The 115343-nt window shown below is 41.6% G+C and carries 105 protein-coding genes and 5 tRNA genes (2 of these 110 only partly in view); 35 read left to right on the top strand and 75 right to left on the bottom strand.

Going from position 1 to position 115343, the window contains the following annotated elements:
• The 5 genes from CXF81_RS20510 to rluD form a co-directional block, all read right to left on the bottom strand.
• Positions 1-114: the 5' portion of a hypothetical protein gene (locus CXF81_RS20510; protein WP_255409443.1), read on the bottom strand. It extends 18 nt beyond the left edge of the window; only the first 114 of its 132 coding nucleotides appear in the window; the start codon lies at positions 112-114; its stop codon lies off the left edge, out of view.
• A 209-nt stretch (positions 115-323) separates the two neighbouring features.
• Entirely contained in the window at positions 324-1199 is an 876-nt protein-coding gene (gene pssA / locus CXF81_RS11560) for a CDP-diacylglycerol--serine O-phosphatidyltransferase (protein WP_101181494.1), read from the bottom strand.
• A gap of 375 nt (positions 1200-1574) precedes the next feature.
• A complete protein-coding gene (gene clpB / locus CXF81_RS11555; protein WP_101181493.1) occupies positions 1575-4151 on the bottom strand; it encodes an ATP-dependent chaperone ClpB in 2577 nt (858 codons plus the stop codon).
• Between the two features lie 74 nt (positions 4152-4225).
• Positions 4226-4996 (bottom strand): peptidoglycan editing factor PgeF, encoded by a 771-nt coding sequence (pgeF, locus tag CXF81_RS11550; protein ID WP_101181492.1) that lies wholly within the window; start codon positions 4994-4996, stop codon positions 4226-4228.
• On the bottom strand, positions 4997-5977 hold the full coding sequence (gene rluD, locus CXF81_RS11545) for a 23S rRNA pseudouridine(1911/1915/1917) synthase RluD (RefSeq protein WP_101181514.1): 981 nt from the start codon (positions 5975-5977) through the stop codon (positions 4997-4999).
• A 230-nt stretch (positions 5978-6207) separates the two neighbouring features.
• Between rluD and CXF81_RS11540 the strand changes: the two genes are divergently transcribed.
• The gene (locus tag CXF81_RS11540; protein WP_101181491.1) at positions 6208-6975 is read left to right on the top strand and encodes an outer membrane protein assembly factor BamD; all 768 of its coding nucleotides are present in this window, start codon (positions 6208-6210) and stop codon (positions 6973-6975) included.
• Positions 6976-7085: 110 nt separating this feature from the next.
• On the opposite strand, the gene CXF81_RS11535 is transcribed toward CXF81_RS11540, so the two are convergent.
• From CXF81_RS11535 to CXF81_RS11525, 3 genes are all read right to left on the bottom strand, one after another.
• A complete protein-coding gene (locus CXF81_RS11535; RefSeq protein ID WP_101181490.1) occupies positions 7086-7754 on the bottom strand; it encodes a ChrR family anti-sigma-E factor in 669 nt (222 codons plus the stop codon).
• Positions 7747-8361, bottom strand: a complete 615-nt coding sequence (locus CXF81_RS11530; RefSeq protein ID WP_006011242.1) for a sigma-70 family RNA polymerase sigma factor — start codon at positions 8359-8361, stop codon at positions 7747-7749. The genes CXF81_RS11535 and CXF81_RS11530 overlap by 8 nt, the downstream gene beginning before the upstream one ends.
• A gap of 222 nt (positions 8362-8583) precedes the next feature.
• Positions 8584-9153, bottom strand: a complete 570-nt coding sequence (locus CXF81_RS11525; protein ID WP_101181489.1) for an LON peptidase substrate-binding domain-containing protein — start codon at positions 9151-9153, stop codon at positions 8584-8586.
• A 163-nt stretch (positions 9154-9316) separates the two neighbouring features.
• On the opposite strand from CXF81_RS11525, the gene CXF81_RS11520 reads away from it, so the two are divergent.
• Genes CXF81_RS11520 through CXF81_RS11500 form a run of 5 tightly spaced genes read left to right on the top strand, consistent with a single transcriptional unit; the run spans position 9317 to position 13821 of the window.
• Complete coding sequence (locus CXF81_RS11520; RefSeq protein WP_101181488.1) at positions 9317-9772, top strand: nuclear transport factor 2 family protein; 456 nt, start codon at positions 9317-9319, stop codon at positions 9770-9772.
• Positions 9772-10515: an SDR family NAD(P)-dependent oxidoreductase gene (locus CXF81_RS11515; protein ID WP_101181487.1), complete on the top strand. Its 744-nt coding sequence runs from the start codon at positions 9772-9774 to the stop codon at positions 10513-10515. The genes CXF81_RS11520 and CXF81_RS11515 overlap by 1 nt, the downstream gene beginning before the upstream one ends.
• Entirely contained in the window at positions 10512-11792 is a 1281-nt protein-coding gene (locus CXF81_RS11510; RefSeq protein WP_101181486.1) for an NAD(P)/FAD-dependent oxidoreductase, read from the top strand. Before CXF81_RS11515 ends, CXF81_RS11510 begins: the two co-directional genes overlap by 4 nt.
• Entirely contained in the window at positions 11792-12550 is a 759-nt protein-coding gene (locus CXF81_RS11505; protein WP_101181485.1) for a DUF1365 domain-containing protein, read from the top strand. Before CXF81_RS11510 ends, CXF81_RS11505 begins: the two co-directional genes overlap by 1 nt.
• Positions 12551-12564: 14 nt before the next feature.
• A complete protein-coding gene (locus CXF81_RS11500; RefSeq protein ID WP_101181484.1) occupies positions 12565-13821 on the top strand; it encodes a cyclopropane-fatty-acyl-phospholipid synthase family protein in 1257 nt (418 codons plus the stop codon).
• Positions 13822-14030: 209 nt separating this feature from the next.
• Here the strand turns inward: CXF81_RS11500 and CXF81_RS11495 are convergent, their stop codons facing one another.
• Both CXF81_RS11495 and pomA read right to left on the bottom strand, forming a co-directional pair.
• Positions 14031-14957 (bottom strand): flagellar motor protein MotB, encoded by a 927-nt coding sequence (locus CXF81_RS11495; RefSeq protein WP_101181483.1) that lies wholly within the window; start codon positions 14955-14957, stop codon positions 14031-14033.
• Positions 14957-15718 (bottom strand): flagellar motor protein PomA, encoded by a 762-nt coding sequence (pomA, locus tag CXF81_RS11490; RefSeq protein ID WP_101181482.1) that lies wholly within the window; start codon positions 15716-15718, stop codon positions 14957-14959. The genes CXF81_RS11495 and pomA overlap by 1 nt, the downstream gene beginning before the upstream one ends.
• Before the next feature lie 263 nt (positions 15719-15981).
• Here pomA and xseB point away from each other — a divergent pair, with 263 nt between their 5' ends.
• From xseB to dxs, 3 genes are all read left to right on the top strand, one after another.
• The gene (gene xseB, locus CXF81_RS11480; RefSeq protein ID WP_006011229.1) at positions 15982-16215 is read left to right on the top strand and encodes an exodeoxyribonuclease VII small subunit; all 234 of its coding nucleotides are present in this window, start codon (positions 15982-15984) and stop codon (positions 16213-16215) included.
• 5 nt (positions 16216-16220) lie between these two features.
• Positions 16221-17126: a farnesyl diphosphate synthase gene (locus CXF81_RS11475; RefSeq protein ID WP_101181480.1), complete on the top strand. Its 906-nt coding sequence runs from the start codon at positions 16221-16223 to the stop codon at positions 17124-17126.
• A gap of 147 nt (positions 17127-17273) precedes the next feature.
• Complete coding sequence (dxs, locus tag CXF81_RS11470) at positions 17274-19133, top strand: 1-deoxy-D-xylulose-5-phosphate synthase (protein ID WP_101181479.1); 1860 nt, start codon at positions 17274-17276, stop codon at positions 19131-19133.
• Positions 19134-19201: 68 nt separating this feature from the next.
• On the opposite strand, the gene CXF81_RS11465 is transcribed toward dxs, so the two are convergent.
• The 10 genes from CXF81_RS11465 to lpxD all read right to left on the bottom strand — a co-directional run bounded on the left by CXF81_RS11465 (position 19202) and on the right by lpxD (position 27864).
• Positions 19202-19693 carry a phosphatidylglycerophosphatase A gene (locus CXF81_RS11465; RefSeq protein WP_101181478.1) on the bottom strand — a complete coding sequence of 164 codons (492 nt, stop codon included), beginning with the start codon at positions 19691-19693 and terminating at the stop codon, positions 19202-19204.
• Complete coding sequence (gene thiL, locus CXF81_RS11460) at positions 19693-20667, bottom strand: thiamine-phosphate kinase (RefSeq protein WP_101181477.1); 975 nt, start codon at positions 20665-20667, stop codon at positions 19693-19695. Before thiL ends, CXF81_RS11465 begins: the two co-directional genes overlap by 1 nt.
• A gap of 4 nt (positions 20668-20671) precedes the next feature.
• Entirely contained in the window at positions 20672-21094 is a 423-nt protein-coding gene (nusB, locus tag CXF81_RS11455; RefSeq protein WP_101181476.1) for a transcription antitermination factor NusB, read from the bottom strand.
• Positions 21095-21571 (bottom strand): 6,7-dimethyl-8-ribityllumazine synthase, encoded by a 477-nt coding sequence (gene ribE / locus CXF81_RS11450; RefSeq protein WP_101181475.1) that lies wholly within the window; start codon positions 21569-21571, stop codon positions 21095-21097.
• A 67-nt stretch (positions 21572-21638) separates the two neighbouring features.
• Entirely contained in the window at positions 21639-22745 is a 1107-nt protein-coding gene (gene ribBA / locus CXF81_RS11445; RefSeq protein ID WP_101181474.1) for a bifunctional 3,4-dihydroxy-2-butanone-4-phosphate synthase/GTP cyclohydrolase II, read from the bottom strand.
• 192 nt (positions 22746-22937) lie between these two features.
• Positions 22938-23594 carry a riboflavin synthase gene (locus tag CXF81_RS11440; protein WP_101181473.1) on the bottom strand — a complete coding sequence of 219 codons (657 nt, stop codon included), beginning with the start codon at positions 23592-23594 and terminating at the stop codon, positions 22938-22940.
• Between the two features lie 32 nt (positions 23595-23626).
• On the bottom strand, positions 23627-24829 hold the full coding sequence (gene ribD, locus CXF81_RS11435) for a bifunctional diaminohydroxyphosphoribosylaminopyrimidine deaminase/5-amino-6-(5-phosphoribosylamino)uracil reductase RibD (RefSeq protein WP_101181472.1): 1203 nt from the start codon (positions 24827-24829) through the stop codon (positions 23627-23629).
• Entirely contained in the window at positions 24829-25278 is a 450-nt protein-coding gene (nrdR, locus tag CXF81_RS11430; protein WP_101181471.1) for a transcriptional regulator NrdR, read from the bottom strand. The genes ribD and nrdR overlap by 1 nt, the downstream gene beginning before the upstream one ends.
• A 93-nt stretch (positions 25279-25371) precedes the next feature.
• Complete coding sequence (gene glyA / locus CXF81_RS11425; RefSeq protein ID WP_101181470.1) at positions 25372-26628, bottom strand: serine hydroxymethyltransferase; 1257 nt, start codon at positions 26626-26628, stop codon at positions 25372-25374.
• A gap of 216 nt (positions 26629-26844) precedes the next feature.
• Positions 26845-27864, bottom strand: a complete 1020-nt coding sequence (gene lpxD, locus CXF81_RS11420) for a UDP-3-O-(3-hydroxymyristoyl)glucosamine N-acyltransferase (protein WP_101181469.1) — start codon at positions 27862-27864, stop codon at positions 26845-26847.
• Positions 27865-28158: 294 nt separating this feature from the next.
• On the opposite strand from lpxD, the gene ettA reads away from it, so the two are divergent.
• Positions 28159-29823 carry an energy-dependent translational throttle protein EttA gene (gene ettA, locus CXF81_RS11415; RefSeq protein WP_101181468.1) on the top strand — a complete coding sequence of 555 codons (1665 nt, stop codon included), beginning with the start codon at positions 28159-28161 and terminating at the stop codon, positions 29821-29823.
• 144 nt (positions 29824-29967) lie between these two features.
• Here ettA and CXF81_RS11410 read toward each other — a convergent pair whose 3' ends face one another.
• Complete coding sequence (locus tag CXF81_RS11410; RefSeq protein WP_101181467.1) at positions 29968-30693, bottom strand: alpha/beta fold hydrolase; 726 nt, start codon at positions 30691-30693, stop codon at positions 29968-29970.
• Between the two features lie 18 nt (positions 30694-30711).
• Positions 30712-32079: a DNA repair protein RadA gene (gene radA / locus CXF81_RS11405; RefSeq protein ID WP_101181466.1), complete on the bottom strand. Its 1368-nt coding sequence runs from the start codon at positions 32077-32079 to the stop codon at positions 30712-30714.
• Positions 32080-32275: 196 nt separating this feature from the next.
• Between radA and CXF81_RS11400 the strand changes: the two genes are divergently transcribed.
• Both CXF81_RS11400 and CXF81_RS11395 read left to right on the top strand, forming a co-directional pair.
• A complete protein-coding gene (locus CXF81_RS11400) occupies positions 32276-34720 on the top strand; it encodes a PilZ domain-containing protein (RefSeq protein WP_101181465.1) in 2445 nt (814 codons plus the stop codon).
• A gap of 488 nt (positions 34721-35208) precedes the next feature.
• Positions 35209-35700, top strand: coding sequence for a CreA family protein (locus CXF81_RS11395; protein ID WP_101181464.1), 492 nt, complete (start codon positions 35209-35211; stop codon positions 35698-35700).
• On the opposite strand, the gene serB is transcribed toward CXF81_RS11395, so the two are convergent.
• Positions 35663-36787, bottom strand: a complete 1125-nt coding sequence (gene serB / locus CXF81_RS11390) for a phosphoserine phosphatase SerB (protein ID WP_101181463.1) — start codon at positions 36785-36787, stop codon at positions 35663-35665. The genes CXF81_RS11395 and serB overlap by 38 nt on opposite strands.
• A 133-nt stretch (positions 36788-36920) precedes the next feature.
• On the opposite strand from serB, the gene CXF81_RS11385 reads away from it, so the two are divergent.
• Positions 36921-37511, top strand: a complete 591-nt coding sequence (locus CXF81_RS11385) for an AhpA/YtjB family protein (protein ID WP_232771895.1) — start codon at positions 36921-36923, stop codon at positions 37509-37511.
• Here CXF81_RS11385 and CXF81_RS11380 read toward each other — a convergent pair.
• From CXF81_RS11380 to rpoE, 10 genes are all read right to left on the bottom strand, one after another.
• Positions 37478-38260, bottom strand: a complete 783-nt coding sequence (locus CXF81_RS11380) for a TatD family hydrolase (RefSeq protein WP_101181461.1) — start codon at positions 38258-38260, stop codon at positions 37478-37480. The genes CXF81_RS11385 and CXF81_RS11380 overlap by 34 nt on opposite strands.
• A gap of 3 nt (positions 38261-38263) precedes the next feature.
• Positions 38264-38905 carry a pyridoxamine 5'-phosphate oxidase gene (gene pdxH / locus CXF81_RS11375; protein ID WP_198556384.1) on the bottom strand — a complete coding sequence of 214 codons (642 nt, stop codon included), beginning with the start codon at positions 38903-38905 and terminating at the stop codon, positions 38264-38266.
• Between the two features lie 43 nt (positions 38906-38948).
• Positions 38949-39854 (bottom strand): GTPase Era, encoded by a 906-nt coding sequence (era, locus tag CXF81_RS11370; RefSeq protein WP_006009924.1) that lies wholly within the window; start codon positions 39852-39854, stop codon positions 38949-38951.
• Positions 39847-40521, bottom strand: coding sequence for a ribonuclease III (gene rnc, locus CXF81_RS11365; RefSeq protein ID WP_101181459.1), 675 nt, complete (start codon positions 40519-40521; stop codon positions 39847-39849). Before rnc ends, era begins: the two co-directional genes overlap by 8 nt.
• A 135-nt stretch (positions 40522-40656) precedes the next feature.
• Complete coding sequence (gene lepB / locus CXF81_RS11360) at positions 40657-41586, bottom strand: signal peptidase I (RefSeq protein ID WP_101181458.1); 930 nt, start codon at positions 41584-41586, stop codon at positions 40657-40659.
• A complete protein-coding gene (gene lepA, locus CXF81_RS11355; protein ID WP_101181457.1) occupies positions 41586-43382 on the bottom strand; it encodes a translation elongation factor 4 in 1797 nt (598 codons plus the stop codon). Before lepA ends, lepB begins: the two co-directional genes overlap by 1 nt.
• A 258-nt stretch (positions 43383-43640) precedes the next feature.
• Positions 43641-44123 carry a SoxR reducing system RseC family protein gene (locus CXF81_RS11350; RefSeq protein WP_101181456.1) on the bottom strand — a complete coding sequence of 161 codons (483 nt, stop codon included), beginning with the start codon at positions 44121-44123 and terminating at the stop codon, positions 43641-43643.
• A 9-nt stretch (positions 44124-44132) separates the two neighbouring features.
• Positions 44133-45287: a MucB/RseB C-terminal domain-containing protein gene (locus CXF81_RS11345; protein WP_232771894.1), complete on the bottom strand. Its 1155-nt coding sequence runs from the start codon at positions 45285-45287 to the stop codon at positions 44133-44135.
• A 22-nt stretch (positions 45288-45309) separates the two neighbouring features.
• Positions 45310-45906, bottom strand: a complete 597-nt coding sequence (locus CXF81_RS11340) for a sigma-E factor negative regulatory protein (protein ID WP_101181454.1) — start codon at positions 45904-45906, stop codon at positions 45310-45312.
• Positions 45907-45975: 69 nt separating this feature from the next.
• On the bottom strand, positions 45976-46554 hold the full coding sequence (rpoE, locus tag CXF81_RS11335; RefSeq protein WP_101181453.1) for an RNA polymerase sigma factor RpoE: 579 nt from the start codon (positions 46552-46554) through the stop codon (positions 45976-45978).
• Between the two features lie 184 nt (positions 46555-46738).
• On the opposite strand from rpoE, the gene nadB reads away from it, so the two are divergent.
• On the top strand, positions 46739-48337 hold the full coding sequence (gene nadB / locus CXF81_RS11330) for an L-aspartate oxidase (protein ID WP_101181513.1): 1599 nt from the start codon (positions 46739-46741) through the stop codon (positions 48335-48337).
• Between the two features lie 16 nt (positions 48338-48353).
• On the opposite strand, the gene CXF81_RS11325 is transcribed toward nadB, so the two are convergent.
• From CXF81_RS11325 to CXF81_RS11315, 3 genes are all read right to left on the bottom strand, one after another.
• Complete coding sequence (locus CXF81_RS11325) at positions 48354-49304, bottom strand: MaoC/PaaZ C-terminal domain-containing protein (protein ID WP_101181452.1); 951 nt, start codon at positions 49302-49304, stop codon at positions 48354-48356.
• 56 nt (positions 49305-49360) lie between these two features.
• Entirely contained in the window at positions 49361-49816 is a 456-nt protein-coding gene (locus CXF81_RS11320; protein WP_157825552.1) for a hypothetical protein, read from the bottom strand.
• A gap of 114 nt (positions 49817-49930) precedes the next feature.
• Entirely contained in the window at positions 49931-50182 is a 252-nt protein-coding gene (locus CXF81_RS11315; RefSeq protein ID WP_101181450.1) for a succinate dehydrogenase assembly factor 2, read from the bottom strand.
• A 236-nt stretch (positions 50183-50418) separates the two neighbouring features.
• Here CXF81_RS11315 and ygfZ point away from each other — a divergent pair, with 236 nt between their 5' ends.
• Both ygfZ and CXF81_RS11305 read left to right on the top strand, forming a co-directional pair.
• Positions 50419-51366: a tRNA-modifying protein YgfZ gene (gene ygfZ / locus CXF81_RS11310; protein WP_101181449.1), complete on the top strand. Its 948-nt coding sequence runs from the start codon at positions 50419-50421 to the stop codon at positions 51364-51366.
• Between the two features lie 14 nt (positions 51367-51380).
• A complete protein-coding gene (locus CXF81_RS11305; protein ID WP_101181448.1) occupies positions 51381-51866 on the top strand; it encodes a peptidylprolyl isomerase in 486 nt (161 codons plus the stop codon).
• Positions 51867-51970: 104 nt separating this feature from the next.
• Here CXF81_RS11305 and CXF81_RS11300 read toward each other — a convergent pair whose 3' ends face one another.
• Both CXF81_RS11300 and nadE read right to left on the bottom strand, forming a co-directional pair.
• A complete protein-coding gene (locus CXF81_RS11300; RefSeq protein ID WP_006009951.1) occupies positions 51971-52309 on the bottom strand; it encodes a P-II family nitrogen regulator in 339 nt (112 codons plus the stop codon).
• Positions 52310-52324: 15 nt separating this feature from the next.
• Positions 52325-53161, bottom strand: coding sequence for an ammonia-dependent NAD(+) synthetase (gene nadE / locus CXF81_RS11295; RefSeq protein ID WP_101181447.1), 837 nt, complete (start codon positions 53159-53161; stop codon positions 52325-52327).
• 222 nt (positions 53162-53383) lie between these two features.
• Here nadE and CXF81_RS11290 point away from each other — a divergent pair, with 222 nt between their 5' ends.
• On the top strand, positions 53384-53962 hold the full coding sequence (locus CXF81_RS11290) for a GspH/FimT family pseudopilin (RefSeq protein WP_101181446.1): 579 nt from the start codon (positions 53384-53386) through the stop codon (positions 53960-53962).
• 264 nt (positions 53963-54226) lie between these two features.
• On the opposite strand, the gene CXF81_RS11285 is transcribed toward CXF81_RS11290, so the two are convergent.
• The 11 genes from CXF81_RS11285 to murJ form a co-directional block, all read right to left on the bottom strand.
• The gene (locus CXF81_RS11285) at positions 54227-54697 is read right to left on the bottom strand and encodes a type IV pilin protein (RefSeq protein ID WP_101181445.1); all 471 of its coding nucleotides are present in this window, start codon (positions 54695-54697) and stop codon (positions 54227-54229) included.
• Positions 54698-58783, bottom strand: a complete 4086-nt coding sequence (locus CXF81_RS11280; RefSeq protein WP_198556383.1) for a PilC/PilY family type IV pilus protein — start codon at positions 58781-58783, stop codon at positions 54698-54700.
• A gap of 10 nt (positions 58784-58793) precedes the next feature.
• Positions 58794-59357, bottom strand: coding sequence for a PilX N-terminal domain-containing pilus assembly protein (locus tag CXF81_RS11275; RefSeq protein ID WP_101181444.1), 564 nt, complete (start codon positions 59355-59357; stop codon positions 58794-58796).
• Positions 59354-60235, bottom strand: coding sequence for a PilW family protein (locus CXF81_RS11270; RefSeq protein WP_101181443.1), 882 nt, complete (start codon positions 60233-60235; stop codon positions 59354-59356). The genes CXF81_RS11275 and CXF81_RS11270 overlap by 4 nt, the downstream gene beginning before the upstream one ends.
• The gene (pilV, locus tag CXF81_RS11265; RefSeq protein WP_101181442.1) at positions 60232-60882 is read right to left on the bottom strand and encodes a type IV pilus modification protein PilV; all 651 of its coding nucleotides are present in this window, start codon (positions 60880-60882) and stop codon (positions 60232-60234) included. The genes CXF81_RS11270 and pilV overlap by 4 nt, the downstream gene beginning before the upstream one ends.
• A gap of 187 nt (positions 60883-61069) precedes the next feature.
• The gene (ispH, locus tag CXF81_RS11260) at positions 61070-62011 is read right to left on the bottom strand and encodes a 4-hydroxy-3-methylbut-2-enyl diphosphate reductase (RefSeq protein ID WP_101181441.1); all 942 of its coding nucleotides are present in this window, start codon (positions 62009-62011) and stop codon (positions 61070-61072) included.
• A 1-nt stretch (position 62012) separates the two neighbouring features.
• Complete coding sequence (gene fkpB / locus CXF81_RS11255; RefSeq protein ID WP_369828683.1) at positions 62013-62477, bottom strand: FKBP-type peptidyl-prolyl cis-trans isomerase; 465 nt, start codon at positions 62475-62477, stop codon at positions 62013-62015.
• Positions 62461-62961: a signal peptidase II gene (lspA, locus tag CXF81_RS11250; RefSeq protein ID WP_101181440.1), complete on the bottom strand. Its 501-nt coding sequence runs from the start codon at positions 62959-62961 to the stop codon at positions 62461-62463. The genes fkpB and lspA overlap by 17 nt, the downstream gene beginning before the upstream one ends.
• Positions 62954-65788: an isoleucine--tRNA ligase gene (gene ileS / locus CXF81_RS11245; protein WP_101181439.1), complete on the bottom strand. Its 2835-nt coding sequence runs from the start codon at positions 65786-65788 to the stop codon at positions 62954-62956. The genes lspA and ileS overlap by 8 nt, the downstream gene beginning before the upstream one ends.
• 67 nt (positions 65789-65855) lie before the next feature.
• Complete coding sequence (gene ribF, locus CXF81_RS11240; RefSeq protein WP_198556382.1) at positions 65856-66812, bottom strand: bifunctional riboflavin kinase/FAD synthetase; 957 nt, start codon at positions 66810-66812, stop codon at positions 65856-65858.
• A gap of 130 nt (positions 66813-66942) precedes the next feature.
• Complete coding sequence (gene murJ, locus CXF81_RS11235; protein WP_101181438.1) at positions 66943-68493, bottom strand: murein biosynthesis integral membrane protein MurJ; 1551 nt, start codon at positions 68491-68493, stop codon at positions 66943-66945.
• Between the two features lie 288 nt (positions 68494-68781).
• Here murJ and rpsT point away from each other — a divergent pair, with 288 nt between their 5' ends.
• A complete protein-coding gene (gene rpsT, locus CXF81_RS11230; protein ID WP_101181437.1) occupies positions 68782-69042 on the top strand; it encodes a 30S ribosomal protein S20 in 261 nt (86 codons plus the stop codon).
• Positions 69043-69603: 561 nt separating this feature from the next.
• On the opposite strand, the gene CXF81_RS11225 is transcribed toward rpsT, so the two are convergent.
• The 11 genes from CXF81_RS11225 to CXF81_RS11175 form a co-directional block, all read right to left on the bottom strand.
• Positions 69604-71496, bottom strand: coding sequence for a SurA N-terminal domain-containing protein (locus CXF81_RS11225; RefSeq protein WP_101181436.1), 1893 nt, complete (start codon positions 71494-71496; stop codon positions 69604-69606).
• Positions 71497-71693: 197 nt separating this feature from the next.
• Positions 71694-71966, bottom strand: coding sequence for a nucleoid-associated protein HU-beta (gene hupB, locus CXF81_RS11220; protein WP_006009977.1), 273 nt, complete (start codon positions 71964-71966; stop codon positions 71694-71696).
• Positions 71967-72261: 295 nt separating this feature from the next.
• On the bottom strand, positions 72262-74610 hold the full coding sequence (gene lon / locus CXF81_RS11215) for an endopeptidase La (protein WP_101181509.1): 2349 nt from the start codon (positions 74608-74610) through the stop codon (positions 72262-72264).
• A 157-nt stretch (positions 74611-74767) separates the two neighbouring features.
• Positions 74768-76045 (bottom strand): ATP-dependent protease ATP-binding subunit ClpX, encoded by a 1278-nt coding sequence (gene clpX, locus CXF81_RS11210; RefSeq protein WP_101181435.1) that lies wholly within the window; start codon positions 76043-76045, stop codon positions 74768-74770.
• Between the two features lie 100 nt (positions 76046-76145).
• Positions 76146-76778 (bottom strand): ATP-dependent Clp endopeptidase proteolytic subunit ClpP, encoded by a 633-nt coding sequence (gene clpP / locus CXF81_RS11205; RefSeq protein ID WP_101181434.1) that lies wholly within the window; start codon positions 76776-76778, stop codon positions 76146-76148.
• An 83-nt stretch (positions 76779-76861) separates the two neighbouring features.
• Complete coding sequence (tig, locus tag CXF81_RS11200) at positions 76862-78166, bottom strand: trigger factor (RefSeq protein WP_101181433.1); 1305 nt, start codon at positions 78164-78166, stop codon at positions 76862-76864.
• Positions 78167-78742: 576 nt separating this feature from the next.
• Positions 78743-78819, bottom strand: a tRNA-Pro gene (locus tag CXF81_RS11195).
• Positions 78820-78854: 35 nt separating this feature from the next.
• Positions 78855-78939, bottom strand: a tRNA-Leu gene (locus tag CXF81_RS11190).
• 78 nt (positions 78940-79017) lie between these two features.
• Positions 79018-79093 (bottom strand) — tRNA-His (locus CXF81_RS11185).
• 36 nt (positions 79094-79129) lie between these two features.
• Positions 79130-79206: transfer RNA gene (locus CXF81_RS11180), tRNA-Arg, on the bottom strand.
• A gap of 19 nt (positions 79207-79225) precedes the next feature.
• Positions 79226-79302, bottom strand: a tRNA-Pro gene (locus tag CXF81_RS11175).
• Positions 79303-79502: 200 nt separating this feature from the next.
• Here CXF81_RS11175 and folD point away from each other — a divergent pair.
• The 8 genes from folD (at position 79503) to CXF81_RS20505 (ending at position 88325) form a co-directional block, all read left to right on the top strand.
• Entirely contained in the window at positions 79503-80390 is an 888-nt protein-coding gene (gene folD, locus CXF81_RS11170) for a bifunctional methylenetetrahydrofolate dehydrogenase/methenyltetrahydrofolate cyclohydrolase FolD (RefSeq protein ID WP_101181432.1), read from the top strand.
• 1 nt (position 80391) lies between these two features.
• The gene (locus tag CXF81_RS11165) at positions 80392-80940 is read left to right on the top strand and encodes a DUF1415 domain-containing protein (RefSeq protein ID WP_101181431.1); all 549 of its coding nucleotides are present in this window, start codon (positions 80392-80394) and stop codon (positions 80938-80940) included.
• Entirely contained in the window at positions 80924-81658 is a 735-nt protein-coding gene (gene tsaA, locus CXF81_RS11160; RefSeq protein WP_101181430.1) for a tRNA (N6-threonylcarbamoyladenosine(37)-N6)-methyltransferase TrmO, read from the top strand. The genes CXF81_RS11165 and tsaA overlap by 17 nt, the downstream gene beginning before the upstream one ends.
• Positions 81659-81837: 179 nt before the next feature.
• Entirely contained in the window at positions 81838-83547 is a 1710-nt protein-coding gene (locus tag CXF81_RS11155; RefSeq protein ID WP_101181429.1) for a proline--tRNA ligase, read from the top strand.
• 7 nt (positions 83548-83554) lie between these two features.
• The gene (locus CXF81_RS11150) at positions 83555-84400 is read left to right on the top strand and encodes an MBL fold metallo-hydrolase (protein ID WP_101181428.1); all 846 of its coding nucleotides are present in this window, start codon (positions 83555-83557) and stop codon (positions 84398-84400) included.
• Positions 84401-84450: 50 nt separating this feature from the next.
• The gene (locus CXF81_RS11145; RefSeq protein WP_101181427.1) at positions 84451-85482 is read left to right on the top strand and encodes a phospholipase A; all 1032 of its coding nucleotides are present in this window, start codon (positions 84451-84453) and stop codon (positions 85480-85482) included.
• Between the two features lie 42 nt (positions 85483-85524).
• A complete protein-coding gene (locus CXF81_RS11140) occupies positions 85525-86091 on the top strand; it encodes an RNA methyltransferase (protein WP_101181426.1) in 567 nt (188 codons plus the stop codon).
• A gap of 251 nt (positions 86092-86342) precedes the next feature.
• Positions 86343-88325, top strand: a complete 1983-nt coding sequence (locus CXF81_RS20505; protein ID WP_101181425.1) for a serine protease — start codon at positions 86343-86345, stop codon at positions 88323-88325.
• A 123-nt stretch (positions 88326-88448) separates the two neighbouring features.
• On the opposite strand, the gene CXF81_RS11130 is transcribed toward CXF81_RS20505, so the two are convergent.
• The 4 genes from CXF81_RS11130 to guaB form a co-directional block, all read right to left on the bottom strand.
• On the bottom strand, positions 88449-89177 hold the full coding sequence (locus CXF81_RS11130) for a transporter substrate-binding domain-containing protein (protein ID WP_101181424.1): 729 nt from the start codon (positions 89175-89177) through the stop codon (positions 88449-88451).
• Positions 89178-89596: 419 nt separating this feature from the next.
• Complete coding sequence (locus tag CXF81_RS11125) at positions 89597-89809, bottom strand: hypothetical protein (RefSeq protein ID WP_101181423.1); 213 nt, start codon at positions 89807-89809, stop codon at positions 89597-89599.
• Positions 89810-89945: 136 nt separating this feature from the next.
• A complete protein-coding gene (gene guaA / locus CXF81_RS11120) occupies positions 89946-91523 on the bottom strand; it encodes a glutamine-hydrolyzing GMP synthase (protein WP_101181422.1) in 1578 nt (525 codons plus the stop codon).
• A gap of 83 nt (positions 91524-91606) precedes the next feature.
• Positions 91607-93076: an IMP dehydrogenase gene (guaB, locus tag CXF81_RS11115; RefSeq protein ID WP_101181421.1), complete on the bottom strand. Its 1470-nt coding sequence runs from the start codon at positions 93074-93076 to the stop codon at positions 91607-91609.
• Positions 93077-93179: 103 nt separating this feature from the next.
• Between guaB and xseA the strand changes: the two genes are divergently transcribed.
• The 9 genes from xseA (at position 93180) to CXF81_RS11070 (ending at position 104135) form a co-directional block, all read left to right on the top strand.
• A complete protein-coding gene (gene xseA / locus CXF81_RS11110) occupies positions 93180-94535 on the top strand; it encodes an exodeoxyribonuclease VII large subunit (RefSeq protein WP_101181420.1) in 1356 nt (451 codons plus the stop codon).
• A 200-nt stretch (positions 94536-94735) separates the two neighbouring features.
• A complete protein-coding gene (locus CXF81_RS11105; protein ID WP_101181419.1) occupies positions 94736-95932 on the top strand; it encodes a hypothetical protein in 1197 nt (398 codons plus the stop codon).
• A gap of 354 nt (positions 95933-96286) precedes the next feature.
• Positions 96287-99076 (top strand): monovalent cation/H+ antiporter subunit A, encoded by a 2790-nt coding sequence (locus CXF81_RS11100; protein WP_101181418.1) that lies wholly within the window; start codon positions 96287-96289, stop codon positions 99074-99076.
• A complete protein-coding gene (locus tag CXF81_RS11095; RefSeq protein WP_101181417.1) occupies positions 99076-99441 on the top strand; it encodes a Na+/H+ antiporter subunit C in 366 nt (121 codons plus the stop codon). The genes CXF81_RS11100 and CXF81_RS11095 overlap by 1 nt, the downstream gene beginning before the upstream one ends.
• Complete coding sequence (locus CXF81_RS11090) at positions 99438-100964, top strand: monovalent cation/H+ antiporter subunit D (protein ID WP_101181416.1); 1527 nt, start codon at positions 99438-99440, stop codon at positions 100962-100964. The genes CXF81_RS11095 and CXF81_RS11090 overlap by 4 nt, the downstream gene beginning before the upstream one ends.
• The gene (locus CXF81_RS11085; protein WP_101181415.1) at positions 100961-101473 is read left to right on the top strand and encodes a Na+/H+ antiporter subunit E; all 513 of its coding nucleotides are present in this window, start codon (positions 100961-100963) and stop codon (positions 101471-101473) included. The genes CXF81_RS11090 and CXF81_RS11085 overlap by 4 nt, the downstream gene beginning before the upstream one ends.
• Positions 101467-101736 carry a K+/H+ antiporter subunit F gene (locus CXF81_RS11080; RefSeq protein WP_101181414.1) on the top strand — a complete coding sequence of 90 codons (270 nt, stop codon included), beginning with the start codon at positions 101467-101469 and terminating at the stop codon, positions 101734-101736. The genes CXF81_RS11085 and CXF81_RS11080 overlap by 7 nt, the downstream gene beginning before the upstream one ends.
• 8 nt (positions 101737-101744) lie before the next feature.
• Positions 101745-102134 (top strand): Na+/H+ antiporter subunit G, encoded by a 390-nt coding sequence (locus CXF81_RS11075; RefSeq protein ID WP_101181413.1) that lies wholly within the window; start codon positions 101745-101747, stop codon positions 102132-102134.
• A 174-nt stretch (positions 102135-102308) separates the two neighbouring features.
• Positions 102309-104135 (top strand): M2 family metallopeptidase, encoded by a 1827-nt coding sequence (locus tag CXF81_RS11070; protein WP_101181412.1) that lies wholly within the window; start codon positions 102309-102311, stop codon positions 104133-104135.
• Positions 104136-104279: 144 nt separating this feature from the next.
• On the opposite strand, the gene der is transcribed toward CXF81_RS11070, so the two are convergent.
• From der to hscA, 11 genes are all read right to left on the bottom strand, one after another.
• Complete coding sequence (gene der, locus CXF81_RS11065; RefSeq protein ID WP_101181411.1) at positions 104280-105719, bottom strand: ribosome biogenesis GTPase Der; 1440 nt, start codon at positions 105717-105719, stop codon at positions 104280-104282.
• A gap of 132 nt (positions 105720-105851) precedes the next feature.
• Positions 105852-107078, bottom strand: a complete 1227-nt coding sequence (gene bamB / locus CXF81_RS11060) for an outer membrane protein assembly factor BamB (RefSeq protein WP_101181410.1) — start codon at positions 107076-107078, stop codon at positions 105852-105854.
• Positions 107075-107713: a tetratricopeptide repeat protein gene (locus tag CXF81_RS11055; protein WP_101181409.1), complete on the bottom strand. Its 639-nt coding sequence runs from the start codon at positions 107711-107713 to the stop codon at positions 107075-107077. The genes bamB and CXF81_RS11055 overlap by 4 nt, the downstream gene beginning before the upstream one ends.
• A 76-nt stretch (positions 107714-107789) precedes the next feature.
• Positions 107790-109061 (bottom strand): histidine--tRNA ligase, encoded by a 1272-nt coding sequence (gene hisS / locus CXF81_RS11050; RefSeq protein ID WP_101181408.1) that lies wholly within the window; start codon positions 109059-109061, stop codon positions 107790-107792.
• Between the two features lie 125 nt (positions 109062-109186).
• Positions 109187-110308 carry a flavodoxin-dependent (E)-4-hydroxy-3-methylbut-2-enyl-diphosphate synthase gene (ispG, locus tag CXF81_RS11045; protein ID WP_101181407.1) on the bottom strand — a complete coding sequence of 374 codons (1122 nt, stop codon included), beginning with the start codon at positions 110306-110308 and terminating at the stop codon, positions 109187-109189.
• On the bottom strand, positions 110308-111402 hold the full coding sequence (locus CXF81_RS11040) for a RodZ domain-containing protein (RefSeq protein WP_101181406.1): 1095 nt from the start codon (positions 111400-111402) through the stop codon (positions 110308-110310). Before CXF81_RS11040 ends, ispG begins: the two co-directional genes overlap by 1 nt.
• On the bottom strand, positions 111395-112870 hold the full coding sequence (pilW, locus tag CXF81_RS11035) for a type IV pilus biogenesis/stability protein PilW (RefSeq protein WP_101181405.1): 1476 nt from the start codon (positions 112868-112870) through the stop codon (positions 111395-111397). Before pilW ends, CXF81_RS11040 begins: the two co-directional genes overlap by 8 nt.
• Positions 112871-112889: 19 nt before the next feature.
• Positions 112890-114047, bottom strand: coding sequence for a bifunctional tRNA (adenosine(37)-C2)-methyltransferase TrmG/ribosomal RNA large subunit methyltransferase RlmN (locus tag CXF81_RS11030; protein WP_101181404.1), 1158 nt, complete (start codon positions 114045-114047; stop codon positions 112890-112892).
• A 184-nt stretch (positions 114048-114231) separates the two neighbouring features.
• The gene (gene ndk, locus CXF81_RS11025) at positions 114232-114663 is read right to left on the bottom strand and encodes a nucleoside-diphosphate kinase (RefSeq protein ID WP_101181403.1); all 432 of its coding nucleotides are present in this window, start codon (positions 114661-114663) and stop codon (positions 114232-114234) included.
• A gap of 277 nt (positions 114664-114940) precedes the next feature.
• A complete protein-coding gene (fdx, locus tag CXF81_RS11020) occupies positions 114941-115279 on the bottom strand; it encodes an ISC system 2Fe-2S type ferredoxin (protein ID WP_101181402.1) in 339 nt (112 codons plus the stop codon).
• Between the two features lie 14 nt (positions 115280-115293).
• On the bottom strand, positions 115294-115343 hold the end of the coding sequence (gene hscA, locus CXF81_RS11015) for a Fe-S protein assembly chaperone HscA (protein ID WP_101181401.1). It continues 1819 nt past the right edge of the window; 50 of the gene's 1869 nt are visible here — the last part of the coding sequence; its start codon lies beyond the right edge, outside the window; it ends in the stop codon at positions 115294-115296.

The raw sequence follows: 115343 nt of genomic DNA, 5'->3' as shown, positions 1-115343 counted from the left end.
AAAACCCAATTCAAATCCTGCTAAAACTTCCTGTTCGAGTAAGTTACCAAACGACTGCTTGGCTGCTTCCCTTGACCAGAGCGCGCATTCTACAGAAACCAAAAAAGTGTTCAAGTGTTTTCTTTAATTATTTTACTAAATTAACGAGAAAACCAAAGATAAATATAATAAAACATAGAAAAAATACAATTAAGTGTATTTTTTTCAACGTCTTATGCAATACAGAAGTGTATATTAAGATAGAACAAGAGATTCGAGAAGGGCTAAATACTTGGTTAAAATAGGCCTTAGCTAGTAACTGCTAATTAAGGCCTTCTTATTGATCACGGCTTGTGTTTATTTGACACTTCGTCTTTTGTTGTGTCTTCATCTTTAGATAAGGAGTCGTCTTTGGCGGACAAGTCATCCTTACCAGTCTTGTCCACCTTATCGTCAGTACCCTCTTCAAAATCAGCATCTTCTTGCGGTTCACCGATCACGTCTTCAAGAGTGACCTTTTCTACTGTTCTAAACGTGTTTACCGGCCCAGCAATCGCATATAAAAGAAAAACTAAAAATAAAACAAGTGATGGTGCAGTTGCTACAACAATGAATATTAGCATTACAATAAGGATGGCAACAAAAGGTACTTTGCCGTGCCAGTCTAAGGTTTTGAAGCTATTGTATTTGAAGTTACTAACCATCAGTAAGCCTGAAATACCGGTCACTAGCGCAACAATGATACCGTAGGCATTACCATCGATATCGTAGTCAATACTAACCCAGACCATTCCGGCTACAAGTGCCGCTGCCGCCGGGCTAGCTAAACCTTGGAAGAATCGACTGTCGGCTGTTCCAATCTGAGTATTGAATCTTGCTAGCCTCAGTGCCGCGCAAGCTACATAGACAAAAGCAGCTAGCCAACCTATTTTGCCTAGCTCTGCTAGTCCAAAATTATAAGCCACCAGTGCGGGTGCCATTCCAAAGGAAACCATATCAGCCATAGAATCGTATTCAGCGCCAAAATCGCTTTGCGTATTTGTTATTCGCGCAACTCGACCGTCTAGTCCATCAAATATCATCGCTACAAATATTGCAATTGCAGCAGATTCAAAATGATTATTCATTGACATAACAACTGCATAAAAGCCCGAGAATAGACCCGCAGTGGTTAATAAGTTAGGTAATAAATAAATACCTTTTCGTTTATTCGCTGGCATATTTATAGTAGTACTCAATAGTTTTAGATTAATTGCGCTGCAAAACACGACGCTGGATTATACAAGCAAATAGATCTTGTTTTGGCGCATTATTGTTCGTTGATTAATTGTAGTACATAAACAATAGGCCTGTATATGTTAGTCGCATGGTAGTTATTAAATTCAAGTTAGCAAATATATATATTCGATTTGTAATTAACTCACTATAAAATCCGCCGCTTGAACTAGCATGCATATAATATGTATATAAATAATTTTAGTATTTACATTATTGACTGAATCTTAATTAATAGAAGGTAATTGGGCCGTTTACATAAACTAAGCACTAATGGTTAGCATTGCCATCAGCGCTTTATAAGATAGTAACGTTTATTGTTAGCCAATAGCCAACACACCATCAACAACATCAATCCTTACTGTTTCTTTGTCCAACAGTTTATCGCTAAGTAAACTCTCAGCTAATGGATTTTCAATCTGCGTTTGAATTGCTCGCTTCAGAGGTCGAGCTCCATAAACGGGATCAAAACCCGCTTCAGCAATAATGTCTAAGGCCGCGGCTGAAATTTCCAATTTCAATCCCATTTCTTGAAGACGCTGGCGCAAACCCACCAGCTGAATTTTAGCTATCGATTTTATTTCTTCCCTACCCAATGAATGGAATACCACAATGTCATCGACCCGATTAATAAATTCAGGTCTAAAGTGAGTTGATACCTCTGCCATCACTTGCTGTTTCATTTCTAAATAGGTGCTGTCATCTGTGTGGTTTTGAATAATTTCTGAACCTAAATTTGAGGTCATGATAATCAAGGTATTTTTAAAGTTGACCGTTCTTCCGTGCCCATCAGTTAGCCTGCCATCGTCCAACACTTGCAATAGAATATTGAATACATCTGGGTGTGCTTTTTCAACTTCATCGAGCAAAATGACCGAATATGGTTTGCGCCTAACTGCTTCAGTTAAATACCCACCTTCTTCGTAACCTACATATCCTGGAGGAGCACCTACCAACCTCGATACCGAGTGCTTTTCCATAAACTCAGACATGTCGATACGGATCATGGCATCTTCAGTATCGAATAAGAAGTTCGCCAATGATTTACATAACTCTGTTTTACCGACTCCGGTTGGACCTAGAAATAGGAATGAACCGGTCGGTTTGTCTGGGTCAGATAATCCTGCGCGAGAACGTTTAATGGCATTTGACACTGCCACTACCGCCTCTTTTTGACCAACAACACGTTGACCTATAATGTCTTCCATATTTATTAATTTATCTTTTTCACCTTGCAACATTTTACTGACTGGAATACCAGTCCAGCGAGATAGCACGTCAGCTATCTCCTTTTCGGTTACTTTATTTTTTAACAGTCGCGTCACATTTGTTTCGGTTTCAGTTTCATTTGCTTGCTCAAGTTTTAGCTCTAACTCAGGAATACGGCCGTATTGAAGTTCTGACATTCTAGACAGGTCGGAAGCTCTGCGTGCTATTTCCAAATCAAGTTTAGCTTGCTCAAGTTCTGCTTTAATAAACTGAGTACCCTGCATTGCGCTTTTTTCAGCACGCCAAATCTTATCTAATTCAGCGAATTTCTGTTCAAGTTGCTCGCGCTCAATTTCAATAACCTCAAGTCGCTTCAGACTCGACGTATCGGTTTCCTTTGATAATGCTTGCTCTTCTAGTTTTAACTGAATGATACGACGCTCGAGTTTATCCATTTCTTCTGGTTTGGAGTCGATCTGCATTCTAATGCTAGAAGCCGCTTCATCGATTAAGTCGATGGCTTTATCAGGAAGTTGTCTATCACTAATATATCGGTTGGACAGATTAGCTGCCGCGACAATCGCAGGATCAGTAATATCAACTGAATGGTGCAATTCATAGCGCTCTTTTAATCCGCGTAAAATTGCAATAGTATCCTCTACTGACGGTTGGTCTACTTGTACTTTTTGAAAGCGTCGCTCTAAGGCAGCATCTTTTTCAATGTATTTTCTGTATTCATCAAGCGTTGTTGCGCCAACGCAGTGCAGTTCACCGCGTGCTAGAGCCGGTTTTAGCATGTTGCCTGCGTCCATTGCTCCCTCACCTGCGCCTGCACCAACCATGGTATGAAGCTCATCAATAAAGAGAATGACTTTGCCTTCTTCTTTAGACAGCTCATTGAGAACCGCTTTTAAGCGCTCTTCGAACTCACCACGAAATTTTGCCCCAGCTAAAAGTGACCCCATATCTAAAGACAACACCCGTTTATTTTTGAGTCCTTCAGGGACTTCGCCATTAATAATGCGTTGTGCCAATCCTTCAACAATAGCCGTTTTACCGACCCCAGGCTCACCAATCAATACCGGATTATTTTTAGTCCTGCGTTGCAGCACCTGTATTGTTCTACGAATTTCATCATCACGCCCAATAACCGGATCGAGTTTGCCTTGCTCCGCCCGTTCGGTGAGATCCATCGTATATTTTTCAAGGGCTTGGCGAACGTCTTCCGCGTTAGGGTCTGTTACTTTTTGGCCATTGCGCAATACGTCGATAGCCGTCTCAACAACTTCCTTTTTAAGCCCTAATGTTTTGAATATTGTGCCTAAGTAGCCGGTGTCTTCCATTGAAGCAAGCACGAATATTTCAGACGTGATGTAGTCATCTTTGCGTTTCTGTGCAATTTTGTCGCTTAAGTTTAATAGCTTGATCGTGTCCTTACCAATTTGAACATCCCCGCCAATGCCTTGCAATTGTGGCAGCCGTTCAATGGCTTCTGATAAAGAAGAACGCAAGCTATTAACGTTTACTTTAGCCTGGTCAAATAATGGGCGCACTGAGCCACCCTGCTGATTGAGTAAAGCCATCATAAGATGCACAGGTTCAATGTACTGATGATCTCTTCCTAAGGCGAGGCTCTGTGCATCAGAGATGGCAACTTGAAATTTACTTGTAAATCGGTCTAGTCTCATAAATCATTTAACTCCACTATCGCTATATCCTCTCAATGGAGTCACTAAACACGACTTTCAAGCTTACTTTTTATTCAATCGGTCGAGTCTTTGATTAAGATCAAGTTTGCCATTCGCCCACAAGCTGATAGACCTTGATGTCTAGCGCGACGATGTGAAAACAAGTTAGTTGCAGAATAAGTGCAAATATTTGAATAGTAGCGCTGTAAAACCCCCAACGCATCGAGTTTTAAATCCGCTACTGCTATCAAATCCAATAGCGTCTTGTTATTTGATGATGCTGTTTTCAATGCGCTTGGAAATGCACAAAACAAATCAGAGACATCAACACCTACTTCAAAATTTAGTTGACAGATAGAAGGTGCAAACCACACGTGAATATCATCAGGAGATGATAAAAACTGCGCTACCGTATTTTCAATAATACCATTTGACAAGCCTTTCCAACCCGCGTGCACGGCAGCTACTTCAGTTCCGTCTGAATTTGCCATCATTAAGGCCATACAATCGGCCGTCATTACATTACAAGGTAAGTTAGTCGTTTGAGCGTAGGCAGCATCAGCCTCATTTGCGCCAGCAATAGCCGGTTCAGTGAGTCGCAGCACATTTGTACTGTGGGTTTGATTTAACCAAGAAATTGAGCGCATATTGGGCAAATGCTTGTCCAATTCATGGGCTAGGCGTTGACGATTTGTTTCAACACAAAGGGCATCATCACCAACATGATCTCCTAAATTTAAGCTTTTGAAAGCATCACGACTAACACCTCCATCGATAGTGGTACTAGCGCAAAATACGCGTTTATTAACTGGCCACTTAGGTTGAATAAACGTTAGTGAAGCCAATTAGATTTCAATTCCGTTTATTTTTGTGTCTTCACGTATTTCTGTTAACAAGGTCACAAAATCATCAGGAATAGGCGCTTTGAAGGTCATCTCTTCACCGCTAATCGGATGTAACAGTGTCAACTGCGCTGCATGCAACGCTTGACGTTTAAACCCACGTAATGCAGTAATGAAGTTCTCGCTAGCATGCTTTGGTAGTCGAGGTCTTCCACCGTATAGAGCGTCACCTACAAGTGGATGATTGATATGCGACATGTGTACGCGGATTTGGTGGGTTCTGCCACTTTCCAGTTTCAAGCGTAAATAGGTATAAGCACGAAACTTTTCTTTCACTCTATAATGAGTTACCGCAGGCTTACCGCCCTCTCGTACCGCCATCGCCGTTCTTTTAGTGGCATGTCGAGCTATAGGTTGGTCAACAAATCCACCAGCAATCATGGTTCCCATCACTAAAGCCTCATATTCACGACCCATTGTTCGAGCTTGCAACTGCTCAACCAAATTGGTTTGTGCTGGCAATGTCTTTGCTACGACCATTAAACCGGTAGTGTCTTTATCTAAGCGATGAACAATACCTGCTCTTGGCACCTGATCAATGCTCGGCACTTTCGCTAATAACGCATTTAGCAATGTACCATCGTGGTTTCCTGCACCAGGATGCACAACCAAACCGGCTTGTTTGTCGATGACTAGTATATGTTCATCTTCATAAACAACACTCAAATCCATGTGCTGAGGCTCGCTGGTTACTTGGATTTCATGGTCAGCACCAATAACAATTTCTTCACCGCTTTTGAGTTTTAGTCTTGGTGTATCGATTTTTTCACCATCAACGGACACAAAACCAGCCAATATCCATTCTTTTAGCTTAGATCGTGAGTATTCAGGGAACAAAACCGCCAAACATTGGTCTAGTCTCTTATCGAATAACGTTTCAGGCACCGTTGCCGAAAGGTTAATTTGGAGTTTATTGATAGCCATAACATTCGCATTAATAAATAATGTGCATAGTATAGCAAGCAAGTTATGTTGGGTAACAGCAAGATTTTCTAACACAGCAAATAAAGCTTAGTGTAGAATGGATAAAACCGGATGTTTGAGCACTGTATTGTGCAGTAGATGACAGTGCAATAAATCGCCTAAAAGACACAGTGAGTTAGTTTGTGGTCAAACTAACTCGTTAATAAATAGAAAAGGTTAAGCAATTTTAAATGATACTCAAAAATAAGATAAGCATCGCAATACTCGCCGCAGCAATTATTGGATTAGGCGGTTGTGCGTCTTCTGAAGACGAGCAGGCTGAGGCTATCTCTAACCAAGGTGTTCAAGCGCTATATGCTGATGCCCGTGAAAGCATGGCTATTGGTAACTTTGCACAAGCTTCTCAAACATTGAGCGTTATTGATTCAAAATATCCGTTTGGCCCGCATTCACATCAAGTGCAACTGGACTTGATTTTTTCATATTATAAAGTCGGTAAGCCTGACCAAGCGTTGGCAACCATTGACCGTTTCGTTCGATTAAACCCAAATCATGCTGATGTTGATTACGCTTATTTTATGCGCGGTGTTACTAATATGGAACTCGACAGCAACATGTTTCAAGAAATACTAGGCGTCGACCGCTCAGATAGAGATCCTTCTAAATCACGTGAAGCATTTGAAGATTTTAGACGTTTAATTCAAAAGTATCCGAACAGTAAATATGCACTTGATGCTAGAGAACGCATGTTACATATAAAAAACAGGCTCGCGAGCTACGAAATTGCTGTTGCTCGCTATTATATGAGAAGGCAAGCTTTCATAGCCGCGGCGAATCGTGGAAGATATGTCATTGAAAATTTTCCAGATACTAGCCAAGTTCAGCCAGCATTGGAGATTATGGTGTCTAGCTATAATCAGCTTGATCTAACTGAGTTAAAAGAAAATACAATGAGAACCCTAAGATTAAACTATCCTGATAGTGAATTCTTAGAGTAAACAAAATGTCTTTCAACATTTAAGGCGAAAGTTAAAAACGAGAAAAGCACGCTTTAAGCGTGCTTTTTACAATTTACACCTCGATCCGTCGGAGGTTTAATTCGTTACAATTACTTAAAAAACAGGTGGCTAAAGGGATTAATGAGTCTTGCCCAACCCGATGTAAAATGAAGGGGAGCATCAATAATACTAAAGACTAAGCAGCCTTCGTCGGATTTAGTTAACGGCGTATGGATATTTTTACCGTCCATCACCATGAAATCACCACTATCGTAATCGGCTAAACCGTCGCTAAACTCACCATTCACAACTAAAGTCATCTCGGTTCCGCGGTGAGTATGCTCAGGAACGCCGCCACCTTTTTCCATAAAAATGAAATTCGCAACGACGTCACCGCCCATGTTTACAGGAGCCTGCCAAATCTTACCGACTAAGTGAGACCAATTGCCTATTGACTCAGAGAATCGATTTAAAGACCGTGGTAACGTGAATTTCCGACCATCTAGCTCTAGCACACTGTTTGTTGGTTCTGAGTCAATGCCTTTGTCAATTTCTTGAGTCATAATTTGGGACAACATATTCCCGAATAGGCTTGGGTCTAATTTCTGTGAACTTTCATCGAATACCGTTTCACTGTGCGCTTCAGTATAGAGCGCTACTTTTTCAGCGCACTGCGCACACATATCACAATGTGCTGATATAATGAGTGACTCAGCAGGCGCCATTAAGCCATTAGAAAATATATCCAATTGTTGGTTTGAAGGGTGAAAGTTAATCATGGGTTTCCAACATATCCTTTAAACGCTGCAGAGCCAATCTCGTGCGAGACTTCACAGTACCAAGCGGGATATTCAACTCATCTGCTACTTCTTGTTGTGATTTACCTTCAATATAAATTGCTTCAATGACTGCTTTCTGCTTGTCCGGAAGCGAATTAAACAATTCCCCGACTTGCTGAAGAGTCACTTTCTCTTCCAATGACTTTTCTTTTGGGTCTGCTGTCTGCTCGCACAGCACTGGCCACATATCATCAGAACAGATATCTTCTTTCCGATTTTGGAGTTTACGAAGCATGTCGAACCTGATATTTCTTGCGATCGTAAAGATCCACGTCGAAGGCGACCCTTTCTCTGCATTGAAGAGATGCGCTTTCTGCCATACGTTAGACATGGTGTCTTGCACCAATTCCATCGCAATTGCTTCGTTACCCATTTGTTTCAAGGCATATGAACGAAGACGAGGCGCAAAGTAACCAAATATTTTAGCAAAAGACGCTTTACAACGCTCTTTGGCCACAGTATCCAAATGAGCGGCCATTTCTGCAGCACAATCTTTTGGTTTTCTTACGTCTGGCTTGTTATTTTCCAATGTAATTCCGATAAGCATTCAAGTTTTCCTGTGATATGCAATACATTATTATACGCTTGGTGAATTATAAAGATCACAAACGGATATTGTCATAAGACTTTTTTCGCACTTATTTTCGCGCAGAGTAACAAAAGGAGGCAATGTAAATCTACTTTCTGCTTTTGTTTACATCGTCGCAGTTACCTTAAAATATGTGCGCCTTTGACAGCTAATGCTACCTTATTATAGTGTATTTTTTGACTAATATTTAATTAGTTCCGATAAATATTCTACTATTTCTTTACAATCTTTCTGTGCTAAAAAGTGTTGTTTTTGCTCTGCATCTACCGGCAGTAATTCCAACCACCGATTGATTACCCAAAGAGGGTCATCCAATTTTACGTTTTCGTAGAGTGACCTAAATTCGTCGTAGGTATCAAATATTTCTCGAAGCCTTTCATTCATTGGTGAAATTTCTTGTATATCAAAATCACAAGACCACACTTCAACATTCTCACAATCTGCAATTCGCAGTCCATCTTTTTCAGTGTCAATGTTACTCACAGATACGCAGTTGATACCTTCTATCGTGACTCCCAAGAGGCCGTCTTCTAACGCGTCAAAATCAATAACTCGGCAATATGTTCCCGTCGGGAATATATGTGTATTTTGTTCCTGATTGCCTTTAGAGTTGAGCATACAAATAACAAATCCGGCGTCCTTCGCACACGTTTCTTTGATCATCCGTATATAACGTGGTTCAAAGATCCGCAGTGCCATCCTACCTTCGGGTAGAATATGCGCAGATAATGGGAATAATGGACACTTCATATTTCAAATGGTCTCGACTTTAATAGACAATAGGGTATGTACGCCACAATAACGAAATAGATCGCAAAGACATTGAATTAAAAATCATTTAATCGATTAATCTCTTGATCCCAACTACCCTATTTTAGGTAGACTTGGTATACACTTTAAAAGCGAGCATTATATGGATGCAATTAGAAAATTTGAGTCTTTCTATACGGACTTAGCATCAATGAAAGTCGACGAGTTGGCAGATATGTATAGTAGTGATGTCACATTTATTGATCCAATTGCCGCGCATTCTGGCATTTCCTCAGTAAAGAATTATTTCAGTAAACTTCTACAAAACGCTAAATATTGTACGTTTACCATTCATTCAATTGATCAAATAAATTCAATAAATAGCCAAAGTGCCCCCGTAACTGACATATCGGGCTATTTCGTTACTTGGAAAATGACATTTACATCAACTCGGATGAATAAAGGACAAGCTATTAAAGTTGACGGTATTACGCAATTGAAAATTGAGCATAATAAAATTATATATCATCGCGATTACTATGATTTGGGACAAATGGTATACGAAAACGTACCACTATTGGGACGCGTGATTAAACGAATAAAAAGGACATTGGCGTAATGGCAACAATACTTATTACTGGCGCAACCTCTGGCATTGGCGAGGCGCTTGCGAATCTCTGTGCCAAAGCGGGGCATGCAGTGATTGCCTGCGGTCGCAATGAACAGAAGCTAGCTGAACTTGCACAGATTGAAAACATATCAATCTGTTGTTTTGATGTCACTGATGAGCAAGCAACCAAGGCGGCTTTGGCAGATATTGAGTGTGACATGGCAGTGTTAAACGCCGGTACATGTGAATACGTAGAAATTAATGACGTTGAGCCGGACATGTTCAAACGCGTTTTCGATGCCAATGTATTTGGCGTCATTAACGTTGTCTCAGCGCTTATTCCAGTGCTAAAACCAGGTAATAAGATCGTATTTGTTGATAGTTTAGCTCGCTTGCTTCCGTTTCCAAAAAGCCAAGCCTATGGTGCGAGTAAAGCGGCATTGAACTATATAGCAAAAAGTTTTGAAGTCGATCTCGCACACAATGGAATACAAGTACAAACCCTTACTCCTGGCTTTGTTAAAACACCACTAACAGATAAAAACGATTTTTCAATGCCGATGGTCATTAGCGCAGAGGCTGCTGCCAAATATATGCTCAAAGGCATTTTTTCATCTCGTTCTAGTGTTTATTTCCCTAAACGATTTAGTTTTATCGTTCGCTTACTGGCTTTTTTACCGGAAGGGTTGCAAAAACGAATCTGTATCAACATGCGACAACAACCTAAAACAAAAAGAGAAAAGGCACAATGACAAAAAGAATTGCCATCATTGGTACTGGAATTTCAGGTCTGACCTCTGCTTACTTATTAAATAAAGAGAATGACATAAAGGTATATGAGGCGAATGATTATATAGGTGGTCACACAGCAACAAAGAATGTCGTGGTGAATAACACTCACTATGCCATTGATACTGGTTTTATCGTTTATAATGAGTGGACATATCCCAACTTCATCAAATTAATGCAAACCCTTAAAGTAGAAACGCAAGCTACCGAAATGAGTTTTAGTGTTAAAAATTTAAAAACTAAGATGGAATATAATGGTAATACGCTTAATAGCTTGTTTGCCCAGCGGCGAAATATTTTACGCCCATCGTTTTGGCGCTTAGTGCTCGACATAGTAAAGTTTAATAAGTTATGTAAAGCCCATATTGCTGAAAATAGAGAAACCGATAATATCACGCTACAAGCGTTTATTGCTGAGCATGGACTCAGTGAAATTTTTACGCAAAACTATATTCTTCCAATGTGTGCTGCAATATGGTCAACCAGTTTAGAAGCGTCGGCCAATTTTCCGCTTTCTTTCTTTTTGAAATTTTTTAATAATCATGGTCTTCTAAACATCACTAATAGGCCTCAGTGGTTTACTATTATCGGCGGTTCAAACCAATACGTGGGTCCTTTGACCGAATCATTCAAACCTAAAATCAGCCTTAACGACGCGGTTAAAAGTGTTGTAAAAGCAGAGACCGGGGTGGTCATTGTTAGCCAAAAAGGCGAGGAAACTTTTGATGAAGTGATTTTCGCATGTCATAGTGATCAAGCATTGCAAATGTTATCAGCACAAGTTCAGGAAAACATCAATTTAACCGCGTATAGTGACGTACTAGCAGCTATCCCCTACTCCATGAATGAGGTTGTGTTGCATACAGATACCTCGGTTTTACCAGCACGCCCTCTCGCTTGGGCTAGTTGGAACTACCAAATTGAGGGGGCGAAAACAGAAGTATCCAGACCAGCTGCAGTCACCTATAATATGAATATTTTACAATGCCTGAAAAGCGACACTACTTTTTGCGTGACCTTGAATAATACCCAAGCTATATCGCCCGATAAAATTTTGGGTACTTATCATTATGCGCATCCGCAATTCAGTCCCCAGATGGTAAAGGCGCAAGAGCGCAGAGATGAAATATGTGGCAAAGAAGGGATTCACTTCTGTGGGGCATATTGGTACAACGGTTTTCATGAAGATGGCATTCGCAGTGCATTAGATGTGTGCAAGCGCTTTGGTGTGAGCCTCTAATGTCTTTGCATAAAGCAACAATGTCGACCTCATCAAAGGCCGAGTCTGCTTTATACACAGGAATTGTGCATCACCAGCGATTCGTGCCCAAAATACATCGTTTTAGCTACAAGATTTATTTGTACTGGTTAAAGCTGAGCGAGATAGAGAAACTAACGACTGATGTAAAAGGATTTTCAAACCAACAAAAAGGCTTGAGTGCCGTTAAGTTTTTGCGTAATGATTATTTGGGAGATCCTGAACAATCATTAGAAATCTCAGTACTCGCAAGAATGTCAGAATTAAACGGTGCTAGCTTGTCTGGAGATGTTTTTTTCTTAGGCCAAGTGCGCACATTTGGTTGGTACTTTAGCCCTGCGAACTTCTATTATTTAAGGAATGATAAAGGTGTTTATACCCATATGCTTGCTGAAGTAAGCAATACGCCTTGGAATAAAAGACATCATTATTTAGTCGACTTAGCAAAACAAGAGGATTGTGACAAGGCATTCCATGTTTCTCCGTTTAATCCGATGGATATGACATACCGATGGAAAATAAAACAACCAGATAAGAGTCTTAGATTGCGTTTGTCGTGTATAAAAGAAAAGACACATTTTGAGGCTGCGCTGGATATGAAACGGCAGCCTCTAACGACTAAAACACTGCGTGGCGCTTTACTCAGTATTCCGAGCATGACCTTAAAAACGGTCGTTGGAATTTATTGGCAAGCTCTTAAGCTATTTATCAAGCGCATGCCAATTTATATGCACTCATGAAGTAAGGAAAAAAAATGTCACATAGTGAACAAACAATAGCAAGCGGTGATTCAATGACATTTATGGAGCGTAGTTATCGTCATCTTTTCGTAAAAGCGATGCAGAATATGCCTGAGGGTCATCTGACATTGAAAGAAAACGGTCGCTTAGTTGCCCAATGCGGCAATCCAGAACAGGATTTGCATGCAGAAGTAAATATCATCGATGCACGTGCTTATAAGCGCTTAGTGCTTGGTGGCAGCGTGGCGTCGGGTGAGACCTTTACTGACGGATGGTGGACTACGCCGAGTTTAACCAGCGTTATTCGTATTTTTGCGCGTAACTTAAGCACCTTGGATGAATGGGAAAACAAATTCAAATGGGTCACTATGCCTATATTGAAGGTACAACATTTTATGCGCCGAAACTCTCGAGATCAGGCAAAAAAGAATATTTCTGCGCATTATGACCTGGGCAATAAGTTGTATGCCAAGTTTTTAGACCAATCGATGATGTACTCCTCCGCAATTTATCCAACACCGCAAGCAACATTAGCTGAAGCACAAGAAAATAAACTTCGCTCTATTTGCGATAAGCTAAAACTGACACCCAAAGACCATCTGATAGAAATTGGCACTGGCTGGGGTGGTCTCGCTATCTATGCAGCCAAAAATTATGGTTGTCACGTAACTACAACCACCATTTCTGATGAACAATATGCATATGCTCAAGAATGGGTAGATAGAGAAGGCCTGAATGACAAAATTACGTTATTGAAAAAAGACTACAGATTGTTAGAAGGTAAATTTGATAAATTGGTATCAATCGAAATGATTGAGGCCGTAGGTAAAGCCTATTTAGCAAACTTTTTTGAGAAGTGCTCTTCGCTACTAAAACCGGATGGACTGATGTTACTGCAATCAATCACCATTGATGACCGTCGTTATGACAGCTACTCTAACAGTGTTGATTTTATTCAAAAGCATATATTCCCAGGTGGTTTTTTGCCTTCGCAGTTTGCTATTAACAAATTTTTAAAGAAGTGTACTGACATGAATATTCGTGACTTACATGATATCGGTCTGGACTATGCGAAAACACTACATGACTGGCATGTTGCTTTCGATAACAACAAAGAAGCACTAGAAAAAGATGGCTACGATGAACGTTTCGCTCGCATGTGGCAGTATTATCTGAACTACTGCGAAGGGGGGTTTTTAGAGCGAGCTATCAGCACCGTGCAACTTGTTATTAGTAAACCGCATTATCGTGCTGACTTAGAGCGTTCTTGAATGAACGCTAATAGCGTTTTATTAGTAGATTATTAAGCAATAGCTTTTGAAATAATGGCTTTTGAAACGTTGACTTTTGGAGTGTTGCCTTTTTAGAGCATCATCAGAGCGCTAAACGAATTCACACGTTTAGCGCTTTTTTTATATGTAAGCTATACTTTTTTACTGACTGACTAGTCTACCGCGTTAGCACAAAGCGCTAGCGAAACCTACTTATCGAGCACTGATATCGGATCTGAGTACTTTGGTTTACCTTGCATTATCGATATTTCAACCCGTCTATTCTTGCTGCGTGACTGAGCTGTGTCATCCGCCTCAATAGGCTCAGTTGATGCTTTACCGACTATTTTCATTCTAGCTTCATCGAACCCGCGTGCTTTGCGTAGTTCTTCGGCAACAGCTACCGCTCTTTGAGCAGATAAATCCCAGTTTGAACGATACAACTCATTCGAAATCTGCACGTTATCGCTGTGTCCTGTGACTTCAATTTCGCCGGGCATGTCAGCTAGCAACGTACCTATTTCACGAATAACCGGCTTAAACTGTGGCTGTAAAAATGCTGATCCAGCAGAAAAAGATCCGTTTTCTCTTATGCGAATAACAATTTGTTGCCCTAAGTTTTCAACATCCACTGCACCATCTTTAATTTCTTTTTGCAGTAAATCTTCTATTTTTTTAGTGTTTTTTTGAGTTTGTGCTTTACTCGCTGCGGAAGCTGCCGCCGCCGCAGTTTGACTAGCAGTTTGCGCTGACTGCCCCCCCCTAAAGGTGCCGCGTTGTTTCTGTCTTCCGCCTGCGCTGTCTTCTTCCCCGTCTTGAAAGTTCAACATCGGTTTAGTAATTTCTTGGGTGATTTGTTGCACTGTTTCAATAGGCGTAGGATCGGGTTTGCCGGGACGAAACTCCATTGCAATAACGCTAGTGCCTTTTGGAATGTCTTTTAACTCAATTTTATTTTGAACACCAAAAGCAAACTTCATCGAACCCGCTATTTGTTTAAATTTTCTAACGTCCATTTCAGAAAACGAGAGCAGTAATACGAAAAAGCACAGCAGCAACGACATCAAGTCAGCAAACGTTCCCATCCAGGCAGGTAGGCCTCTTGGAGGGCATTTTGGGCATTCCTCGTCATCCACTACTCTGTCTCTCCAGAACCACGTTTACCCTGCGCAATATAACCTTTCAATACACCTTCAATTACGCGCGGATTTTGACCATCAGCAATGCCCAAAATGCCGTCTAGAATAAGACTTTGATTCAGTTTTTCCTCGGCTGCACGCACACCCAGCTTGAAAGAGATGGGTAAACAGACAATATTAGCTAGAAAAGCACCATACAATGTTGTTAATAGCGCCACTGCCATCGCAGGGCCTATTGCTTTTGGGTCATCCATGTTGGATAACATAGCCACCAAACCGACTAAAGTCCCAATCATGCCCATCGCTGGGGCGACATCACCTAGAGACCTAAAAATGACCGACCCCGCATTATGGCGCTCGCTCGTATTGGCGATATCTTTACCCATTGTGGTTCTGACCACTTCAACGTCGTGACCATCTACCAACATATCGACGCCTTTTTGCATAAAAGCATTTTCTATAACGGCCTCTTCTAATGCTAAGAATCCTCCTTTGCGAGCCGCGTCAGCCATTTCTACAATCTTTTGAATAAGTTCTTCAGGTTTTTGGATCTTAAAGGTAAAGGCTTTTGCGGCAACTTTACCGGCACCTAAAAACTGACCCAGAGGATATTGTGAGAGCACAACAAAGGTAGAGCCGCCAAATACAATAAAGATTGCAGGTACGTTGAAAAACATCCCTAAATCGCCGCCTAGGACCATTGCCATTAAGACAAAGCCTATGGCACCAATCATGCCAATGAGGGTTGCTAAATCCACGTGTCACTCCTAATAAAGCTGCTTTTTGGGATATTATTATCATGATGATTATGCAGTGTACCTGTAACGCTTAAATTCGCAGTATCGACTTCAATACCTTTGTATTGTGGACTAATAACAGCCTGCAAAAGAGTTAACGGCATAAATACCAAAAGCTTTACTGACAAAGAAATGTTTTTACTCATATTTGGGCAAATAAATTGACCTTGATTCGCCCCTCAGTTAAGGTTCAGATAAAGCGATTACAAACAAAATTGAAGTCAATGACAGATCAAAAAACATCATTTGAAGCAGCTATGCAAGAGCTTGAAGAAATTGTCGTAGAAATGGAAAAAGGTGATATTCCTCTCGAGCAATCACTCAAGAAGTTTGAGCGCGGTATCCAATTGGCAAGACAAAGCCAGCAGCAACTAAAAGCCGCAGAACAAAAAGTACAGATACTAATGCAATCAAACGGTGACGAAACACTTGCCGATTTCGAAAGTGACGAGCTTTAACAATTATGCCTTTAGTAACTGGGTCCTTATCGACTATTCAACAAGACTTACAAGCGCGTATTGACCAAAAGCTAAGCCTCTTCATTGACCAACAAACTCAAGTTGCCAATGACCTCATCGGAGCAATGAAATACAGTGTTTTGGGCGGTGGTAAGCGTGTTCGGCCTATGCTGCTATCGATTATTGGTAATATGTTGGGAGCTGATAAAGACGATCTTGATGTTGCTAGTATGTCTATTGAGTGTATTCATGCATACTCGCTAATTCATGACGATTTACCTGCCATGGACAATGATGCATTGCGCCGAGGCAAACCAACGAGTCATATAGAGTTCGGTGAGGCGACCGCAATTTTAGCCGGTGATGCACTGCAAACTCTCGCCTTTGAAATCATTCTGAATCATCCATTATCAGAGCAAAATACAGTGAAGCGGATTGCCATGGCGAAGGTAATTGCGAAAGCGTCCGGGGTGAACGGCATGTGCGCTGGTCAAAGTATTGATTTAATTACCACCGGTAGCGAAATATCGCTGGCACAACTGACTCAACTCCATCAATTAAAAACAGGTGCGTTACTAAGCGCTTGTGTTTCATTAGGAGCGATACTTGCAACCGACATATGCGCTGAACACATTCAATTATTACATGAATATGCAGGCAGTATTGGACTCGCGTTTCAGGTACGAGACGATATTTTAGACGTCGTATCGGACAGCGAAACCTTAGGTAAGCCTCAGGGCTCAGATACTGCATTAAATAAGAATACATTCGTATCCCACCTTGGTTTAGAAGGCTCGCAACGCTATTTACAAAAACTACATGACGAGGCACTGCAAGCTATTGCGTCATTACCTTACAATACACAAGAATTAAAAAAGTTTACGGACTTTTTAGTTTTGCGAAAATATTAGTATTAGCAATCTAGTTTGCGGGCAAAAACCGCACGTCGTGAAACCGAAGTAAAGCAATTACTAATACAAAAAGGCAACTTCGTTACTCATCAACAATGCTATAATTGCGTAATAACGCAGCATCACTGACAGAAGATAAAAGATATAATGACGTTAAACATAGCTGACTATCCAACTTTAGCGAAAGCAAACATCCCAGAAGAGTTACGCTCATTACCAAAAGACTCTTTAACCAAGATTGCAGACGAATTGCGTCGCTACTTGCTTGATAGCGTTAGTTTAAGCAGTGGCCACTTTGCATCCGGTTTGGGTACAGTCGAATTAACTGTTGCCCTTCATTATGTTTATAATACGCCCTTTGACCGTGTCGTTTGGGACGTAGGCCATCAAGCTTACCCACACAAAATATTAACAGGGCGCCGTGACAGGATGACTACAATTCGTCAAAAAGACGGCTTACATCCTTTCCCCTGGCCTCCTGAAAGTGAATACGATACCTTTGCAGTTGGGCATTCTTCAACCTCAATCAGTGCCGCATTAGGTATGGCTATTGCAGCTGAACAAGAGAATAAAGGACGCAAAGTCGTCGCAGTTATTGGTGATGGTGCGATGACTGCAGGTCTTGCTTTTGAAGCATTAAACCATGCTGGCGATATAGGTAAAGACATCGTGGTTGTGCTTAATGATAACGAAATGTCAATCTCGGAAAACGTAGGGGCATTAAATAGTCATTTGGCGCGCCTATTAACGGGCACTTTTTTCAATAGCATTAGAGATGGTGGCAAGAAATTATTAAGCACTTTGCCGCCTATAAAAGAGTTTGCGAGCAGAGCTGAAGAACATATTAAAGGCATGGTTGTGCCGGGTACTATCTTTGAAGAATTAGGTTTCAATTATTTTGGGCCTATCGATGGCCATGATGTCCATGCTGTTGTCGACACACTGACCAATATGCGCAAAATGTCGGGGCCACAAATTTTGCATGTTGTTACCAAAAAAGGAAAAGGCTACGAGTTAGCTGAGCAAGACCCGATTAAATGGCATGCAGTTCCTAAATTTAATCACCTAGAACATAAATTACCTAAAGCTGCGCCCAGCTCTCCAAATTTCTCTGCCATATTTGGCAAATGGCTGTGCGACATGGCTAAAGTTGATTCTAATTTAATGGCCGTTACGCCAGCAATGCGCGAAGGCTCAGGTATGGTTGAATTTTCTCAGCGTTTCCCGAAACAATATTTTGATGTTGCGATTGCTGAGCAACATGCAGTAACACTTGCAGCAGGGATGGCACGAGAAGGTAAAAATGTCATTGTCGCTATTTACTCTACCTTTTTACAACGTGCGTATGACCAGTTAATTCATGATGTTGCAATACAGGATTTACCCGTTCTGTTTGCTATCGATCGAGCAGGACTGGTGGGTGCTGATGGCCCAACCCACCAAGGTGCATTTGATATAAGCTTCCTGCGCTGCATTCCAAACATGATCATCATGACACCCTCAGATGAAGTTGAATGCCGTAACATGTTGTATACCGGCCACAAAGCAAATAAACCAGCAGCGGTGCGATACCCAAGAGGATCAGGAACGGGCATTGATGCCACCGGCGAGATGCAATTACTCGACATTGGTAAAGCAAAAACCATACGAAAGGGTAAAAAAGTTGCAATTTTAAACTTTGGCACCTTAATGCCTTACGCAGTTGAGGCAGCAGCGCAATTAGACGCAACGTTGATTGATATGCGCTTTGCTAAACCGTTGGATGAAACTGCTTTAGTGGCGGCTGCTGAACAGCACGAGCTATTAATAACGCTAGAAGATGGTGCTATTGCAGGCGGCGCTGGCGGTGGTGTTGCAGAAGCATTGTTTAGATATAAATTGACCCCTAACTTGGTGCAATTAGGTTTGCCGGATGAGTTTATTATGCAAGGTACGCAGCAAGAGATGTATGCTGAATTAGGGTTGGATACTAAGGGTATTTTGGCCGCTGTTGCAGCGAATAGTTAGCTTACATAAATGCGATACTCTTGTCGCATTTTTGCATCACGTTATTTTATTTGGAAAAGTTAAAGCGCTTACACCGCGTTTGATAAAAAGTACAATATCCCATGCAAACAAGCACACGCTATTGCACCGGCTACAATGTCGTCAATCATAATTCCAAAACCGCCGTGTACACGTCTATCAAAGACCCTAATTGGCCAAGGTTTTAGAATATCAAAAAAGCGAAACAATAAAAAACCAAGTAGTAATGAAAGTGGATTGATTGGAACAGCAATGAAAGTCACCATCATGCCTGCCACTTCATCCCATACAATGGATCCATGGTCATGCACTTTTAAGTCACCAGCGGTTTTGCCGCAAAGATAGATACCGACTAAAAAACTGACAACCGTAATGACTATAAAAATTTGTAGGCTAACAAAGCCCATCGCATACAAAATAGGCAGTGCCGCTAGTGAGCCGAATGTCCCAGGCATCACTGGCACTAACCCAGAGCCGAAACCCAATGCCAAAAAGTGCACAGGATTCTTCATGCTAACTCGTTGACGTAAGGTTTTATCCATCAGGAGAAGTGCTCGAAGCCGAGCTTTGTTGATTCAAATTCAAAAGGTTTTTCATTAAGGCGAAGATCAATTTTTCCTGTTGCCCCCGTAATTTGTCCGATACATGTCACCGGAATATCATAACTTGCCAGTGCCGTTTCGATATTTACTCTTTGCTCCTCTGGAACAGTAAACAGTAGTTCGTAGTCATCACCTGCAGTAGCTGCATAAGTAATGGCATCAATTCGGTGTTCGATATTTTTAGTTATAGCTTCTGAAATAGGTAATTTATCAAGGTGCACAATGGCGCCTACTTCAGAGCGCGAAATGACGTGTTTTAAATCTTGTATCAGCCCATCAGAGATATCAATACAGGAGGTTGCAATTCGTCTAAGCGTGGTTCCAGCTAGTACTCGAGGCGTTGGAAACCAATGTCGGTTTTTTAAGTACGACGCGTGCTCAGGGTTGCTTACTTTGACTTTATTTTGAAGTAGATCTAAGCCAACACCAGCATCACCTAAAAAACCGGTAACAAACAACCAGTCGCCAGGCTCAGCGCCACTGCGTGTTATCTGATTGTCGTCAGGTATAAAGCCTTGCGCGGTGACAGTAATACTCAGTGGGCCTTGAACTGTGTCACCACCAATCAATTGGAACGAGAAATAATGACTAAGACTGTGAATCTTTTCTGAAAATGCTTTGATCCAACTTTCCTTAATACTTGGTAGCGAAAGTGACAAGCTTATCCAAGCGGGCTGCGCTCCCATGGCCGCAAGATCACTCAAGTTTACCGCAATTGCTCTGTGTGCAATGGATTCTGGTGCGGATTCAGGAAGGAAATGAACCCCTTCAACGATCGTATCTGTGGTTGTAACAACGCATTGACCGACAGGCACTTTAGTCACTGCCGCATCATCTCCAATGCCTAGCAGTACATCTTTACGAACATAACCGCCTTTAGCAAAGTAGTTACCAATTAAATCAAACTCTTTCACTGAATTAGCTTCTTTCGTCTTTGCGAAGTGTTTTAACGGCTTTGTCTAACACGCCGTTGACAAATTTGTGACTTTCTTCTGCGCCAAACGTTTTAGCTAACTCAATTGATTCATTGATAACCACCTTATAGGGAGTATCAAAACGTTCAACTAGCTCTAATGTCGCTAAGCGTAAAATGGCTTTTTCTACTGGATCCAGCTCTTCGGGCAAGCGACCCAAATAAGGCTTGATCGCCTTATCTAGTTCTTCAGTTCTTTGTGCGACTCCGCGCAACAGAGCTTGGAAGTACTCCATGTCCACTTTTTGCATATTATTGGTGGTAGCAATACTGAGCTCTATTTGCTCTATCGGATTACCGCTCATTTGCCAACCATACAAACCTTGAACTGCTAGCTCTCTAGCTCTACGTCGCGCGGCAGGTTTCACTTATTTAGCCTCTTCTATAGCGCTGATAACGTTAACCATTTCAAGTGCGCACAAGGCAGCCTCAGCGCCCTTATTACCGGCTTTAGTACCTGAACGCTCAATAGCCTGTTCAATGCTGTCAGTGGTAATAACACCAAAAGCAACTGGAATACCGGTTTCTAAAGATACTTTAGCCAAACCTGAGTTACATTCACCAGCCACCAAATCAAAATGAGGGGTGCCACCACGGATCACAGCACCTAGTGCAATAATCGCATGATATTTATTTTTCTCGGCAAGCTTTTTAGCAACAATAGGTAATTCGTAAGCACCAGGCACTCGAACTACCGTCACGTCATCAGTGTTGACCTCGCCATAGCGTTCTAGTGTATCTAATGCACCATCCAACAAACTTTCAACTACAAAACCGTTAAAGCGTGCTACGACAATGGCGAATTTTTTGCCTGTCGCTCGAATATTACCTTCAATTTCTATCATTTTTGCTCTCCAAAAAAATCGGCGCGAAGTATACCATGAATCACGCTAATATAATATTTAAAAGGGTTTATTTTTGGTCGTAAATATATTCAACCACTTCAAGGCCGAATCCAGATAACGCAGAATATTTGATTGGCTTACTCAACAAACGCATTTTTTTAATGCCTAAGCTCGCTAGTATTTGACTACCTATACCAACGGTGCGTGACGAACCCTGCCATGCTTTACCTTCGGCAACTTCGCCGCTGTCTTCTGCTTGAAACTGTTTTACTTGTGAAATAATATCTTCTTTTTTACCTAGTAGAACCAGCACACCACCCTCTTTATTAATGCGTTGCATTGACTCGGACAGACGCATTGAACGATTAACCGCTCTGGTGGAGCTGAGTAAATCATTTAAGGTATTATGCAAATGAACTCGCACCAGGGTGGGCTTATCTTCAACAATATCGCCTTTCTTCAGCGCGAAATGAATTTGATCATCAATCACGTCTTTGAAGGTAATCAGTTCAAAATCTCCGAACGCGGTAGGGAGCTGACAGGTAGCTACTTGTTCAATGGTAGTTTCGTTTAGGTTTCTGTATTCGATAAGATCAGCAATAGTGCCAACCTTCAAATTATGTTTTTTAGCAAATACTTCCAGCTCGGGTCGTCTCGCCATGGTGCCGTTATCGTTAAGTATTTCAACAATAACAGAAGCAGGTTCGCACCCTGCTATTCTAGCTAAATCAACACCCGCTTCAGTATGACCAGCTCTATTGAGCACCCCCCCTTTTTTAGCAATCAGCGGGAATATATGGCCCGGTTGTACTATGTCTTTTGCCATCGCCGTTGGGCTAACTGCAGCAAGAATCGTTCTTGCTCTGTCGGCTGCTGAAATACCGGTCGTGACACCTTCAGCAGCTTCAATCGATACGGTGAAGTTTGTAGAAAACTGAGCATTGTTGTTGTCCACCATCAAGGCTAACTTCAACAGCTGACAGCGCTCGGCTGTCATAGGTAGACACACTAATCCGCGCGCATGCGTGACCATAAAATTAATCGCTTCTGGCGTAACGTGCTCAGCAGCCATAATAAGATCGCCTTCGTTTTCTCTGTCCTCGTCATCCATCAAAATCACCATTTTACCTAATTTGATGTCTTCGATAATTTCCTGTGTTGTGTTCAACGCCATTACATTTCTCTTCGTATTTTTAAATATTCTGAAAGCACACTCGTTTACTTTCGCTCTCATTCTTTGGCTCTAGTTCGAAATATAAGGCTATTTCAAATAAGACTATTTCCAGTGAACTGGTGTCAAATGAACTTCTCTCAATTGAACTTCTCTCGATTGAACTTCTCTCGATTGAACTTCTCTCGATTGAACCTACTTCAAGTAGCCGTGTTCAGCTAAAAATGACATGCTGATGTCTTGATCTTCTTGTGCCGCTTTGTCGCCTAGCATTAACCTTTCGAGGTATCGAGCGATAACATCAACTTCTAAATTGACTTTGGTTCCTATTGCATAGGTGCCCATGACTGTTTCTTGTAAAGTATGAGGAATTAACCACAACATAAAAGATGCCCCTTTTACTTCATTAACGGTTAAACTTACCCCATCAACCGTAATTGAGCCTTTGTGTGCAATATACTTAGCCAATTCGTCAGGCGCTCTTACCCAAATTTCAACATAACGTTGGTGATCAGTAACGGAAAGCACTTTGCCCACACCATCAACGTGACCACTGACAATGTGACCACCAAATCTAGTGTCAGCACGCATTGCTTTTTCAAGATTCACTGCACTGCCATTACTATAATCAGCAAACCCTGTGTGTTTTATAGTTTCAGAGGAAACATCAACGCTGTAATAGTTCGCGCCAAAAGCGACAACTGTTAAGCAAACGCCATTGGTGGCGATGCTATCACCTAAGGCAACGTCGCTCATATCAAGCTTGCCTGTTTCTACGGTCAGGCGAATATCGTCGCCATGATTGACCAAAGATTTAATCGTTCCTTTGGCTTCTATAATCCCAGTAAACATTCACCGACACTCCTAATGCTGTTTCATTGTTGTTAGCTTTTAATCAATAAGCGAATTTTTAGATCGCTTCCAACTTGAGTCACTTCCTCGAATTCTGTTTTTATAGCTTGTCGTAAACTTGTCAATTGACCTATATTCACAGCACTTCTAGCGTTGCTACCAAGCAACATCGGCGCTTGATAAACAATCAATTCATTAACTAGATTCACGCTCAAAAGTGCGCCTGACAGCGCTGCACCCGTTTCAGTCCAAACACGATTAATCTGCTTTTCAGCTAAAACATGCATTATAGCCTGTAAATCTAAATACTGGCGAGGTTGCGTTGTTTGATTTCCTTTTGGATCAACCAATGCTACTTGAATTTGTTCGATGTTGTTCGCCGTTAACAGAGGGTTATGTTGCGCATTGAACACCATTACTTTGTGTTCGTCTTGAAAAATTTGATAATTATTATGCAGCCTATTTTGGCCATCAATAATGACTCGGACTGGCTGAGCAGCGCGCTGTTGAAAAAGCGAACTTGCAAATTCAGGCAACTCATCAATACGCACGTTCAATTTTGGATTATCCGCTATGACAGTATCAGCACCGCTTAAAATAGCACAACTACAGGCCCTTTCTAGCTGCACATTTACGCGTGATTTTGGCCCTGTGATCCACTTGCTCTGGCCATCTTGTAGGGCCGTTTTACCGTCAATACTGGTCGCTAGTTTGACGATCACCCAGGGTTTGTTATAGGTCATGCGGAAGTTAAATGCGGTATTTAACTTTTGCGCTTCAGCTCCCATCAACCCGGTATCAACTTGAATACCCGCGTCTTGTAAAAGCGCTATACCTTTATTCATTACTTCAGGGTTACTGTCCACACTGGCTATTACCACCCGTGCTATTTGCGCTTCAATAAGTGCTATTGCACAAGGAGGCGTTTTACCGGTGTGGCTGCACGGTTCGAGAGTGACATAAGCGGTTGCGCCACTCGTTACAGGTTGAAAAAGAGGGTCACGTTGCCGCATTGCATTGTGCTGGTGAGGAATGAAGCCGGCGTCTAGTAGTGCATTCACTTCCGCATGACCTTGGCCCGCTTTTTGGTGATAACCTTGCCCGATTAAGTTACCGTTTTTATCAACAATAACGCAGCCCACATTTGGATTAGGCATTGTTGAAAATCGACCGTTGCGCGCCAGTTTCAACGCAATAGACATCCAATGTGCATCAATTTTAGTGAACTTGGGCATTAATCACCTAGCTTGGCAATTTCTTCACCAAACTCTCTAATATCCTCAAATGAACGATATACCGAGGCAAAACGAACATATGCCACTTTGTCCAACTCTTTAAGTTCATCCATGATCAGGCTGCCCAGAAACTCGCTTTTAATCTCTCGCTCACCAGTTGCGCGCAATGATGACTTGATACGTACAATACAGTTTTCAACTTTCTCAGTACTAACCGGTCGTTTTTCGAGTGCTCTTTGCAGCCCTGCCCGCAGTTTGTCTTCATTGAACGGCTCCCGCCTATCGTCGCGTTTAACAACACGAGGCATAACGAGTTCCGCAATCTCAAAAGTGGTATATCGTTCGCGGCAGTCGAGACATTCACGGCGTCTGCGCACCTGTGCACCGTCGGCCACAAGCCTCGAATCAATAACTTTGGTTTCCTGTGCAGAACAAAATGGGCAAAACATGAGCAAACGCTCCAAAAATACGCAAGGCCATACACAATGTATGGCCTGCAATCTAGCTTCTGTTAAAAAATGTGTTAACTAGCTTTACACTCACTAACCATAAACAGGGAAGCGTTCACACAATTCAACGACTTCACCTTTCACTCTTTGTATAACATTTTGATCTTCAATATTATCTAGTACATCGCACATCCAAGTAGCAACTTGGCTTGCTTGTGCTTCCTTGAATCCGCGTCTCGTTATCGCAGGAGAGCCAATACGCAAGCCACTTGTGACAAAAGGTGATCTTGGATCATTAGGTACAGAGTTTTTATTTACCGTAATATTTGCGCTACCTAAAGCAGCATCAGCGGCCTTACCTGTAATGTCTTTGTCAATTAAATCTAACAAAAATAAGTGGTTATCGGTGCCGTTCGACACAATCTTATAACCGCGTTCTTGCATAACCGCGACCATCGCTTTAGCGTTTTTAAGCACTTGTTGCTGATAAGTTTTAAATTCAGGTTCAAGCGCTTCTTTAAATGCAACTGCTTTAGCTGCAATAACGTGACACAGAGGTCCGCCTTGATTGCCTGGAAATACCGAACTATTGAATTTTTTATATAAAGCTTCATCGCCACAAGCGGACAAAATCAAACCACCGCGTGGCCCTGCTAATGTTTTATGTGTGGTCGTGGTAACAACGTGCGCATGTGGTAATGGGCTAGGATAAACACCCGCCGCAACTAAACCGGCAACGTGAGCCATATCCACTAGTAAGTAAGCACCTACTTTGTCTGCAATTTCTCGGAAACGAGCCCAATCAACGATACCTGAATAAGCAGAAAAACCACCAATAATTAATTTAGGCTTGTGCTCTACTGCAAGTGCTTCAACTTGATCGTAATCAATAATGCCGGTTTCTGGGTGCAAGCCATACTGAACCGCATTATAAATTTTACCCGAGAAGTTAACATGAGAACCATGTGTGAGGTGACCACCATCAGCCAAGCTCATTCCCAATACCGTATCGTTGCCATTAATTAATGCCATGAAGACGGCCGTGTTCGCCTGTGAACCAGAGTGCGGCTGAACGTTTGCATAATCACAATCAAACAACTGCTTTGCTCTTTCTATAGCCAATTCTTCTGCAATATCAACAAACTCACAACCGCCGTAGTAACGCTTACCAGGGTAGCCTTCAGCGTATTTATTAGTCAGTTGTGAACCCTGAGCTTCCATCACTCTCGGGCTGCAATAATTTTCAGACGCAATAAGCTCGATATGATGTTCTTGACGCTGGTTTTCTTGATTTATCGCAGCTGCCAATTCTGGATCGAATTCTGCAATATTCATCTTTTTTGATAACATGTGGATCTCCTGCTGAGCTTGTTTTGCGTGCACATTTCAGTTCGTCTCAATTCTTCAATAGCAATACAAATAAGGCTTTCGTTATATTGCCGCTGTCGATGCTGATAAGAGGATCGTAGAACATACGTCTTCACCTAAATTTGAGTGTGATATTTTAAGCATTTTGAGGCGCTTGTATAGCGCTTTATTGGAATTAAATATAAGCAATTGTAAAGATTACTTATGCAGACCTTCTAATGTTTTAACTCGGTCAATCAATTTGTCTATTTGACGCAACCTAACGGTATTTTTTTGCCATTCTCTATTGGGTTGCACAGGCATGCCTGATGAGTAAACACCTGACTGATTGATTGATTTAGTTACCATACTAAAACCAGTTATTTGCACCTTGTCGCAAATATCAATATGCCCATTCACCACGCAGGTTCCTGCAATTACAACATATTTACCTATGTTAGAACTGCCTGCAATGCCAGTCCCGCCGCATATACACGAGTGATCACCGACTGTTACGTTGTGTGCAATTTGCACCAAATTATCAATAATTACATCGTTGCCAATAATCGTGTTATCCAGCGCACCCCGATCAATACAAGTGTTAGCTCCGATTTCACAATCGTCACCTATCACAACGGTACCCGTTTGCGGGATCTTTACCCATACACCATTGTCGTTAGCATAACCAAACCCATCAGAGCCAATAACCGTGCCGCTGTGAATTGAGACTCTATGGCCTAAAATGACGCGATGATAAAGCGTCACATTTGCACGTAAATTTACGTCGTCTCCTATTTTCGCGCCTTCGCCAACCACCGTGTTAGCCCCTATTGTAGCATTTTTTCCAATTTTTACGTTTTTTTCAATTACAACACCTGGTGCAATACTCGCGTTATCTCCAATATTGGCACTTGGGTGAATACGTGCCAACTCAGAAATAAGCTTGTCAGGTATTGGTGATGAATCTAACAATTGAGCCGCTTTCGCAAAGGCGACATAGGGGTCCGTATGAATAATTTTATTGGTTGCACAAAATTCGACATCCGCCTCCTTCAGTATAACCGCCGTTGCTTTTGTAATTGCCATTGCATTCTTATATTTTGCATTAGTTAAGAATGACATCTGTCCACTTTTAGCACCTTCTAAAGTGCCCATGCTGGTGATAATGGCGTTCGGATCGCCCTGTAACTCGCCACCGATAAGTTGCGCGAGTTCTTGCAAAGAGTAAGACGCTGGCATACGACTCCTTATGTTAAACGCTTGTGTTAAACGCTTATGTTAAACGCTTATGTTAAACGCTTATGTTAAACGCTTATGTTAAAAAGCTTGTGTTAAAAAGCTTGTGTTATGAACACGTTATTATGTTTTATTAATGATATCACAGATATTAGCTAGTACTTAATTGCCAAAGTCCTTACAATTCACACATACAAATTCAGTTAAACAGACTCTGTCCGACATAGATACGCGTTGAAACGTATTTATGTTCTGAATTAATACAACATATCAACATTAAGGTTAAAAGAAAGAACTATGGCTCAATATGTGTACAGCATGAATAGAGTGGGAAAAATTGTCCCACCTAATCGTCAAATCCTGAAAAATATTTCCCTCAGCTTCTTTCCTGGTGCCAAAATTGGTGTTTTAGGTCTGAATGGGTCAGGTAAGTCAACTTTGCTGCGTATCATGGCAGGAATTGATACTGATATTGAAGGTGAAGCTATTCCGCAAACGGGTCTGAAAATTGGCTACTTGCCACAAGAGCCTCAACTGGATGAAAGCAAAGATGTTAGAGGCAATGTTGAAGAAGCTGTAGCTGATGTTGCTCATGCCCTTTCGCGACTTGACGAGATATATGCAGCTTACGCTGAACCCGATGCAGACTTCGATGCGCTAGCGCAAGAACAAGGTGAAATGGAAGCCATTATTCAAACCAAAGATGGCCACAATTTAGAAAATGCATTAGAACGGGCCGCAAATGCATTACGTTTACCACCTTGGGATGCTGATGTCAGCACGCTTTCAGGTGGTGAAAGGCGCCGCGTTGCTCTGTGCCGATTATTGTTGGAAAAACCAGAAATGCTGCTACTCGACGAGCCTACCAACCATTTAGATGCAGAATCAGTGGCATGGCTAGAACGTTTCTTACATGACTATGAGGGCACTGTTGTCGCCATTACCCACGATAGATATTTCCTTGATAATGTTGCTGGTTGGATACTCGAGCTTGACCGTGGTCAAGGTATTCCATGGGAAGGCAACTACTCTAGTTGGTTAGAACAAAAAGACGCGCGTTTGGCCCAAGAAGAACGCACTGAGAGTGCGCGTCAGCGATCTATTAAGCAAGAGCTTGAGTGGGTACGAAGCAATCCAAAAGGTCGTCAAGCCAAGAGTAAATCAAGAATGTCGCGCTTTGAGGAGCTTAACTCTGGGGATTACCAAAAACGTAATGAAACAAATGAATTATTTATTCCACCGGGTGAGCGTTTAGGTGACAAAGTAATTGAAGTAACTAATCTGAGAAAGTCATATGGCGATCGTCTGTTAATTGATGATCTTAGTTTCAAAATACCCAAAGGGGCGATTGTTGGTATTGTCGGACCTAACGGTGCGGGTAAATCAACCTTGTTTAGAATGCTGACAGGTCAAGAACAGCCTGATTCGGGTAAAATAGACATAGGCGAAACGGTTCAACTAGCCAGTGTTGACCAATTTAGAGATCACATGGATGGCGACAAAACGGTTTATCAAGAACTGTCCGATGGTCAGGATATTGTTCGTATTGGTAACTTTGAGCTTAATAGTCGCGCATATTGCAGTCGTTTTAACTTTAAAGGATCCGATCAGCAAAAATTTGTAAAAGACTTGTCGGGTGGTGAGCGCAACCGAGTTCATTTAGCTAAGCTTTTAAAGGCAGGCGGTAATACATTGCTGTTGGATGAACCAACCAACGATCTTGATGTTGAAACTTTGCGCGCATTGGAGAATGCAATATTAGAATTCCCTGGTTGCGTGATGGTTATTTCGCATGACAGATGGTTTTTGGACCGAGTGGCTACGCATATTATGGATTATCGAGATGAAGGTAAGATTAACTTCTACGAAGGTAACTATAATGAGTACGAGACATGGATAAAAGAAACTTACGGTCATGACGTTGTTGAGCCACATCGTTTGAAATACAAGAAAATCAGTTAACTCGCTCAGTCTTAAGGGCATTCTAGCAACACCTGATATTACAAAAAAAATACTAAAAAAGAGCTGTGTTTTGGTAAAGTGTGCATCGTCATGGAGCCACTTTATTATGTACCAGCTCTTTTTTTTGTGCTGCTAACCGCTAATTTACGGTAACGTAGAATGAAGGTAATTTGCCAACGCATCCGTTTGCTCTAGGGGGAGCATATGGCCAGCACCAACAATCACCTCTTTGTGCAGTGAAGCTGCACCTGCAGCAATATCATTAATTTGGGTTACAGTAGCGATATTATCTTGCTCACCGACCACAAAATAAGTGGCAAAGGTTTGTTTACTTAATTTTTTAATCAGGTCCTGTCTGTTGGCTGTGGCATTGGTTTGTGCCGCAAGTACAGCTGGTCCTAAATCATCGGCCATTTCTTTTATAAGCTCAGCAATAACGCCATTTTCATGATTTTTAGTGTGTAACATAAATTCAATATATGACTGCGTCATGCCTTTATATTGTTTGTTTTTAATTGCGCCTAACAACAGCTTACGTTGCGCTAAATCTTGACTTGCTAACGCGGTTCCTGTGCTGGACAGCAGTGTTAACGAGGCTACTTTTTCTGGGCTAGCCAACGCAACAAGCGCCGCAATATACCCCCCCATTGAAAAACCGACCAAGTGTACTTTGGACGGAAAATAAGCCAGTCGGTCTTCACTCAACGCCAGCATTTGCTCTAAATCATCAGCCCATTGCAGTGGTACGAATGCCTTATTCTCCATTGAGTTACCGTTTGCATTGAGTGCCAGCCATAGCGGCATAAAAATGCGTTCGTCACACAACGTTCCGGGGAAAAATACAACAGGTGTCTTAATTGAATGGGTCATTAATAACTTCCAGTGCGCTTAAATAGCTTCTAATGCTTCGGCAAGTCGACTGACGGGCACCACTTCAATACCCACTATTTTATGTTTAGGCATATTTGCTTTGGGTACTATTGCTCGTTTAAAACCGTGTTTAGCAGCTTCTGTTATGCGGTCAAGACCATTGGGTACAGGCCTAATTTCACCTGACAAACCGACTTCACCAAACGCAATTAGCTCTTTTGATAAAGTATAATTACGAAAGCTAGAAACCATTGCTAACAAAACCGCGAGGTCGGCGCCTGTTTCCGTAATCTTAACTCCTCCCACTACGTTAACAAATACATCTTGATCGTTCATTTGCACGTTACCATGGCGATGCATAACTGCCAGCAACATGGCCAGCCGATTTTGATCGACACCCACCGCAACCCGCCTTGGGTTAGACATCTGTGAATAGTCCACCAGCGCTTGTATCTCAACAAGCAGCGGACGGGTTCCTTCCCAAATCGTCATCACGATACTGCCAGGAGAAGCTTCATCTTCGCGATTTAAGAAAATAGCGGAGGGATTGGACACCTCTTTCATGCCCTTTTCTGTCATTCCAAACACACCTAACTCATTAACCGCACCAAACCTATTTTTAGTGCCTCGCAGAGTACGAAAACGGCTGTCACTTTCACCTTCTAGCATTATTGAGCAGTCAATACAGTGTTCTAACACTTTAGGGCCAGCCAAGCTGCCATCCTTAGTCACGTGTCCCACTAAAAACATCGCTATATGATGCTGTTTTGCAAACCGCGTTAAAGCAGCTGCACTTTCTCTCACTTGCGAGACACCGCCTGGTGCGGACTGAATATCACTCATGTGCATCACTTGTATTGAATCAATAACCATAATCGTTGGCTTGTGCTGAAGCGCCAATTGACAAATAGTGTCGATGTTTGTTTCAGCCAATAATTTGAGCTTATCGTCGGGTAGTTGCAATCGCTTAGCACGCATTGCGACCTGCTGAAGTGATTCTTCACCTGTCACATACAAAGTGGACTTCGTCTTCGCTAACAAACACATAACTTGCAGTAATAGCGTACTTTTACCGGCACCGGGGGAACCACCAATTAATATCGCTGAGCCAGGCACAATACCGCCACCAAGCACACGGTCAAGTTCCTTAAAACCAGACGAAAAACGGGGTAACGCAGCTAAATCGATTTCATTTAAGACTTCAACTTTCGCCGCAGTTATCCCAGAAAAACCATTGCGACCTGCAGGGACACTTTTTGTTGGTGAATTTTCAATCACAATTTCAGTGAGCGTGTTCCATTCACGACACTCATTACATTGCCCTTGCCAGCGCGGATGGTCTGAGCCGCAGTCGTTACAAACAAAAGCCGTTTTTCTCTTAGCCATGATTAATTTGAGTTCTCAATATAGGGTTTTTTTGACATTTCGTGTTATCGTTAAAGAATAACTAAATTTGTGGCAAAAATCCGTTTAGAAATGAAGTTTTTTGCCGATAAATGGATTGGTAGGCGTTATTAAAAGGTGCAGAAGAGACAATAGTCTATCTTACTAGCAAAAACGACGGCCTACAGAATAGGACTGCATGACAAACGAACTGTCCCAACACTTATATCTTATCAATAAACTAGCTCCATTTGTAGAGAAGCCGGAATTTTCGCGCCTGTTAAATGAAGCAACTAAAGATTTCAGCAACGAAAATCGTTTCTTACTAAAAATGGAGATGAAACGGCTGTCAAAACCATGCATTCGTTCAATTGATCTAAGAACCCGTGTCAGTTCACCTTGCGAACTAGTCTCCTTTCAAGGAATTAAGCATTACTTACACCAACCTGCGGCTCAATTATTTGCACAATTAGTTGAGCAATATGCTAGTTATACCTTTGGAGTCTATGAGTCGGTATTAGATTTGGCAGAGCGTGAGTTTAAGGCCAATACAGGCATAATGACATCAACCGAACAACAAAAAATAGACAGCCGCAAGTCAAATTCTGAAAAGTATATTGTTACTAATCAACAATTATTAAATTTTTCACACCGCCGCGAAGAGCGCATGAATTATGTGGTCCTTATAGAAATATTTTTGGATAATAATAACAGCCTATTTGCAGCAACTGTCGACATCAGTCCTAATGGTCTAAAGCTTAAGCTGAAAAATCCATCTGAGCTCGGCATGATAAAGGCGTTGGCGCCTGCGAGTATCGTCTTTCGTGGTTTTCAATCTGATTCAGGTTTAACAAAAGAAACCATTGAGTACCGAGTGTTGGGCATTTCAGGAGAGGCAGAGCAAGCAAGAGTTCATGTTTATCGCGATTCAAGATCAGGACCTCAAATTTTTAATAATTACGTAAAAAATCTGATCAAATCTAATAAACGCAAATACAAAGTGAATCTTGACAACGCGGTGGCTGCTTTAGATGACAAAATTCATGAACAAGCATTCGCAAGCACGACACCGTCATTGTCAGTATTCTTAGATACTCAAGACCCACAAATGCCCACGGCCAAGTTTGCCTGCGTGAATGGGACAAATAAAGAGATCATGGATTATTGGTTAGATGAAAACGATGAGCAAAATATTGGCTTTTTGCTGAACCCACCAAGACTCCTTAGGATGCTCAACAGCGCTAACTCCGATGACTGCCTGTGGGCATATGCCTTTACTCATATTAAAGACGGTAAAGTTTACTTTTATTCAGCAACCAGCGCAGAATTAGAACATGAGCCTGAACTAAAAGCGGTGTTTTTGAGTTATGCCTCACGCAAAGTCAGTTGGCGAGTGTATAAAATTGTTTGCAGCGATATTGATCCGCAGTCGGCTTACGTTCCCAGTGCCATGCCTACAGGTATCAATCGTAAAATTGATAGATTAAATCGCCCATTAACACCCAGGCTTGAATCAAAACTAAAAAACATAAAGCACATGATAAGCGTGACAGATGTGACTCATTTAGTTGCGCAACAGTGCTATCAGAAGAACACCTTAAATAGAGATAAAATTAAGCACTTGGCTACTTTTGGACATCCTCGAAATAGACCTCCCGTCACAGTGCTTTCATTTCGTTACAAGCAACAAGAATTGCGCAAAGAAACGCGGTATAAGTTGCGCACATCGATCAGACTAGAAAACTACGATGTCGATCTTACGGGCGTCAGCGAAGATTGCTCGATTAGCGGGCTGAAGTTAGAACTCGATTCACCTTTTGAACAGCGTATTAATTCAAAAGTGAGTATTTCATTCCCTATTTTACAAAAAAAGACCACACAATTTATATTGGAAGACTTAAAGTACAGAGTCAAGCATATCAATTACGACAAGCTGGTTCTTCATTTGGAAGCGATAACAGAGGAGGAGCTTAGCGTCGCAGAGAAGTTTTTTACCCAATTAATAGATAATAATAAAGATAAACTTAAAACTATTACAAACGAAGAATCGGTGCCAGGTATGGGCCACGCATTGCGTTGCATGCAAGCTAAAAACACGCCGCAATTATGCATTTATATGCAAAAACACAATGGTGGTTATTTTCCTACTGCCACAACAATGCAACCAATGGGGGCGTCGTGGTTAAACTTACTGCAACACGATATGCCGGCAACAAAAATGAATAGCGCTTGGTTATTTCAAGATAAACACAAGGGTAATGCGTTCATACGAGACGCGTTGCGCGCTTTGCGACTAGACCTACGTCCTATTCAGGCAGAAATATATGTCGCATTTGACCCCAAAGATATCGACTATGAAACCGCGATTGTTGCGCAGTGGGAAAACGAATTAGCCACTCACCGTTCAAAATTACAATTCATTAAGACCGCGATGGCCAGAGGTGAGTTTTATGCATTCAGCGTTCATGTTAGTCGCTCAAATCGTCCTGACACTTCTTTTTTAGAGCAAGAGATGTCGTATATTACTCGCTACGCTATTCACAAAGCGAAACAATTAGAAGAACAAATGTGGGATATTGCAGGTCAAGTTTATTTGACTGATATTACACAAGAAGCAATTTATCGTTATAAACTGGATAAGTAGAGTGGTTTTTAAAAGCAATGTATATTCATTGACCGTGCTTCACTATTTGGTATCGATTGTTGCGGCAATCGAAATGTGCACTTTTTAAACATTTTTTTATATTCAACAATGATTAAGCGTGTATTTTGCAAATAAAGCACTGCGTTTTGGATTGAATTGGTCCTATTTGCCCACTATCTTACTAATAAAGTAAAATTACTTTATTGAAATAATTTAAATGATTGTTTTATATCAGTTAATATGCGAAATAGTAACGAAGCACATGGAAATTTAGACTTTAATTTAAAATAAAAATATACTTTAGTTTATTGTTTTTAATACAATTATTACGTATTAGTCTTAAAACCGTTTATTGTTGCTATATATAATAGACGTTACGCCATTGTTTTAGTAAGTTCATCTCATAACAGAGATATATCTGTTTTATTATTTGATGTAACAGCACGTATACAGCCACGAGATAAATCAAGAAAGCCCTAAGGTAACGCATGAATAAATACACATTACACGTAATTGCACTGGTATTTACTACTGCACTAGTTGGGTGTGACAAGACAGAGGTGGGCGATATTTCACTGGGTGTATTTACCACTCAAGATATTAAACTCAATACCCTTGTTGACCCTTTAGTGACGGGCGTGACTTGTCATGTTGCCAGCATTGAAGCCGATTTAAGCTTAGCCGATCCTTCAGATAGCTCAATTGCGTGCAGACAGACAGGTGAAATTACCGCTGCTATGATTGCGCAAGTTGACAAATCAAAGTCTGGTGAAATTGTGTTTAGAAAATCGAAAAGTATCTTTTTCAAAAGCATGAAAATACGTCGTGTATTTGACGCAGACTCTCAAACTTTAATGTACGTGTCCTATTCCACCAAGGAAACTTCTGGCAGCTTCAAGCACAGTCTATCAACGGTGCCACTTTGGGGAACTCAGGCCTATGTTAACCCAACAAATACAATACCGCTTCCAAACCACTAAAGCGAATTGAGTTAGCTGCCTGCTCTTGTACTTTGGGTTTCGCCTTAAATGCGATGCCTGTGCCTGCCACCGACATCATTACTAAGTCGTTCGCGCCATCGCCAACGGCGATTGTGTTTGTGATGGGAATATCATTTTCTTTTGCCAATTGTTGCAAAATATTGGCTTTGGCTTGGGCGTCAACAACTCTACCTAACACTTTGCCTGTGAGCTTATTATCGTTAACTTCTAGAGTGTTGCTAAACGCGTAGTCTAGCTCGAATAGGACCTTTATGTGATCGGCAAAATAAGTAAATCCCCCAGATGCTATTGCAATTTTCCATTCGTTGCGTTTTAACTCATTCATCAAGATAACAAAACCAGGCATGAACGGCAGGCGCTTGCGTATGTTTAGCAAAGCATCCAACTCTACCCCATTTAAGCACGCTACACGTTGATGTAAGCTTTGTGTAAACGCAATTTCACCCAGCATTGCTTGTTCAGTTACTTTAGTAACGGCATCACCCACACCGGCTAATTTAGCAATTTCGTCGATGCATTCCATTTCTATTAAGGTGCTGTCCATGTCAAACACGGCGAGTCCCTTTTGCTCGAAAGAGATATTAGGTTTCAAAAAGACATCAATGAAAAGAGCTTCACTTAGCCGTTTAAGTTTCCGGTTGAGTTCTTTTGTTGTTATCCCAGACTCATCGATGTGGCAATCTATATTCACCACCATTTTATCAAATGCAGCATGATAGGCATTTGCAGTAATTTTGACTGAGTTTGATTGAATGGGTAGCGCAGCAACAATTTCCTCAAGCATTAGAAAATGAAGGCCCGTAGCGGCGACAATAAAAGTATGCAAAGCATCGTTACTTTTAATATCTAATGTTTGATCACAGCCATTCATATGATTCTGGCTATACCATTTAGCCATCAATGCTTGTATTGCAGGGTTATCAACTGCGTCGTTTGAATGCGGCTTATTTGCATGCGCTTGGTTTTGAGCGCCATACACTAACCACAACGTATTTTTTTGTGTTAGATAGTTAGCAAATGAGGTCGTACTCAGTTGTGTGGTAGTTTGTGTGGGTATAAGGTACAAAATAGATCCTAAGAATACGTGTTTCCTTTATAAACCTGATGATACCTAAAGGCTATCAGCAATAAAACAAAGTCTTGGCAAAAAGGGTTATTTATCCTATTGTTGTCGCGTTATCATTACCATTGAGAAAATCTTGTTTAAGCAAAGCACACCTAACTTTTCCATGTTAAAACGCATATCAAATTTTATACTGGCTGTGTGTATTGTGGTTATCGGTGTTAATTTATGGTTTATGCACAACAAAAATGCGAATGAATGGTATAGCTTAGAGTCAGAACAACTGGGCAGGAGCTTGGCCGCTCAAGCCTCGCGAATGTTAGCCGGACCGTTGCAAAAGGATGACCAAGACAGTATCGAAAACTATGTCAGTACGATTGAGACTGATAGTTTAGTCAAAGGCACCTCTTTATATGACCAGACCGGTAAGACAATTAAAAGTTTTGATGAAAACTATTCGATCATAGAGCAATTTAGAGTGTTGGACCAACCACCGCTTATCTTCGTTGAAGACATCATTTATGACGGCAAAACTATCGGTTACGTAAAACTGTTACTGGATCGCCAAGCTATTATTAAACATCACAAGGCATTTAATCGCAAACAACTAATTCAAACTGGTCTAATTATGCTCTTAACCGCTATTTGCGCAATGATATTAACGCGCCTATTTTATAAAGTACGAGCTAACTATCAATTCAATGATAAACCAAAGAGCGTTAAATAATTCATGGTTGTTTGTTGTTTAATTTCTTGTGAAGATATATTTTTGAGTTCAGCCAAGGCATTAACAACCAACCCAAGTTGACTTGGTTGATTGCGTTGCCCCTGGAAACCACTGAGCGGCATATCAGGTGAGTCTGTCTCGATAACAAGTTTGTCTAACGGAAGCTTTGCAATACTGCATCTGGTTTTATTAGCACGCAAATAGGTGATAGTGCCACCCACTCCTAATAAAAAACCCATATCAATGTACGTCATCGCTTCATGATAACTACCTGAAAATGCGTGAAGTATGCCTCCGCCGTGGTATTTTTGTTCTTTCAAAAGACGAATAAGGTGATTGTGGGATTTTCTGTGATGCAGAATAATGGGCTTTTTATACTCCGCAGCAAGACTAAGTTGAGCGCACAATATTTTCTTTTGATACGCTATATTCAGGGGTAAACTGCCATCCAAGCCCATTTCACCAAAAGCGATATAATGGTCTTGATACAAGTTAGCCAAGTGTGACAACTCATCGAGCATAAGTTGAGTCTGTGCTGTATCCTGTAATTTAAGAAAATAAGGGTGTAAACCTAACGCAATATCTATTTGTGCATATCGCCGCTTTAAGTCTAGTAATCTAACAAATTGCCGATTACTTAAGCCAAGCACTAACAGGCGCTCTATACCCTCATCAAAGGCATGTTTTAATACATTGTCACGGTCGCTATCGAATACTTCAAGGTCTATATGACAGTGACTATCAATCATAACTTACGGCATTAATCGTTGTGTTGTCCAACTGCCATCATCTTGTTTACTATATTCGAAGCGGTCATGTAAACGATATTCGCCTCCTTGCCAAAATTCGATTTGCTGGGGCTCAACACGAAAACCGCCCCAAAAGTCGGGTAACGGCACTTGACCATTGGCAAACTTTTCTTTCATTTGAGCAAACTGAGTCACTAATAATTCACGCGTCGAAATTGGCTGGCTTTGTTGTGATGCCCAAGCACCTAGCTGACTATCTTTGGGACGAGAGAAAAAATATTTCGCAACTTCGGTCCGTGTGAGGGCTTTAGCCACACCATTAACTCTGACTTGGCGCTCTAAAAAGTACCATGGAAAATGCAACGAAATTTTTGAATTATGGGCTAAATCTTTGGCTTTTCGGCTACCCAAATTGGTATAAAACACAAAGCCTTCGTTACTCAAGTCTTTAAGCAACACAATACGTTGGCTGGGTTGCCCTGTTGCATCCACAGTAGCTACTGTCATGGCATTTGGATCGGGCAGTTTTGCGTTAATTGCATCATCTAACCATATTTTAAATAAATCGACAGGATGCTCTGTAAGCGCCTCTGATGTTAAATGACCCGCTGTATATTCTTTTCTAAAACCACTAAGGTCTTGCATATTTTTTTCCACAATAGTACTAAAAGTAATTATGTAAGGTGCTTTACCCTTTATAGTCGTTATCGTAACCAAGGGATCGCAATGCACGTTCATCATCCGCCCAACCAGCTTTGACCTTAACCCACAACTCGAGGAATACTTTATTATCGAATAATGCTTCCATATCCTTTCGCGCCTCGGCGCCCATTGTTTTAAGATGACTACCTGATTTACCAATAATCATGCGCTTTTGTGTTTCGCGATCCACCAATATCAAGCCATTAATATGATAAATCCCTCTTGGCGTTAGCTTAAACTGTTCTATTTCAACCGTTGTTGCATAGGGTAATTCGTCGCCGGTAAAACGCATCAATTTTTCTCTGATTATTTCAGCCGCCATAAATCGACTTGAACGGTCAGTAATGTAATCTTCAGGGAAATAAAATTCACTCGGTGGTAACGCCTTCATTACGAGTTGACGCAAATGGTCGATTTGTTTATTTTGTTTAGCACTGACTGGAATGACATTTTCAAAGTCATGTTTTTCATTAAGGGTTTTTAATGTATCCATTAAAAGTGCTTTGTCAGTGACTTTGTCAGTTTTATTAACCACTAACCAACAAGGTATATTTGCCTGCTTTATTTTAGATAAAACCAGATCATCATCCTCAGTCCACCGTGTTCCCTCTATAATAAACAACACTAAAAACACTTCACCCAATGAACTTGCCGCAGCGCGGTTCATCAAACGGTTAATAGCACGCTTCTCGTCACCATGTAAGCCGGGGGTATCAACGTATATTGCTTGGCGATCGTCCAAGGTATCTATACCCATGATGCGATGTCGCGTTGTTTGCGGCTTGCGCGAGGTAATACTGACCTTTTGTCCTAAAATTTGATTTAGAATAGTCGATTTACCAACATTCGGGCGACCAACAATGGCAACCATCCCACAATGTTTATTACTCATTTAATAACTTCTCTAATGTTTGTTTAGCCGCGTTTTGCTCGGCTTGTCGACGACTTTTACCTTTACCAATCTGGCTTGTATTCAATGGCTCTACGGTGCAATCAACTTCAAAAGTTTGCGCATGGTCCTTACCACTAATCGACACGACTTCGTAGTTTGGCAGGGGCAATTGTCTGGACTGCAAAAATTCTTGCAACTGTGTTTTATTGTCTTTTATTTGTCTATGCGGGTCGAGCTTCTCAATGCGGCTAGCAAATAATTTAATTATAGTGTCTTTTGCAGCATCTATACCCGCTTCTAAAAATATTGCGCCTATCACCGCTTCAACAGCATCAGCAAGGGTTGAACTGCGCCGATGCCCTCCACTTTTCATTTCGCCAGAACCTAATTTCAGTAAAGCACCGAAATCATGTTCTTTGGCAATAAGTGCTAAGGTATCGCCCTTTACAAGTGATGAACGCATTCTCGTTAACTTGCCTTCGGGTTGCTCCGGAAATTGCTGGTATAAAAGGTCAGCAACCACCATACCTAGAACTGCATCGCCCAAAAACTCAAGTCTTTCGTTGTGAATTTTAGCCGCGCTACGGTGCGTAAATGCTTGTTCAAGCAAAGCCTCATCTTCAAATGTATAGCCAAGTACTTTGTCTAATCTTATATATGGATTCATTATAGCTCTTTGCGATGCCTATTTAATTTGCGACTCTTGCGGTAATAACGACTTACCTGAAACGCAAAAGATATAGACACCTTTGATGTTAACTAACATTTAGACAGCTAAGCCATTATTGGCGATAAGCGCCAGCTAATTAATACTACCACTGCGTTCAAAACGAATACCTGAGGGCACCCATGTAGGTAACAAGTCCTCTGGCACTCGATCGAACTCAAAACTAACCCAAATGAGCACGGCCTCACCAACTAAGTTGGCCTCTGGAACAAAACCCCAATAGCGGCCATCTTCACTATTATCACGATTGTCTCCCATCGCGAAATAGCTTTCCGCGGGAACAATCCACTCATTGATAGCAGTTCCTGGTTGCACTGGCTCGTAGCGCGCTGTTGCATCAATTGCGCCTGGATTGCGCAATAGAGAATGCTGTTTATTACCTAGATCTTCCGTATATTCTTCAAGATAGACACCGCGGCTAATGTAATCCGTTCTACCTGAAAAAATTTGCTTAACCGCTTTTTCTGTTGGGCAAGGCTGCTGTTTGTCGCAGGCCTCAGTGATATATAATTGCTTGTTACGATAGATTATCGTGTCACCAGGTAAACCAATGATACGTTTTATGAAATCAATATTAGGGTCCTTTGGAAACTTAAATACAGCAACATCTCCCCTTTTTGGCTCACCTGTTTCGATCAACGTAGTTCTAAAAATAGGATCTTTAATACCATAACTAAACTTTTCAACCAAAATAAAATCGCCCACCAGCAACGTCGGCATCATCGAGCCAGAGGGAATTTGAAAAGGTTCATATAAAAAAGAACGGAACACCATGACGAGCGCAAAAATGGGAAAAAACTGTTTTGCGTTGTCTACTAAGGCAGGCAAGTAAGGATCTGCATCCTCACCTATTAACTCAGTAATCGTGTTATCACCTAAAATAGCTTTTCGTTCTTCTAGTGCCATTGCTATTCTTTTAGGTGCAAATAACCAGGCATCAATTGCCCAGATAAAACCGGTAATAGCCGTCATTGCGACCAGAAACATTGCAAAATAATTAGCCATTAGTTGTCCACCTTCAAGATTGCTAAGAACGCATCTTGCGGCAACTCTACATTTCCTACTTGCTTCATACGCTTTTTACCAGCTTTTTGTTTTTGTAATAACTTTTTCTTACGGCTGATGTCACCACCATAGCACTTCGCAATCACGTTTTTACGTAATTGCTTAACCGTACTACGAGCAACAATATGTGTACCAATGGTTGCCTGAATGGCGATATCAAACATTTGTCTTGGGATTAACTCTTGTAATTTATCAACCAAATCACGGCCACGCTTTTGTGAGTTGGCTTTGTGCGTTATCAGTGCTAGCGCGTCAACTCTCTCACCGTTAATAAGTATATCTAAGCGCACCATATCGGCGACTTGAAAACGACTGAAGTTATAATCCAGGGATGCAAAGCCCCTGCTGGTTGATTTTAGTCTATCAAAGAAATCGAGAACCACTTCTGCCATTGGCATATCGTAGGTAACAGCGACTTGTTTACCGTGATATGTCATTGCTGTTTGCATGCCACGTTTGTCTACACAAAGTTTGATGACGCTACCTAAATACTCCTGTGGAACCAGAATATTGGCAACTACGATCGGCTCCCGGATCTCGTCGATATCGTTGACCGCCGGTAACTTCGATGGGTTATCTACTTGTAGCACTTCGCCTTTGTTTGTTTTGACTTGATAAACAACCGTTGGTGCCGTTGTGATTAAATCTAAATTGTATTCACGCTCTAGACGTTCTTGAATGATTTCCATGTGCAACATACCAAGGAAACCAATTCTAAAACCAAAGCCTAATGCGGCAGAACTCTCTGGCTCATAAAACAAAGATGCATCATTTAAACTGAGTTTTGATAGTGCGTCACGAAAGTCTTCATAATCATCGGAGCTTACCGGAAATAAACCGGCATATACTTGTGGTTTGATTTTCTTAAAGCCTGGCAATGCTTTTGTAGCAGGCGCTTTAGCTAAGGTAATTGTGTCTCCAACGGGAGCACCATTGATTTCTTTTATACCTGCGATAATGAAACCTACCTCGCCTGCTCGCAAAGTACCTGTATCGGTCTGTTTTGGCGTAAAAATACCGACCTTATCAACCTGATGTATAATACCATTTGACATGATTTGGATTTTATCTTTTGCATTTAGCTGGCCTTCCACTATGCGCACAAGTGAAACGACGCCTTGATAATTATCAAACCAAGAATCGATAATTAATGCCTGTAGCGGCGCTTCAACGTCACCGACCGGTGGTGGAATGCGTCTCACTATCTCTTCTAATACTTCTTCAATGCCTACGCCGGTTTTAGCTGAGCATCGAACAGCATCGATTGCATCAATACCAATAATATCTTCAATTTCTTCAGCAACACGCTCTGGCTCAGCTTGTGGCAAATCTATTTTATTTATAATTGGCACAACTTCCATATTCAAATCCATCGCCGTATAGCAATTTGCGAGCGTCTGCGCTTCAACGCCTTGGCCTGCATCAACAACTAAGAGAGCGCCTTCACACGCGGCTAGTGAGCGTGATACTTCATAAGTAAAATCGACATGTCCCGGCGTATCAATAAAGTTAAGTTGATACTTTTCACCATCATTCGCTTGATAATACAGTGTGACGCTTTGCGCTTTAATAGTTATTCCACGTTCACGCTCGATATCCATCGAATCAAGCACTTGAGCAGACATTTCGCGATTTGTTAAACCACCACAAGTTTGAATAAGTCGATCAGCAAGCGTCGACTTGCCGTGGTCGATATGCGCAATAATGCTGAAGTTGCGAATGTTCTTTAGTTGCATAAATTTAGCTACTTGTCCTGAAGTTACCTGGGTATATATTTAGTCCAAAGACGCTTTTTTTGCTGTTTGGACTGACCTTGGTTTTATAAGCGAAAAATAAAGATGCGATTTTACCGTTTTATCGGCACAAATGCGAACGATAACCACATTATTACTACGCTTGGACTGGTTAACTTGCTCAAAAGCTGACAATAATTTATTAAAAAGTGTTATGCACTGTACTCAGCGAGATTAATTAGTATAGATAAATACGCTAAATTAGATTATTTTTTTGAGTGGAATTTCATTTTTCATGGTAACGGTGGCATCGTTTACTGCGCCCAAAATAACGGGCGAAAACTGTCCTTTATCCTGTTTTTTCGCAAATTTCGAGATTTGCCAAAAGCTTATCGCAGTGGCAGTAAAACCGAATAAAATTTGCCAGCCTTCATCTAGCTCTGGAAGCAGGAATTGCAAACACGATACAGATACAATTAAGACTAAAATAGGCAACAAATATACCAATATCGAAGCACCTATTAGTTGCTCTTCTGGTATCCCTAATTTAACAGTTTGCCCTTCCTTTAAGTCATAAAGGCTTATTAGTTTGAGTAATTCTGGTTTCGCCGTAAAGGCTTTTGCAACCACGCTCGTTCCACAATTTTTGCTGACATGGCAAGTACCACAGGTCGTCTTAATCTGGGTTTCAATCCAAACTTCATTGCCTTTCACTTTCTTAACGGTACCGGTTTCTTCAATCATAATTTACTATTAATTTGTGACTTCGATCGACTTTGCCATGAGTTGCGCAGTGATTAAAGGTATATCTCCAACCACCGTAACTTGCACTTTGCCATCAGTGCGAGAATGCACCGTGTTAGCGCCATTACTTAAATTAACGTCACTTTGAAAAACACCCGTTGCTGCTTGAATATAAACGGAAACGTTGACCAGACCATCGCTGAACAAACTATATTCAGCCACCTGTCCTGTTATCGCTAATTGATGAATATCTTGCTTTACGGGTTTCATACCCACAGGTAAAAAAGTCAAAGACCACTCGTGCTTTCGCTGCGGTGGACTCACTACATTGATTACCCGAGGTAAGTTATCTCGCTGTAACTGGCTAAATACGTCAGCAACTTTATCATCAACTTTTAGCTGAGTGACTTGAATTTGCTGTAACAACTTGCCATCTAAGCCATGCATATTTAACTTGAGCAACATGCCGGTTTCTTCGTCCAACCATAAATGATACCCATATCTTGTTTTATCAATACTGGTGATACGAATTTGTTGCGCCGAGCGCCCAGATATTCTATTTCTACCTACGAGTAAAAATTGGTAGCTCATTTGAAGTTGCTCAGGTTCGTGCAGCAACGCATATGGTATGGGCCCATCAATTGCGTTTCCATACATACTGTAGGGTGGATAACCTGGTTGAAACACACTCACAACATCATTGACTCGAATGTTCTCAAATCCGGGACCATTTAATAGGCTAAGTTGCTCTATTTGTGTGCCATCGTCCATTTTGGCATGACGCCATAAAAACGGTTGAGTGTCTTTTCCTGGAATATTTAACACAAATGAGACTTCGTAATTTAAAAGTGAGGTTTGTCGGGCTAAACGCTCCAACCAACTAATTGCAGATAGTGGGTCAAAGATGTTTTTAACCTTCAAAACATCTTGGGCAAGCTCTTCGGCGATTACTTGTTGGATTTCTGAACGAAGCGCTCTCGATTCGTTTCTAGACTGTAGCGATTGTTCGGTTGCTAATGACGGCTCTGATGACGGCTCTGATTGGACAGCTGCTGTGTTGATGGGCCCAGCAACCGACCAAGAAATAAAACCGAAAGCCCCGAGAAGCATGAAAAGTAAACTCCACTTACAGAGCAGATTACCGATATTGGCCCTACTACTCACATTGTTTACTCCGTTTATTATATTACTTTTGAGCTTGGTCTACGCTCGGCTCGGCCGTTGGTGTCTCTGAATTTCTATTTTGACCTGCATTTTTAAGTTTAAGTTGGCGCTGATGATCTTCAATAATTGCATTAATCTGGCGCTGCTGTTCAAGCACTATAGCCATACCTTCACGATCAACACTCTGACTTTTATTTAAGCTCACCGGGGCTAAACCACCTTGTGGGCCAAATTCGGTCGGGGCAGTCAAAAACGGCAGCGTTTCTTCTGGTTGGTTATATGACTGGTAACTGAATATCATCACCGCTGTAGCACAAGCAGCAACAGCCAGTTGTCCACTTTGTTTTATCAACGGAATAACATTTGCAACAATTGGAAGCTCTCGCCAAGCGAGTTTTGGTGCGATCATTGGCAACTCGTTTTCCAATTTTTTCGCAATTTCAGCACTGATATCAAAATGAATATCAGTGCTCATCTCATTACGAATGCAATCTCTCACTAAGTGGTAACGTTTCCATTTGTCAGCGAGTTCCGGATCTCTCGTCAAGCTTTTGGCTATGTCAGGATCATAGTGCTCGCCATCTACAAAGGCTGATAATTTTTCGAGCTGTTGTGTCATATAATAAATTCCTACGTTAACACTGCTAATACTACATCATTTTCTTTAGTGAACGCTACACTTCAGTGTTTATGTTTGCATTAAAGGCACGATGACTTTGTCAATTGCCTCTCGGGCTCTAAAAATCCTTGACCGAACTGTTCCAACCGGACATTCCATCACTGCAGCTATTTCTTCATAGCTTAAGCCTTCGATCTCTCGTAACGTAATTGCCGAGCGTAAATCTTCGGGTAACGCGTCTATTGCTGTAAATAATTTTTGCTGTAATTCGTTAGATAACAAAGCACGTTCAGGAGAATTATTTTCCTTTAATGCGTCACTTCCATCGTAATAATCAGCTTCGCTCGCATCAACATCACTTGCTGGCGGTTTGCGCCCTTGGGATGTTAAATAATTCTTTGCACTGTTTACCGCTATCCTATACAGCCATGTGTAAAAAGCACTTTCGCCTCTAAAATTGGGTAGTGCTCTGTACGCTTTTATAAACGCTTCTTGCGTTACATCCGCGACATCCCCACTGTTCTTCACGTACCTTGAAACAATATTCATCACCTTGTTTTGATGACGGATAACTAACAAATTGAAAGCGTTCTTATTGCCTTTCTGTACCTGCTCAACTAATTCTTGATCGGTTTTCTGCTCGCTCATTCGAGCCACTACTCCTAAAACACATCGCTTATGGCTCATGCAAGTGTAGTAATAGACTGACACTTTATGGTTAAGTTCGATATACAGCTAAAATAATTTATAAATAACCATCAGTTGTAATTTTTTACTAGATGATTAATATGTCGATACCTTATATTTGTACATGTTACCCGAAAAACGACCTATGTCTCAAACAATTGAACATCGCTGTGATTTATTAATAGTGGGTAGTGGCGCAGCAGGGTTAAGCCTGGCTTTAAAAATGGCTGAATTCTGCGACGTTATCGTGCTCAGTAAAAGTGACATTAATGAAGGTAGCACTCGCTACGCGCAAGGTGGAATTGCTGCCGTGTTTGACGATACAGACTCTATCGACGACCATGTCAAAGACACGCTAAATGCAGGCGCTGGACTATGTGATGAAGCTGTTGTTGCTTTTACGGTGCGCAATGCAAAAGAAAGTATGGAATGGTTGATTAATAAAGGCGTTCCTTTCGACCAAGAGAAAAGTGAGAATGGTGAAACTAAATTTCATCTGACGCGCGAGGGTGGACATAGCCATAGAAGAATATTGCATGCTGCCGATGCAACGGGCGCGGCGGTGCAAAAAACGCTGTCGGATAACGTCGCCAATCATCCCAATATCCACTTATTTGAACGCTACAACGCGATTGACTTGATAAAGAGCAAAATTTCGCCAGATCATTGCGTTGGCGCCTATGTTTGGAATCGTAAAAAAGAACAAGTGGAAGTGATCAGGTCGCGCTTCACAACGCTTGCGACAGGCGGCGGCAGTAAGGTTTATCAATACACATCAAACCCAGATGTATCTAGCGGCGACGGCGTCGCCATGGCATGGCGAGCCGGATGTAAAATAGCCAACATGGAGTTTAACCAATTCCATCCTACTTGCTTGTTTCATCCGGACGCAGGAAACTTTCTTATCAGCGAAGCATTGCGCGGAGAAGGCGCATTTTTATGCCACCAAGATGGCACTAAGTTTATGCATAAATTTGATGAGCGCGGTGATTTGGCGCCGCGTGATATTGTTGCCAGAGCCATCGATTTTGAAATGAAGCGTCTCGGTGCTGACTGTATGTACTTAGATATTAGCCACAAGCCCAATGATTTCATCAAAAAACACTTTCCCAATATTTATAGTCGCTGTTGTTCATTGGGCATAGATATTACGACTCAAGCAATACCGGTAGTTCCTGCTGCGCACTACACATGTGGAGGCGTTGTTACGGATTTTGATGCCCGCACTAACTTAGAAAATGTATATGCTATCGGCGAAACTGCATACACAGGTTTGCATGGGGCGAACCGAATGGCCAGTAATTCCTTACTAGAATGCGTTGTGTTTGCGCATGCCGCTGCCAAGCATATTGTGAAGCGCATGCACGAAACCTGGATTGATGAGCCAATACAAGCTTGGGATGAGAGCCGAGTAATTGATTCAGATGAACTGGTGATTATTCAACACAATTGGCACGAACTTCGACTTTTCATGTGGGATTATGTCGGTATTGTGCGCACTAATAAACGACTAGAGCGAGCGTTGAGACGCATAAACTTACTTAAACAAGAAATTGACGAATACTACAGTAATTTCAAGGTCAGCAATAATATGTTGGAGTTAAGGAATCTGGTTTGTGTCGCACAATTAATTGTGACCTGTGCGATGCAAAGGAAAGAAAGCAGAGGATTGCACTACAACTTAGACTACCCCAACATGCTAGAGAAGCCTGAACCTACCGTTATTCAAAATGAAATGTCATAGCGCAAATAGTAATGTACTAAGCAATTATCATATTTGTGCGCAAATGCTCTCTTTCCTTGGAGCGGCTTTGTGAGGTCAGCGAAAAATCTATCTGCTCCATTTCAAGGTTTACGTTTAATTGACAGCATGTTGGTAAATAGATAGGTTGCATAAATTGTGTAGAAAATTGCATTGGTGTCTGCGCCAATGCCCTTTTACCATTTTGCATTTCTTGTTTTAATACCGCTGATAAGCAAATTGCCTCTGAATACATTCCATGTGCAATAGCTTGCCTAAAGCCCATCACTTTTGCTGTCCAACGAGACAAATGTATTGGATTGAAGTCACCTGAAACTCGCGCATAGTTGCGTCCTATGCCAAGAGGGAAATCCATCTCTATGGTTTTATTAAATGGAGAAATAACGGCCTCGACTATCGGTATTATAGAAGCTGTTTGGCCGCCATTATCAGCTTTCACATGCAGTTCACCAATACTCATATCAGTCGCCAGTGCCACGTTCTCATTAACTTGGTTATGGTTATGTTTTTGCCTAGATAAATAATAAGACGTACCGGAAATTGCTAACTTGCCATCCACAAAACCTTCACTTAAGACAGCAAAAACCCAGCCTTTTTTATGCCAAGTGAGTCCATTAAACGATGTTTTTAACATCAATTTTGAATTTTGTTCAGGCAAGCAATTTACCTTAATAAAATTGGCTAAATGCACTAGGCCCATCGGTTTAAATGGAAACGGTTTGTTTACCATCATCTCCAGTTGCATAGGTAAGGTGAGGACTTGCAGGTAATTGGGATGTATTACAGATGCTATGCCAAGCCTCCACCTAACAGCGGTGTTGTAACGCTCACAATGAATTGTGTTTATTTGGATTTCTTTTCGAAGACTACTCAACGGTAGCGCAGGTATATCACAATCATGGCGTTGTGGATTATACAAAGCCGCTTTTAATAAGCCTATGTTCATCATCTTCTCGTTCTTCCTACGTTAAGTTTGTGTATAAACTAAAAAAACGTTGACTGTATTTATTGTTGGCTTGCTAGTTTTGTATTTTGTGTAATTGCAGATGCCAGTGCTCTGTAATGGCTTTCTGTTGTCTGCCACTTAAACAGGATAATTGACTTAATCATATCGGCAATTTTATCGTTATTGGGGACTACCTTGATAGCAGAGGATAACCCTATTATATGTTCCTGCGTAGGCTCTAATATTAAGAAAATACACAATTGTGTACAGCGCGAACGAGATGAAATTTGGTAATAAACGTCCGTCTTTTGGGAGTGGGTTTTCTTATTTATATGCGCCTTGTGATCATTAGTATCGGAAGATATTTCCTTATAACAATCACCAAGCAACGGGTTTTCTTGACTCATCGAAATTAAAAAATGTGTTTCCAAAGTCGTATTGCAAAATAACGTAAACCCAAGCCAAATGCTAAGCAGCATGGAAAAAGCTAACTGCAATATATAAAGATTTGGCATTACTGTCGATGGCAACGACCAACAAATAATAAGTGGTACTACATAACCATTGAAAAATTGAATTAAGCCAACGTTACACCGAGTAACAATAATGTCACGATATGCGATATCGAACTACACCTTAACTCTTTGCAACACTTTCTGAACCATGTAGGTTAAATCTGGGTCTTCACATTTTTTATGGCCCATAAACCACGCGAACAGATCTGGGTCATCGCAGGTTAACAAACGTTCAAAAACGACTTTTTCTCCTTCGGGCAACTCATCAAAAGCTTGGTCAACAAAAGGAAGAAATAGCACATCTAACTCTAACATCCCGCGCCGACATGCCCATCTTAACCGAGCGACTCTTTTTGCTGTAAACATTGGGTACCTCATGCTTTATTTCGTTGTATAGTAGCATAACGCAGATGATTGCAGAACTGATCAAAAGATATTTTAAAAGTCGATTTATTAACGTGAAAAATTCAAGATAATGTGCTGTTGAATGGATCATCATCTTGCAAAGTAACGTACCATCCCAATATCAATTGTACACACGGAATAGATTGCACTGTTATTGTATGAAACGATGCAATCTCGACAGTATTAGAGGCTACAAAATGTCATCTCAAAACGAATTTATCGCAAAATTGAACCAGCTTGGTTGTGTCACATTTTCAGGACCACAAGCCACAGAGTATTTACAAGGTCAGATTACGGTAGATGTGAAAAAAATGCATGAAAATGCAGCCAGAATTGGTGCACATTGTGATTTTAAGGGTAAAACTATGTCCGTATTTACCGCAGTGCTAAGCAGTAATGTTTATCATTTGATCATGCGCAAATCTGCTATCGAAAAAAGCCTTGCCGAATTCAAAAAATATGGTGTCTTCTCTAAAGTAGATATTCAGCAGGCAGTCCCCGAGATGAGCTTTTTCGGAATATCTGGGAAGGCGACATTAGACGCTCTTAAATCATTGTTTGCAGAACTAAACGAACAACATCTGAGTGTGCTTAGTAATGAATTTGGCAGTGCGATTTGCATTAACATAAGCACGCCACGATATATACTCGCTCTAAATTCTGATGGCTTGGCTTTGTTTAGTAAACTAACCAACGTTGCTACTTATCAGGACGAAAATCATTGGGAGGCCATGGATATAATTGATGGTATCCCTTATATAGAAGCTCAAACCAATAACGAATTTGTTCCTCAGATGCTCAATTTACAATCTGTCGATGGTATCGATTTTGATAAAGGTTGCTACATGGGCCAAGAGACTATTGCACGCACAAAATTTCTAGGGCGCAATAAAAGAGCCTCTTATATTTTAATTCATCAAGGTGTTGATGCATCCATCGAATTAACACCAGGAGATGCTTTAGAAAAGCAGGCAGGTGAAAATTGGCGCAGCGGAGGCACTGTCCTGCAAAGCGCAGTGCTGAATGACGCCACACTATTGTTTGGTGTTCTTGCAAATGACACGCAAACAGGTGATGTGTTAAGATTGAAAGCGTTCCCAGAGCAACAGTTTACAGTAAGTGCTCTGCCGTATAAATTAGATTAAGAAAAGGATACAAGATGCAAATACAGAAAGATAATGTGGTTACACTTCATTACACAGTAAGTACCACCGAAGGTGAAATGATTGATTCGTCTCATGAAGCGCCTCCAATGTCATTTTTGCAAGGCAGTCATTTCATGATTGAAGGCATTGAGGATGCGTTAGATGGGAAAGTAAAAGGTGATAAATTTTCAGTCAATGTTGACCCTGACAAAGCGTACGGTGAACGTCACGATGATTTAATTCAAGAAGTTCCTTCTGACATGTTCGAGGACATGGACGTTGACGTAGGCATGAGCTTTAGAGCAACGACGGACGATGGCGAACAGTCTGTGATGATTATCGACAAAACGGACACGACAGTAACAGTCGATGGCAATCACCCATTAGCCGGCATGTCGCTCGCCTTTGACGTTGAAGTTGTGGATGTACGTCAAGCAACTGCAGATGAGATCAAGCATGGTCATGTGCATGGTGAAGACGACGGTGAACAGCCACACTAAAATACAACATTGCTTGCGAACGTTGCATGCCAGATGCAGGGCATACGATGGGCGTGATATTGGCAGTGGGTAAACTGCCATTACAAGCCATGTTTTCGAAGACGTTAGATAGCGTCTTCGTCAGTTTCACCAGTACGAATACGGACAACTTGCTCAACATCAAATACAAATATCTTACCGTCGCCGATTTTACCCGTTTTTGCCTGCTCTAAAATAGTTTCAACCGCTCTGTCTACTAAGCTATCCGGTACGACTAGCTCAATTTTTATCTTGGGTAGAAAATCCACATTGTATTCGGCTCCACGATAAAGTTCTTTATGACCTTTTTGCCTTCCAAAACCCCGAACCTCTGTCATTGTAATACCACTGACACCTATTGAAGATAGACCTTCACGAACGTCATCTAGCTTAAACGGCTTAATAATAGCCTCAATTTTTTTCATTAGATTTGACTTTCCTTATTCATGGTCATAAACGGTAGGAATAGAGAGTCGTTTATGTTGCGTTTTTAAGTATATAGCTAATAGTTTATCGTCGGCAACCTTATCCGTGCTTTTACCTTCTAAAAAGTCATCGATTTGGTCATAGGTTAATCCTAACGATGACTCGTCTGATTTCTGTGGTGACAGTGTTTCTAAATCCGCTGTTGGCGGTTTTGTAATAATTTTTTCTGGCGCTCCAAGGTGCTTTGCTAGGCTGCGAACTTGACGTTTACTTAGACCAAACAAAGGCGCTAAATCGCATGCACCATCACCAAACTTTGTATAAAAACCGGTAATATTTTCTGCTGAATGATCAGTACCTAGCACCAATCCATTCATCAACCCAGCTATATCGAATTGGATAGCCATTCTTGCTCTAGCTTTGGTATTGCCTTTAACAAAATCACTCTTTTGAGCTGAAAAGCTATTCACGCCTGCGGCTAATAAACCATTAACTGCACTTTCATGTATCGCGTTTGCACTTAGATTAATATTTGACGTGACTTGCAAACTTGGTTGGATAAAATCAATAGATGCTTGTGCATCTTCTTCATCGGCTTGAGTACCATAAGGCAATCTAACCGCGATAAACTGATATTCATCATCAGATTCTTGATTCAATTCATTAACTGCTGATTGTGCCAAATGACCTAATGTACATGAATCAATGCCACCGCTGATCCCTAGCACTAAACTATGCAAACCTGACTCGCTTAGTTTATCTTTAATGAATTGAGTTCTGCGTTGGATCTCATGTTCGATGTCTATTTCAGGTAAAACACGCATTTCTTGGATTACTTCAGACTTCAACATCAACTATTCCCTTTTTATTTTTCTAACGAAGCGTCTTTATTATGGGCTGATAATTTAAAATAGTTAAAAAATCAACTAACGCTGCACAATGACAGTCATTCTTCCAAGTTCGTGTTTTATATAGTAACACAAGGTATTAACTAAGCTAACGAGCGCTGTTACTGTATACGCAACTAAAATAAAAATAGAGTATAGTTACATGAATTTTTATCGGGGGTCACTGTGTTAAATAACAAGATTACCACGCAAGTTAGTAAAACCAGTCAAAAAGGCGTTACCCTTCTTGAGATGATGATCACATTAGCGATATTAGCGATTGTGTTAACGGTTGTCGCGCCCAGTATGCAAAACTTCCTGATTAAAAATAGGATTACCGGAGAAATCAATGAAGTCAGCGGAATAGTTCAATATGCTCGCCACCTTGCCATAGATGAACAAATCAACGTCGTTGTGTGCCCATCTGAAGACTTTGAAGCATGCGGAACCAATTGGAATAATCCCAAAATTGTGTTCATTGATAGCAATGCAGATGGTAATAGAAACTCAGATGAAGAACTTCTAGTAGCGACCGCCAAGGCGTCCGACTCGACCAAAATGACGGGTCCAAATACGAGTATTAATTTCCAATATACCGGCGCCGCTAGTCGGTCTTTCAGTATTCAACTTTGTCCAATAAACGATGATGCAACTGTTGCTCGAGCAATTTTAGTGTCTTTGCAGGGGCGAGTCAAAGTCAGTTCTGATGCAGACGATAACGGCACACATGAAGATATGGATGGAGTTGCATTAAACTGTCCCTAAGCAATAATGATGTAAATGAAACCCCTAGTGCCAACTTTAGATGGCAACCTGCACCTAGGCTATTTTCTTGGTCTTCAAAATTAGTCACATACACAGACAAATACAGGTCAATTTAACCAAGGTATTTAGATTCTACAAGACGGACAACGTTGACGCTGTTACTTCTTAGGCAGAGGGGCTAATTAGCCTCGTAATCGCGTTATTGACACCCACTTCAATATGAAGCGGGTGTCAATGAAGAGCGTATAGAGAATTAACCATCAACTAGCAAGTCCAACAAAACTCGTTAGTAGCAATGCTTCCATTATTATCAAGATCCCATGCTTTGCGCCCATCACTATAAATGAAAAGTGCGCCATCACTTGCTAATGATCCCCCTGATATCGGGGTTGCTTTCAAACGGAATGCGATACCGTTAGCTGATACGTCATCTATCGTCAACTCATATCTTTTATTGCCCGCAGGTTCAGAACTGGGTGAATGCGAAGCGAATATAGTTGGTTTTCCTATATTCGCTCCAGTTTCAGCTGCCCCTTTATACGAAAAGCTAGAAGCGTTATGTCTCTCCATCGCTGCCGCGAAAGACATAAGGTCAGCTTGCGCTGTGCTTCTTGCGGCAGCATTAATCATATTTTGGTAACTGGGAAATGCAATTGCAGTAATGATACCTATAATGGCGACTACAATCATCAGTTCAATCAGCGTAAACCCATTATGCGTTTGTTGAAATTTCATTTATTGACGCTCCACTTCTGTTTTCCAAGTATTTTTCTGAACTCGCTCAAACTTACCGTATATGTTTCTGGCTAAACATTCAAAGTCAGAACCACAAGATACAATTTGGCCGTCTTCATCTGTCACAATCACGGCAGACACACACTCTGCACCAAGACAGACAACTGGTTTAACGATATTCTCAATGAGTATTTTAGTATCCGGTGCAATACCGGTTTGCTTGAGTAACGCAAACCTATCAGTGGCATCTTTTTGATCATTATTATTTAAATCTTCAACCGCATTGGCATCAATAAGATTTACCAAATATGCTCTACTATTTCCTGTTGGGGGAGCACAAGCACTGGCACTAGAGCTCGCAGGAAGGTAAGTGGTAAAGAATATTTTATAATCAAGTATTAACGGTGACGCCAATACTTTTTCACCATTTTGAGTCAGACGGATCATCCAACCATCTTTGGATGCAAGCAGACTGCTTTGCACTGCTCTTTCTTCTACATTATCACTGGTCAATAAATGCTCTGTCGCGTCGTATAAACTAGCAGGGGTGACTGGTGTACCAGGCAGTATGAATTTGTTGAATTCATCACGAACAAATACACCTTTGTCTTTAATCATGAAAAAACTATCTTCAATGCTCGTATTCAGAGGACCAGCTCTAAAACCAGAACCGATAGCAACTGCAAAATAATGTTCGTCTGTTGTAGAAATTTCAGCAATATCAGGTGCGTAATAGAAGCGTCGATTTTGTTCTATTGTATCTCCACTCATCTTTGCTAATATCCCACCACTAACCAAGTTGCTAGCACTTTGGCCATTGTAGATATCTAAACGGAATATCTGCCCGCCCATATCAGCCACATACATATGGTCAGCTAGACCATCGTTATTACGGTCAATGACTGAGATCCTTGCAGGAATACTATATTGCATATCGCTTAACAATAGATCACCACTATCATTACTTGCAGACCACAGTAAGTCACCGGTATTTGCATCAATAATATACACAGCATTACCCATTGAGTCTTCACTACGATTTGCTTTTGCGTCTTGGTCAGGATCATAACCAGCACCAATGATCATGACATCTTTGACTGTGCCACCAATATTGATCTTTGTAATAGTGGGTCTTGACCAAGATTGACCCATTTTTGCGTAATCACCTTGGCCACCGTCAACCGTAAATACAATTTTAGGATCCATTTTAGAGGTTACATCAACAACATAGTAATTGTTCCCACCCCGACGCATTCCGATATAAATGTATTTTTTATCATTGTACTCACGGTAAACCATGTCGCCATCCAGTCCATAAATATGATTGAACGAACTGCCGTTGCGATAAAAATCGTTCAAATTTTGCATTAATTCTTTGGGCATTATTGCAAAGTTTTCTTCACCTGTTTCAGAATCAATCGAATGCAAGAAACCATGGTTAGTCGCAACAAAAACAGCACTGTCAGTTGCACTGTAATTAACAATAACAGGCTGCGAATGTATTGGGTCGCCCATTTGCAAACGAACGTCTGTAGTAGAACCATCGCCATCGTCATCTCTAACATCGACACCTCGGGCCCATTTAAGAACGAGTTCTCTGGTACCAGCGGGGTCTGAAACTGGATCCAATGCTAAGTCAGCATCTGTGATATCGGTATTACTTTCAGAAACCTGATTGGCTGGGATGATGACAGACCCTGTAGTATCAAAAAAGTATACTTTTCTGATTAAGTCTAGGCGACTAGCCGCGCCGCCAGTTCTAACATCATTACCATCTTGAGTCATGGACCAGTAAGAATGAGAGTTTTCAGAGAAAAAGCCTGAACCACTGTCTACAGCGTTGACACCATTTTTATCCAATACTTTATCACCACTGATTCGGTATTTTTTCAGATTACCCGGCCAATTTGTTCCTTCAGAAGGTTTAAATAAGGCAAAATATAATTCATCTCTATGGGTTAAACGATTTAATTGGTTTACAGCAACACCAGGAGAAACGAAGGTTGCATTGACATCTTTCACGTTGCGCAAAATACTTTGAAATGCCAAAACTAAGTCATCACTATTGTCCGCCTGATAGAAGCCTCCTCCTCCTTGTAATGCAAGTTGATTTAAGAAGTTGTTTGCTGTGCTGTTAGCTGCAAAACCAATGGTATGAGTGACTACCCTGGCGTCTATGGCTGAATCACCAGCGTTGCTTATATTTTTAACCAAGTCCACTCCACACTTCTCGCCACCACTACCTGAACAACTAGTACCTAGCAATGTTTGTATTTCAGCAACACTGTGGTTATTGTTGGCTTCCCCATCGGATAACAACACGATATGGTTATTTACTTGGCACTGCAGGTCTGTCACGGGAGAAATATAATTCGCACCTGTCGGAATATACTCCTGAGTACAATCCCAATCACTCAAGTTTTCTTCGTTACAGCCGTTGGGGCGGATCGCATCATCGCCGACGTAAGACGCGCGATGACTTACTCTTGTGCTACGTCTGACGTAGTTGCTAACGGAGTCTTCACCACGTTTTCTGCCATAATAAACGGGACCACCCGCAAAATACTGTGAAGCTTCGTACAATGTATCAACGATCGGTGTCATGCCATTTGATGCTAACTCATCAACTTTACTCATAAGATGTTGGCGAACAGTTGCAGATGACCCAGGCACTGCATTACCTTCAAATTCAACAACTAATCGAGCCGCTCCTGAAGGTTTGCCGTTAACGGTATATCCGCCCCTACTAGCATTAGTAAAGTTGGACATAATAAACATCATTTTGTTACCGTTTCTCCAACCAGAGCGGTTAACGATTGTCTGAACAATACTGGTAATGGAAGGGCTTTTGTAGTCACGATTTTTGTACCAAGATTCAATATTACTCCAAGTAACAGGTGCTGTTTTACTTTTATTGCGCTGCATGTAACGAATATAAGGACTAAAGTCATTAGGGTGGTCCTCGTTGACACCTTGAATAATCATAGATGCGCCGCTAGACGTGCCATTTTGATAAGCTGTAAACTCTAGATAAGCATCAGTAATAGTCGCATTTTCAGGAATATTTACACCCGCAAAACGTAAACCAATATATTCATTCGAATAAGCGTTAAATGTTAATTCTTGTCCTGTATTCTGATAGCCATTTGAACGCTCTTCCGCATTCTCGCGCTGTGAGTTTACCTGATATATCAAACGCTCACGCATGCACCCTGTTGCTGTAGTCTCGTCATACGTGACAATTAATTGAGGCGTTGAACCACTGCCGTCCTCCAACGACGATGTTTTGCGACCGCTTGAAGCAGATACGCTTGTGCCCTCTATGATGAGATTGAGGCTATTGCCACCGCACCAATCACCTCGATTAATGACTTCTTGCAACACTGCGCTAATATCAGGTGATAACACGCTCTCACTGGACAGTGGAAAGTTATTATCATTGTCCCAAATCACCTCAGCACTCGTGGTTACGCGGTTTGAAATATTACTAACTTCATTTTGAAAAGTCGTTGAGTTACCTATCGCCTCCGCTCTAAATGATAAAGTGGCGTCTGAGGTATTCAGAGTACTTGATGTAAAACGCACACGAGCGCTGGTGATCACAGCTCCTCTTGGAATTCGTAAACCTTGGTATCGCAAGCCAGTTACTACGCTATCTGTTCCTTTGGTTAAATCAATTTGCATCGAGGAAATAGTAACGTCATCGTCAATTTCATAAGCATCGTCACTGCCTGAAGTAATTGGAATAATAATCTCAGGGGCAACCGGCGAGTCTATTCCGCGTACAGGAAATAAAATAGGACCACCAAAATCTGAAAATCGCATCAAACCAGCGTTTATATTAGTGGCTGAACCTAACGCGGTTTTCAGTGCATTTTGCACCCTTAGCATTCTAGTCTCATTAGTACCGTCTTTGGATCCCATAGAGCCAGAACTATCCATAATAAACAATACATTAGGATTATAGGTATTCGATGTGCCTCCTGTTCCTAAGTATATTTCGAGGTCGTCTCCCATGGCACTCATACTGATCAAAACAGTTAATAGAAAGGCGCTGACCGAACTTGTAATTCTCTTGATTGACATACCTAATACCTCAATTCGATGATGGTGCGAAAACAGCTGCACTCATTGTATTTGCTACGGCATAATTGCTTCCCACAGTTTTTCCGCAGCCTCTAACAATGAAAATATGACAGCTAATATTGCTGCCACCAATAACGTTACTCGACCCTCTGCATGCCTCTTCTCGAACAAAAACACTTTTAGACCAACTTGCCGTTACAGGATTAGTTCTGAAATCGCCTTGAGTTGTATGCATCTTTCCTCGCGTTAATCCATCATTGGTGATGAAGCGGTCAGTACGATCATTGTCAAAACAACTTAATTCATCATTCGCAAGATCTAAGGCAGTTGATTGCCTTGCTTCAGACAGCGGGTCCGATTTAAGTGGATTGGATAATAAAGATTCGTCTTCTGCCTCATAAACCACGCCAGCGAGTGCAGCTTCAGCCGCATCAAAAGCAAATGATTTACGCTCTAGTGATGCAGCCATTTTAGTCTGTAATATGCCACTAGAAACGGAGGCAACGCCTAGAATAGTTAATGACATCAGCACCAACAGGGCAAACACCATGACCACACCTTGTTGACTTTTCATGCATTACTCCTTGCGAAATTTTTCATATTTCTTAATGTTATTGTTGTTTCAAACGATTTATATAGGCCATTATCGCCTGGGACATAATTTGCTTCGTTGAGTAATCTAAAAAATGGCTTGGTTTTGACTGTAATGTCACTATCAGCGCGCACCACAAGAGCGATACGCAAAGCAACGATTGTTTTGCCATTGTCTATTGCAAGTTGGATCCCATCCGCCGTAATAAAACGAGTAGGGATCGCTGACCCTGCAGTAGACGCTAGATCAGTAATACCATAGGTTACTTGAAAGTCCGTTACATCGTCTAAAATGGTAATTGAATTGTGACTATTATGACCATCAGCCACTTTTTGCCCACGTAAATAACGGCCATCAAAGCCCCTACATTTGAGCTTATTATCAGCAACGAAATATTCGTTAACCACATAAAATTCTTCTTCATTTAAATAACCGAGGGCGTAACCTCTGCAATCCATGTTGCTTTGCAAGCTAACGACTAAGGTATCGTTGCCCCCACTGCTGCCTTGAACCGCACCTAAATTTGTTCTCACCGCAAAATCATTAGGCAATATTATGGGGTGATTTCGTACAAAGTTGTTTTCGTCGACAACGTCGACGTTAATGTTTAACTTAGGATTCATTTGGTCATACAAACCCACCATCAATATTTCGCTGCGCAAACGATTAATAATAAATCGCCCGCTTTCTTGAGTCGATGCCATCGCTCTATTTAATTTTTCAGTGACCGAGTTGCTGACCATTATCTGAATGACCGCACCTGCGATCACTAGTCCTAGTGCCATCGAAATCATTATTTCGACTAACGTGAATCCTTTTTGATTTTTTTTGTGGCTAATTTTGTTGATAAATAGATTCATAAAGCAACCTCAACCACAACGCAGTCGTTGGAATCGGTTGGCGTCGTATTACATGCACTATTTAACACTCGCTCATTGCCCTGCCAGTTGCGCACAGGCCAACTAACAATGACTTCGTGAATAGAGCCAGCGCTACATAAGTCAGTATCGCCCAAATCTTTATCTGTGCATGTCAGGCTTATTTGAGCATTCGGATTATTTCGTGCAGCGGCACATGACATTTGATAACCGTCAAACTCAGCTAGTTCAGCTGAATTACAATCACCTGTTTGGCAATTGGCAATAGCAGCAGGATGCGCTTTACAATGGCATTCATAAGGACTTGCGTCTGTTACTGCGCACGTCAGGTTGCCGAAGTTATATATTTCGTCATCAAAATAATTATTATCAACAACAAAGCCATCTGTGGCGTCAGATGACATCGCATTTGCATTCAAACGTTCACTAAATTGCTGGGCTACAAAGACAGCTTGAGTACGATTCAGAGCATCGGCGTTAGAAAACGATCCGACAAATTGCAATGATGCAACGCCCAAGAGGCCGATTGATAGTATAAAAAGAGTTACTAACACTTCGACCATGCCAAGTCCGCTTTGGGATAGCATTGATTTTTTTGCTAATTGATTAGTCGGCTTATTCAGCATCATAATTATTCAAAAACAGCTTCTTCATAACATCAGCTTACATGAGATGCACGGGTGTTTGGTTATCGTGAATAAGTCTAACGTATTAAATACGTATCGAAACTGAACTGAAGTAGGTTTATAGCGGGGATGGTAGCGCAAAGCTTTGTTTTTAATATGCTTCGCGCTAGTTTATTTATTTTACCAAAGCTTAAATTTGCTTAATGCGTAGCTCTTTTGGCACAGCGAATTCTATTGTTTCTTCGCGCCCAGGGCGTTCAGATGCAGTAACGGCACCCCAACTAAGTAATTTATCAACGACCCCTTTAACCAGAATCTCTGGTGCTGATGCGCCCGCAGTGACACCGATGTTATGGACGTCGGTTAGCCATTCTTTTTGAATACAATCTGCATCTGCAATTAGATGCGCTTTTGAACCAATTTTTTCAGCTAATTCTCTCAACCTATTAGAGTTTGAACTATTTTGTGCGCCCACAACCAATAGAATGTCGCAATCACTCGCAAGTTCTCTTACCGCATCTTGCCGATTTTGCGTTGCATAACAGATATCATCTTTACGCGGGCCATCAATTTTTGGAAATTTTCGACGCAAGGCATCAATAATATCGGCAGTGTCATCTACGGAAAGCGTTGTTTGGCTACAATAATAAAGTGTATCAGGGTTGTTAACCACTAGGGTTTCTACATCGTCAATTGACTCAACTAAATATATACCTCCATTAGGGTTGTCATATTGTCCCATTGTGCCTTCAACCTCAGGATGTCCTTGATGTCCAATCAAAACACACTCAGTGCCTTTTTTGCTGGCTCGAATTACTTCCATATGAACTTTTGTCACCAATGGGCAAGTTGCATCAAACACCTTGAGCCCGCGATGATGAGCTTCTGCACGAACTGCTTGCGATACGCCATGAGCAGAAAAAATAACAATAGTGTCGTCAGGAACTTCAGTCAACTCATCAATAAAAACCGCACCGCGTTTTTTCAAACCATCAACAACGAATTTATTATGCACAACTTCATGACGAACATAGATCGGCGCCCCAAACATCTCCAGTGCACGTTCGACTATAATAATAGCGCGGTCGACTCCTGCGCAGAAGCCTCTAGGGTTAGCCAAATGGATCTTCATTTTATTTTGCTCCGGTTTCTCTTACTTCTATAATTTCAACAACAAAAGTGACACTTTGTCCTGCGAGAGGGTGATTAAAATCAACCGTGACTGAATGTCCAACAGCACTTCGAATTACACCAGGTAGGTCAGTGCCATCGGGTTGAGTAAAGGCAATTATCATGCCCTCTTCTACCGGTGTATCTGCATTAAATTTAGTGCGGTCAACGTAATATATATTGTCAGGATTGGGCATGCCAAACGCATCGTCAGCACTCAACAAGAAAGACTTCTTGTCACCCGCCACAAGACCTCGCAAACAGTCTTCAAAATTTTTGGTCAGACTTCCATCACCCATTACCATTTTTGCAGGTTTGTTATTTACTCTAGTACTGTCAGCAGCTGAACCATCTGAAAGCTTCAAGTCGAAATGTAAAATAACTTCGCAGTTATCTCCAATCGCCAAGGTATTATTTGTCAACTTCATTTGCCTCTTTGTTAATAAACATATCAATGATAAGCAAAACAGCGCCTATAAATATTGCAGAATCGGCAATATTAAATGCAGGCCAATGAGAAGTACCATAGTATAAATCAAGAAAATCGATTACATAACCATGCATAATACGATCGTAAACGTTACCTAATGCGCCACCCAAAATGAATGAAAAAGCGACCGGTAACAATAGTTGCTGTCGGGTTGTACTTTTCAACCACCACAATATTAAGCCACTAACGCCTAACGCAATGACACTTAAGAAGTACCGTTGCCAACCGCCAGCATCATAAAGAATACTGAATGCTGCACCGTAATTGTGTACATAAGTAAAGTTGAAAAATGGCACTATTTCGATAGACTCATACAACTGCATTGAGTTTACCACAGCTTGCTTAGTCCACTGATCCAATACCACGATAATAATTGAAATCCAGGTAAATCGCATTCCAGTATTCTTAAAAATATTAAGCATATTCGCGTACTTCCCCGTCACCATCAACGTTATCGATACATCTGTTACACAGTTCAGGATGTTTAGGATCGTTACCGACCTCTGGTTTATAATGCCAACAGCGAGCACATTTTTCGCCAGCGGCGACTAATACATCAATGAATATATTTGACTCATTCAATGCCGTGGCCGTATTCGTTTTTTCACTCAAGCTCTTCACTTCGGCTTCAGAGGTGATGAGTACAAAACGCAACTCATCTTTTAATTTAGCAAGTAAGTTGGCTTTTTCTGAATTCACATAAACAATCACTTTCGCTTCAAGTGAACCGCCAATTGTTTTTTCATTACGGGCTTTTTCCAATGCACTATTCACTTCGGTTTTTATCTTCATGACCGTCTGCCAGAAATCATTATCAAGCGAATTGGTTGCCGTGGCATCAACTGCTGGTAAACCTGTGTACCACGTACCTGTGAACACGAATTCATCACGCTCGCCCGGCATCGCTTCCCAGACCTCTTGTGCGGTAAAACTCATCACTGGCGCCATCCAACGTACGAGGGCTTCAGCAATATGATATAACGCCGTTTGGCAAGAGCGTCTCGCTAAACCATCAGTCTTAGCGGTGTATTGTCTGTCCTTTATAATATCGAGATAGAAACTCCCCATTTCGATAGAACAGAACTGCATCAATGTTTGACACACCACTAAAGTATCGTATTGATCATAGCTTTCGAGAATTTGCTTTTGCACTGCAGATGCCCGCAAAACAGCCCACTGATCTAATGCAACCATTTCATTGAAAGGCACAATATCTCTACTCGGCTCAAACCCGTTCAAGTTTGAAAGTAAGAAACGACAAGTGTTGCGAATTCGACGATAAGCATCAGCAGATCGCTTCAAAATTTCATCTGAAACTGTCATCTCGCCGCGATAATCGGTTGAACCGGCCCACAAACGCAAAATGTCAGCGCCGAGTTTATTGGTCACTTCTTGAGGTGCGACAACATTGCCCAATGATTTAGACATTTTCTTGCCGTTGGCATCAACAGTAAAACCATGGGTTAGTACTTCTTTGTAAGGAGCATGGCCATGCATAGCCGTAGAAGAAATTAATGAAGACATAAACCAACCACGATGCTGATCTGAACCTTCTAGATATAAATCGGCGCCAGCTGGAATGTCATCACGCTTATCAACCACAAAATAATGCGTAACACCAGAATCAAACCAGACATCAAGTGTATCCGTGACTTTTTGATATTGCGCTGCATCTGCCCCAATGAGACTTTCAGCCTCCATATCCCACCAAGCCTGGATCCCTTTTTGCTGAACCGCCACGGCTACTGTTTCAATAATTTGTGCGGTCTTTGGGTGCAGTTCACCTGTTTCTTCATGCACAAACAATGCAATGGGTACACCCCAAGTCCGTTGACGTGAAATACACCAATCTGGCCGGCTTTCAACCATGCTCTTAATGCGTTCTTCACCCCAGCCTGGGATCCATTTAGTCTTACTAATTTGTTCAATTGACTGCTTGCGTAAGCCTTTCTTATCCATGCTAATAAACCACTGAGGCGTGGCTCGAAAGATAATTGGTGACTTGTGACGCCAGCAGTGTGGGTAACTATGTACGTATTTAACCTGCAGGGCTAAAGCGCCCTTCTCAGCTAACGCGTCAGCAATGGGCTGATTAGCCTTAAACACGTGCAAACCCGCAAATAATGGCGTATTTTCAAGATAAACACCATTGCCTCCTACTGGATTGTAAACTTCGATATCATATTGTTTACCTACATTGAAATCGTCTACTCCGTGAGCAGGTGCAGTATGCACGCAACCGGTCCCGGCCTCAGTTGTAACATGATCACCTAAAATCAATGGCACTTTAATAGGATTCAAAGGATGGCTAACCAGCAAATGTTCAAGCTCAGTGCCGGTACATGCACCGATAACGTTGAACTCTGTAATGCCATAACGCTGCATACAAGTCTCAACTAAATCAGCCGCTATGACATAATTTTCTTTACCCGTTTGTAATGCCACTGTTACCAGTTCATAACTTAACTCTGGGTGTAAACTAATCGCGCGATTTGCAGGAATAGTCCACGGCGTTGTTGTCCAAATAACAACTGAGGACTTAGTTTGCTGCAGTAGTTCTGGATCGATATCAAAAGCATCTGCAAACCCAGCATAATCGGTAATTTCAAACTTCACATCAATTGCAGGAGACTCTTTATCCTGATATTCAACTTCAGCTTCTGCCAATGCTGACCCGCAATCTGTGCACCAATGAACCGGCTTAAAACCTTTTTCTAAATGTCCTGACTCTACGACTTTACCAAACGCTCTGATAATATTAGCTTCTGAGTTAAAGTCCATGGTCTTGTATGGATTTTGCCAATCACCTAATACACCTAAGCGAATAAAATCTTTTCGTTGCCCGTCAATCTGACGCTCAGCATAAGCTCTGCATTTTTCACGAAACTCAGCAACAGTGACCTTCTTACCTGGCTTTCCTACTTTCTTCTCTACCATCAACTCAATAGGTAAACCGTGGCAGTCCCAACCTGGCACATAAGGCGAGTCAAAGTCTGATAAGGTTTTTGACTTGACAATAATGTCTTTCAAAATTTTGTTAACCGCATGACCTATATGAATATCGCCATTCGCGTAAGGAGGGCCATCGTGCAATATAAAAGATTTTTTACCAGCTTTAGCACTTCTGATCTGCTCATACAGTTTTTTATCCGTCCACTGCTTCAACATCTGCGGCTCGCGATTAGCCAAATTACCACGCATTGGAAACCCTGTTTCAGGCAAATTTAGCGTCGGTTTATAATCAGTCATATCTGGTTTTCCACTTCTATAATTATGTTTTTTATAAATTTAATACTGACTTTATTACTACAAGTCTTTAAATATTGAATATATCTCGTGCCGCTTGAGCGTCACATTTTATCTGTTGGTGCAACGCTTCAAAATTCTCAAATTTTTTCTCATCTCTGAGTTTATGTTTAATAACAACTTCTATGTAGGTACCATAAAGGTCCTTTGTAAAATCAAACAGATGCACTTCCAGTTGCGATCTTGCACCTTTAACAGTAGGCCTGTTGCCTATATTAGCGACGCCTTTAAAGCACTGCTTAGCAATAATAACTTCAACCGCAAAAACGCCACTTATGGGCGACTTGCAGCGTTTAAGCAAAACATTTGCCGTCGGAAAACCAATGGTTCTGCCTTTTTTGTCGCCGTGATTGACTCGCCCAGCAATCGTAAACTCTCGGCCTAGCATTTCCTTGGCTAATTCAAAATTACTGTTGGACAATGCTTGGCGAATTTCGGTTGAACTAATTCTGCAATTTGCTAATTTAAAGCTTTGTGTACTAACAACGTCAAACTCAGATTTCAATCCGGCTGCTAGTAACAAATCAAAACTTCCTTTGCGTTGATGACCAAATCGAAAATCATCACCAACCACTAAAAATTTAACACCGAGTTGTTTTACTAATAAATCTTGAATAAAGCTTTCAGGACTCATTGCAGCAAAAACAGAATTAAATCGAACGCAAATAAGGCGGTCGATACCCAACGCTTTGAACTGTTGATATTTATCGCGAAAACGTGACAATCTAGCAGGTGCGTGCTGCGGAGCAAACACTTCTTCAGGTTGCGGCTCAAAAATCATAACAGTTGAGGCTAAACCGAGTGTCTTTGCTTTCTCAACTAAGTTAACTAGCACAGCCTGATGACCTAAATGAACGCCATCGAACTTACCAATAGTTAACACACAACGCTGTTGTTGTTGCCGTAAATTGTGTAGGCCTCGAATTAACTGCAAACCACCTTGCCTTTTGATGTTTGAATTATGCATTCTTCGCGGTTCTTAATAAAAATCGAGAGCAATACACAAAAATTAAATGAATGTAATCGTTTTAAAGCATTAAGATTATAAACGACCGCTGGGTGAATACCAATGATTATAAGGAGACCAAGCCAATTTTTTAGATCGATTTTTGTATTTTTAAATGGCTTGGTCGAATTCCAACCAATATTAAGCTGATCGCAAAGACACTGATGCCTAAAACAACAAGTTTAATTAGCATATTAACGCGCGCCATCAAGTTCGTCGATCCCCAGGCAAAATTAAGGTTAAAGATATAAATAGATATACCCATAAAAATCGATGCTAACACCACTTTAATAATAAAACTGAGGGTATCGCGTCTTAGTTTATAGATACCTTGTCGATGCAAGCGCTGATAGAGAAGGATGGCATTTAACGTACCCGACATGGCAGTAGCAATAGCTAAACCGACATAACCGAAAGGGATAGCGAAAATCAGGTTAAATAGCATATTAGTGGCCATAGTAATAATGCCGTACTTTACCGGTGTCCGAGTGTCTTGACGAGCATAGAACGCTGGAGCAAGTATTTTAACTAGCATGAAACCCAATAGACCACTGCCGTAAGCAATTAGACTATAAGACGCCATTTGCGCATCCACGACCGAGAACTCGCCGCGTTGAAAAATAACCATTAAAAGTGGAAACGCCAATAGAACGAGCGCCGTCGCTGCCGGTATACCGAGTAGGCAAATAATCTTAAATGCCCAATCCAAATTATTTTTGAAGCCTTGATTGTCTTTGCCAACATGATTTCGTGAAAGTGCAGGTAATATAACCGTTGCTATAGCGATACCAAATAAGCCAAGTGGAAATTCCAGTAAGCGGTCGCTGTAATACAGCCAACTAATTGAGCCTGTCATTAAGAAACTCGCTATTAGTGTGTCAAGAAGTAAGTTTATTTGACTCACGGATACCCCAAACAGCGCAGGGATCATCAGGATTCTTACTTTGGTCACATTGGGATCGCGCCAACCCCACTTGGGCTTAACCAGAAGGCCTGCTCGGTATAAAAAAGGAAGTTGAAATAATAGTTGCACTATGCCACCGATAAAGACACCCCATGCTAACGCGAAAGCAGGTTGCTCTAATCTTTCAGCAAATAACCATGCACAGGCGATAATACTGAGATTAAGCAGGACAGGCGTAAAGGCAGCTACCGCAAATTTGTTGAGTGTATTGAGCACAGCCCCAGCAAATCCAGTCAGTGATATAAAAAATATATAAGGAAACGTGATTTTTAGCATAACCGACGCTAGCTCGAAGTTAGCCCCATCTGGTTCGTCATTTAAGTAGTCGATAAACCAGCCGGTACCAAATAACGCAGCCAGTACAGGCGATAAAACCACACCGACTATGGCTGTTATGAAAACAATTGCACCAAGTGTACCGGACACTTTTGCAACGAAGTCTTCCAATTCAGCTTTGTCTTGATGTGCCTTTACCTCAGTTAAGACGGGGACAAATGCTTGCGCAAAAGCGCCTTCTGCGAACAATCTACGTAAAAAATTGGGGATTTTGTTAGCAAAAAAGAAGACATCGGCGGCGGCTCCTGCACCCATTAAATTAGCGACCACAACATCTCTCACTAATCCGAGCACTCTCGATATTAACGTCATTGAGCTGACGACAATCCCTGATTTTAACATCGACGCACTTTCACCTTAAAGTTATTCCTATTTGTAGCCAACGGTTGTTACTGCTTTTGTCTATTTATAATCGCATTAATACCCTTAGGCTCGCAATAACTACTTGCTCATTGCACAAATAACGGGCGCTTTTATACATAAATAAATGTAAAGTCCGTAACAGAGGACCGCAAGTTGGTTATTTGCGTTATTTTTCGCTTTTAACCGTCAATTTTATTGACACGGGTATTTAAAAACCGGATAATCCGCACCCTCAATTTTGACATGAATTTATTTAGGAGTTTCACCTTGGCTAACATTAAGTCTGCGAAGAAACGTGCAATCCAATCTGAGAAGCGTCGCCAGCATAATGCAAGCCGTCGCTCCATGACCCGTACGTGCATCAAGAAAGTACTTGCCGCTATTACAGCTGGTGATAAAGCAGCTGCACAGGCAGCATTTACAGTAGCAGTTCCGGTTTTGGACCGTATGGCAACTAAAGGCCTTATTCATAAGAATAAAGCGGCTCGTCATAAGAGTCGTCTAAATACACAAATAAACGCGCTGTAAAGACGTTTTCTTACAACACGATTTATAGTGTTAACGTTTAGCACGCAAAAGAGTTGAAAGTAATTTAAAAGACGCCTAATCGGCGTTTTTTTTTGAGCGTAATAAATAAGCGTTAGTGCGACCTGCAAATGGGTTTTAGGCTGCTATTAACCAACTGTCATTTTGATCTTAAAAGAATGTGTACTATTTAAACAAATATAACGTATGTTGTTTAACTGGTTTGCACTTATACGCGTCGCAAGCAAACATTGTGTAAGATAATGTAATACAAATTAATACCCTGGAGTACAATCTGATTGTTTAAGTTCTTGTTTCTAATCCCTATCGTTCTTTGTATTTTCTGGCTATTCTATTTACGCGCTAGTGGCCACTCAATATCACAAGGAAAACAGGGCTTTATTTATATTATTGTCATTTCTGGAACCATTCTCGCTACCTTTTCAGGCATCATGTGGTTGTTGTGAGATACAAAAAACCCCGTGATCTAGAAAAGCTCACGGGGTTTGTATTAACCTTTACTCTATTCAATCAGTTAGACTAAGTAGGCTTCGTCCAAACAGCTTATCTTTTCATAATCTCGATATCAGCTTTACTTTTTAATGCGTCTACAAAGTTATCATAAGCGTTTCGGCTCTCATTGCTTGCCAAACCTGTTCTCGCTGCAAGCAAGTCCTCTTCTGACACCTCAGATACAGATTGAACTGAATCTAAGATAACCAAACCGACATTGCCTGAACTCAGCTTAACAACTGATACGTTTTGCTGTGAAACTGGCGATAGCTTAAATATTGCAATATTCATCTCAACAGGAATTTCGCGACCAAAACGAGGAATACTCTCAACCGTTTTGATTTCTAATGACTTTGCAGTTAACGTTTCATCGATTGATTCGCCAGCAAATATTTTAGCTTTAAGAGATTCAGCCCAATCAACCGCGGCTTGCTGGGTCTTTCTAGCCGTGAGTTGATTTACGATACTCGCACTGACGTCTTCTAGTGGCAACGTTCGTTGTGGGTTATGACCTATCACTCTTGTGACCATAATCTTTTCGTCTGTTATCTTAAGAACATCACTGTTTAAACCGCTTTCAACTAACTCGAGACTAAACGCAACATTTTCGACTTGTGGATAGTTAACTGATGCAGGGTAATTGGTTTTCTCAAAAAACGCAGTATCAATAATAGGCCTGTTAGTAATTTCAGACACTCGTTGCAAACTATCAGGCTGTTCAAATGCAGCACTAGCTACTTGTTCTTGAAGACCAAAGAAACTCCCCATTGCTTTGTCTCTCAACAGTCTTTGAGTTAGCTCTTCTTGAACTTCAGCAAACGGCGTTGTGATTATCGGTATTAATTCGGTAAGCTTAATAATGTGATAACCGAACTCGGTCTGCACCAGTCCACTGCTATCGCCTACTTCTTTTAAGCCAAATGCTGCATCTTCGAATGACTCACTCCAATCACCTCTACTAATGAAATCTAAGTCGCCACCAACTTCAGCGCTAATTGTATCCGTAGAACGTTCTGATGCGATTTTAGCAAAGTCAGCTTCTGCTACCTGTACCAATGCAAGCACTTCCTCCGCAGTTGCTTTAGCTGCCGATTCATCGTCGCCAAATTCAATTAAAATGTGTGATATGCGGCGTTCTTCTAGCGTTTGGTAAGCGGCTAGATTCTCTTCGTAATTAGCAAAAACATCTTCTTCTGTTACAACTTCGTTCGTAATCAAATCAGCAACGGAGATTGTTACATAAGATAACTTGACCTGTTCTTGTGTATCAAAATCACTCAAATTAGATTGATAATATTGCTCAACTTCTTCGTCAGACACAGTAACATCGGTCGCAAAATCTGCTGCACTAACTTCAAGCGTTCTCGCTGTTCTCGTCTGCTGCTGTAAACGCAATATGGCAGTTACTTCGTCATCAATACTGAAGCTTGAACCATTAATCACGTTGCTTAGCTGCTCAGTTGTCATTTGCTTGCGCAAATAGGCTCGAAAACTTGCCGGTGTAAAATTCTGTCTAGCAATAACTGCTTGGAAAGTATCGTTATCAAACTGGCCCGCAATTTTAAATGCGTCAATATCAAAAATAGTCTGTTTAATCTGCTCAGTGCTTACCCGTAACCCAAGTTCAGTTGCTTGCTGTTCAATCAGCTTCTCTGAAATTAGTTGGTCTAAAACCTGCGTTCTAAACGTTTCCAAGTAAGTTTCATTGGCAAACGCAGCAGCAACTGACTCACCAAATTGAGCTTCCATTCTGGCTCGTTGATTTTGGTAGGCTGCTTCAACATCATTTAACGTGATGTCTTCACCGTTCACTGTCGCTGCCGCTGGGGTTGATGAAGAACCTAAGTAACTTCCAACGCCAGTAACTGCGAAACTAATAATTATTAAGCCAACGATCGTTATGGCTAAAGGACCTTGAGAGCCCTCTCTAATTTTTTCTAACATAAATTAAAACAACCTTGTAATACTAACTTTCATGTCGCAATCAAACGAGTGACTGCGCCGCTTAATTCGCTTTTTTCGCGCCGGATATTATACCCGTTGAACAACGCCTGCGCGACTATTGAGGGTTCTTTTTTACATTATATAAATAAAAAAGGCGATGGAGTAGCCATCGCCTTTTTAAAATAAAACTAAAATGCTTAGTTAACAGCGTCTTTCAATGCTTTACCAGCTTTGAATGAAGGTACTTTAGCAGCAGCAATCTGGATAGTCTCACCAGTTTGTGGGTTACGGCCGCTACGTGCAGCGCGCTCACGAACTGAGAATGTACCGAAACCGACAAGTGCTACTTGATCGCCATCTTTAAGAGCAGAAGTAACTGCGTCAGTGAAAGCATCTAATGCACGACCCGCAGCAGCTTTAGAAATGTCTGCGCTAGCAGCAATTGTATCGATTAGTTGAGACTTGTTCACAATATGACCCCTTTATTTTTTTATTATATTGCTTAATGCAAAATTATATCGTCTAAAAGTTATAACAAGCTTGCAGTAGAACTTCAAGCTATGATTAACAAATTTTTAACTTCCTAGTAAATCGCTTGCTATCCCTTTCGTGACAAGGCATTAAGCGAGTACGGATGTTAAGGTAGCATAACTAACGGACTTGTGAAGCCCTAATATTTAAAAAAAGTAAAAAAATTGTGTTTAATTCGAAAAAATCGCCTGTTTTTTATTCAACAGGCAAGTCTTCGAATCATTTCATCCTAAATTACGATAAAATTTCTATCGCTTCAACAGGAGACTCAAGTGCGATACTCAGCACTTCATCTATCCATCGGACCGGATGAATATTAAGATCACCAATCACATTTTTAGGGATCTCTTCCAAATCACGCTCATTATCTTTTGGTATTATGACGGTTTTTATACCACCACGATGAGCCGCCAATAACTTTTCTTTTAAACCACCAATGGCTAATACTTCGCCTCTAAGCGTAATTTCACCCGTCATTGCAACATCGCATCTCACCGGATTACCCGTCAATGATGAGACCAATGCAGTACACATACCGATGCCAGCACTTGGACCGTCTTTTGGGGTCGCGCCTTCTGGTACATGAACGTGTATATCTCGTTTTTCATGGAAGTCACTATTAATACGCAACTTTTCTGCTCTTGAACGAACAACCGTCAATGCGGTTTTAATTGACTCTTGCATGACATCACCTAAAGAACCAGTAAAGGTGGTCTTGCCTTTGCCAGGAACAGAAGTAGCTTCTATTGTAAGTAGATCACCACCCACCTGAGTCCACGCTAAACCAGTTACTTGACCCACTTGGTTGTTCTTGTCAGCTTTGCCGTAATCACAACGTTGAACACCCAAGTATTCTTTTAAGTTGTCTTGATTAACGACAACGGTCTTGCTGCCTTTATTCAATAAAATATGTTTGACTGCTTTTCGGCAGATTTTTGATATTTCTCTTTCAAGATTTCTGACACCTGCTTCTCGTGTGTAATAACGAATAATACCAATGATTGCAGAGTCTTCTATTGTGAGTTCTTTATCGTTCAATCCATTGCGGGAAATTTGTTTGCTTATCAAATGGCGGATCGCAATGTTCAGCTTCTCGTCTTCCGTGTATCCAGACAAACGAATAACTTCCATCCGATCTAATAACGGACCCGGTATATTCATACTATTTGAGGTCGCAACGAACATCACATCCGATAGGTCGTAATCGACTTCTAAATAGTGATCACTAAAGGTCGAGTTTTGCTCTGGATCCAGAACTTCTAGCAATGCTGAAGACGGATCTCCACGCATATCAGAAGATATTTTGTCAATCTCGTCTAACAAAAACAATGGATTTTTAACCCCAACCTTTGACATCTTTTGAATCAACTTACCCGGCAACGAGCCAATATATGTGCGGCGGTGACCTCTTATTTCAGCTTCATCTCGCATACCACCCAACGCCATCCTGACATATTGTCTGCCTGTCGCTCTCGCAATAGACTGACCCAATGAGGTTTTACCAACGCCAGGAGGACCCACCAAACATAGAATAGGACCTTTGAGTTTCTTGACACGCTGTTGCACTGCTAAATATTCAAGGATACGTTCTTTGACTTTTTCTAGGCCGTAATGGTCGTTATCTAGCACTTCTTCAGCTTTTGCTAAGTCTTTTTTCACCGTGCTGCGTTTATACCAAGGCACTGACGTCAACCAATCGATATAACTCCTAACGACCGTTGCTTCAGCGGACATCGGCGACATCATTTTCAATTTATTTAACTCAGCGTCGGCTTTGTCTTTTACTTCTTTAGGCATTTTTGCTTCGATAATCTTCTTAGCTAACGCTTCGAATTCATCGGGTGCTTCGTCCATCTCACCAAGTTCTTTTTGAATCGCTTTCATTTGCTCGTTGAGGTAGTACTCGCGCTGACTTTTTTCCATCTGTTTTTTAACGCGAGTTCTTATTTTTTTCTCAACCTGCAGTAGATCAATCTCACCTTCCATCAGCGCCATTAGGTACTCTAAACGCTCTGTAATAGGGTTCATTTCAAGTACTTTTTGCTTCTCTGCCAGTTTCAGCGGCATATGAGCAGCCATCGTGTCGGCCAATCTTGCAGCGTCCTCGATGCCATTTAGTGACGTTAGCACCTCTGGTGGAATTTTCTTATTTAGTTTTACGTAGCCTTCAAATTGAGAAACAGCAGAGCGTATCAATACTTCCTGCTCGGCTTCGTCTAATGTTTCGACCTCGAATGATTCTATCTCGCCGGTAAAGAACGGGTCAGTATCAATATACTTCTCAATTTGACCACGGACATTACCTTCTACCAACACTTTGACAGTTCCATCAGGCAATTTAAGAAGCTGTAGGATGGTCGCTACGGTTCCAACCGTATAAATGTCATCGACCGCTGGCTCATCAACACCAGCATCTTTTTGTGCGACTAAAAATATTTGCTTGTCATTATCCATTGCCGCTTCTAAACACTGGATAGACTTTTCCCGCCCTACAAAGAGCGGGATAACCATATGCGGGTAAACGACCACATCTCGCAATGCCAATATTGGCATTGTTCTGAGATTATTGAGCTCAGTTGTCATAGTTCTCTCTTGTTTTTGCACTTGCTGTTTATATGGGGCTTGGCTGGCAAAGTTCAAACCAAAATTCAAAAAAACCAAAAATTAATTAAAAAAAAAGCTGAGAAGTCAGTCCCTATGGTTCTGTCAGCTCAGCTTTGATTGTCTTAAATATAGATTTTTACTCTGAAACTGCCTTTTTGTCTGGTGCATTGTCGTAAATAAGTAGTGGTTTAGACTCGCCTTTAATAACAGCTTCATCGATAACGACCTTACTTACTTTTGGCATTGACGGCAATTCATACATTGTGTCTAATAACACAGCTTCAACAATCGAACGCAGGCCGCGGGCTCCCGTTTTGCGATTCATCGCTTTGGTTGCAATTGCATGCAATGCATCATCCCGAAATTCGAGTTCAGTGTCTTCTAAAGCAAACAGAGCACCATATTGTTTGGTGATCGCATTTTTAGGCTCTTTCAAAATCTGAATGAGCGCATCTTCGTTTAGTTCTTCTAGACTAGCTACTACCGGTAAACGCCCAATAAACTCAGGAATGAGACCGTATTTAACTAAATCTTGAGGTTCAACTTCTTTGAACAACTGACTAACCGCTTTTTTGTCTGCTGCGGACTTCACTTCAGCACCAAAACCAATGCCAGCACCTTTGGATACGCGTTGTTCAATCACTTTATCTAGGCCGGAAAACGCGCCACCGCAAATAAATAGGATTTTAGACGTATCGACTTGTAAAAACTCTTGTTGTGGATGCTTTCTGCCGCCCTGTGGCGGAACAGATGCTATCGTACCTTCAATAAGCTTCAACAATGCCTGCTGTACGCCTTCACCAGAAACATCTCTAGTGATCGATGGATTGTCAGATTTGCGTGAAATTTTATCAATCTCATCGATATACACAATGCCACGCTGCGCTTTTTCAGGGTCATAATCACATTTTTGCAGCAATTTTTGAATGATATTTTCTACATCCTCACCAACATAACCTGCTTCCGTAAGGGTAGTTGCGTCGGCCATTGTAAAAGGCACATCTAGCAATCGTGCTAACGTCTCAGCCAGTAGTGTCTTACCGCTGCCTGTGGGGCCGATCAGAAGGATGTTACTTTTACCTAGCTCCACGCCGTCATGCACATCATTATTACGCAACCTTTTATAATGATTATAAACCGCTACAGCTAATACTTTCTTAGCGTGCTCTTGACCAATCACGTAATCGTTTAGGTGTTTGTGAATATCGCTTGGTGTTGGCAAAGCATCAGTCTTTTGCTTTGGTGAAATCTCTTTAATTTCTTCGCGAATAATATCGTTACACAACTCAACACATTCATCACAGATGAATACACTCGGGCCCGCAATTAGCTTTCGAACTTCATGTTGGCTTTTACCACAAAACGAGCAATACAGTAATTTGCTGTCCCCGTCTTTATCATGGTCATCACTCATAAAATTTGCCTTTTCGTTCTTACCCTAAATCGGGTTTTTATGATGGCTCGCAAAATGAAGAAAGGGCGAGCCATTGTTACTCAATAACTTAATATGGCGATTAATCTGCTTTTTTCAATACGTCTGCACGATTTGTCATTACTGCATCAACTAATCCATAGTCGACTGAATCTTGCGCGCTTAAAAAGTTATCACGATCGGTGTCTTTTGCTACTTTCTCATAGTCCTGGCCAGTATGTTTGGCCATTAGCCTATTCATTTTCTCTTTAATAGACAGGATTTCTTTAGCATGTATTTCAAAGTCAGATGCCTGCCCCTGAAATCCGCCTAGTGGCTGATGGATCATAACACGTGCATTCGGCAAACAATAACGCTTTCCTTTTGCACCTGCAGAAAGCAAAAATGCCCCCATACTAGCTGCCTGTCCAATACATACAGTACTAACATCTGGCTTAATAAAATTCATTGTATCATATATGGCCATGCCCGCTGTGACCGAACCGCCAGGCGAATTAATGTATAAGAAAATATCCTTTTCTGGATTCTCTGCTTCCAAGAATAGCATCTGAGCAACAATTAAGTTTGCCATATGATCTTCAACCTGACCCACCATAAAAATGACGTTCTCTTTTAGTAGGCGTGAATAGATGTCATAAGAGCGTTCACCACGAGGGGTTTGCTCTATTACCATCGGTACTAATGCGCTTTGTGGTTCTGTAATTATATTTGTCATATTTCTCTTCATAAAAAAAATGCCCGGATAATCCGAGCATTTAATCAGTTGATAACCTGTTAAGTCAATTGTTGAAGAACAATTTAGGCGTTTTTGTTCATGATTTCGTCAAAAGCTTTCTTAACTTCTTTCACTTTTGCTTTTTCAAGAATAGCTTCAATTGCTTGTTCTTCTAATGCAAGGTTCTGCATTTGTTGCTTTAACTCAGTATTCGACTGGTAATACTCGACCACTTCTTTCGGGTCTTCGTATGCAGACGCTGCAGTCTCAATTAATTGAGTAACTTTAGCTTCATCTGCCTCTAGTTTATTGTCTTTAATCACTTCGCCAAGTAACAAACCAATGCTGACGCGACGCTTCGCATTTTCTAAGAACAAGTCTGCTGGTAACTCAGGAACCTCACCACCTTTACCCTGTTGCTCAAAACGTTGCTTTGCTTGCTGACGCAATGCGTCGATTTCTTGATCGACAAGTGATTTTGGTAAATCTAGTTGATTATTCTCTAACAAACCAACGATCACATTTTCTTTTACGGTTGCTTTTAACGTTTGGTCTAGTTCGCGCTGCATATTTTTCTTAACTTCAGCTTTAAGCGCTTCGACACCGCCCTCTTCGACACCAAACAATTTAGAAAATTCATCATCTACTTTGGGTAAATCTAAGCCTTCAACTTTCGTTACTGTAATAGCAAAAGAGGCATTTTTACCTTTCAGAGCTTCAGCATGATAATCGTCAGGGAAAGTCACTTCAGAAACAATTTCATCACCTGTTTTAGCGCCAACTAGTGGCTTTTCGAAACCAGGGATCATGCGACTTTTACCAAGTTCCAATGGGAAATCTTCGGCTTTACCGCCGTCGAACTCTTCACCATCAATTGTGCCAACAAAGTTAATCGTTACTTTGTCGTCTTTCTTAGCTTTGCGTTTTACTTCTTTCCATGATGCATGCTGTGTTTGCAACGTTTTCATCATAGTGTCTAAGTCTTTGTCTGTGATTTCAACTACTGGCTTCTCGACGTTAATTTTGTCAAGACCGGTCACTTTCACTTCTGGATAAACTTCAAAAGTAGCAACAAACTCTAAGTCTTGACCATCAACATCTTTAGTTAAATCAAAAGTAGGCATGCCTGCTGGCGTGATTTTCTCTTTCATTATTGCTTCGTAGAAATTACGCTGCATAACATCACCAGCAACTTCTTGACGAACTGCCTGACCGAAACGCTTCTTAATGACGCTTACTGGAACTTTACCTGGGCGAAAACCGTTAATACGTTGTGTTTTTGCTAATTGTTGTAAACGTCCTTTAACAGCGGTATCTACAGAATCTGCAGAAACGGTAATAGTAAGACGGCGTTCTAAACCTTGAGTCGTCTCGACTGACACTTGCATTGTTCTACCTCAACTTGCGCCTCTAAGCGCTTTACATGAATCAACACGCTAATATGACTAATGCCATGGTGTTGTCGAATGTGGATTAATCAAACTAAGCCACATGAGTTTAAAAATGGACGCGGAATTATACAGAGACGATACCGCAGAGTCGAGTGATTACGGGTAATAAATGTAAATTAATTGCTATGTCCCCGCCATGGCTACAAAAATAGGCTGATTATTTAGTCGAAAGCAGGGGGTCGGATTCCGACTTCGGTTGGATTCCGGCATCGCCCTGACACCCGCTCAATTTTAGTGCTGCATACGCAAAGCGATTAAATATCTTAGGTAAGTTTAATACAAAGCCATTTAATAACTAAATGGCCAATCTGAATGAATACATGAAATTAGTTGAGCATTGATCTGATCATTATCAAGTATTGATTACGTTTACAGACTGCAATTTTTAAATTTGGAACGTTGAACTAGCACGTTTTAGTGTTTTTGGAATTTTGGAATTTTAGAATTTTAGAATTTTAGAATTTTGGAATTTTTTATGTGGTGACCCAGGAGTGCTGCGGCTTTCTGACAAGATGGTCGGTGAGATAGGATTCGAACCTACGACCCCCTGGACCCAAACCAGGTGCGCTACCAAGCTGCGCCACTCACCGACATTTTACTCTTTGTATGTGCCGAACACATAATATGGTGCGGAAGGAGAGACTTGAACTCTCACGCCGTGAAGCACTGGAACCTAAATCCAGCGTGTCTACCAATTCCACCACTCCCGCAAAACTATTCCCTGCCAAGGGATGCACTAAGCTCGATATTGCTAATTAAATAAACAACGTCACTCGATGCAAAAAAAGTGGGGTGGACGATGGGGTTTGAACCCACGACCGCTGGAATCACAATCCAGAGCTCTACCAACTGAGCTACGCCCACCACTGTTTTCACTCACACCACGTACGTCGATTCGCATGGTGGTCCCAGAAGGATTCGAACCTTCGACCCACGGCTTAGAAAGCCGTTGCTCTATCCAGCTGAGCTATGGAACCCCGTCGAATCTAAAGTAAATGGTCGGTGAGATAGGATTCGAACCTACGACCCCCTGGACCCAAACCAGGTGCGCTACCAAGCTGCGCCACTCACCGAATCCGCATAAGTAGTTCACTACCTCTACGGGGGGCGCATATTACCGATTTGCCTTTGTATCGTCAAACACTTTTTACAATGTATTTGAGTTTTTCTTCAGTTACTCAAAAAGCAATCACATCGTTTCTTTAAGAGTATATTTTAATAGCCGATTTTATTACACTACGCACATTAAAATATTGCGACAAAAGAATCTTCTATGACTGCTCATTTAATAGACGGCAAAAAAATTGCCAAACACGTTAGAGATAATGTACATGCCTATGTTGATACGCTAAAAGAAGCGGATCGCAGAATGCCCGGCTTAGCCGTCATTCTGGTGGGCATCAACGAAGCATCCAAAGTGTATGTGAGCAATAAAACCAAAGCTTGTGAAGAAGTCGGTTTCGTTTCTAAATCATTTAGCCTGCCAGCTGATATCTCTGAGGAAGAGCTACTCGCTCTAATTGATGAACTAAATGTTGATGGCACAATCGATGGAATATTAGTGCAGTTGCCCCTACCTGCTGGTTTACATGCAGAAAAAGTACTAGAGCGCATTCACCCGCACAAAGACGTTGATGGTTTTCATCCATACAATATTGGCCGTTTAGCACAGCGCATGCCAGCCCTTAGGCCCTGCACCCCCAAAGGTATCATGACTATGATTGAAGCAACAAAGCGACCAGTGAAAGGGTTAGATGCAGTCATTGTTGGCGCATCCAATATTGTTGGCCGTCCTATGGGCTTGGAACTTTTGCTCGCTGGTTGCACCGTAACAACATGCCATAAATTTACTAAACGGCTAAAAGAACATGTAATGCGCGCTGATTTGCTGGTGGTCGCAGTAGGTAAGCCACATTTTATCCCTGGTGAATGGATTAAAGAAGGCGCCATCGTTATTGATGTGGGTATCAATCGATTAGAAAACGGCAAATTAACCGGTGATGTTGATTTTGAAGTCGCTAAAGAGCGTGCTGACTGGATCACACCTGTACCCGGCGGCGTTGGGCCCATGACAGTGGCTAGCTTAATTGAAAATACGCTTGAGGCTTACGTTAAGTTCCACAGCCATACTGCGAAACATTTACCGTTGAGTGAAAAGTAACATGACGACTGACGCCGCAGTTGAACAAACATTACTTTGGGTTGATAAAGTCATTATTGGTGAAAACTTTTGTCCCTTTGCACGCAGGGAACGCGAAAATGGTCGCATTCGCGCTATTTCGACTGAAGAAACCGACAACGCATTAATATTGCAGACTTTATTGGATGAAATGCAGCTGTTGGAAAACAATAGCGACATCGAAACAACGTTACTTATCATCGCCCAAGGCAGCAAAGATTTCTTCGATTATTTGGATTTAGTCGACCTCGCTAATCGACTTTTAAGACAAGAGCAATATGAAGGCGTTTTTCAGCTAGCTACATTTCACCCCGACTATATATTTGCCGATGCACCGATCGATGCGACGAGTCATTACACTAACCGCTCTCCTTTTCCAATGTTGCATATTATTCGCGAAGAAAGCTTGGAGGCCGCATTGGAAAACTTCCCAAACCCTGAAAACATTCCGGTTCGCAACGTAAAACATGCAGAACAATTAGGTAAAGCATTTTTTCAAAAATTACTTATCCCGCATGACCTACTCAAATAACAATGTGGGTGAGAAAAGCATAAATACCTTTGAATTTCGTTCGATAGGTGTTATTTCAACTCCATTTAAACAGAAGTTTGGTATACCTCGACAATCTCAAGCGATAAGTGTAGCGACGGGCACAATCCAATTTTCCCCTGATATAAACCCAACTAACGCATGCCGAGGCTTAGACGCGTTTTCACACTTGTGGATAAGCTTTATTTTTCATGGAAATAGACAAGGCATTTGGAAAGATACTGTTCGCCCTCCACGTTTAGGCGGTAATGAGAAAGTGGGTGTTTTTGCAACTAGAAGCACCTTTCGACCCAATCCTATCGGTTTGTCTGTAGTCAAAAACGGTGGCCTTAATGAGCACAACAATCTGGTAGTAGAGGGGATTGATTTACTTGATCAAACGCCTATTATCGATATTAAACCGTATGTGCATTATGCAGACAGTGTTAATCATGCGATTTCTGGATTTGCTGAGTTTGCTCCCAAACAAAAGATGCACGTTGAGTATTCAAAACTTGCCTCTTTACAACTTAATACCTTAGCCTCTGCGTATCCTGAGTTGCAAGCACTGCTAAACAACATCCTAGAACAAGATCCTCGCCCAGCATACAAAAGCGCGACTAAGGACGACAAAATATATTCCGTACTGCTGCATAATTTCGATATAAAATGGCAGGTACGCGACACAATAAACTATGTTCTCGATATTGAAATTCACTGACGGTTACTGAACTGACTCGTTCAACAGCATAACTTAACCCGCAAAAGAGAAAAATTGAAATAAATAAACGGTTTATGCATTTTATCCTTTGTTGCCACTCTGACCACTGCTAAACTTGCCTATTAAATTTATTTTAGCCTCTGACATCGTTAGACGAACTTCAAGGTCACCGAAACACCATGCGCACCTCACAATATTTACTTGCTACTCAAAAAGAAACACCAGCTGAAGCTGAAGTCATTAGTCACCAACTTATGCTGCGCGCAGGAATGGTTCGCAAACTTGCATCAGGCTTATATACGTGGCTACCGACTGGATTAAGAGTGCTAAATAAAGTCGCTGCCATTGTGAGAGACGAAATGAATAAAGCCGGTGCTATCGAAATATCGATGCCCGTAGTCCAGCCCGGTGATTTATGGGTGGAGTCTGGTCGTTGGGACGACTATGGTCCTGAATTATTGCGCATAAAAGACCGTCACAATAGAGATTTCGTGCTTGGCCCTACGCACGAAGAAGTGGTTACTAGTTTGGTCAAAAACGACATTAGCAGCTACAAACAGTTACCGTTAAATTTGTATCAAATTCAAACTAAATTTCGCGACGAAGTACGCCCTAGATTCGGCATTATGCGCAGCAGGGAGTTCATTATGAAAGATGCATATTCTTTTCATATTGACGCCCAAAGTTTAGATCAAACTTACCAGCAAATGCATCAAGCATACTGCAATATTTTTGAACGAATTGGCTTATCTTATCGTCCGGTCATTGCCGATTCAGGTTCAATCGGCGGCGCTGTTTCACATGAATTTCATGTGCTCGCCGACTCTGGTGAAGATGATATAGCTTACAGCGACGCCTCTGACTACGCAGCTAACGTCGAATTAGCCGAAGCAATAGCATTAGGCGAGGCCAAAGAAGGTTGTGCACATCTCACCCTTGTTGACACACCTGATGCAAAAACCATTCAAGCGATCGCAACCCTACTTGAGTGCGACGTAAAACAAACTGTCAAAACGTTAATTGTAAAAGCGGACGAAAAATCTGAGCACGAATTTGTCGCTCTAGTGTTGCGCGGCGATCACAACTTAAATACAGTTAAAGCCGAAAAATTAGCCCTTGTAGCATCTCCACTGCAAATGGCGAACGAAGCCACCGTAAAAGCAAAACTAGGCTGTGGTTTTGGTTCTTTGGGCCCCGTTGAACTCTCAATACCGGTGATTGTTGACCGTAGTGCAGAAACAGTCGCGGATTTCATCTGCGGTGCTAATACAGAAGCGCAGCATTTCACTGGTGCAAATTGGCAAAGAGATGTGAAGACCTACGCAGTTGCGGATATTCGTGACGTTGTAGTTGGTGACCCGTCACCCGATGGCAAAGGCACGTTAACCATTACCAAAGGCATTGAAGTTGGACATATCTTTCAGCTCGGTGATAAATATTCTAAAGCCATGAATTGCGGTGTGCTGACCGAAACGGGCAAGCATGATTTACTGCAAATGGGCTGTTATGGTATCGGCATTACGCGTATTGTAGCTGCAGCCATTGAGCAACATAATGATAAGTTTGGGATTATTTGGCCCCAGAGCATTGCTCCTTTTAGTGTCGTGATCATTCCAATGAATATGCATAAATCTGCGCTCGTCAAAGAAGTCGCAGAAAAACTCTATAAAGACTTATGTGACGCCGGCATCGACGTATTATTTGATGACAGAAAAGAGCGTCCAGGTGTTATGTTTAATGATATGGAATTAATTGGCATACCTTACAGCGTTGTAATTGGCGAGCGTAATCTAGATAATCAACAAATTGAAATAAAGAATAGACAATCAGGTGAAAAAACCTTGTTAGAGGTTGATAACCTTCTTGAGTACATCAAAAATTTAGGCTAAAGCACTTATGAAGATCACTTTTTGTGGAGTTCGCGGCTCTACACCAACACCCGGCGCCGAATTCGTGCGCTACGGTGGTAACACCGCATGTGTGCATGTCGAGCTTGATGATGGCACCGACATTGTGTTAGATGCGGGCACCGGCATACGTGAACTTGGCAAAAGGTTAGCTGCTAAAAAAACACCAGTGTATATCTTGTTGAGCCATAACCACTGGGATCATATTCAGGGGTTTCCTTTTTTCATTCCTATTTATCAACCTAATCGCCAAATACTGATTACTCCGGGTTTAACTGACTTAAAGGAACCCGAAGCGGTTCTAGATCAAATGACAGGTTCGTATTTTCCGGTGCACAAAAATGATCTCGCTGCTTCGATACAAGTGATACCTCGTCCTGTGCAAGAAAATGACGATAAATGGTACATAAGCAATGGCCTAGTGAGTAGGTTAAAAATGAACCATCCCGGCGGAGGTAGTTGCTATACCATTAAAGAAAATGGTCATAAAATTGCTTACATCACTGACAATGAACTCTATCCTCCCTATCGTAAACAAACTGACTTTTTAGATTTCGTTATGTTTGCAAAAGGGGCTGATATTTTAATCCATGACGCTCAATATTTAGTGTCTGATATGCCCGCAAAATCAGGTTGGGGACACAGTGTCGCCGAAGAAGCAGTAAAACTAGCAATGGCTTGTGAAGTCAAACAGCTCGCGCTTTATAGCCACGACCCAGAGCGCACTGATGATGACATCGACGAAATAATTGCGCATTGCAAAATGATAATAGAAGTAGGTGAAATGGATCTGATCTGTTTTGGCGCTCGTGAAGGTCAAATAGTCGAATTTTAAACGCTTACAGTGTATCATCTGCATAAATAATACCGCACACAGGAATCGGTTTGAAAACAGTCAATGCATGCCTCCTCGCTTTTTGGGCTCTTGCGCTCGTTTATTCAAGCTCAGCATCCGCCCAAGATCATCCAACACAAGCACAAGAAGAAACGCCACCCGCGCAGAAGACAGCGCCCCCAGGGCAAGCAACACCGCCACCGATTGTAGAATCAGCCTTAATTAAATCGGTTAAGAAAGTGGTTGAAGAAGCTAATGATGATATTCGAACAACTCAATCAATCTTAGATAAACGCGAAAAAAGTGTTAAAGAGTCTAACGTAAATCCATTCTCTATTTCGCAATATCGACAAAATTATCTACTACCTATTACCCATGTGAAATCGCCTAATCCGATCAGTGTTAATGGTCTAACTGATGAGAATATTGACAACTTTGAGGCGAAGTATCAGATAAGTGTGAACATGCCCTTGCTCTTGATGGATGATGATGCAAGTGGCGTTTTCTTTGGTATGACGCTGGTATCATTTTGGCAAGTATTCAACGATGAAACATCAAAACCGTTTCGAGAAAACAACTACGAACCTGAAGTATATTATCAATGGCAAACTGACTGGGATTTGTTCGGCTATCGATTTAATCAATTTAACGTTGGTTTAAATCATCAATCAAATGGGCAAAGCGGTTTAAAATCTAGAAGTTGGAATCGCATTTACGCAACAGCCATTTTTAGTGATGTTAATTCACTTTATTACTTAAAAACCTGGTATCGATTGCCTGAAGACCAAAAAACATTTGAGCTGGATCCAACTGGCGATGACAATCCAGATATTAGCGACTTTATCGGCCGCACCGAGTTTGGATTCGGCTTTAACATGGGTAAATTGAATTTACTCGCAAAGGTAAGTAATAACCTGTCGTTCAATAAAAACCGCGGCAGTATAGAACTTAACCTGACCTACCCTATCAACGATAGATATGATTGGCTGCTGCAATACTTTAACGGCTATGGTGACTCATTGATCGATTACAACAGACACCAACAGCGAATTGGCTTCGGCATTCAATTGAAATTATTTTAGTTAACTAATCTCCATCGCGTTACAAAGACAATTAAATTACTTATGAAATATATAAACAGTGTTGATACCGTCAATCCACAACAACCCAAGACCGAGTTTAAACGCTGGGCCGGACATGGCTTAGTGAGCATAGGCTTGGTAAACCCCAAGTCGGCTGCAAATGTCGCTTCTATTCTGCGTGCTTGCGGGTGCTATGGTGCCAGTGCTGTTTTCTACACAGGACAGCGATTTGGCTACGCTAAAGACTTTAATGCTGACACTAAACGGATGCGACATATTATTCCTACCATCGGTGTTGATGACCTATTAACCATCGCTCCAAAGGGTGCTAGCAAAGTGGTTATTGAGTTGGTCGAGGGCGCTATTCCACTTCCCGAATTTGTGCATCCGGTAAGTGCATTTTATATCTTTGGACCCGAAGACGCGTCGGTGCCTGAACACATCGTTGCTGCCTGCGATCATGTTGTTTATATTCCTACTCGCAACAGCATGAACTTAGCAGCCACAGCTAACGTGGTGTTATATGACCGTATGGCTAAAAGTGACTACGCCGCAAGTAATGAACTAATTAAAAACAGTCGTGATAACAACAATGGCTTAGCTTTATAGAACCCAATATATTCACACTGTTTGGTCACTAATGTTGATGGCGGATATACTGGCACTGCATCTTGGACACGATCACTGATTAAATTCAGTACCCAAAAAATTGAAGAGTAAAATAGTCTAACAGGAGGTACACTGGTATTTCGGACTTAGCTGACCAATGCAAAGGGAGTCTACTGAGCCGTATTTATATCCGCAAGGTCAAGGACGTTGGCAGGATGATTTTCAAGTTTTATAAGTCGTAAGGACAGTCAATGCGAAACATATCGAATCTATTGATCAGTTTAGCTTTAGTTATCTCTTTTTCTTTTGCCGCAGTTGCAAAAGAGGAGTACTCATCTTCTCAAATAAAAAAATATAAGAATGGCATCTTTGAAGTTGTGACGTTAAAGCTCGAAGATAATACAGTTTACAAAGAAGAATTTCCGCACAAGCTTATCCCATTTCATTTGAGAAATGATAAATACCACAGTTTAGGGACCGCATTTCTGCTCCAAGACAACACCTTTGTATCAGCCGCTCATGTATTCAATATCGGTTACAAGTCTCAGCTATCCGACAATTTCGCTGTGCGTGACAGTAAAGGCAATATTTTCAAAATCACCAATGTTGAAAAGTATTCAAACTACCGCGACCTAATTCAGTTTTCAGTTGCTGGGGATACCTCTGCATATCATGAGTTTAAGATAGCTGACGCTTATGAAGAAGGCGATGTGATATATGCCGCGGGCAATGCACATGGCGAAGGCGTCATATTTAGAAAAGGCACCCTAACCTCTTTTACTTATGAACCTATTGACGGCGAATGGAAAAACATTCGCTTTTCAGCTGCAGCATCACCCGGAAACAGCGGTGGTCCCTTGCTCAACCTCGCCGGTGAAGTTGTTGGTATCGTGACCATGAAGTCCAGCAGTGAAAATTTAAATTATGCTTTTCCGATCAAAGAGTTCATGGCATTTTCATCTGAGCGAGCTGAATTTTTCGAAAGCCAGATGGGTGAAGTTGAATCCACTAAAACATTGATATACTCATGGAATTTCCAAGCCGACCTCCCCGCAGACATAATGGCTTTAAGAAAAATCGCCGAAAAAAGTTTCTACGACAGATTCGAATCAGGCAGGACAGCGTTTGTTGCAAAGTATGCAACCGATATTTTTCCTAAGCACGAAAATATTCAAAAATATTTGATGAATCAATCTAATAGCGAAAACTTTTCAATTATTGATATCAATGGTAATGGTGAATGGCTTCTTTTCGAGCCTGGTGAACAAAAAGAAGTCAAAATTGATAATAAACAATCCATGTGGTTTTCATCAAGTGACAAAATGATAGGAGGCTATCAATTCTTCATGGAGAAACCAGCCGACATTGGTTTACAAGCATTCATTAAAAATAAGAAAAACATTTTAGATACCTTTCTGACATCAATAAAATGGAATATGACGATTGCGGCTACTCCAGTCTACATTATGTCCTATGGTGAGCCAGTTTATGAAGATAATTATACAGATAATTATGGTAGGCTCTGGCAAGTCGCTGCTTGGCATGATCAATATACTGACCGGGGCATAATGATTTATTGTTTACCAATGCCTCAAGGCATTGTTTGTGACTTTATTTCAGCCCCGACAAGTTCGCTAGAGATGCAAAAAAAGAATTATAGAGTAAATCTTCACAGAATAATGCTTTCGTATACGGCAAAATTAGGCGAGTGGAAAGAATTTCTGCAATTACCAAAAGAAATGATCCCGACATTTTTACAAGATGCAAAATTAGAGGTATCCGAGGATAGGGTGGAATTTGATGTTGGTGCATTTTCAGGCACCATGAAGAAGATGAAGTTATCTGAAGACAGTAACTTTTACGTTGCTGTTGAAATTTCACCTGAGAATACAGATAAACTAGTCGTCGGTTACATAAGCTTCAGACCAAACATATATGAAGATGGGGTTTATTCAATATCCAAACTATATGATCTAAAAAATAATGCCTCTGACAGCTATAGCGACTTTTGGCAAAAATTTACCACAGGCACTTCACCTTATAACTTCGAACTCATCAACGAAGGTAAAACTATTAATAAGTACATGAATTTAGGTGCCAACGATAAGAGCCCAAAATTAGTCGGTAAAAAGAATGATGATCGGGGTTATCTGGCAACCTGTACATTGCAATCTGAAGTTGAATTAGCTGAGTTTACGAGTGCGTGTGACGCTTTTATTAATGGCCTTCATTAGTATACAGCTAGGCGCAACGTGCTTAGTCACCCGACTGCAATTCTTAACAGAATATTTGAATAATAAGGCTTGTACGGATTAACCCAGAGGGCACGTCTTCAGCATTAGATTCAAGAGATTGGCTCACTTAAATGCATCGACATGATATTTCTGATCGGTTGTTGCCTTGTCTAGTTCTTTGAATACGTTTACAAGGACGTCATGATGAGGAGACGCTTTACTAATCGCATAGTGAGTAGGGATCGCGAGTAATAACTCAGTGATTGCATTAGTCAGAATAAGTAACTCAAGTTGGCTTTTTTCATTTTCAATATAATATTTAAATGGAGCCGCATATGACAATAAATAGCCAGTTCTTTTGTTCGCAAATAGTCGGACAGCATCTTCCGCATTTGCTACATCTACAAATTCAAACCCTTGTTGGCTTAGACTATCTCGGAATCCATTGTAATCATACCCTCTAATCGAAGCGATTTTATTGTTACCATTCCTGTTGTCAGAATTAGCGTAGAAATTTAAAATAAGAGCGTCAAATGGAATAGTTGTGAACGTCACTTTATCTTGAATTGCCAAAGTAGACTTAATATTGAGTGATAGGTCAACGGTCCCACTTGACAATGAACGGTATATTCTGGCTGGAGCTGCACAAGACGTCTTTATTTTTATATTATATGGCTCTAGTAATTGTCTAGTGAGATCAAAACCGCTTCCAACGCATTGCCCAGTGTTTGGATCAATGCTGCTATAAGGCTTAAACTCACTCACACCAACGTTTATTGTTAACGCGTCTTCGGCATAAAGCGACTTAGTGGAAAGTAGCATTAGTATTACCAATATAATATTTTTCGCCAAATTTTTCTCCGTCAAAGTAATGTATTTATATGCACATTAGTTTAAAGACAACGTTGTTAATAGTATCAGTTCACGCGGCTATGTAAGCTGTGTAAGCTATGTAAGCTGTGTAAGCTGTGTAAGCTGTGTAAGCTGTGTAAGCTGTGTAAGCTATGTAAGCTATGTAAGCTATGTAAGCTATGTAAAGTGTATCAATAACATTATTAAACGTCTAATTTACATCCTTCTTTTAACCCTAGCATCTTAAAGGCGCTGGCAATTTTACTATTTGTATAATTCGTCCATCCATAGTAAATAAAATAGTCACTGAATCGCCGACAATCAAATCCATGTCGACTCTCTGCATGTCTTTCAGCATATCCAGTCGTTCGTCACTAATTTGGACTAACTGGTTTTGGCAAGTTGCTAATGTCCATCCGTCATTGTTTACTCTTAACTGCGCCACCTAAAGCAACAGCAGCAACTAACCTAGGTATACCTATTAAACGTCCAATTGCACTATTGATTGAAAAGGCATTGAAGCCTACTGACGAATTTAAATGAAGAGATGTGTGGATAACTTGGTTTTTAGCGCCGGTAATAGCAGAATGGTCATGGCTATTTACTGTGGTATTACTTTTTAATGTCGGCATAAGAACTCTCCCGTTTGCAATGACATTTATACGCTGTCATTGAACTAACGCGAGAGAATTCGAAAAAGGGTTAAGTGAGGTGAGGTTAAGGGAGGTTAAACGCGCTTAAATAAACTCAATTACTATTAGAAATAATCTATTCCCATTCAATAGTGGCTGGTGGTTTACCCGAAATATCGTACACAACCCTAGAAATACCATCGACTTCATTAATAATACGGTTCGACACCTTACCTAGAAAATCATAAGGCAGATGAGCCCAATGGGCTGTCATGAAATCAATTGTCTCAACAGCTCTTAATGACACAACCCAATCATATTTGCGCATGTCACCCATGACACCAACCGATTTTACCGGCAGAAAAACAGTAAATGCCTGACTCACTTTTTGATATAAGTCAGCTGAATGCAATTCTTCAATAAAAATAGCATCCGCTCGGCGCAATAAGTCGCAATACTCTTTTTTGACTTCGCCTAGTATCCGCACGCCTAAACCTGGCCCTGGAAAGGGATGCCTAAATAACATATCGTAAGGTAAACCCAACTCTAAGCCTATTTTACGAACTTCATCTTTGAACAATTCACGTAGCGGTTCAACTAAGCCCATTTTCATGTCGGCAGGCAAACCACCCACGTTATGATGCGATTTAATTACGTGCGCTTTACCTGTGGCAGAGCCTGCAGATTCAATCACGTCAGGATAAATAGTGCCCTGACCTAACCAAAGTGCATTGTCTAGCTTATGTGATTGTTCATCAAATACTTTAACAAATTCGCCACCAATCACTTTACGCTTAGCTTCGGGCTCTGCAACACCAGCAAGTGCATCTAAGAAGCGAGCTTCAGCGTCGACTTTAATAATATTGAGTCCGAACTTGTCACCAAACATATCCATGACTTGCTCGCCTTCGTGGAGTCTAAGCAAGCCGTTGTCTACAAATACACAGGTGAGATTTTTGCCAATTGCACGATGCAATAACATTGCAGTTACTGATGAATCGACGCCGCCCGACAAGCCTAAAATGACTTCGTCGTCGCCAACTTTCTCTTTAATACGTTCAATTGCATCTTCAATAATAGAGGCTGGCGTCCACAAAGCGTGGAGTTTACAAATATCAAAAGCAAACCTTTTGAGTAATTCTAAGCCTTGTTTCGTGTGGGTAACTTCAGGGTGAAACTGTACACCGTAAAATTGCTTGTTTAAGTTAACCATTGCTGCATGCGGACAACTGGGTGTTTGCGCAATAGTTGTAAAGCTGTCTGGTATTTTACTTACTTTGTCACCATGACTCATCCAAACATCTAATAAGGCATTACCGTTGTGGTTTGTCTCATCCATGATGCCATCAAAAATTGTTGCCCCTGACAACACTTCAACCTGCGCATAGCCAAATTCCCGCACATCTGAACCTAGTACCTTGCCACCAAGCTGATGCGCCATGGTTTGCATTCCATAGCAAATACCCAATACCGGCACCCCTGCATTGAAAACATATTGCGGTGCACGTGGCGATCCCATTTCAGTCACAGACTCTGGACCGCCTGATAAAATAATACCGTCTGGTTCAAAGTTACGTATTTGGTCTTCTGTCACATCCCATGCCCAAAGCTCACAATAAACGCCGATTTCGCGGATACGTCTTGCGATCAATTGAGTGTATTGAGATCCGAAATCAAGGATAAGGATTTTTTGACTATGTATGTTTGCAGACATTGTTTTACCTAAATATAAAAATGAAAAAGGGCTGATATATCTCGATCAACGACCGACACCAGCCCTTTGAAAACGTCGTTGGTTTATCCTAAACGGTAATTTGGAGCTTCTTTTGTAATACTCACATCATGTACATGGGATTCGCCCATACCAGCGGCAGTCACTTTCACAAATTGTGGTTTAGTACGTAGCTCTTCTATGTTTGCACAACCGGTTAATCCCATTGCTGAACGCAACCCCCCGAGTTGTTGGTGAATAATGGTAGAAATAGGTCCTTTGTAGGCAACGCGTCCTTCAATTCCCTCTGGAACCAATTTTTCAGCGTTACTACCATCTTGGAAATAACGGTCGGATGAACCATGACTTTGATTCATCGCACCAATCGAACCCATTCCACGGTAAGACTTATAGTAGCGACCCTGATACAGCTCAACTTCACCCGGAGCCTCTTCAGTGCCGGCGAGCATGCTGCCAACCATAACTGAGCTAGCCCCAGCAGCAATTGCTTTTGCAATGTCACCTGAATAACGAATACCGCCATCAGCTATAACAGGGATGCCTGTGCCTTTGAGAGCTTCGACCGCGTCTGATACTGCCGTGATCTGTGGAACACCACAACCAGTGACAATCCGAGTAGTACAAATTGAACCTGGGCCTATGCCAACTTTTACCGCATCGACACCCGCATCTGCGAGGGCTTTTGCGCCCTCGCCTGTGGCAACGTTACCCGCAATTATTTGAATATTAGGATAGTCAGCACGCACTTTCTTCACGCGATCAATAACACCCTGCGAATGACCATGTGAGGTATCGATAACCAATACATCAACGCCTGCTTCAACTAATAATTTAATCCGTTCGTCAGTACCAGGACCGACACTCACAGCCGCACCTACTCGCAAGCGACCTTTGGCGTCTTTACATGCGTTAGGTTTACTTTTGGCTTTTTGGAAATCTTTAACGGTGATTAAACCGGTTAACTTAAATGCGTCATCGACAACCAGAATTTTTTCAATTCTATGCTCATGCATTAAGTCCATAACAAGATCGGGGTTAGCATCCTCCTTTACCGTCACTAGTTTTTCTTTTGGCGTCATCACTTTGCTGATAGGTTCATCGAGGCGATTTTCAAAACGTAAATCGCGGCCCGTAACCAAACCAATTAAGTTATTTTCTCCATCAACAACCGGAAAACCGGAGTAACCGAGTCGTTTACTCAAGGCTTTGGTATCACCGATAGTTGCATCTTTACTGACCGTGACAGGGTCAGAAACAACCCCACTTTCATACTTCTTCACTTGCAGAACATGAGCAGCCTGACATTCAGCCGTCATGTTTTTATGAATAAAGCCAATTCCACCTTCTTGTGCCAAAGCAATCGCCAGACGTGCTTCGGTGACGGTATCCATGGCAGCAGAAATGAGTGGCATATTCAGCGTCACACCTCGCGTTAAGCGGGTTTTTAAGTCGACAGTATGGGGCAAAACGGTCGAATGACCGGGGACGAGCAAAACGTCATCGAAAGTTAACGCTTCTTTACTAATTCGTAACATGCAAACAACACCTTAGGTCAGTGGCTAATTGCGGTGCAATTGTAGTGTTTTTTTGTATTTAGGTAAACTATAATTCGCATACAAATGAATAAAAAAGTGAATTATGTTTTCTACCCCACCAAAACAGCCCAGTATTATCTCTGTAACTCGATTAAATCGTCTTGCTAGACAGGTCTTAGAATCAGAAATAGGCCAAGTGTGGGTGTCTGGTGAATTATCAAATTTTGTGGCTGCGTCCTCTGGTCATTGGTATTTCACATTAAAAGACAGTAAAGCGCAAATTAAGACAGCGATGTTCAAAGGCGCAAATAGAGGTGTTAAATTCTCACCAAAGGCCGGTGACAAGGTAGTTATTCGCGGTAGCTTGAGTTTATACGAGGCTAGAGGTGACTATCAGCTAATTGGCGAGCATATGGAACCGGAAGGACTCGGACAATTAAAACAAGCCTATGAAGCGCTAAAAGCCAAACTGTCGGCAGAGGGTTTATTTGCCATGGAGGCCAAACAGGCATTGCCCATCAGTGTCAGGCGTTTAGGAGTGGTCACCTCACCCACAGGCGCAGCGATACATGACATATTGAATGTATTGAAACGCCGGAACCCTAGCATTGAAGTGGTTATCTACCCAAGCTTAGTGCAAGGTGCCACAGCTGCCAAAAGTATTGCAGAGCAAATTAACATTGCTAATATACGGGATGAAGTTGATATACTCATTGTAGGCCGCGGGGGCGGTTCGTTAGAAGACCTGTGGGCGTTCAATGAAGAAATAGTAGCATATGCTATATCGAAATCGAGATTACCTATTGTGTCAGCTGTTGGTCACGAAGTAGATGTCACCATTGCTGATTATGTTGCAGATATGCGAGCGCCAACACCATCTGCCGCTGCTGAGTTAGTTAGCACCGATAAAAGTCAGTTAGAAAGGCATATTCAACAGCAGCAACATCGTTTGTCGCAAGTGTTTCAGCAGCATTTAAAACGCATTGAATACAAATTACATTTAATAGAGTCGCGACTTTCAAATGTGCACCCAGCCGTTCAAATTAGACAAGCTAATCAGCATACTGATAACCTAACAATGCGTTTGTCACAAGCAATCAATGCAAAACTGAATGACGCGCAAGGCAAAATCACTAACGCAACCTTGCGCTTGCAACACGCATCGCCAATCAATACGATTAAAGATAAAAAACAACAATTACAAAAAGTCAGCGAAAAACTTAACTCAATACAACAACGGCACCTTTCTGATAAACGCTATCAATTGCAACGTATAGCCGACATTCTAAATTCAGTCAGTCCACTGTCTACGTTGTCACGAGGTTATAGCATTGCATTCAAAAACAATAAGGTGGTGCGTTCTGTCAGCCAACTGGAAAAAGGCGATGTGATTGAAACACGTATAAGCGATGGTAGTGTTATTGCAAAAATTCAAGAAATCACGCAAAAACAGCAATAACTGCAACGACATTTACGACACCAGATGTCTATTCAGGCATCTGATTTACCTACACTTTATTTTCTTTTTATCTATGAAATTATCTGTTAACCTCTCCCAGTAAACAGCCCGAGAGACATGAATAATCTTATTCATGTCAGTAAAATACTTAGGCAGTCAACATACACCAAACGTATTAAATATAATAATAAGGGATACAAATGCCGAGTATGCCAGAGGTTCTTGCCGAACGATTCAATGACCAGAAAGTGCGTGAACAGGCCGCCTTCATCAAAAAACGTTTCGCATTGTTGTCATTTCTTGATATTTGTTTTTATTGCTTGGTGCTTTGTTTGCTGCTGGTGTCCCCGGCAAATGCGGCAGACTCGATAGATGTTGACAGTTCAGAACAGAACACGCGTATAGCCAACGGCACTGACATCAGTATATATGCTGCCCACGTTACCGAAGAACTGCAGGCTTGGTGTCAAACCAAGTCGACTAAAATTTGTGATCTAAACGTTTTATCGCAAACTGATTTAGTGACATCATTGCATGCAGCTGATACTTCAGGGGACGTTATTAAGTCATTAGAAGGCACTGAATACCAGCTATTGGTCGGTAGTACGAAAATAATAGATAGTGTAGGGAACACGTTAGTTGAAGAATTACTGCTAGAGATTTCTGCGCAATGGCGAGGGATCACCCTAGACGATATCCAATTAACGGTGGTTTTAGATAAAAACATAGGCGACACAAAGCAACGTATGGCCAAAGCAAGTAAAAAGCTATTCAGCCAGTGGATTAAAAGCGCGTCGGATAAGCAACTATTTAGTGCTGAATATCTATATCAATTTTTAGGTGCCAGCGATTATAAAAATGAACTTAAGGTACCTAATCAAATTGGTGATTTTTCGTTATCGCGTCAACATCTTTTCAACGACCCAATGAAGGGCATGCTATCGCGTTACATTCACAATGACTTTGAACTTGCGGTGTTTGATGTCTATGTTTATCCATTGAAAACTAACGACTCCGCAGAGAGTCAGAGTCAGAATGAATTGAAACTTGAACAGCAAGATATTCGTGCAATAAGCCAAGCATTAGGCAAAGACGCGCTTGTAATGTCAGATATCTACGAATTAAAAAATATTACCGGCTTACGAGACACGCAAGTGTTTGCATTTGAAGCACAACTGAAAACCGATTCAGATCCCCTTTATGCGACTCAATATTTGTACGTTAAGAGTGACAAGGTAGTTAAATTCAGTATTAATGCCCCAGCCCGAATTACAAATAATTTAATTGCCGACGCTATTAATGCAATCATAGTACCTGCAGAGTCTTCACTGATGAAGCAAGTACGTCAAACTGATGTTGGACAACGTAGTTCAAAGCACACATCTATTGCACCTTGACTTAGTTTTTATTCGGATAGTAAATTATTAATATAATTAGCCTTTGAATACGACTTATCGTAGTCGGTTTTGAGTATGCGACTGTTTATCTCATTAATGTAACTTGGCGTTTTTTGTAGTTTTGACTAGGACTCCCACTTGAAATAATACCTCAATAGAAGTAGGCAATAATCCAGCTAAATATTGTCTTTTATATTCCTTCTCGATATTCAGACAGCAATATACCATCGTCCTCCTTCCTAACAACAAAAATCGTAAGAAATACTGGATCTTATAGGTCTAATTAGATTATTGTATGGGACTTTTCGAAATGGTCAATCAGCGTAAAATAGAAACTTGGAGCATAGCGAAACCATGAGCTTATTTTGGATAACAGCAATCTTATTGATTGGTGTGTTAATACCGCTACTGACCGAAAGGTTAGGACGTACGGTCAATACTATTTTTACCATGTTGGCCCCGGCAATTGCGCTCGCTTACATCATCAGTTTGATGCCGGCAGTCTTCGCCGGCGAGGTTGTTACTGAATATCTAGAGTGGATACCTTCCATCGGACTCACTTTATCAATGCGACTTGATGGTCTTGCATTAATGTTTGCTCTATTAATTCTAGGTATAGGCTTACTTATCATCTTGTACGCAAGATATTATCTATCTGAAAAAGAAGCGGTTGGACGATTTTTCTCCTACTTAATTCTATTCATGACAGCAATGCTATCCATCGTGCTATCAAATAACGTACTTCAGATGTGGATGGCATGGGAAGTTACCAGCATCAGCTCGTTTTTATTAATTAGCTTCTGGTCGTCAAAATCTGAATCGCGTAAGGGAGCGCGAATGGCGCTTACGGTAACAGGGGCTGGTGGATTGGCGTTACTTGCTGGCTTGCTGCTGGTGTCAGACATAGTTGGTAGCTACGAGTTAAGTGTCATACTCGCGAGTGGTGATTTAATCAGAGAGCATGCGCTTTATCCCGTCGCACTTATCTTGATATTACTTGGTGCTTTCACTAAATCGGCTCAATTTCCGTTTCACTTTTGGTTACCTCACGCCATGGCCGCACCTACGCCCGTTAGCGCCTATTTACATTCCGCCACGATGGTTAAAGCGGGTATTTTCTTACTAGCGCGGATGTATCCGGTGTTATCGGGCACTGAAATGTGGTTTTTAATTGTAAGTATGACAGGTCTGATAACTCTGTTATTAGGCGCTTACATAGCTCTGTTTAAACATGATCTGAAAGGTTTACTGGCTTATTCCACCATAAGTCACCTTGGTCTGATTACCTTACTTTTAGGGCTTGATACGAAACTGGCAGCCGTGGCTGCTCTATTTCATATTATGAATCATGCTATTTTTAAAGCATCACTATTTATGGCAGCGGGTATTATTGACCATGAATCCGGCACCAGGGACATGCGTAAACTGGGTGGTCTTTGGCACTTTATGCCCTACACCGCAACACTTGCCATGGTTGCCGCTGCATCAATGGCGGGTGTGCCGCTACTTAACGGATTTTTATCTAAAGAAATGTTCCTCGCCGAAACGTTGCATTCATCGGCCTTAGGCTTTATTTCTTGGATGATCCCGGTATTGGCGACGCTTGCCGCTATTTTTGCCGTTGCCTATTCGTTGCGTTTTATCCACGACGTATTCTTTAATGGTGAACCCAAAGATTTAGTGAAAACACCTCATGAGCCACCACGCTACATGAAGGTTCCTATCGAAATATTAGTGGCATTATGCTTATTGATCGGAATATTCCCAAACTTTATGATTGGCGGTTTACTTGAGGCCGCCGCATCTTCTGTACTGATGAGTGAACTTCCCTACTACAGCTTATCGATTTGGCATGGATTTAACTTACCGTTATTAATGAGCGTCATCGCCATTGGTGGCGGGTTATTGGTGTATGCGTATCGACGTCATTTATATCGTTTCCAAGCACAATTCAAAGAATCAGACGAAAAACTTATTTTTGAAGGCGCGATACAACGACTGGTAGCCTCGGCAACCAGCGCACACGATGGCTTAAATAATGGGTCTTTGCAGCGGTACATTGCTGCGCTGCTGTTGTTGACTATTGCGATTACCGCAATTCCCCTGATTAACCTTGATACAGCCGCGACGCATTCCCCTGACCAAGCAGTCAGTGGTGTTGAAATCACGGCAGCCATCATTTTATGTTTAAGCGCCATCGCTACTGTCATTTTTCATCGTAAACGTATGGTCGCTCTTATTACTATTTCGGTGGTAGGACTTATTGTGTCGATCGCGTTTGCTCGCTTTTCTGCACCGGATCTAGCCTTAACACAACTGTCTGTAGAGGTTGTAACCGTTATTTTATTGATGTTAGCGCTGTATTTTTTACCGCAGAAAACACCGTCTGAATCGTCACCTGCACGAGTCGTAAGAGATGTTGGTATCGCCGCAGCGTTGGGCGGTTTGGTGGCGACTATTAATTATGCATTCATCACTCAGCCTTTAGACAGTATCTCTGAATTTTTCTTGGCCAACAGTAAAACGGGCGGTGGTGGTACTAATGCCGTCAACGTAATTCTGGTGGATTTTAGAGGGCTAGATACGCTCGGTGAAATTCTTGTCTTAGGCATTGCAGCGCTGGGTATTTTTAACTTGCTTGCACGTGTCCGTCTCGCCATGCCATCTGCTAATGAGCATGGTCTTGCGTGGTCAAAAGACCGCCACCCACCTATTTTAGCCATAATATCTCAAAGCTTGTTACCCCTTGCGCTTTTAGTTTCTTTTTACATATTTCTGCGCGGCCATAATATGCCCGGGGGAGGTTTCATTGCTGGTTTAATAACAGCTGTGGCACTAATTCAGCAATATATTGCGCATGGTGTTGATTGGGTTAAGCCTCGCTTAAAAGTCGACTATCAAATTCTAATCGCCTTGGGTATATTAATTGCAACCCTAACAGGCATCGGTAGTTGGTTCTTCGATCGTCCATTTATGACAACTTGGTTTGACTATTTTGATATCCCGTTGATTGGCGAAATAGAGCTGGCGAGTGCCCTGATATTCGATTTAGGCGTTTATTTGACGGTGATAGGTGCCACCTTACTTATATTAGCGAGTTTAGGTAAGCTTACTTCTTCTCACCGCCCAACTTCGGAGGAATAATGGAAACTTTATACGTAATTTGTGTGGGTGTATTGACATTTTGTGGTGTCTTTCTGTGTTTACGTGGACGCACCTTTTCTGTCGTGGTTGGCTTAACCATGCTTTCATACGCGGTTAATTTATTTTTGTTTTCAAGTGGTAGGCTAAATCTTAAAGATGCCGCCATTTTAGGTATGTCTGATTCATATGCAGACCCGCTTCCGCAAGCGCTGACATTAACGGCTATCGTCATTGGCTTTGCAATGATTGCATTTGTGGTTATTTTGGCCATGCGCGCTCGCGCTGACCTTGGCAATGACTTTGTCGATGGTAGAGAAGCCCCTGATAGCGATAAATTTATAAAACCAAACAAGGACAAAATATGACGGTTCATTTGGCAATCCTTCCTATTTTAATCCCCCTGGTTGGTGGTTTGTTGATGTTGCTGCCGCCATTCGCGGGTGTTGAGAGGTATCAATATAGGCGCGTTGCCGCGTTATGTTTGATGTTGGCACAAATAGGCTGCTCAATCATTCTGATGCTAATGGTGGTTCAAAACGGTGCCATTATGTATGCGGTCGGCGACTGGCAGCCGCCTTTTGGCATCATTTTATATGCAGACCAACTGTCCGCTATGCTTGTTGCCTTAACTAGCTTTTTAGGCCTCGGCGTTACCTTGTATTCCTTTGCCGGCAGCGACCGCGAGGGTAAATACTTTCATCCGCTAGTTCAGTTCCAGTTACTGGGTATATATGGTGCATTTTTAACCAACGATTTATTTAATCTTTTTGTGTTTTTTGAAGTTTTACTTATCGCATCCTACACCCTACTTATTCACGGCGGAGGTAAGCAAAAAACGGCTGCAAACGTGCACTACGTTATCTTAAACTTGATAGGCTCTAGTTTATTTTTGTTTGCACTGGGCACGCTTTATGGAATTACTGGCACGCTAAATATTGCTGACATGTCTCAGCGCGTTGCACAATTATCCGAAAGTAATCAGCTTATTGCTCAGGCGGGTGGTTCTTTGCTATTGATCGTATTTGGTTTAAAAGCAGCAATGTTACCCCTTCATTTTTGGCTGCCTCGAACGTATGCAGCTGCTAGTGCGCCAGTCGCGGCGCTTTTTGCCATTATGACGAAGGTGGGCGTATACTGCATATTTCGTGTTTATACCGTCATCTTTGGCGAGCAGGCCGGTGAATTAGCCAATATGATCCAGCCATGGGTTTGGCCGCTTGCCATACTCACCGTAATTGCAGGCACAGTGGGCGCACTTGCGAGCCAAAACCTACGAACTCTGGCGGGTAATCTCGTGATTGTATCTGTGGGCACACTATTGATTGCCTTTGCATTAAGAACGCCAGAGGCAACGGCTGCGGGCTTGCTTTATCTTATTCACAGCACACTAGTCACAGCCGCTTTGTTTTTAATAGCTGACATGTTGGGCCAGCAACGTGGCAAAGCTTTAGATTACTTTGTCGTTGCACGCAAGACAAAGCAGCAGGCATTATTAGGTGTTTTATTTGTTGTTGCAGCGATGGCTGTGGCCGGGTTACCGCCTTTTTCAGGTTTTTTAGCTAAACTTGTGATTTTACAAGCTGTCACTGGTACAGAGCAGAAAATATGGGTTTGGTCAGTTATTTTGATATCTAGTCTAATCACCATTATTGCATTATCCAGAGCAGGCACAACGCTGTTTTGGCGATGCACGCCTAGTCGCGATGCCTCTGAAACACCAAGCGTTTCTAAATGGCAGATGTGTGCAACATTTTTGTTGCTAGGCGCCTCACCTTTACTCGCTATTTTTGGTGCTAGCATTATAGACTATACTAATAATGCAGCTGCCCAGCTACACGATATTCCGTACTTAATTGAGGTAATGAATTTAGAGGGCGATATACAATGAGCATACTTTCACGCGCGTTCGCACGTTTATTACCGATGCCCCTGCATAGCCTATTTCTGTTGATTGTGTGGCTTATGCTCAACTCGACAACCAGTCTGGGTCACATTTTACTTGGTACTTTGCTTGCAATTGTTATCCCCGTTTTGTGTGCCCCCTTAAGAATACCCCAACCAAGAATCAAGCGGCCGTTTAAAGTCGTGAGTTATGTTTTTTTAGTATTAAAAGACATCGTTGTTGCCAATTTTGAGGTGGCTATCTTAGTTGTAGGGCCGATGCGCAGGATTAAACCCGGTTTAGTTGCAGTACCGATTGACCTAGTCGATATTTTACCCATCACCGTGCTCGTGAGTACGGTAACCATGACACCCGGTACGGTGGGTGCTGATATATCAAAAGACAAAAAGTGGCTATATGTGCACGTACTAGACATGCCTGACAACGAGCAAGAAGTCATCGATTTAATAAAACAGCGCTATGAATCACGTGTTAAGGAGATTTTTGGATGTTAGATGTTGCTGTAGTTTTGGTCGCAGTTATGCTGTGTATCGCGCTCATACTTAACCTATGGCGTCTTATCGTTGGACCTCATGTAGTTGACAGGATCTTGGCGCTCGACACCATGTATATCAACAGTATTGCACTCATTTTACTGTACGGCATTTACAACCAAACGCCCTTGTATTTCGAAGCAGCGTTGCTAATCGCCATGCTCGGATTTGTTAGTAGCGTCGCTTTCGGCAAATACTTATTGCGCGGCGATATCATCGAATAGGAGAAAGTATGAGTTTCACCGTTGAACTAATTATATCTGTGTTCCTAATTTTAGGCGGCCTTTTTGTGCTTGTGGGTTCCATAGGACTCATACGACTGCAAGACTTTTACGTGCGCTTACATGCGCCGACCAAAGCGACAACCGTAGGTCTGGGCTGTATTCTTATAGCTTCAATTGTGTACATGTATCACATGCAAGGATACGTTAGCATTAACGAGTTGTTAATCACGCTGTTTTTAGTGATCACAGCCCCCGTAACGGCGCATATTCTAGCCAAGGTAGCAATGCATCACCGCGTTAAGGTCATGCAGCGTACCCGTAATCAACATCTTATTGAGACGGCGCGTATGCAGTTACCGCCTGAAAATGATAATAAAAAACAAGATCAGGATGATTAGATCTGCAGTTTGCAGTTTATGCTGACTACGTGCACAACGGCTGCAACGTTAAAAATGTTCCGCTAGCAAATAATTGAGTAAAGCTCACGTGCAGGAGGACCACTTTGGTTTTATCACCAATAAAGCGAAAGTATCATCTAGGCATATGTATATTCACAACAGAAGAAGAATCCTATGAATACAACTAAACGCTTACTTTTAGCCTCAATCGTTATTGCACTTTGCGCGGGTTGCTCGCCAAACAATGCGAGTTCAACTGCTACCATAAAAGCAGTATACACTGTAGATGACGCAAAGGCGTTCTTGCAAAAAGTAGATACCGATATTACTCGCTTAAATAAACCGGCGGCGCATGCTGCATGGGCTTATGCAACCAATATTAATTATGACAATGCGCAAGTAGATGCTTATCTAGGCGAGCAATTATCGGTGATGTGGGCTAACTATGCAGTTGAAGCTGCAAAGTTCAATGATGTCAACGTAGATGCTGATACACGTCGAAAACTCAATTTATTAAAATCAGGATTGGAAATTGCTCCTCCTAGCGACCCAGCAAAAGCCGAGCGTTTGGCAACAATTGGTTCCAACTTAGCGGGTATGTATGGCGCGGGTAAATACTGTCGTACTGAAAGTGAATGCTTTTCGTTGGTTGAAATGAGTGCAGAAATGGCTGTAAGTCGTGACCCAGCGCTAATGCTAGAGTTTTGGGAAGGATGGCGAAAAGTTTCTGTACCGATGAAAGAAATCTTTATTGAACAAGTTAGTATCGCAAACGAAGGCGCAAAAGAGCTTGGTTATGCCAACACATCAGAATTGTGGCGCACTAAGTATGATATGCCCGCTCAGGAGTTTCCAAAAGAGCTGGACCGACTTTGGGGGCAAATCCAACCCTTCTATGAATCATTGCATTGTCACGTAAGAGCAGAGTTATCTGATTACTATGGCGAAGATATTGTGCCATTAGATAAACCAATTCCAGCTCACTTACTGGGTAACATGTGGGCACAAAGTTGGGGTAATATTTACGACATTGTGAAACCCCAACAAGAAATGAATGTTCCTGATGTGACCAAAGCATTAGCAGAGCAAGATTATGATGAGATTAAAATGGTCAAACAAGCTGAAAACTTCTTTTCATCTTTAGGTTTTGATCCACTTCCTGACACATTCTACGAGCGTTCAATGTTTCAAAAACCGCAAGACCGGGAAGTTCAATGTCATGCATCCGCTTGGAATGTAGATGAAAAGGACGACTTGCGAATTAAAATGTGCATCCAAAAAACGGGCGAAGAGTTTAATGTTATTCATCACGAATTGGGTCATAACTATTATCAACGAGCATATAAAGACCAGCCAATGCTCTATAGAGGCTCGGCTAACAGCGGCTTTCATGAGGCCATTGGCGACACCATCGCGCTTTCGATAACGCCAACTTATTTACAACAAATCGGTTTAATAGATCAAATACCGGATGAATCAAATGATATTGGTATGCTATTAAAAGTAGCACTGGATAAAATTGCATTTATTCCCTTCGGTTTACTGGTTGATCAGTGGCGCTGGCAAGTACTCGCCGGTGACATTACACCAGAACAATACAACACACTATGGTGGCAGCTACGAGAAAAATATCAGGGTGTTGCAGCCCCAGTTGCACGGTCAATTGATGCCTTTGACCCGGGAGCGAAATATCATGTTCCTGCAAACGTTTCATACACTCGCTATTTCCTCGCTCATATATTGCAATTTCAATTCCACAAAGCGTTGTGTGATATAGCCGGAAGTGAAGAGGCTCTGCATCGTTGTTCTATTTATGGAAGTAAAAAAGCCGGTGAGGCATTGAACAACATGTTAGAAATGGGAAAAAGTCGTCCTTGGCAGGAAGCAATGACCACATTAACAGGCTCGCCAAATATGGACGCGTCAACTATCCAAGCTTATTTTGCCCCACTAAAAGAATGGTTAGATAAGCAAAATGAAGAACGTAATTGCGGGTGGTAAAAAGCGGGTGGTAAAAAGCAGTTGGTAAAAAGCAGTTGGTAAAAAGCAGTTGGTAAAAAGCAGTTGGTAAAAAGCGGTGACTTTGTGTTCAAAATCACCGCTCTTACAAGTGTTTAGTTGTTAGCACTGTAGAACCTAAAACACTTACTTCTTTTTATGGAAAGTCATTAAACGTTTGCGCTTACGTTCTTGCCCTACGGTTAACTTATTTACTTTGCCTTCAAACGGGTTCGCACCCTCTTTGAATTCAATTCTTATTGGTGTGCCCATCGTTTTGAGGGCTTTACGATAGTAATTCATTAAGTAGCGCTTATATGAATCAGGTAAGTCTTTCAATTGGTTACCGTGAATGACAATCACTGGCGGATTATACCCTCCGGCGTGAGCGTACTTCATTTTAACTCTGCGACCATGGATAAGTGGCGGTTGATGGTCGTCCTGTGCCATTTCCATTATTTGCGTCAGTACTGATGTGTTAATACGCACAGTAGCTGAGTTATAAGCTTCTTGAACGGACTCAAACAAATGGCCAACACCTGTGCCATGCAAAGCTGAGATAAAGTGTAAACGAGCAAAATCGACAAACCCTAGGCGTCTGTCTAGCTCACGCTTAATTTCTTCCTTAACATGTGTCTCAAGACCATCCCATTTGTTCACAGCCAACACTAGAGAACGTCCAGAATTAAGCACAAAACCTAGTAGTGATAAGTCCTGGTCAGTGACCCCTTCTCTAGCATCGATAACTAGCAACACCACATTTGACTCTTCAATCGCCTGCAACGTTTTTACAATAGAAAATTTCTCGACTGTTTCTGATACTTTCCTACGTTTTCTAACGCCAGCGGTATCGATCAGAATATATTCACGCTTATCCCGCTTCATCGGTATAAATATACTGTCTCGAGTGGTGCCCGGTGAATCGAAAACGACAACACGTTCTTCACCCAAAATGCGATTAATTAGTGTCGACTTACCCACATTAGGTTTACCAACTATGGCTAATTTAATTGGTGAGTTTTGCAAACGCGATAGCTTCGCATCAGGATCTTCTTCTTCTCTTTCTACTTCCACTATCTCCATATCAGGAAATAATTTTTCGAGTGGCGTTAAGACATGAGTCATCAACTGTGACACTCCACGCCCGTGCGCAGCTGCAATTTGCAGTACCTCAGGAAAGCCTAACTTAAAGAAATCAGCGGTTTCGCTGTCACCATCCAGTCCATCCACTTTATTTGCCACCAAATACATGGCTTTGCTTTGTTTACGCAAGTGCTCCGCAAGACTAATATCATCAGGGGTTAAACCAGCTCTTGCATCAACTAAAAATAAGACCACATCAGCTTCGTCAATGGCTAATAATGATTGTTCAGCCATAACAACATCAATACCTTCTTCATTGCCAGTGATACCACCGGTATCAACCACGATGAAAGCTCGGTTTTCGAATTTTGCGGGACCATACTTACGATCACGTGTCAAACCCGGAAAATCAGCAACCAGTGCGTCTCGAGTATTTGTTAATCGATTAAATAATGTTGATTTACCAACATTGGGTCGGCCAACCAAGGCCACTACAGGTAACATTCTTCGCCCTTAATAAAAAACGCCAATGACATATCATTGGCGTGTATTGTTATCCTTTCGAACACCTTATCTTGCCTACAGGCATATATTTAACCGTACGCCAAATTGGCGTCCAGAAAATACAATTTCAACTCATTCAGGTTGAGTAATTGCAGCAAGTTTACCTTCTCTCGTTGTTACATATAAGGTATTTTGCGCACTAACAGGCGCAGTAAAGATCGCTTCATCTTCATCATCGCCGCCAACCTCTAATTGTGCTACAAGCTTGCCCTCGTCCTGAGTAAACCAGTGCACGAAACCAAACTTATCGCCAACTACTACGTATCCACTATGCGGTGTTGCTGATGTAATATTGCGACTTTTCAAGGCAACATTAGACCACAATTCGACACCACTGCGACGATCAATAGCATATAAGTTACTGTTATTATCAATCACGAATAAACGGTTACCATCAATACTTATATTGCGATATGAACCGTACTCTCGAGTCCAAATAACCTGACCTGTGCGAAGTTCTACAGCAGAAAGAGTGCCATTGTATGATACGACAAACACGTTTCCACCAAACACCAATGGCTTGACATCAATATCAACGATACGTTCTAGTTCAGTTGCACCTGTGGGAGAAGCAATTTGAGTCTCCCAAGCTACCATACCAGTCTCGATTAGAGTGACCTGGAGCTTTCCCGAAGGAGTACCAACTAAGGCACCACCACTGTCTGCTGCTGGAGCTGAAACACCACGTAATGTTAAGGGAGGAACATCTGACTCTGTTATCCATTTTTGCTCGCCAGTGTCAGGATCCAATGCAATTAAATGGCCTGAAGTCGTATTAACTAGGACTACGCCTGAATCAACTGCCGGAGCAGAAATAACTTCGCCTTTAACGCCCACTTTCCATTTCAACTCGCCAGTTGCCTCTTCAAGGGCATATACGTAACCATCTTCTGTACCAAAAAAAACAAGTTCATAAGCGACCGTGAGTCCGCCAGAAATTTTTGCCGACACTGCGCGATTTGAATACCATAATATCGCTTTCTTGAAACTGTAGTTATCGTAGTTTGCGAAGTCTTGCTCCCAGATTTTTTTACCAGTTTCTGGCTCAATGGCAACAACTATGCCATCGCGACTAGCGGCAAATACTTTGCCGTAAGCGACAGCTGGTGCTAAACGTGAGAAATAGTCTTGAACACCATCACCGACGTCTGTTTCCCATTTAACTTGCGGTTCGAAAGTTGCTTCAATTGGTTTTAAGCGACGAATTTCAATTTCATCATCTTCCGCGAACAAGTCAGAGACAGTTGCACAGCCACTGAGTGATAAAGCGAGCAACGCTATTGCTATTCTATTCTTCACTGGGCGACACCTGCCGCTTCGGTTGCAGCGTAGTTTAAGTTACTTAGCTTCATTTCTACTATACGATTGTCAGGTTGCTCAGCAAGTACCAAATCATAAGCCTCTTTTGCTTTATCAAACTCTTTTATCGCTAAGAAAATGTCGCCTTTGATTTCTTGAACTTGGTCACTAAAGGAAGCACTCGCCACGGAGTCCAACGTTGCTAATGCGCCAGCAGTATCGCCCAGTTGATTTTCAACGCGAGCCAAACGAACTTTTGCCAAATCAGCGATGGCCACACTAGGTGAATTACTAACAGCCATATTCAAATGCATTTTTGCCGCATCAAAATCTTTATTCTCTACCGCTTTTTGAGCTGCAACTAAGCTAGTTAATATAGCGTAACCTGAATCAGTATTTTCCTTTGCAAAAGCACTCGCTTTGCTCAAACCTTCTTCAGAGTCTATTCCTTCAAGCGCAATTTGAAAGGCCATTGATTGGGTTTCCTTGCCTTCAATAGCCATCTCGTTATATTGTTGCCAACCGAACAAACCAGCCAAGGCAATGCCGACACCAACGATTATCGCTGTTCCATTTTCTTTCCAAAAGCCTTTGATTGCTTCTACTTGTTGTTCTTCGGTTTCGTAACGTTCCATTGAATTCCTCTACGCTTACTGCATATATCTGGTTAATAACTACATTTGCTCTGACTAACTATGTTCCAAAAGGTGCTTACAGCCATTCTGCTAGGGCAGATAACTCACTTAGTAACAAACTAGCCTGCGGTTTATCTTGTTTTAAATATTTTACTGAAACACTTGCTTTGGCAAGTGCATCTTCTTCAATAATAACGGCAATCGCAGCATCGGATGCCATTGCCTTTTTCATCTGTTTCTTAAAGTTACCACCACCGCAGTGCTGTTGCACTTTCACTGTTGGCAGTTGGTTTCTTATTTGTTCAGCAATCTTGGTCGCTGCTGACTCAGTATTTTCACTCATTGGCATCAAATAGATATCGACTGCGTTATTTGCGTAAAGCGACTCATCAAGGCTCTCTACCAACAGAACTAGTCTCTCTAAACCCATTGCAAAACCGACGGCTGGGCTGGCTTTACCACCCAACTGTTCAACCAGTCCATCATATCGGCCGCCAGCACAAATAGTACCTTGAGCACCTAATAGGCTGGACACCCATTCGAATACGGTACGATTATAATAATCTAATCCACGCACTAAACTTGGATTAACTGTGTATTGGATGCCTAAATCGTCTAAACGTTCACATAAAAGTGAAAAATGCGCTTTTGATTCATCATCCAAGTGGTCAATCAATTTTGGTGCGTCTTTCACGATTTTTTGTACGGCGGGGTTTTTACTGTCCAACACTCGCAATGGATTGGATAACAACCTACGTTGGCTATCTTCATCAAGTTGATCGTGGTGCTGCTGCAAAAAAATAACTAATAATTTTTTATACGCAACTCGTGCATCAGCCGACCCTAACGAGTTAATTTGTAGTTCGACTTTGTCCGCAATACCAAATGCCTGCCACAATCGAGCACCAATCAATATCATTTCAACATCAATGTCAGGGCCATTAAGACCGTATGCTTCGACACCAAACTGATGAAACTGACGATAGCGCCCCTTCTGGGGGCGCTCATGCCTAAACATTGGCCCCATATACCATAAACGTTGCTGTTGATTATACAGCAAGCCATGTTCATTACCCGCTCTTACACAACAAGCCGTTCCTTCCGGACGCAATGTGAGGCTATCACCATTGCGATCCTCAAAGGTATACATTTCTTTTTCGACGATATCGGTAACTTCGCCGATCGAGCGTTTGAATAAGTCTGTACTTTCGACAATAGGTGTACGAATTTCTTGATAGCCGTAATTGGCAACAACGCGACGGATATTCGATTCGACAAACTGCCAAATACCAGTTTGTGATGGTAAGCAGTCGTTCATACCTCTGATTGCTTGAATAGTCTTTGCCACAGTTGTCTCTAATTAATTATATAAAACGCAACATTATAAGGATTTTGTCGCGCTGGGTAAAATCTAGGAGGCCTGTTTTTGCGTGTTTTATGGATTTTTTTTCGCTTTATGCGGAATTATTCGATTTAGCTACTAATATCAGTTATTTTAATCCGGTTTTTCTCGTCAAGCTGTGCTGCTTTTGCTCGAATACGTTTTTCTAACTGGTCGACTAAGTTTTCGTTAGACAAACGTTCGCGTTGACGCTTCCCGTCTAAATAAAAACCACTCATGTTACGCGCACCCGTTAACCCTATATCAGCCACTTCAGCCTCACCCGGACCATTTACAACGCAGCCAATAATGGAAACATCCATCGGTGTTACGATATCTTCTAAGCGTTCCTCCAAGGCATTGACTGTAGAGATAACATCAAACTCCTGTCTTGAACAACTCGGACATGCAATAAAGTTAATGCCTCGTGCCCTAATTCTCAATGACTTAAGAATGTCAAAGCCGACTTTTATCTCTTCAACAGGATCGGCAGCGAGTGAAATTCGGATGGTATCGCCAATACCTTCGGCTAACAGCATACCAAGACCAACCGCACTTTTTACTGCACCAGCTCGAAAACCACCGGCTTCAGTAATACCCAAGTGCAAAGGCTGAACAATTTGCTTAGCTAGCAAGCGATATGCGCCGACGGCTAAAAACACATCAGACGCTTTTACACTGACCTTAAATTGATCAAAATTAAGCTTATCAAGAATATCAACATGCCTCATTGCTGACTCAACGAGGGCTTCAGCTGTTGGCTCTTTGTATTTTTCTTGAATGTCTTTTTCTAAGGAACCGCCGTTAACACCAATTCGAATTGGAATGTTGTTATCTTTTGCGCAATCAACAACGGCTCTGACCCGTCGTAAATTACCAATATTGCCAGGGTTAATTCGTAAACAATCAACCCCATACTCTGCCACTTTTAACGCAATTCTGTAATCAAAATGTATGTCAGCAACCAGCGGAACGCTAACTTGTTGCTTTATTAACTTGAATGCTTCCGCCGCTTCCATCGTTGGCACTGAAACACGCACGATGTCACCGCCAACATCTTGAATACGCTTTATTTGTGCAACTGTAGCTGCAACATCTAAGGTATTCGTATTAGTCATCGACTGAACGGCAATAGGAGCGCCATCACCAATAGGGACATTGCCTACATTTATTCTTGTTGATTTACGACGAATGATCGGAGAATCAGAAAACATTATTCACCTGTAATAGATAGTTCAAATTTAACGGGAATACCACGCGGATAACTCGAAAGATCAACTGGCGCGCCAGCAAAATCGATATCAACAGTTTGAGGCGGGCACATATTCACCGATATAGGAGGAGTCCCCCTAACTGACATTACTCTGCCTTTTACTTTTACCCCTAGCGCCATAACTTCATCATTCGCATCTTTAACACTTAACCAACAGTCTTCTTTAAAAGTAAAAATGACATCAACAGTACCGTTACTGTTAATGGTATATCCGTCTATAATCCGGCTGCTGATGCTAGGCATCGGGTTTTTTATATCACTCTCAGCAACAATTGGATTGTCGCTATCTGACGATTGATTGGCTAGTTCAGTGTTTTTTTTATCCAGCGTTTTCGCTTGTTCCCCTTCACTGGCATCACTATCAGTAATATTTTCACTATTTTGCGTCTGAGTATCCAGTGTGCTATCCGTATTGGTCATTGCATTTTGACTTTTGATATCTTCTTCAGAAATCGCTAATTCATCGGGCATATTTGGATTATTAGTCATCGCATTAACAGATTCGCCTTCATCTACCTTATTCGATTGCTCTGTCACGTTATTATTAAAAAGATTCAACCTGTTCATTATCGATTTATCAGATTGCTGATACCACCAGATAACCAACGAAGCAACAACCAAAAATACGATGAGATAAGTCACCATCATCCATCGATCATCATTCGCTTGTTTAGCCACACGTTGAGAAAAGCTCTGCAATTTTGCAGGTTGCTTTTCACCTTTATGCAACACATCAAAGTTTTCAAGCAAGGGATCGACTGGCATACTTAACAGTTTCGCATAGATCCTGACGTATCCTTTAGTAAAGGTAATTGAAACACCAGGCTTGTGTGTATCAGTCTCTATATCTTGAATATTTCCCAAGCGCAGGTGCAGACGATCAGCAACTTGTTGTTGAGTCAACCCCATCGCCTCACGACCCTTTTTCAGTTGTTGACCGGGCGTCGCTTGAGTTGCCTCTTTTGTCGCCTCTTTTGTCACCTCTTTTGTCGCCTCTTTTGTAAGCTCTTTTGTCTTATTATATTCTTCAGTCATTATTTTCTGGGTCCTTTACCCGCAATTTCATCCCTATTACTATAGCGGATGGATCGTCAAGGTTGTTCCATTGCATTAGGTATTTCATTTTAACGTTATATCGAAGTGATATGCGATATAAGTTTTCCTTTGGTAGCACCGCATGATAGCTGGCATTGTCGTCAACCGCCTCATCTATTTGCTGTGTTGCTTTATCTTGTGCTTCATTCACGGCAACTTCAGAGACCGTGTCGTCTACTGCGAGTGTATTATCAACTTTTTGCATCTTACCTTCAATGCTTGCAGACTCATCATTTTCAGCAATAAAATCAGCAGCAAATGCAACCTCCAATGCGGCCTCACGTTTTTCGGCAGCGTTAGCGCTAATAGCATTGTCTATGTCAGTGACTTCAGTTGTGGCATCACTTACTAACTCAGGCTCCATCAGCTCAGGCTCCATCAGCTCAGGCTCCATCAGCTCAGGCTGTGCTACCTCGGGGTTGTCGTTTACAACGGTGTTTCCTCCCGTAACCGGCTCCTCATTCGATACTGTCGGTGTTAACGTTTTCACCTGCTTATTTACTTTTATTAAAGCAGGGATTGGTGTAGTTGCCGTTTGAGTATTTTCCACTGAGTTGTTTGCATTCGCTTCTAGACTGACCTGCTCTGCTAACTGCAAATTTACTCTTTGTTTATTTTTAACAGTGGCTACGGGTTGAAATTTACCCATTTGTTTTTTGAAAAGTGCCGTATTTGAATGTTCAGGAAACATACTTTGCATTAATTCGCCGTAGCCAAGTGCGGCTTTGGTGTCACCTAAGCCTTGCGCGATTTCGTAGGATAGCCAGAGTGATTCAGGCGAAAACCGCGAAACGCGGTCATACTTCCACAATAACTTTTTCGCCTCATCATAATTGCCTTGTTCTTTTTTTAATTGCGCTAAAAAGTATAAGCTTTTACTGCGTGTCGGCTGATGGTTTAGGGCTAAGTCTAAAAAGTCAATCGCTTCATCTACTTTGCCTTGATCTACCGCACAGATAGCTAAATTTTCATAGGTTTCAGCTACGGAGATATACCTTTTGCTAGTAGCCGCTTTCAAAAGATAAGATTTGGCCTTCTCATAACGTCCCAACTCACATAAAAACGCACCATAACTATTAATAATATTTGGATTTTCAGGGGCGAACTTAAGAGCTTGAAGGTAGTATTCCTCCGCAAGGATAAGCTCGTCCACCTGCTGATAATAGTACGCCATTGCAAAATGAGCATCCGCTGACTTGGGTGCGAAATTTAACGCTTTATCTAAATTAGCTTTCGCCTGAGAAAAATTTCCATTACTCAGATAAGTAAGACCCAAACTCACTCTATTTTTTGCGGCTGCTTCTTTATTGATACCAGCAGCGCCAGCAAAGGCTGGATCCCTTGGCTCAGTAACACAAGCGCCTAAGAATGCACAAAGAAGAATAGCGGCTACATATTTTTTCAACATGGTAATTCTCTACTGTTTGTTATTGCGCCATTTTTACAGAAATTGGTTTTCCATTCATCTGTTTTTTTAGTAATCGTTTGGTTCTATCAACAACGTCACCCACTAATTGCCCGCAGGCTGCATCGATATCATCACCGCGGGTTTTTCTGATCACCACAGTAAAGCCATATTCCATGAGCACCTTTGAAAATCTATCCATTCTTGAATTGCTCGAGCAGGTATAGGGCGTGCCCGGGTAAGGATTAAATGGTATCAAATTTATCTTGCAAGGCGTTTCTTTCAATACTTTGGCTAATTCATGCGCTTGGTCAGTGCTGTCATTAATATGATTCAACATAACATACTCGACGGTTACTTTGCCTTGGTTTGCTTTCGATTTTGCCAAATAACGCCTTACACTAGCTAAAAATTCTTCAATCGGGTATTTTTTGTTTACCGGTACAATTTCATCTCGCAATTTATTATCAGGCGCATGCAATGAAATAGCCAGTGCAACATCAATTTGGTCGCCCAGCATATCCAAGGCAGGCACCACACCGGATGTACTCAAGGTAACTCTGCGCTTAGACAATCCAAATCCAAAATCATCTAACATAATACGCATCGCAGGGACAACATTTTTAAGGTTAAGTAAAGGCTCACCCATCCCCATCATGACAACATTAGTGATAGGCCGTTGCGACGTATCTTTTGACAAGCCAATAAACGTCGCAACACGCCATACCTGACCAATGATTTCAGCGACTGACAAATTACGGTTAAAGCCCTGTTGTCCTGTTGAACAAAAAGTGCATTCTAATGCACACCCGACTTGCGAAGAGACACACAAAGTCGCACGGTCAGTTTCAGGTATCCATACCGACTCAATCTCTTGACCACCCTCTAACAGCATTGCAAATTTAATAGTGCCATCGGTTGCTTGTTGGTGCTCGGAAATAACCGGCGCTTTAATTACGCAATTACTCTTTAATTTTGATCGTAAATCTTTATTTATGTTCGTCATTTTATCGAAATCAGACTCACCTACTTGGTAGATCCACTTCATTATCTGCTCTGCGCGGAATGGTTTCTCGTTGATAGAGGCAAAGTAGTCGCCCAAGCCCTGTCGGTCCAAGTTCAATAAATTGACTTTTTTAATCTCTTTTTGTGGCTCTGTACTTACTTGGCTTGCGGACATTTTTTTTACCTTCATAACAATTTATAACAAATATCGTTGCACGCTCTATAACAACCAAGGTTGCACACCAATACAGTATACTTGATTAGACTGAATTAAGAGCGATTTAACGTGGGCTTATAAGCCCTCTATAATTTAATTAAAAAAGGGAGCCGAAGCTCCCTTAGTATAACACTTCGTTTGCTTAGCGTGTGCGTGGGCAAATTTCTTCATCAGGGAAGAAGTAAGCTATCTCTCGAGCCGCTGACTCCGGTGCATCTGAACCGTGACATGCATTTTCATCGATAGACTCTGCGTAATCTGCACGTAACGTGCCTGCTGAAGCATCTGCTGGGTTAGTTGCGCCCATGATTTCTCTGTTTTTCACAACAGCATTGTCGCCTTCAAGCACTTGAACCATTACTGGACCCGATGTCATGAAGCTAACAAGTGCGCCAAAGAAAGGACGCTCGCTATGTTCTGCATAGAAGCCTTCAGCTTGTTCTTTGCTCATGTGAACCATTTTTGAAGCAACGATGCGCAATTTTGCAGTTTCAAAACGGTTATAGATTGCGCCAATAACGTTTTTCGCTACTGCGTCAGGTTTAATGATCGAAAAGGTACGTTCTAAAGCCATGGTTAATTCTTCCAATTTACATATTTTTACAATTTCGCGCGATTATAAAGAAGATGAGGCTCAATGAATACCCCTTCGTCACAAATTCGTTTTTTAAATTCATTCTATTAATCTATATTTGGTCTCGCCGTAAACCCATTCAATATAAAATAAGGTTTATAATTCAATTGCTTGATAGTAAAAAAGTGTGACTGAGCAGCTAAATTTAAGTGCCTTATGAAAGTGAAATAATTCATAACAAAACGCTCAATCTTTACAGCGGCATTATGATTGTTACCTAATGCTCTTCACTAGCATGATTGATCGTGTACTTGGGTATCTCAACAACCAAATCTTCATCACGAATAATTGCTTGGCAACCTAAGCGAGATTCAGGTTCTAGTCCCCAGGCCTTGTCCAATAAGTCATCTTCTAATTCATCTGATTCACCTAATGAGTCGTAACCTTCTCTAACAATAATATGACAAGTGGTGCATGCACACACTTTTTCACACGCATGCTCAATACCAATACCATTTTTTAATGCTAAATCCAGCACTGACGTACCTGTATCTCCCTCCAACACAGCACCGTCTGGACAAAGATCTTTATGGGGTAAAAAAATAACTTGTGGCATTCATCAATCCTAATTTAAATATCATCAACCGAGTGACCCGCTAGCGCCTTTTGAATAGATTTAT

This window comes from Glaciecola sp. 33A, from assembly GCF_002836745.1.
Classification (GTDB): Bacteria; Pseudomonadota; Gammaproteobacteria; order Enterobacterales; family Alteromonadaceae; genus Glaciecola.
This window is presented reverse-complemented; position numbering and strand designations above follow the sequence as displayed.

What these genes read in the sequence shown, in the direction of transcription:
- CXF81_RS11510 (WP_101181486.1), top strand. Translation starts at nt 10,512, where the DNA reads ATGACAAAAAGAATTGCCATCATTGGTACTGGAATTTCAGGTCTGACC.
- lepB (WP_101181458.1), bottom strand. Translation starts at nt 41,586, where the DNA reads ATGGCTAATTATTTTGCAATGTTTCTGGTCGCAATGACGGCTATTACC.
- CXF81_RS11500 (WP_101181484.1), top strand. Translation starts at nt 12,565, where the DNA reads ATGTCACATAGTGAACAAACAATAGCAAGCGGTGATTCAATGACATTT.
- CXF81_RS11150 (WP_101181428.1), top strand. Translation starts at nt 83,555, where the DNA reads ATGAAGATCACTTTTTGTGGAGTTCGCGGCTCTACACCAACACCCGGC.
- CXF81_RS11465 (WP_101181478.1), bottom strand. Translation starts at nt 19,693, where the DNA reads ATGGATAAAACCTTACGTCAACGAGTTAGCATGAAGAATCCTGTGCAC.
- lspA (WP_101181440.1), bottom strand. Translation starts at nt 62,961, where the DNA reads ATGCTTAATATTTTTAAGAATACTGGAATGCGATTTACCTGGATTTCA.
- CXF81_RS11540 (WP_101181491.1), top strand. Translation starts at nt 6,208, where the DNA reads ATGATACTCAAAAATAAGATAAGCATCGCAATACTCGCCGCAGCAATT.
- CXF81_RS11090 (WP_101181416.1), top strand. Translation starts at nt 99,438, where the DNA reads ATGACGGTTCATTTGGCAATCCTTCCTATTTTAATCCCCCTGGTTGGT.
- CXF81_RS11505 (WP_101181485.1), top strand. Translation starts at nt 11,792, where the DNA reads ATGTCTTTGCATAAAGCAACAATGTCGACCTCATCAAAGGCCGAGTCT.
- CXF81_RS11055 (WP_101181409.1), bottom strand. Translation starts at nt 107,713, where the DNA reads ATGGAACGTTACGAAACCGAAGAACAACAAGTAGAAGCAATCAAAGGC.
- ribE (WP_101181475.1), bottom strand. Translation starts at nt 21,571, where the DNA reads ATGATAGAAATTGAAGGTAATATTCGAGCGACAGGCAAAAAATTCGCC.
- ettA (WP_101181468.1), top strand. Translation starts at nt 28,159, where the DNA reads ATGGCTCAATATGTGTACAGCATGAATAGAGTGGGAAAAATTGTCCCA.
- CXF81_RS11340 (WP_101181454.1), bottom strand. Translation starts at nt 45,906, where the DNA reads ATGACACAACAGCTCGAAAAATTATCAGCCTTTGTAGATGGCGAGCAC.
- CXF81_RS11350 (WP_101181456.1), bottom strand. Translation starts at nt 44,123, where the DNA reads ATGATTGAAGAAACCGGTACCGTTAAGAAAGTGAAAGGCAATGAAGTT.
- CXF81_RS11315 (WP_101181450.1), bottom strand. Translation starts at nt 50,182, where the DNA reads ATGTTTACAGCAAAAAGAGTCGCTCGGTTAAGATGGGCATGTCGGCGC.
- clpB (WP_101181493.1), bottom strand. Translation starts at nt 4,151, where the DNA reads ATGAGACTAGACCGATTTACAAGTAAATTTCAAGTTGCCATCTCTGAT.
- glyA (WP_101181470.1), bottom strand. Translation starts at nt 26,628, where the DNA reads ATGTTATCAAAAAAGATGAATATTGCAGAATTCGATCCAGAATTGGCA.
- CXF81_RS11165 (WP_101181431.1), top strand. Translation starts at nt 80,392, where the DNA reads ATGACGACTGACGCCGCAGTTGAACAAACATTACTTTGGGTTGATAAA.
- CXF81_RS11520 (WP_101181488.1), top strand. Translation starts at nt 9,317, where the DNA reads ATGGATGCAATTAGAAAATTTGAGTCTTTCTATACGGACTTAGCATCA.
- CXF81_RS11270 (WP_101181443.1), bottom strand. Translation starts at nt 60,235, where the DNA reads ATGAATCTATTTATCAACAAAATTAGCCACAAAAAAAATCAAAAAGGA.
- CXF81_RS11300 (WP_006009951.1), bottom strand. Translation starts at nt 52,309, where the DNA reads ATGAAAAAAATTGAGGCTATTATTAAGCCGTTTAAGCTAGATGACGTT.
- ygfZ (WP_101181449.1), top strand. Translation starts at nt 50,419, where the DNA reads ATGTCATCTCAAAACGAATTTATCGCAAAATTGAACCAGCTTGGTTGT.
- CXF81_RS11275 (WP_101181444.1), bottom strand. Translation starts at nt 59,357, where the DNA reads ATGAAAAGTCAACAAGGTGTGGTCATGGTGTTTGCCCTGTTGGTGCTG.
- CXF81_RS11395 (WP_101181464.1), top strand. Translation starts at nt 35,209, where the DNA reads ATGAATAAATACACATTACACGTAATTGCACTGGTATTTACTACTGCA.
- ispG (WP_101181407.1), bottom strand. Translation starts at nt 110,308, where the DNA reads ATGTTTTCTGATTCTCCGATCATTCGTCGTAAATCAACAAGAATAAAT.
- CXF81_RS11040 (WP_101181406.1), bottom strand. Translation starts at nt 111,402, where the DNA reads ATGACTGAAGAATATAATAAGACAAAAGAGCTTACAAAAGAGGCGACA.
- dxs (WP_101181479.1), top strand. Translation starts at nt 17,274, where the DNA reads ATGACGTTAAACATAGCTGACTATCCAACTTTAGCGAAAGCAAACATC.
- clpP (WP_101181434.1), bottom strand. Translation starts at nt 76,778, where the DNA reads ATGACAAATATAATTACAGAACCACAAAGCGCATTAGTACCGATGGTA.
- rluD (WP_101181514.1), bottom strand. Translation starts at nt 5,977, where the DNA reads ATGGCTATCAATAAACTCCAAATTAACCTTTCGGCAACGGTGCCTGAA.
- ileS (WP_101181439.1), bottom strand. Translation starts at nt 65,788, where the DNA reads ATGACTGATTATAAACCGACGCTAAATTTGCCTGAAACAGGGTTTCCA.
- CXF81_RS11140 (WP_101181426.1), top strand. Translation starts at nt 85,525, where the DNA reads ATGAAATATATAAACAGTGTTGATACCGTCAATCCACAACAACCCAAG.
- fkpB (WP_369828683.1), bottom strand. Translation starts at nt 62,477, where the DNA reads ATGAAGTTGACAAATAATACCTTGGCGATTGGAGATAACTGCGAAGTT.
- folD (WP_101181432.1), top strand. Translation starts at nt 79,503, where the DNA reads ATGACTGCTCATTTAATAGACGGCAAAAAAATTGCCAAACACGTTAGA.
- CXF81_RS11225 (WP_101181436.1), bottom strand. Translation starts at nt 71,496, where the DNA reads ATGTTAGAAAAAATTAGAGAGGGCTCTCAAGGTCCTTTAGCCATAACG.
- xseB (WP_006011229.1), top strand. Translation starts at nt 15,982, where the DNA reads ATGACAGATCAAAAAACATCATTTGAAGCAGCTATGCAAGAGCTTGAA.
- lon (WP_101181509.1), bottom strand. Translation starts at nt 74,610, where the DNA reads ATGACAACTGAGCTCAATAATCTCAGAACAATGCCAATATTGGCATTG.
- CXF81_RS11280 (WP_198556383.1), bottom strand. Translation starts at nt 58,783, where the DNA reads ATGTCAATCAAGAGAATTACAAGTTCGGTCAGCGCCTTTCTATTAACT.
- CXF81_RS11125 (WP_101181423.1), bottom strand. Translation starts at nt 89,809, where the DNA reads ATGCCGACATTAAAAAGTAATACCACAGTAAATAGCCATGACCATTCT.
- ribF (WP_198556382.1), bottom strand. Translation starts at nt 66,812, where the DNA reads ATGCATAATTCAAACATCAAAAGGCAAGGTGGTTTGCAGTTAATTCGA.
- ispH (WP_101181441.1), bottom strand. Translation starts at nt 62,011, where the DNA reads ATGAAGATCCATTTGGCTAACCCTAGAGGCTTCTGCGCAGGAGTCGAC.
- rnc (WP_101181459.1), bottom strand. Translation starts at nt 40,521, where the DNA reads ATGAATCCATATATAAGATTAGACAAAGTACTTGGCTATACATTTGAA.
- murJ (WP_101181438.1), bottom strand. Translation starts at nt 68,493, where the DNA reads ATGTTAAAATCAGGGATTGTCGTCAGCTCAATGACGTTAATATCGAGA.
- CXF81_RS11305 (WP_101181448.1), top strand. Translation starts at nt 51,381, where the DNA reads ATGCAAATACAGAAAGATAATGTGGTTACACTTCATTACACAGTAAGT.
- CXF81_RS11380 (WP_101181461.1), bottom strand. Translation starts at nt 38,260, where the DNA reads ATGATTGATAGTCACTGTCATATAGACCTTGAAGTATTCGATAGCGAC.
- CXF81_RS11100 (WP_101181418.1), top strand. Translation starts at nt 96,287, where the DNA reads ATGAGCTTATTTTGGATAACAGCAATCTTATTGATTGGTGTGTTAATA.
- nadE (WP_101181447.1), bottom strand. Translation starts at nt 53,161, where the DNA reads ATGTTGAAGTCTGAAGTAATCCAAGAAATGCGTGTTTTACCTGAAATA.
- CXF81_RS11105 (WP_101181419.1), top strand. Translation starts at nt 94,736, where the DNA reads ATGCCGAGTATGCCAGAGGTTCTTGCCGAACGATTCAATGACCAGAAA.
- CXF81_RS11075 (WP_101181413.1), top strand. Translation starts at nt 101,745, where the DNA reads ATGAGTTTCACCGTTGAACTAATTATATCTGTGTTCCTAATTTTAGGC.
- era (WP_006009924.1), bottom strand. Translation starts at nt 39,854, where the DNA reads ATGAGTAATAAACATTGTGGGATGGTTGCCATTGTTGGTCGCCCGAAT.
- CXF81_RS11515 (WP_101181487.1), top strand. Translation starts at nt 9,772, where the DNA reads ATGGCAACAATACTTATTACTGGCGCAACCTCTGGCATTGGCGAGGCG.
- CXF81_RS20505 (WP_101181425.1), top strand. Translation starts at nt 86,343, where the DNA reads ATGCGAAACATATCGAATCTATTGATCAGTTTAGCTTTAGTTATCTCT.
- CXF81_RS11400 (WP_101181465.1), top strand. Translation starts at nt 32,276, where the DNA reads ATGACAAACGAACTGTCCCAACACTTATATCTTATCAATAAACTAGCT.
- CXF81_RS11440 (WP_101181473.1), bottom strand. Translation starts at nt 23,594, where the DNA reads ATGTTTACTGGGATTATAGAAGCCAAAGGAACGATTAAATCTTTGGTC.
- CXF81_RS11085 (WP_101181415.1), top strand. Translation starts at nt 100,961, where the DNA reads ATGAGCATACTTTCACGCGCGTTCGCACGTTTATTACCGATGCCCCTG.
- ribD (WP_101181472.1), bottom strand. Translation starts at nt 24,829, where the DNA reads ATGCCCAAGTTCACTAAAATTGATGCACATTGGATGTCTATTGCGTTG.
- CXF81_RS11475 (WP_101181480.1), top strand. Translation starts at nt 16,221, where the DNA reads ATGCCTTTAGTAACTGGGTCCTTATCGACTATTCAACAAGACTTACAA.
- tig (WP_101181433.1), bottom strand. Translation starts at nt 78,166, where the DNA reads ATGCAAGTGTCAGTCGAGACGACTCAAGGTTTAGAACGCCGTCTTACT.
- lpxD (WP_101181469.1), bottom strand. Translation starts at nt 27,864, where the DNA reads ATGCCAGCGTCTTACTCTTTGCAAGAACTCGCGCAACTTATCGGTGGC.
- der (WP_101181411.1), bottom strand. Translation starts at nt 105,719, where the DNA reads ATGTTACCTGTAGTGGCCTTGGTTGGCCGACCCAATGTTGGTAAATCA.
- pdxH (WP_198556384.1), bottom strand. Translation starts at nt 38,905, where the DNA reads ATGCAAGACCTTAGTGGTTTTAGAAAAGAATATACAGCGGGTCATTTA.
- radA (WP_101181466.1), bottom strand. Translation starts at nt 32,079, where the DNA reads ATGGCTAAGAGAAAAACGGCTTTTGTTTGTAACGACTGCGGCTCAGAC.
- tsaA (WP_101181430.1), top strand. Translation starts at nt 80,924, where the DNA reads ATGACCTACTCAAATAACAATGTGGGTGAGAAAAGCATAAATACCTTT.
- CXF81_RS11525 (WP_101181489.1), bottom strand. Translation starts at nt 9,153, where the DNA reads ATGAAGTGTCCATTATTCCCATTATCTGCGCATATTCTACCCGAAGGT.
- guaB (WP_101181421.1), bottom strand. Translation starts at nt 93,076, where the DNA reads ATGTTACGAATTAGTAAAGAAGCGTTAACTTTCGATGACGTTTTGCTC.
- pilW (WP_101181405.1), bottom strand. Translation starts at nt 112,870, where the DNA reads ATGTTGAAAAAATATGTAGCCGCTATTCTTCTTTGTGCATTCTTAGGC.
- CXF81_RS11155 (WP_101181429.1), top strand. Translation starts at nt 81,838, where the DNA reads ATGCGCACCTCACAATATTTACTTGCTACTCAAAAAGAAACACCAGCT.
- ribBA (WP_101181474.1), bottom strand. Translation starts at nt 22,745, where the DNA reads ATGGCGTTGAACACAACACAGGAAATTATCGAAGACATCAAATTAGGT.
- CXF81_RS11080 (WP_101181414.1), top strand. Translation starts at nt 101,467, where the DNA reads ATGTTAGATGTTGCTGTAGTTTTGGTCGCAGTTATGCTGTGTATCGCG.
- guaA (WP_101181422.1), bottom strand. Translation starts at nt 91,523, where the DNA reads ATGTCTGCAAACATACATAGTCAAAAAATCCTTATCCTTGATTTCGGA.
- CXF81_RS11095 (WP_101181417.1), top strand. Translation starts at nt 99,076, where the DNA reads ATGGAAACTTTATACGTAATTTGTGTGGGTGTATTGACATTTTGTGGT.
- clpX (WP_101181435.1), bottom strand. Translation starts at nt 76,045, where the DNA reads ATGAGTGATGACCATGATAAAGACGGGGACAGCAAATTACTGTATTGC.
- CXF81_RS11320 (WP_157825552.1), bottom strand. Translation starts at nt 49,816, where the DNA reads ATGCCAAATCTTTATATATTGCAGTTAGCTTTTTCCATGCTGCTTAGC.
- CXF81_RS11535 (WP_101181490.1), bottom strand. Translation starts at nt 7,754, where the DNA reads ATGATTAACTTTCACCCTTCAAACCAACAATTGGATATATTTTCTAAT.
- nrdR (WP_101181471.1), bottom strand. Translation starts at nt 25,278, where the DNA reads ATGTTTTGCCCATTTTGTTCTGCACAGGAAACCAAAGTTATTGATTCG.
- ndk (WP_101181403.1), bottom strand. Translation starts at nt 114,663, where the DNA reads ATGGCTTTAGAACGTACCTTTTCGATCATTAAACCTGACGCAGTAGCG.
- rpoE (WP_101181453.1), bottom strand. Translation starts at nt 46,554, where the DNA reads ATGAGCGAGCAGAAAACCGATCAAGAATTAGTTGAGCAGGTACAGAAA.
- CXF81_RS11285 (WP_101181445.1), bottom strand. Translation starts at nt 54,697, where the DNA reads ATGAAATTTCAACAAACGCATAATGGGTTTACGCTGATTGAACTGATG.
- xseA (WP_101181420.1), top strand. Translation starts at nt 93,180, where the DNA reads ATGTTTTCTACCCCACCAAAACAGCCCAGTATTATCTCTGTAACTCGA.
- fdx (WP_101181402.1), bottom strand. Translation starts at nt 115,279, where the DNA reads ATGCCACAAGTTATTTTTTTACCCCATAAAGATCTTTGTCCAGACGGT.
- CXF81_RS11325 (WP_101181452.1), bottom strand. Translation starts at nt 49,304, where the DNA reads ATGATGAACATAGGCTTATTAAAAGCGGCTTTGTATAATCCACAACGC.
- nadB (WP_101181513.1), top strand. Translation starts at nt 46,739, where the DNA reads ATGTCTCAAACAATTGAACATCGCTGTGATTTATTAATAGTGGGTAGT.
- CXF81_RS11070 (WP_101181412.1), top strand. Translation starts at nt 102,309, where the DNA reads ATGAATACAACTAAACGCTTACTTTTAGCCTCAATCGTTATTGCACTT.
- CXF81_RS11530 (WP_006011242.1), bottom strand. Translation starts at nt 8,361, where the DNA reads ATGCTTATCGGAATTACATTGGAAAATAACAAGCCAGACGTAAGAAAA.
- pssA (WP_101181494.1), bottom strand. Translation starts at nt 1,199, where the DNA reads ATGCCAGCGAATAAACGAAAAGGTATTTATTTATTACCTAACTTATTA.
- lepA (WP_101181457.1), bottom strand. Translation starts at nt 43,382, where the DNA reads ATGCAACTAAAGAACATTCGCAACTTCAGCATTATTGCGCATATCGAC.
- CXF81_RS11030 (WP_101181404.1), bottom strand. Translation starts at nt 114,047, where the DNA reads ATGTCCGCAAGCCAAGTAAGTACAGAGCCACAAAAAGAGATTAAAAAA.
- CXF81_RS11410 (WP_101181467.1), bottom strand. Translation starts at nt 30,693, where the DNA reads ATGACCCATTCAATTAAGACACCTGTTGTATTTTTCCCCGGAACGTTG.
- pilV (WP_101181442.1), bottom strand. Translation starts at nt 60,882, where the DNA reads ATGATGCTGAATAAGCCGACTAATCAATTAGCAAAAAAATCAATGCTA.